The organism is Microbispora sp. NBRC 16548 (assembly GCF_030268985.1).
GTDB lineage: Bacteria > Actinomycetota > Actinomycetes > Streptosporangiales > Streptosporangiaceae > Microbispora > Microbispora catharanthi.
On record NZ_BSSF01000014.1, the window covers coordinates 1 to 110,428 of the forward strand.

Consider the following 110,428-nt stretch of genomic DNA (forward strand, 5'->3'; position numbering starts at 1 on the left):
CGTCGTCGGACTTGATCGTCAGCAGCTCCTGCAGCGCGTACGCCGCGCCGTAGGCCTCCAGAGCCCACACCTCCATCTCGCCGAAGCGCTGGCCGCCGAACTGCGCCTTACCACCCAGCGGCTGCTGGGTGATCATCGAGTACGGACCGGTCGAGCGAGCGTGGATCTTGTCGTCGACCAGGTGCAGCAGCTTCAGGATGTAGATGTAGCCCACCGCGATCGGGTGCGGGAACGGCTCGCCGGAGCGGCCGTCGAACAGCCGCGCCTTGCCACTGGGCATCACCATCCGGTCGCCGTCGCGATTGACGAGGGTGCTGCCCAGAAGACCGATGATCTCTTGTTGGCCGGCACCGTTGAACACCGGCGTGGCGACGTTGGTCCAGGGCTCGACCCTGTCCATGCCCTTGTCGCGCAGGCGCTCGGCCCAGGCCTCCTCCACCCCGCTGATGTCCCATCCGCGGGCGGCGATCCACCCGAGATGGGTCTCCAGCACCTGGCCGACGTTCATCCGGCCGGGCACACCCAGCGGGTTGAGGACGATGTCGACCGGCGTGCCGTCCTCAAGGAACGGCATGTCCTCCACCGGCAGGATCTTGGAGATGACGCCCTTGTTGCCGTGACGGCCGGCGAGCTTGTCACCATCGGTGATCTTGCGCTTCTGCGCCACGTACACGCGCACCAGCTCGTTGACACCCGGAGGAAGCTCGTCACCCTCCTCCCGGCTGAACACCCGCACCCCGATGACCTTGCCGGACTCACCGTGCGGCACCTTCAACGAGGTGTCACGGACCTCACGCGCCTTCTCACCGAAGATCGCACGCAGCAGCCGCTCCTCGGGAGTCAGCTCCGTCTCACCCTTGGGAGTGACCTTCCCCACCAGGATGTCACCGGTCACCACCTCGGCGCCGATCCGGATGATGCCCCGCTCGTCCAGGTCGGCCAGGGCGTCCTCGGAGGCGTTCGGGATATCCCGGGTGATCTCCTCGGGCCCCAGCTTGGTGTCGCGGGCGTCGACCTCGTGCTCCTCGATGTGAATCGACGACAGCACGTCGTCCTGCACCAGACGCTGGGACAGGATGATCGCGTCCTCGTAGTTGTGGCCCTCCCACGGCATGAACGCCACCAGCAGGTTCTTGCCCAGCGCCATCTCACCGTTGTCGGTGCACGGACCGTCGGCGACGACCTGACCCTGCTCGACCCGGTCGCCCTCGGCCACGATCGGCTTCTGGTTGAAGCAGGTGCCCTGGTTCGACCGCTTGAACTTCGCGACCCGATACGTCGTCCGCGTGCCGTCGTCGTTCATCACCGTGATGTAGTCGGCGGAGACCTCCTCCACCACACCGGCCTTCTCGGCCGTGATGACATCACCGGCATCGGTCGCGGCGCGGTACTCCATACCCGTGCCGACCAGCGGAGCCTCGCTCTTGAGCAGAGGCACCGACTGACGCTGCATGTTCGAACCCATCAGCGCCCGGTTGGCGTCGTCGTGCTCCAGGAACGGGATCATGGCGGTCGCGACCGACACCATCTGGCGCGGCGACACATCGATGTAGTCGACCTCCTCGGCACGGGCGAGCTCGGTCTCACCGCCCTTGGTGCGCACCAGGACCCGAGCCTCGGCGAACGAGCCGTCAGGATTGAGGGCCGTGTTGGCCTGCGCCTTGACGTACCGGTCCTCCTCGTCCGCGGTCAGGTAGTCGATCTCGTCGGTCACCCTGCCGTCGACGACCTTCCGGTAGGGCGTCTCGACGAAGCCGAAGGCGTTGACCCGCCCGTAGGAGGCCAGCGAGCCGATCAGACCGATGTTCGGGCCTTCCGGCGACTCGATCGGGCACATGCGGCCGTAGTGCGAGGGGTGCACGTCGCGGACCTCGAAGCCGGCCCGCTCACGCGACAGACCACCCGGGCCCAGCGCGTTCAGACGCCGTTTCTGCGTCAGGGCCGCCAGCGGGTTGATGTGGTCCATGAACTGCGACAGCTGCGAGGTGCCGAAGAACTCCTTGATCGACGCCACGACCGGGCGGATGTTGATCAGGGTCTGCGGCGTGATCGCCTCGACGTCCTGCGTCGTCATGCGCTCGCGGACGACGCGCTCCATGCGGGCCAGGCCCAGGCGGACCTGGTTCTGGATCAGCTCGCCCACCGTGCGCAGACGGCGGTTGCCGAAGTGGTCGATGTCGTCGGTCTCGACGATGACCTCGCTGCCGGCGACTCGCATCGACTCCTCACCGGCGTGCAGCCGGACGATGTACTCGATGGTGGACACGATGTCCTCGTCGGTCAGCGTGCCCTGGGTGATGTCGGCCTGGACGCCCAGCTTCTTGTTGATCTTGTAACGGCCGACCTTGGCGAGGTCGTAGCGCTTCGGGTTGAAATACAGGTTCTCCAGCAGCGCCTGCGCCGACTCCCTGGTCGGCGGCTCGCCCGGACGCAGCTTGCGGTAGATGTCCAGCAGCGCGTCGTCCTGGCCGGAGGTGTGGTCCTTCTCCAGAGTCGCCCGCATCGACTCGTACTGACCGAAACGCTCCAGAATCTGGTCGCTGGTCCAGCCGAGCGCCTTCAGCAGCACCGTGACGGGCTGCTTGCGCTTGCGGTCGATGCGCACGCCGACACTGTCGCGCTTGTCGATCTCGAACTCGAGCCACGCGCCGCGCGACGGGATCACCCGGCAGCCGAACAGGTCCTTGTCCGATGTCTTGTCGACGCTGCGATCAAAATAGACGCCAGGCGACCGGACGAGCTGGGAGACCACGACACGCTCGGTGCCGTTGACGATGAAGGTGCCCTTCGACGTCATGAGCGGGAAATCGCCCATGAACACCGTCTGGCTCTTGATCTCACCTGTGGTGTTATTGATGAACTCCGCCGTGACGAACATCGGGGCGGAGTAGGTCATGTCCTTGTCTTTGCACTCATCGACTGAGTACTTGGGCGGCTCGAACCTGTGGTCCCGGAACGACAGGGACATGGTTCCGGAGAAGTCCTCGATGGGACTGATCTCCTCGAAGATCTCTTCGAGACCCGACTGGGCCGGGACGTCCTTGCGCCCGGCCTGGCGAGCCGCCTCAACCCGGCCCTTCCATTTCTCGTTCCCGAGCAGCCAGTCAAAGGACTCGGTCTGCAGGGCGAGAAGGTCGGGCACTTCGAGCGGCTCCTCGATACGCGCGAAAGAGACGCGGTGAGGGCCGGACGGTACGGCGAAGGGGTGGGGCGAGGCTGCCAACAGATGTCCTTCCGAGGACTCGCGGACCGACTACGCGCACGCCGGACGACAGCTCAGCCGATGTGGAGGAATGGGATGCCGAGAGCGAGCGCGGAAGGGCATCATAAAGCGAAATGCAAACGAATGTCCACGCCTATCTGAAGTGTCAATCTCGATCCCGTAATCAGGATCGCACGCCCCCACAAAAATCGTCAAGCAACACTCGCAAAATCCCATCGGCCGCTCACCTGCGGCGCACCGTCGTGCCCGATCTGGGCAGAACGATGAGCAGGGCCGCCGCGGCCGGCGCACCCGCCACCCACATGACCGGTGCGATCCCCAGCACCTGCGCCGTACGCCCGCCCACCAGCGCGGTCGCGACCAGGCCCGTGCGGACCTCCCGCTCCCCCGCCGGCTGCGCCAGCGCGCCCAGATCAGCGGCGCCGACACCGCGGCCACCAGCCCGGTAACCGTCAACGTCAGCCCGGCCGTCCCCTCGCCGACCCGCAATGTCCGGCCGATCGGTGTGAGCATTCCCACCGGCGGCATCTCGGAGGTCACGACCGTGAACGTGGCGGTGGCCACGGCGAAGACGCCCGCCCAGCCGCGCAGCACCGATCTGCCAGGGGCGATTTCTCGCAGTGTTTCCGTCACCGCTCCAGGCAACCGGGGAGGGTCACCGGGAACAACGGCCGTTCTCTCATCCTTCGATCGACCGGGCTCATCGATGACCGGTCCGGCGTCCGGGGCCCCGATCGTGACATCGCGAAAGGAGAGGCGGCCCGGGTATGAGCGGCCTGGAGATGCGCGAGCTGGAGTGTTTCCTCGTGCTCGCCGAGGTGTTGCACTTCGGGCGTGCGGGGGAACGGCTGTAATCACTGCGGATCGGCTTCCAGGGCGCCGTCAACGACCACGTGATGAGCGCCGTGGCCCTGTTCGAGCGGGGCGGCACCCCCGCTGCGCCGCGGAGCTGGTGGAGGTGCCGCTGCGCGACCCGTTCGGCGCCCTGCGGCGGGATGAGGCGGACCTGGCGGTCGTCCTGACGCCGGTCGTGGAGGACGACCCGGTGGTGGGGGCGGTGTTCTCGCGGCAGCCGCAGACGCTCGCCGTCTCGACGGGCCATGCCTTCGCGGGCCGCTCCTTCGTGCAGGCGGAGGAGGTGGCCGGGTGCGAGCTGATCGGAGTGGACAGCCCGGCACCGGCATACTGGCGCGCCGCCGTCGCGCCCGCCGCCACCCCGCAGGGACGTCCGATCGGTGCCGGTCCGAGGGTCGGCACGCTGCAGGAAGGGCTCACATTGGCGGCGGCGGGCCGGGGGGCGATGCTGTTGTGTGAGGAACACCCCGCCGGGTAGCCAAACCGCGGCGCGGCACGTGTGGGCCGCGGGCTTCGCCGGGGCATGTCGCGTGCGAAGGCCGACGCGAGCCGGCCGCCCGCCTCAGACGGATGCGGCCTCCCAGACGAAACCGTCCGGGTCGGTGAAGGGTCCGGCATCGCCGCCGATCACGATCCGGTGCGATCCAGCGCCCTCCTGGGATACGCCGGTGTCCTTGGCGAGGGCGCGGCGCGGGTAGAGCGCCAGCGTGACGGCCGACGCCGGGGTGTCGAACTCGACGTACTTGCCGCCGAAGCTCTTCCCCACGGCCAGGCCACGGTCGACGTAGAACCGCTTGCTCGCCTTGACGTCGGCCACGCCCAAGAGAAGCGCAACCTGGTCGATATGCCGGGTTGCGGGGCCGGTGTCCTTCTTGTTCGAGGTTGCGATCTTGCAGATCGTCCCGTCCGGGGCGCGTACGACGCCGCCGTAGCCCCAGAACCCCTTCGTGGCCGGCTTCAGCGTCGTGGCGCCGGCGTCGAGGGCGGCACCGACGAGGGCGTCGACGTCGGCCGGCTGGGACGCCACGAGTGACAGCGCGAACCCACGGAAACCGGTCGTCGGCGCATCCGAGGCGCGCACGTTCACGTACGGGCCCAGACCGAAGGCTTCGTAGAAGGCGTCCGCGGCCGTGGGGTCGGGAACTTCGAGGATCACGGATTCGAAGGAGGTCATGGCAGGTCCTTTCGGCGAGGTGGGTTCGTGGTCGTGCCAGCCGTAATGGGGGACGGACACGGCAGGGGGCAGGGGGCGCTCAACGGTCCTGCAGGAGGCCGAGGACGTTGCCGTCGGGGTCGGTGACGGTGGCCACCAGGCGGCCGCCACCGACCTCGTGCGCGGCCTCCTTCACGACGGCCCCTGCGGCGATCAGCTCGGCCAGCCGCGCCTCGATGTCCGGCACGTGCCAGTAGGCCACCGGCGAGGTCATGCCCTGCGGTCCACCGCCCGGCACCAGCCCGATGTGCTGGCCCTCTGCCTCGAAGCCGACGTAGTAGGACGAGTCGGTCTGCGGCCGGACACCGAGCAGGGCCGCGTACACCGCCTTGGCCTTCGCCAGCTCGGACACAGGGTGCAGCACGGTCCTGATGCCCTGGGTGGAAGAGCCGGTCATGGTCACTCCTGTAGTCGTGGGTCGCGTCGACCCGCCGTTCGCGTGTTCACAGCTTTTCTCCCGGCCTGGTTGGCCGGCATCCGTGGTGACCACGGAATCGGCCACGGACCGACCACACGGATCGGCGGCACGGATCGCTCGTGAAGGGGATACGGCAAACTGGGACAGTGGTGACAGGAGCGGAGATCTCACCTCGGGAAGCCGAGGTGCTGGAACTGGTCGGAGCCCATCTCAGCAACGCCGAGATCGCGGCCCGGCTGTTCATCTCGGTGCGTACCGTCGAGAGTCACGTCGCCTCCCTGCTGCGCAAGCTGGGGGTGCAGGATCGGCGGGCGCTCGCCCAGCGTGCGCCCACGCCGGCCGGCGCGCCCTCGCACCGCGCGCCGGTTCTGCCGGCCCCGCTGACCTCGTTCGTCGGCCGGGTGAGCGAGCGGACCGAGCTGACCGGGCTGATCAAAGCACACCGTCAGGTGACCGCGGTCGGTCCCGGCGGAGTGGGCAAGACCAGGCTCGCGCTGGCCGTGGCCGCGGAGGCGGCCGGCGGGTACTCCGACGGGGTGTGGTTCGTCGACCTCGTCCCGGTCACCGATCCTGACATGATCGCGACTGCGGTCGCCGCGGCGCTCGGCCTCGGTGAACAGCCCGGCCGCGACATGACCGAGTCCGTGGTCGCCGCGCTGGCCGACCGTCATGCGCTGCTGGTGCTGGACAACTGCGAGCAAGTAGTGCACGGGGTCGCCCTGCTCATCGAGCGGCTGCTGGCGAGGTGCCCTCGGTTGACGGTGCTGGCGACCAGCCGGGCACGGCTGATGGTGCCGTTCGAACGGGTGTACGCGGTCCCGCCGCTGTCGCTGGCCGTCGACGGCGAGTCGGACGCGGTCGCGTTGTTCATGGATCGGGCGGCGGCGGTCGGCTCCCCGCTGGATCCTCCACTGCGCGACCAGATCGCCGCGATCTGTGCGCGGCTGGACGGAATGGCTCTGGCGATCGAGCTGGCCGCCGCCCGATATCCCACTCTCGGGCTCGACGGCATCGCCGCCGCACTGTCCCACCCGCTCCGGATGCTCACCGGCGGCTCCCGCGCCGATGAACGGCACCGTTCGGTGCGGGCTGCGCTGGACTGGAGCCACGCCCTGCTGGCGCCGGCCGACCGGGCGCTGCTGCGCCGGGTGTCGGTGTTCGTGGCGCCGTTCACCGCTGCCGCGGTGGCGGAGGTGACCGGGGACGAGGAAGGCATGGTCGCCGACGGACTGGCCCGGCTCGCCGAACAGAGCCTGCTGGTGGTGACGGCGTCCCCTGGCGGCACGGAGTACCGCGCGCTGGAGACGATCCGCCAGTACGCGACGGAGCGGCTCGCCGAGGCCGATGAGCTGGTCGACGCCCGATCCCGGCACCTTCGCTGGTGCCTGGCCGAGGCCGCCGGCCTGGCAGTGGTGCGACAGGACTGGCGGGCCCGGTTCGATCTGATGGCGGACGACCTCCGCGCGGCCCTGGCGTGGGCGGCCGACCGGCCGGAGCAGCGCGCGGACGCGTACGAGCTCGCCCGGCACCTGGCGGAGCTGACCTTCACCCGTCACCTGACCGGCGAGTCCCAGCGGCGCTATGAGCAGGCGGCCGAGCTCGCGACCGACCCCGCCGCCACCGCGTCGATGCTCCGGCAGGCCGCGGCCGTGGCCGGCTGCCGTACGACCGGCGATGACATGTACCGCCTGCGTCTCGCGGCCGCGGACGCCGCCCGCGGCGCCGGCGACACCGCCGGCGCCGCCGCCGACCTGGCGACCGCCGCCACCATCGCCTTCCGGTTCTCGACCACGTTCGTGCGGCTCCCGTCCCTGGAGGAGGCGCTCGCGCTGATCACCGAGGCGCGGGAGTCGGCCGGCGACGACCTGGCCGCACAGGCCGCGGTGGCGCTGGCCGAGGCCGCGGTGCTCACCGACGCGTTCGGCGCCGCCCAGGGCCCGGCCGGCAATGCCGTACCGGAGACGATCGCGCGCGCCGAGCGCGCGGTCGAGCTCGCCCGCCGGACCGGCGACCCGCTCACCGAGTCGGCCGCACTCGACGCGCTCACCGGCGCTCAAAGCTGGGCCGGCGACACGTTCGCCACCGCGGCCACGGCCCGGCGCCGGATCACGCTCCTGGCGTCCCTGCCGATCTCGCCGGCCGGCACTCACGAGCTGATCGACGCGCTCGGTATAGTCACCGAGGCCGGCCTCGGCGCGGGAGATGTGCCGGGCGCCCGCCGATGGGCACGGCAACTGGCCGACCATCCGTCGCTGGCGGAGATCGGTCACCGCGCCACCTGCCGGCTCCTGATGGTTGCTGCGCTGGCGGGCGACGTCGACGAGGTGCTCCCCGGCAGCGTCCGGTTCCTCGACGCATGGCGGCGGGCAGGCAGCCCCGCCCGGTCCATCCTCGCCCCGGCGGTGGCCGGTGTGGCGATGGTCCACGGCCTGCGCGACGACCATGGCGCCAGGCGCGAATGGCTAGAGATCCTGGATCAGCTCGGCACCTCACCGGAGCATACCTACGGCTACGGGGCGGTTTTCGACGCCATGCTCCTGCTCCACCATGGGCGGGCACCGGAGGCGCTGGAGCGGATGGCCCCCGAGCCCAGGCAGGTGTGGAAGTGGGTCACCTGGATCTGGCATCACTGGTATGTCGCGCTGCGCGCCGAGGCCGCCGTGCTCGCCGGGAGCCCGGGGGGTCGCGACTGCCTGGCGGAGGCCCAGGCCGTCGTGGCCGGCAACCCGGTGGCCGGTGCCATCGTGGAGCGAGCAGAAGCCCTGCTCGACGACGACCAGGAGGCGCTGCTCGCCGCGGCGGACGCGTTCGACGCCGCCGACTGCCGCTACCAGTACGCACGGACCCTGGTGCTCGCCGGGGGCGACCATGCCGAGCGCGGCGCGGCCGTGCTCGCCGGCCTCGGCCTCGCCCCGATGGCCCCTGCCCCGGCATCGACGATGACCTCGGAGCGATAGCCGCCGAGCACGACCACCGGACGTCAGCCGAGGACGAACGGGAGTCTTGCGGCCAGCTCGCCCAGTTCGGCCTTCTCGGCATCGGTCGGAACACGGCGTCCCGTGCCGACCAGCAGCGCGTCCTTGTCGGAGAACGACGCGGGGAAGGCGGTCCCGGCGATCTTCTCCAGCATCTCGCGGGATCGGGCGAGCCCCTCGGCGGGCGGTTCCGCCGCGTTCGGTAGATGCGCGACCAGGTCGAGGTGGTGCAGCGTCCACTCCAGGACGTACGCCGAAAGGTAGTCGCCCGCGGTGAGGACCTCGCCGCGGGTGCCGACCCGGAGGTCCGGGTCGGCGAGCCCCGCGGCGCGGCCCGCGGCGGAGCCGACGTCGTCGAGATGGAACTTGAGCAGCCGAGGCTCCTCGTAGGCGGCGGCCAGCCGGACGATCAGCGCGTCGAGCGGATCGTCGCCGGTCGGCGGCGTCGCGGAGACCTCCCAATAGGTCACCGCGTCACGGGTCGGTTCCGTTTCCGCCGGGGTCACGAGGGTGATCAGCACGTCCTGAGCGTCGATCACCAGATGACACACCAGATCCCGCACGAGCCAGCCGGCACAGCCGGACGGCTGTGCGAAGTCCTCGTCCGGCAGTTCGGCGACCGCCCTGCGCAATGCCGTCCACGAGCGCGCGAAGAGATCCACACTGGCAAGGTAGTGCGGCGCGTCGATCGCGCACAAACGCATTCGGGCGGTCGGCGCGCGTGCCCGATGGAAGCCGCGGGGATGCAGCCGCCGCTGGGCGGGGTCCGACATACTCGCCTATATGGATCATGGTGCGGTGCGAGAGTTCGTGGACAGCTGGGTGGCGGCGTGGAACGCCCATGACGTGGACGCGGTGTTGGCTCACTTCGCGGAGGACGTGACGTTCCGTTCGCCGGTCGCGGCGCAGCTTGTCGGCGGCGATGGGACCATCCAAGGCAAGGCGGCGCTGCGCGCCTACTGGGCTGAGGGGCTGCGGCGCATCCCCGACCTGCGGTTCGAGGTCCTCAACGCCTACGTCGGCGTCGACTGCCTGGTCATCAACTACCGCAATCAAAAGGGCGGCCTGGTCAACGAGGTGCTGATCTTCGACGGCCCGCTGGTGATCGACGGGTATGGGACGTATCTCGGTGACGACGCGAACCCGGCCGGTGCGACAGCGGGCTGAACGCGCCTGCGGTTCCACATCCGACCAGCCAGGCCCTGCTGCCGACCCGGCAACCGACGCCACCGCCGCCGGCGCGGGGCGTGGACCGGCGATCAGGTGCCCGGTGCGACCCACAGGCGGACCGCCAGGCCGAGACCGATCAGGGCGACCAGCCAGCGCAGCAGCCCGGCCGGCAGGCGCCGGGTGACCCGGGGACCGAGCGTGGACCCGGCGAACAGCCCCGCGGCGAGAGGGGCGACGGCGGCCCAGTCGACAGGCCCGAAGACGGCGAATCCGGCCGCGGAGACCAGTGCGCCGGCGCCGAGGAGCATGTTCTTCAGGGCGTTGGCGGCGGGCAGTCGCGGCTCGGCGGTCACCAGGAGGAGGGCGAGGATCATCACCCCCGACCCGGCGCCGAAATATCCGTTGTAGACCGACAGGGCGGTCAGCCCGAGCGGAAGAACGGCGTCAGGTGAACCGCGCCGCTCGTGGCGTACGGCGAGGCGGGGCTGCGCGAGCAGCGCCAGCGAACCCGCGGCCACGAGGAACGGCACGACGCGGGCGAAGACACCGGGCGGAGTGGACAGCAGCAACGCCGCCCCCGCCGCCCCGCCGAGCGCCGACAGCGGCACCCACCGCCGCAGCCACGGCGCCTTCCCGCGCAGCTCGGGCTGCGAGGCCAGGGCCGAGCCGGGCCAGCAGGCGACGAGCGCGACGATGTTGGCCACGTTGGCCGCGAGGGCGGACAGGCCCGCCGCGAGCAGCGCCGGATAGGAGATGAGGGACGTGATGCCGCCCGCGGTGCCGACCAGCCCGGCGAGCGTGCCGGCGGCGGCCAGCAGCGCGACGTCCCCGAGGCCGGTCACGCCCCGGCGTCCGGCGGGGGCGTCTCGACCGGGAACAGGATCGGGCTGAGCAGGTGCCGCCTGCGGTGCGGCGCGGGCTCGTTCCTCATCCGCGCGACGATCACCGCACGCAGTTCCTCGATCATCTCGGCGCGTTCCTCCCGGCTCAGCCACAGCACGTGCTGCCGGTAACCCACCTCGTCGGCCACCGGATCGGCGCCGTCCAGACCGAGGTAGGCGTCGAACTCGGAGATCAGCGCGGCCATCGCCGTGGCGAAGGTGCGCCGGTGGTCCTCCGCCGACATCGCCGCCACGGTGTCGGCGTCGATCACCACGCGCTCACGCAGCCGGTAGCGTCGTTCCACCGCGCCGCGCACACGATGCTCGCCGTCCACCTCCAGCACGCCGGCGTCGGCGAGCGCGCGGACATGGCGGTAGACGGTCGCCTTGTGCACGTCCGAGATGCGCTCGCACAGCTGCGATGTCGTGAGAATCCGCCCGCCGGCCAGAGCCTGCACGACGCGCAGCCGCACCGGGTGCGCGAGCACCTCCATCACGTCCATGGTCCGGATGATCGCACGTGTGCTACCTTTCGCAGAAATGCGAACGATCACTGTGGGAGTGAACGGCATGGGACGACCGTCATCGGAGACAACTGCCCCGCCACTGGGGCGCCTGTACGACGTCGGAGAACGGCGCCTGATGCTGCACCGCTCGGGCTCGGGCGGGCCGAGCGTGGTGTTCCTGCCCGGCGCGGGCCTGGTGGGCCTCGACTTCCTGAACGTGCAGGAGGGCGCCGCCGCGTTCACCACGAGCGTGCTGTACGACCGCGCCGGCACGGGCTGGAGCACGTCCGCGCCCCTCCCCCGCGGCGCGGCCGAGGTCGCCGTCGAACTGCGCGACCTCCTGCGGGCCGCGGCGGTTCCGGGCCCGTTCCTCCTGGTCGGCCACTCCCTCGGCGCCTTCTACGCGCGCCGGTACGCGCAGCTCTTCCCGGGCGAGGTCGCCGGTCTCCTCCTGCTCGACCCCGGCCACGAGGACATCCTCGACCACATGCCGGCGCAGGCCGCCGAGCTGGCCGAGCGGATGCGGCCCGACCCGGCGCGGCTGCCGGAGCTGACCGACGAGCAGCTCCGGGCCGCCCGCGAGGCGTACGCCCGCCTGTACGCCGAGTGGCCCGCGCCGGTGCGCGAGGCGCTGATCGGCCACCACCTGGCGTCGTGGCGGACGAGCCTGCGGGAGACGGAGAACTTCGAGACCGAGGTCTACGGCGAGCTGCGCGACGGCGGACCGCTGCCCGACGTCCCGCTGATCGTGCTGACCGCGGGCGGCGTGAACCCCTATTGGGCGAAGTTCATGCCGGAGGAGGTGATGCGTGAGGCGCACGACGGGGTACGCGCCCTGCACGCGGCGATCGCCCGCTCGGTGCCCAGAGGAGAGCAGCGCGTGATCGACGGTGCCTCCCACCAGCACCTGCACGTCGAGCGGGCCGAGGAGGTGCTGCGGGCGATCCGCGACCTGACGGCCGCCGCCTGATCCCCCGGCGTCATACGGCGGCGCGGATCTCCTCCGGCAGGACCGCGAGGTCGGCCTCGGTCGTGTCCGGATGGAGCACGCATCGCGGCCAGGACAGCTCTTACGCGGTCACCTGGGGGTGTCGGTCTCCGGGGGTTTCCTCCTCGTCCGCCGACGTGGAGAGCTTGTTTTGCGGACCGCGGACGGCGGTGTAGACGAACAAGACGCCCATGACGACGACACCTGCCCACATGGCCTGCTGCCAGCCGTCGACGAAGGACTGACGGGCGGCATCAACCAGCGCCCGCGCGTGGGAGCCGGCAGTGCCCGCGGCCTCGATGGCGTTGGCGACGCCCTGGCGTGCAGCGTCCGCCGCGCCTTGAGGGATGCCGCCGAGCCTGTCATCGATGGCGCTGCGGTAGCCACTCGCCAGGAGGGCGCCGAGCAGGGCGACGCCGAGTGCGGTGCCGAACTCGCGGGTGATGTCGTTGAGCGCGGAGGCGACACCCTGCTTCTCCCGCGACAGGGAACTGGTGATGGCCTCGGTGGAGGGGGTCATCGACAGGCCCATGCCGATGCCCATGGCGAGCATGCCGGGCAGGATGGACAGGTAGCCGCCGTCGACGGAAACGATGCCGGCCATGAGGGCCAGACCGGCACCGAACAGCGCGATTCCCGCCGCCATGGTCGAGCGGGCGCCGATACGCGCGGCCGGCTTGGGCGCCAAGCCGGAGGTCATCATCATCAGCACGGCCATGGGCATCATCGCCAGGGTGGACAGCAGTCCCGACCAGCCGAGGACGGCTTGCAGGAATGGGAAGAGGACCACGAAGACACCCGCCTGGACACCGAAGACCACCAGCAGTGTGATGGAGCCGCCGGCCAGGCCGCGCTCGCGGAAGAGGCGCACGTCCAGCAGGGATGCGTCCCTGCGGCGCAGTTCCCAGGCCACGAAGAAGATCAGGGCCACCAGACCGACGACGAGACTGGTCAGAGTGACAGGGTCGCTCCAGCCGCGCTCCGGGCCTTCCTGCAGGACGAAGATGAGGCCTACCACGGCGACGACGGAGGCCAGTGCGCCCGTGGTGTCGAAGGAGTGCCAGGAGTGCTCGCGAGAGTTCGGTACGGACCGCATCATGCCGAGCGAGACGACGACCAGGACGACGGGCAGCACGAACAGCCACCGCCAGTCCGCCACGTCCACAAGCAAGGCGGAGAGGAACATGCCGATGATGCCGCCGCCTCCGGCGACGCCGGTCCACACGCCGATCGCCTTTCCGCGCTGCTCGTCGGGGAAGGTCGAGGTGATCACAGCGAGGGTGATCGGCATGATCATCGCAGCGCCCACACCGCTGAGCACACGGGCGGCGATCATGACCTCGGATGACGGGGCCAGGCCGGCCGACGCGCCGGCGAATCCGAAGATGATCAGACCAGTGATCAGCATGGGCTTGCGGCCCAGCCGGTCACCAATCGCGGCGAGCGGAAGCAGCAGCGCGGCCAGAGTGAGGGTGTAGATGTTGATGATCCACAGGATTGTGGTCTGTGAGGCGCCGAATTCGACGGCCATGTCAGGCTGCGCGACGTTCAACCCGGTCACCGAGGCGATGACCGCCATCAACGCGACACAGACGGCGATCAGGATGGTGCGCAGTCGGCGCGCGTCCGGCGCACCCCTGCCGCTTGCTTCGGCGGTTGCCCCCTGTGCGGGCTGGTTCGTGCTCATGAGTTCCTCTCGAAAAGGCAGGGCAAAAGGGCAGGTGAGGTCCGCGCCACGACGATGAGCCGGGGAAGGCGCAGGCCGATCGGGGTGCGGACGTCAGGCGGTGGCAGGGACGCCCTCGGCCGCGGTGAGGGCCACGTCGGTGTCCGCGGTGGCCAGCAGGGCGTTGATGTGGGAGCCGGCCAGAGCGCCGGCCGCGGCGGAGGCGCCCACCTGGGCGGTCAGGTCGGTGGCGTTGCCGGCCACCCACACTCCCGGCACGTCGGTGGCGCCGGCCATGCCGGAGGCGAAGCGGCGGCCCATGTTGTCGGGCAGGTCCTCCACCGGCAGTTTCAGTCCGTCCAGGCCCTCGGTGCGGGCCTGCATCTCGGTGACGACGGCGAGGACGCGGCGGGGAACGAGGGTGCCGTCGGCCAGGCGTACCCCGGCGAGAGTGCCGTCCTCGCTGCTCACGACCTCCTGCACCGGGGTGTCGATGACGGCGATGCTGCGGGCGGCGAAGCGCGCGCGGGCACCCGCGTCGAGTGCGGTGCCGCGGGTGAAGTAGATGACGTCGTCGGTCAGCTGGCGGAACAGCAGCGCGTGGTGGATCGAGGCGGGCCCGGTGGCGAGGATGCCGATGGGCTCGTCGCGTACCTCCCAGCCATGGCAGTACGGGCAGTGCACCACACAGCGCCCCCAATGCTCCGCGAGGCCGGGTATGTCGGGCAGCACGTCCCGCAATCCGGTGGCCACCAGCACGCGGCGCGCCGTCACCGTCTGACCGTCGGCAAGGGTGAACGAGAAGCGCAGATCGCCCTCGGCCGATGCCGCGGCGGGCTCGGCCGAGATCACTTCGCCGGAGACGATTCGGCCGCCGTACTGGCGCACCTGCTCCCGGCCCCGCCTGAGCAACTCGGAGGGAGGCGTGCCGTCCAGCACGATGAAGCCGTGCATGGCCTCGGCAGGCGCGTTGCGGGGGGTGCCACTGTCGATCACGACGACCGAGCGGCGGGAGCGGGCGAGCATCAGCGCACCGTTCAGTCCTGCGGCGCCGCCGCCGATGACCACCACGTCGACGGTGTCAGCCGGCAGCGTGTCGGTCGCATATGCGGAAGTCTGCACAGACATGTCCTCACTTCTCCTCGGTGCATGGCCCCAGCGGACCAGGGCCATCTACGTGGGACGATATCCCCGCCTTGCATTAAGGGCATAGGATGTTGCCTATGAAGCAAGAAGATGAAGGCTTGGACAGCCTCGTACGCAAACGCATCCGCGCCCTGCGGGTCGCACAGGGCTGGTCCCTCGAAGAGCTGGCCACCCGCGCCCGGCTCAGCCAGTCCTCACTGAGCCGCATCGAGAACGGCCAGCGCCGCCTCGCGCTGGATCAGCTCGTCACCCTCGCCCGCGCCCTGGACACCTCCCTCGACCAGCTGGTCGAGACCGCCACCGACGATGTCGTCACCAGCCCGATGATCTACGGCACCCACGGCGTGATGCGCTGGCCGATCAAGGCCGACCCCGGCATGACCGTGATGCGTCAGCGCATCACCGAGCCGCCGCCGGACAATCCCGCCCGCATGCGCGCCCATCCGGGCCGGGAATGGCTTGTCGTCCTGTCCGGCACGGCGATCCTCATGCTGGGCCACCGCCGCTTCCGCCTCGAGACCAACCAGGCTGCCGAGTTCCCCACGATGATGCCGCACGCCATAGGCGCCGAAGCCGGACCGTGCGAGATCCTGGGCATCTTCGACCGCGACGCGCGGCGCGGACACCAGCGCGAGGACGGCGGCCGCGATGACCAAGAAGGCTGTGACTGATGCGCGAAAGGTAGCCGTCTTGCGCGTCCGGCAGCATCGGCGGCCATCGTCTTGCGCAATACGAAAGGAATTATGCCGAACACGCATGGCCTTCGTAATGTGGCGTCATGACCCGAACACACCCGCACACCGGCCACGACCACAAGCACGGCACCGGCAGCCAAGAGGAGATCCTCGACCTGGACGCGGAAGTCCTCGCCGAGCACCTCACCGCCATCATCGAGTGGCTGCCCCTGGCCACCAGCCCGAGCCACATCGTGGATGTGGGCTGCGGCACCGGAGCGGGCACATTCGCCCTCCTCGAGCGCTTTCCCGAGGCGCGCGTCACAGCCGTCGACGCCTCACCCGGGCACCTGCAGCGCCTGCAGGAGAAGGCATGCGCCCGTGACATGGATGACCGCGTGCACATCGTGCAGGCCGACCTCGACGACGCCGGCTGGCCCGACCTCGGCACACCCGACCTCGTCTGGGCGTCGGCCTCGATGCACCACATGACCGACCCCGACCGCGTCATACGCAACATCCACGACCTGCTCGCGCCCGGCGGCCTGTTCACCGTCGTCGAACTGGCCGGCTTCCCCCGCTTCCTGCCCGCCGACGCACCCGAGGACCGGCCCGGCCTGGAAGAGCGCTGCCACGCCGCGACCGACCACTTCCACGCCGGAGACCTGCCCCACCGCGGCGCCGACTGGGGACCGATGCTGACCGCCGCCGGATTCGCCATCGACGGCAAACGCACCATCACCGTGCACATCGAGGGCTCCCGCAGCGAGGCGATCGGCCGCTACGCCCTCAGTGCCCTGCAGCGCATCCGCGGCACCGCCGCCCAGGCGCTCTCACCCGAAGACCTCGCCGCGCTCGATCGCCTGCTCGACAACGGCGGCCCGCACAGCATCCTGCGCCGCGACGACCTCGCAGTACGCACCGAACGCACCGTCTGGGCCGCCCGCCGCACCTGAACTCACCGAGTGCACAGACGTGCCCGGCAAGGGCGAGCAGAGCATCGAGGAGAACATCCAGACGTCACGGAGCCGACCGCCGCCAGGCGTCGATCACGGCCCGCTCCTCGGCGGGGTCGAGCCCGGGCGGGAACGCGGGGATCTCGCCGGACCCGGTCAGCCACGCCCAGGTGTCGGCGACGGTCTCCAGCACCGGACGGCACCGCAGCCCGGTCGCCAGGGCCCGGCGGACGTCGGTCCGGATGAGCCCGGCCAGCGCGGGACCTGGCGGGATCCATCCCGGCAGCGCCGCCCACCGGTCGATCCCGGCGGCCTCGATCGCCTCGGGCTCGACCCAGACCAGCTCGGCGAGCCCGCCGGTGACCGCGACCGCGGACTCCAGCAGGTCGCGGGTCGTGGCGTGCCCCTCCGGGTTGACCAGGTTGACCGGGCCGGGCACGCCGCCTTCGGCCGCGTCGAGGAGCCAGGCGGCGAGGTCGCGCACGTCCACATAGCGGAACGGCTGGTCGGCCGGGCCGGGGGCGAGCATCTCCCCGCCCCGCGCCGCCCGCAACAGCCAGTGCGGCAGCTGCCCCGGAAGCTCGTACGGCCCGAGGATCAGCCCGGCCCTGGCCAGTACGGCGCGGTCGCCGAAGGCCTCCTCCACGGCGAGCTCGCCACCCCGCTTGTTGGGGGCGTAGTCGGTGTCCTCGGCGTCCGCCGACGCATCGACCGTGGGCCAGTCCTCGTTCAGGCCGGCCGGCGTCGGGGGCGCGTACACCGCCCTGCTGGAGACGTACACGTATCTGCCCGCGCACCCGGCCAGCGCGCGGGCGCTGTCGCGCACGACCCGGGGCGCGCCGGCCCAGGTGTCCACCACGGCGTCCCACCGGGCCTCGGCGAGCGGGGCCAGGTCGGCCGGGCTGAGCCGGTCGCCGGTCACCGCCTCGGCTCCGGGGTGAGCCCACCCGGCGAGCCCGCGAGTGAACGTGGTGACGTGCCAGCCGCGCTCCACGGCCGCCGTCACCACCCACCGGCCGACGAACGTCGTGCCGCCCAGCACCAGCAACCGCATGCCGCTCACCCCTGCCTCCGGATCCGATACAGGACGTGCCGGCGCAGCGGGTGACCCTCGGGGAGCACCGGGTGGTCGAAGTCCCCGGCGGGGTCGTGGGTCATCCCGAGCCGCCGCATGACCGCCTGCGAGCGGACGTTCGGCACCGCAGTGAACGAGACGACCTCGGTCAGGCCGACCCGGCCGAACCCGTCCTCCAGCGACGCCCGCGCCGCCTCCGTGGCGTACCCCCGCCCCCAGGCGGAGCGGGCGAACCGCCATCCGATCTCCACGCACGGCGTGAAGTGGGCGGTGAACCGGGGGACCTGCAGTCCGGTGAAGCCGATGAACCGCCCGTCCGCCTCGACCGCCCACCAGCCGAACCCGCGCTCGTCGAATCCGGCCTCGATGCGCTCGACCAGAGCGTCGCTCTCCTCCCTGGACAGCGTGGCCGGGAAGTGCTCCATCACGACCGGATCGGCGTTCAGGACGGCGAAGGGCTCCTTGTCCTCCTCGCGCCAGCGCCGCAGCACGAGCCGTTCTGTTTTGATCGAATTCGCCACCCGCCGACGATAGTGCACGCAGGCTTTGGCCGCTGATGACGGACACCGATGCGGGGGGCGGGAGAAAGCAGAGCCGGAAGTCGGCTAGAGTCGTTCATGGCCGATGTGGTTTGTGTCCCCCGGGCCGCAATCACCGCCTTCACGGAATACCGTTCGGCTGGAGCCGTGTTGTGCATCTCGCCGAGGAGGCGACCGCCACATCGGCCCTCGACGTGGGCGCCCCGCGAGACTCGTTCTCGCGGGGCGTCGTGTCTTTTCACCAGGCTCGGCCCCGCGGCAGGCTCGCCAGGCCGGGGGCGGACAGGTGCAGCACCTCGTAGTGTTCGGCTTCGGCCAGGCGGGGCGCCTCCCGCTCCCACAACGAGAACGTCATCAACCGCCAGTGGTGCGGGTCCACGGCGAGGGCGGCGGTGTGCAGGCCCTGGGCGCCGCCCAGGTCACGCAGCTCGGCGAGGGCGCCGGCCACCTGCTCGGTCAGATCAGCCGAGGCGGGCATCGGCGTCAGCCGCCGCGACGCCGCGAGAGGCGCCGTCCCCCGGGCCGGGCCCGCCTCGACGGCCAGGCCCGTCCAGTGCTGTACGACCGGCCGGCCGAAGTCGCCGACGATGCCCTGGAAGCCGCCCCCGCCGACAAGGAACTCGCCCATCCTCCCGGCCTCGTGCCAGAGGTAGAACGGCGCGTACTGGTTGACCGGCGACCCGGCCGCGCCCCGCTCGCGGATCAGGTAGGCCTTGAGGCCGAGCCCGGCCCGGTCGTCGAGGGCGTGGCCGCGGGTGGACACCCGCTCCCGGATGATCGTCATGTCGTAGTCGGCGGGCAGGGTGATCTCGTACTGCATCGCGTACACGGCGGCCTCTTCCGGTGGGGTCAGGGGCGGGACAGCAGGGCGAGCACACCGTCGACGGCCTGGTGGAACGGCTCGGGCGAGCCGGCCGCGCGGGCCAGGACGTATCCGCCCTGCAGCACCGCCACGACCGTCGCGGCGGTCGGCCCGGGTTCGAGACCGGCGTCGAGTTCGCCCCGGTCGCGTCCCTCGGCCAGCACCGCCGCGAGCCGGTCGCGCAGCCACGCGAACGTCTCCTCCACCGGCCGCCGCAGCGCCGGATCGGCCATGACGTCGGGGTCCTGGGTGAGCCGGCCGATCGGGCAGCCCCGCAGCACCTCCCGCTCGCGCCGCAGGTAGGCCGACAGCCGCTCGAGGGCCGTGCCCGGGCCGCCCAGGATCTCCTCCACCCCGGCGCGCATCTCCTCCGCCGTACGGCCGATCGCGGCCAGCGCGAGGTCGGGCTTGCCGGAGAAGTGGTGATACATGCTGCCCTGACCGGCTCCCGCCCGCCGCTGGATGGCCCGCGGACTGGTTCCGACGTAACCGCGTTCCCACAGCAGTTCGCGGGTGCTCTCGATCAGGCGGTCCGGCGTGCTCATGCCGTACATACTAGTAGGTACAGAGAAGTGTTGGTGAAGCCGTACAAAACACGAGGCGGTGTGTTGCAGGGGTCATACACCTGAACAGGGGTCCGGGCGGCCTAGGGTATGTCCGTCGGACCGGAGAAGGAGAGGCCGTGCTCTACCCCGCCCTGAAGTTCGTCAGCGTTCCCGTCATGCACGCGCTGTGGCGGCCGCGGATGGAGGGACGCGAGCACGTCCCCGCGCACGGGCCCGCGATCATCGCCTCCAACCACCTGTCCGTGCTCGACTCGTTCTTCATGCCGGCCGTGGTGCCGCGCATGGTGCGGTTCGTGGCGAAGAAGGAGTACTTCACCGGCAACCCCGTCGTCGCGGCGTGGATGCGCGCGATGGGGGCGATGGAGATCGACCGGGAGAACGTCTCCGCCGCCCAGGACATGCTCGACGCCGCGGTGGAGGTGCTGAAGGCGGGCGAGTTGTTCGGCATCTACCCCGAGGGCACCCGCTCCCCCGACGGCCGGCTGTACCGGGGCAAGGTCGGCGTGGCCTGGCTCACGCTCACCACCGGCGCCCCCGTCGTGCCCGTCGCCATGCTCGGCACCGAGAAGGTGCTGCCGCCCGGCACGTCGGTGCCGCGCCTGCACAAGATCGGCGTGCGGTTCGGCGAGCCGATGACCTTCACCGGCGACCCGGGCAGCGCCAGGGACCGGCGGCGGGTGACCGACGAGGTCATGGCCGCGATCCAGCGCCTGTCCGGCCAGGAGTACGTCCCCCGGTACGGCGCCAGCGTCAAGGGCGCCGGCGAAGCCGGAGTGTAAATAACGATTTGGCCCCGCTAGGCTCTGAACCCGACCACAGGGCCGTCATGGGGGGTGTGCGTGCCGCGAGGACGTACCGTCGCGATCTCGGCCGCCGTGGCCGTCGTGCTGGCCGGGGCGGCCGCCGGCGGCGCCTACTACGTGCTGCACACGCGCGGCACACCGCAGGAGACCGCGGCGCGGTTCACCGCGGCCTGGTCGAGGGGCGACCTCGCGGCGATGAAGGCCGAGCTCGCCTCACCCGCCGCCGGCTTCGACGCGGCGTACGCCGAGCTCACCAAGAACCTCGCAGTGGCGAAGGTCGCCGTCCGCGACGTGCGGGCCGGCGCGGCGAAGGACGACCGGGCGACCGCTTCCTACACCGCCACCGCCACCGTGAAGAACGTCGGCGACTGGACCTACAGGGGCTCGCTCAAGCTTGTGGTCAAGGACCACTACTGGAAGGTCGACTGGTCGCCGTCCGCGGTCCACCCCGCGCTCGACGGGACCAACCACCTGGCGCTGAAGACGTCGTGGCCGCAGCGCGCGGCCGTCACCGACGCCAACGGCGACCGCATCGACGGCGGCGACGTGGGCGGCTCGGTGCAGCAGCTCGTCGGCTTCCTGGACAAGGCCGGGGACGATGACGTCGAGAAGCTGGGCACCGCCTACAAGAAGGGCGACGCCGTGGGCCGCGGCGGCCTGCAGGAGACGTTCCAGAAGCAGCTCGCGGGCACCCCCACCACAGAGATCCAGGTGGTGGGCGAGAGCCGGAAGACCCTGCACGCCGTCAAGGGCTCCCCCGGCAAGGACCTGCGGACCAGCCTCGACCTGAAGGTGCAGAAGGCCGCCGCCGACGCGGTGCGCGACCTGGACAAACCCACCTCGCTCGTCGCCGTCAAACCCTCGACCGGCGAGATCCTCGCCGTCGTGAACAACAGGGGCGGCTTCAACCGCGCACTGGACGGCAAGTACGCCCCCGGATCCACGTTCAAGACGGTCACGGCGGCCGGGCTGCTGGCCGAGGGACTGACCCCGTCGAGCCGGGTGACCTGCCCCAAGGAGGCGGTCGTCGGAGGGCTGAAGATCCGCAACTCCGACCACGAGGCGTTCGGGTCGCTGTCGTTCCTCGACTCCTACGCCCACTCGTGCAACACGACGTTCGCCCCGCTCGCCGCCCAGAAGCTGGGCGCGCGCAAGCTGTACGACCTGGCGACGGACCTGGGCTTCAACCAGCCCCTGCGCATCGGCATCCCGGCGACCCCCGGCAGCATGCCGAAAGCCGCCAGCGACGCCGAACTCGCCGCGGAGTCGTTCGGGCAGGCCAGGATCACCGCGAGCCCGCTGGTGATCGCGAGCGTGGCCGCGGCGGTGGCCGACGGCTCCTGGCGGCCACCCACGCTGGTGCCCTCGCTGGAGCAGAAGACCGGCCCCAAGAAGCTGCCGGAGGAGGTCGTCAAGAGCCTGCGGTCGATGATGCGGGCGGTCGTCACCAAGGGCACCGCCCACGCCGCCGGGCTGCCCGCGGGGACGGCGGGCAAGACCGGGACCGCCGAGTTCGGCACCGGGCCCGAACTCGACTCGCACGCCTGGTTCATGGGCTTCCGCGGCGACCTGGCCTTCGCCGTCGTCGTGGAGGCCGGGGGCATGGGCGGCGAGGTGGCCGCCCCGGTCGCCGCTCACTTCCTCAAGTCCCTGTCCTGACGTCAGGGCCGGCTCAGGTCAGAGCGAGCCTGGCGCCGAGCGCGACGAACGACGCGGCGAAGACCCGCCGGATCCAGGCCATCACGCGGGGCCGGGAGAGCACATGCGTGCGCACCGCGGCGGCGAGCACGCAGTACGCCACGAACACGACGAAGGTGAGCAACATGAAGACGCCGCGAGCACCTGGAAGGCGAGGGCGCTCGCGTGCAGCAGGGCCGCGAGGCCGGTGATCGTGGTGACGACGTGCGGGACGATGCCGAGGGTGCACGCTGCGGCTACGACCACGCTCGCGCGCCGGCCTCGTGAGAGTGCGGCCGACAACGTGTAGACGACGCCCGTTCCCGGCGTGGCGACCGCGATGAGGGCGGTCGCCAGGAACGCGATGCTCACGGTTTCCTCCTTGTCCTGCGAGCTCCTCCTGAGAGCGGCTGGGTGACGAGGGGCACGTCGCCGGGCGGGGCCGGGGCGGCACCGTGGTCGTCTCGGCCCCGGCCGCGCCCGCACCCGCCACGCCGGAGGAGCCTCCCGCCCCGGGCGACGTCTTCACCGCCGAGCCCGGCGCCGCCGTCTTCGACCTCCTGCGCTCGGCGCCGGCGAGGATCGACCTGTCCCCGGGAGTGCCCGATCTGGGGGCGTTCCCGCGCGCCGCGTGGCTGCGCGCCGAGCGGTCGGTGCTCGGCGCGCTCGCCACGCCGGAGCTCGGGTACGGCGATCCCCGCGGGACCTTCCCCCTGCGCCGTGCCGTGGCGCACTGGCTGGCCCGCACCCGGGGCATCCGCGCCGACCCCGCGGACGTGGTCGTCGTCGCGGGGACCGCGCAGGCGCTCGGGCTTGTCGCGCGGGTGCTCTCCGGCCACGGCATCGGCGAGGTCGCGGTGGAGGATCCCGGTTCGCTGGGCGCGCGTCAGCACCTGCGGCACGCGGGCGTGGACACCCCGCCGGTGGCGGTGGACGCGCAGGGCCTGCGGGTGGACGAGCTGCGCGCCCTGGGCGCCCCCGCCGTCCTGCTCACACCGGCCCACCAGTTCCCGACCGGCGTCGTGCTGGGCGGCGGCAGACGCCGCGACCTCATGCGCTGGGCGGGCGAGGGCGGTCTGGTCGTCGAGGACGACTACGACGCCGAGCACCGGTACGACCGGCCGCCCGTCCCCGCACTGCGCGCCGCGCTCCCCGACGGGGTCTTCTACTGCGGCAGCGTGTCCAAGCTCCTCGCCCCCGCCCTGAGGGTCGGAGCGCCACCTGCGCCTGCTACGCGGGCGCCACCGGCCACGCCGGGACGCGATGATCTCCGCGATCCGGACGCACCTGCCCGGCGCGGCGGCGGGGCTGCACCTGATGGTCACGTTCGACGCGCCCCTGAGCGACCGCGAGCTGGCGGCCGCGGCACTCGACCGGGGGGTGAAGGTGCAGCCCCTGTCGTGGCACCGCCACCGCCCCGGTCCTCCCGGGCTCGTCCTGGGGTACGCGGCGAGCACGCCCGGCGCGATCGGCGAGGGGGTGGCCGTGCTCGGCGAGGTCCTCAACGCCGCCGAACCGGGACAGCGGCGGCGTCGTGCCGCGGAGCCGTGACCGCGGGGTGGCGGCCGCGTCTCGTACGCCGGCTCTGTATGGGCGATAAGAGTGCGCGTCGCCTGACCGCCGCCTCGAGGTTGTCGAGCTCGTTGCCGCGATGGGCGCGGTGCTGCTGCGTCCAGGTCTCGTCGTGGAGGGGAGCGAGCGTCATGACCAGCTTCGTGCGGTCACCGGCGGGCTCGATGTCGATGGTCGTCAGGTGCTCGTACGGCTCGTGACCGGGCACGAAGTCGATCAGCGACAGGTAGGAGAGGCGGGTCCGCGACGCGACCTCGGTGAACGTCTTGCGGAACTCGGCCGAGAGCGGATTGCCGGTGTTCCGCATGAACGCGACCTGTTCCGGCGCGGTCGCGGTCATGGTGTATCGCAGCTGACCGCCGGGCCTGAGCTCCAGCTCGCTCACCCGGATCTCGAAACCGTCGGGGACCCACCACTCCTCGAGGCCGGCGGCGGTGGTCAACAGCTCCCAGACGAGCTCCGCCGGAGCGTCGTAGGTGCGCTCGAGCCGTGCGGTGTCCGAGCTGGGCGTGAATTCGGTGCTCATCGATTCTCCTCGTTCCGCGGGTTCTGCGGGTCTGGGGTTCTGCGGGTCTGGGGTCCTGCGGGCCGGGCTCGCGTGGGCTGCGTTCAGTCCCAGCGGCTGATTTCGCCGACGGGGTAGGCCGCGAACGCGCCGCTTTCGGCGCCGGTCTTGAGACTGGTGAGGTAGGAGCCCCAGTTGGTGCTGCATCCGCTCATGAATTCGCCGGCTTGTTGCCAGCCGGCGTGGGTGAACAACAGCGTGGTGCCGCCATGGCCGCTGGGCCGGAGCGTGAAGGTGATCCGGGTGCCGATCCAGGTGCCGGGCCCGTCGGCGACCCGCCACACCACCTGGTCCGGGGTGTCGGTCAGGACCCGCATGACGGCGGCGGGCCGCTCGGCGTCGCCGAAGTAGACACCGAAGCTGGAGCCGACGGCGTGTTCGCCGGTGAGCGGCCGCCCCGTCCACCAGCGGGCGATGCCGTCGACACCGGCGATGAGGTCGTGCACCCGCTGCGGCGGGGCGTCGATGCTGATGCGGTGCAGGATGTCAGGCATTTGGGTCCTTTCGGTCAGGCCGAGACGAGCACGCCGGGCGGATCTGTCGGGCGGATCTGCAGCAGTGACGAACGGCCGGGCGCCGGACGGACACCACCGCTGGAAAAATCCGTCGGCGGCCGCTGTCCGTCCACGGCGACGCCGCTCGTCTGATACTTGACGCGATGTCGACCCCTGACCGGAGGACCCATGCAGTACGCGTTGCTGGCCTACAGCCCGGCGGAGACCACGGACCGGGCAACACGCCCGATTCCCGATGATCTCGCCCCCCTGCTCGACCGGCCGGAAGTCACCGGCTGGACGCGGCTCCACGCTGACGAGTCGGCGACGACGCTGCGCAACGACGAAGGACGGATGCTGCTGACCGACGGACCGTTCATCGACAGCAAGGAGTACCTCGCCGGCCTGATCCTGATCGAGGCCGACGACCTCGACGGGGCACTCGCCACCGCCGCGGAACTGCTCCGGACGACCAGGCCCGGCACCGCGATCGAGGTGCGGCCCATCCTCGACGGACGCTTCCGTGGCGCTTGACGCCGTCTTCCGCGACCAGTGGGGTCGCGTGCTGGCCACATTGGTCGGGATCCTCGGCGACATCGAACTGGCCGAGGACGCGGCCGCCGAAGCGTTCGCCATCGCCGCCGAACGCTGGCCACGCGACGGGGAACCGGCCAACCCCACCGGCTGGCTCATCACGACCGCACGCAACCGCGCCATCGACCACCTGCGCCGCCGGCAGGTCCTGGCCGACAAGACGAATCTGCTCACCCGCGACCTTGAGACCGGGCCACAGCCACGGGAGGTCATCATGGACGACGCCGCCACCATTCCGGACGAGCGGCTGGAGCTGATCTTCACCTGCTGTCACCCGGCGCTCGCCCTCGAGGCTCAGGTGGCGCTCACCCTGCGCACCCTCGGCGGCCTGTCCACCGACGAGATCGCGCTGGCGTTCCTCGTCCCGTTCGAGACCATGAGCAAACGACTGACCAGGACCAAACGCAAGATCCGTAACGCGGGCATCCCGTTCGCCGTGCCGCCCGATCACCGGCTGCCCGACAGGCTGGCGGCCGTCCTCGCCGTGGTCTATCTGATCTTCAATCAGGGCTGGGGCGGTGGCCGCGTCGACCTCACCGCGGAAGCGATCCACCTCGGCCGGGCGCTCGCCGGCCTGATGCCGGACGAACCTGAAGTGCTCGCGCTGCTGGCGCTGATGCTGCTGCACGACGCGCGCAAGGCGGCCCGCCTGCGCGACGGGCAGATCGTCCCCCTCGACGAGCAGGACCGCGCTCTGTGGGACGCGCGGCAGCTCGACGAGGGCCGAGCGCTGCTGCAGCGGGCCATGGCACGCGGGCGCACCGGGCCCTACCTGGTCCAGGGGGCCATCGCCGACCTCCACCTGCATGAGCCCCGCGACTGGCGGCAGATCGCCGCGCTGTACCAGACGCTCGCCCGGCAGACCCGCTCGTCGATCGTCGAGATGAACCGGGCCATCGCCGTGGCCGAGATCGACGGGCCCGAGGCCGGCCTGGCCATCCTCGACCGCCTCGACCTCGGCCACTACCGATACTTCCACTCCACCCGGGCCGAGTTCCTGCGTCGCGCCGGCCGCGACGCCGAGGCTCACCACGCCTATCGCCGGGCGCTCGATCTCGCGCAGACCGAGCCGGAACAGCGTTTCCTCGCCGACCGCCTGGCCGAGACCGCGTCCCCGTCCTGAGGAGCCCGGCTGCCCCGGCAGATGACGGGCACCATCAACCGATCACTCCCTGCGCGATCGGCGGGGAGGTGGGCGTGCTCGGCGAGGTTCGGAGGGCCGCTAAACCGGGAGAGCGGCGGCGTCGTGCCGCAGGGCCATGACCAGCAGGGTCGCGATCAACGTGGCGATGAGCAGCCAGCTCACCGCGATGATCACAGTGGAGCGGCCCGGCCGGCGGCGGCCCGCTCCTCGCCCCTGCCGCCCGCGCCCCGCACGGTGGTTGAACGACTCGAGCCTGGCCGCAAGCTTCGGATCCTCGTCGGTGAGGTGCCGCTCGATCATCGCCAGCATCCGCTCTTCGTCCTGCGACCAGGCCATCGCGCAACTCTCCCAGAACGCAAGGTATGTGCCGACGTTCTGCCCAACGATGAAGATCGTTAGCCGTTTCGAGGGCCGCGATTTACGACGCGTTGCACGTTGCGATCTCCATCGAACTTATGTTCTAATCGAAGGGTGCGATGGGACGGGCTGCGCCTCGACGTGGGCATGGACACGGAGAGCGGCGGGCGTGATGGCGAGCAGGGCGATACGACACCCCTGTTCGCCCGGTCGGCCGTGACGCGGACCTTCGACACCCCGGAGTTCCGGGGCGTCACCTTCTACGAGATCCACGCGCGGTCGATCATCAACCGGGTCCCCTCGGCCAGCCGGGTTCCGTTCGAGTGGACGATCAACCCCTACCGCGGCTGCACCCACGCGTGCACGTACTGCTTCGCCCGCAGGACGCACGAATACCTCGACCTGGACTCCGGGCGGGACTTCGACTCGAAGATCGTCGTGAAGGTCAACGCCGCCGACCTCGTACGCAGAGAGCTCGCGGCCCCCCGGTGGGGCGGGCATCCCATCGCGATGGGGACCAACGTCGACTGCTACCAGCGGGCCGAGGGCCGCTACCGGCTGATGCCGGGCATCCTCGCGGCCCTGCGGGACGCCCGCAACCCGTTCTCGATCCTCACCAAGGGCTCACTGATCCTGCGCGACCTCGGGCTGCTCACCGAGGCGGCAGAGGTGACCGACGTCAGCACGGCCGTCTCGATCGGGTTCACCGACGAGTCACTGTGGCGGGCCGTCGAGCCGGGCACCCCCTCGCCACGCAAACGACTGGAGGTGTGCGCCACCCTGAACGAGCACGGCATCCCGTGCGGCGTGCTCATGGCGCCTATCCTCCCCTATCTCTGCGACTCCCCGCGAGCTCTGGAGACAACCGTGCGCCGCATCGCCGAGACCGGCGCGACGCACATCACACCGATCGTGCTCCACCTGCGGCCGGGCGCGCGCGAGTGGTTCATGGCCTGGCTGTCGCGAGAGCACCCCCGGCTCGTCCCCCGTTATCTGGAGCTGTACGGCCGGGGTGCCTACGCCCCCAAGGCCTACCAGGAACGGATCGGACAGGCCGTGCGCGCGCTCGCCCGCGAGCACGGCATCGGCCGGTCGGCCCCGCGCGGCGATCGAGCGTCGGGGGCGCGCGGCGCCCGTGTCGGGCAACGGCCCGGCGAGCCACCGGTCCCCCAGCCCGCGCCGGCCGCGACGCCCGAACAGCTCACGCTCCTTTAGGCGTCCGCCGGCAGGTGCGGCTGCTCCTGCTCGGCCGCGGGACCGACCGGGCCGTCAGGTGTCGCCGGGGGGCGGGGGCTCGGCGAAGGCGCCGGCGGATGCGGCGAGGGTGGCGGTTCTGGCCGCCTGGCCGGGCAGGTCCGGGTCGGGTGGCGTGCGGAGAAGCACCAGCTGGTGATACAGGGGCGCGGTGGCGGCGACGAGCAGTCGCCGAGCGTCGGTGCGCGGTGGGAGTTCGGCGCGCTCGACGGCACGGCGGACGATGACCTCGCAGCGGGCGTACCGATCCTCCCAGAGCCGTCGTTGGGCGTGGTCGGCCTGATCGGAGCGGAACGAGGCGGCGATCAGAGCCGCCACGATCGGCGGCTCCGCGGTGAGCGCGTCCTGGATCTCGTGGTTCAGCGCCGCCAGGTCGCCCTCCAGGGAGCCGGTGTCCGGGGGCTGCCAGGCGTCGTCGCCCGCCGCGTCCAGGACGTCGGCGAGCAGCCCGCCGACGTCTCCCCAGCGCCGGTACACCGTCGCGCGATGCACACCCGCACGGGCGGCGACGCCGTCCACGGTGAGCCCGTCATAACCGCGCTCTCCGAGCTCGGCGAGCATCGCGTCGAGCACCTGCCTGCGGATACGGGCGGTGCGTCCGCCGGGGCGGCGCCGGGGCGACGGCACGGGCCGGGCGCCCTCCGGTTGTGGTGCTGAAGAAGTCATCGCTGGTGGTCCGGTTGCTCGGTGAGACGACGTCGTGGCAGGATCTTAACGCACCAACTGTCGCACTAATGGCGTCATCGATGCTCTTGCGGAGCGTTCGCCAGGAAGGAACCGACGCGTGATGCCGGCTGTGCCCGCCGACCCGACCGTGCTGCATCCGATGCCCGGGCAACCGCGGGTGGTGCTGCTGAAACCGCTGATCACCTCACCGCTGATCGAGGTCGGAGAGTTCTCCTACTACGACGATCCGGACGATCCGACCGCGTTCGAGACTCGCAACGTGCTGTACCACTACGGGCCGGAGAAACTCGTCATCGGGAAGTTCTGCGCGCTGGGCGAGGGCGTGCGGTTCATCATGAACGGCGCCAACCATCGCATGGACGGCCCCTCGACGTTCCCCTTCCCGATCATGGGCGGTTCCTGGGCCGAGCACTTCGACCTCATCACCGGCCTACCCGGGCGGGGCGACACCGTGGTGGGCAACGACGTGTGGCTCGGATACCGGTCCATGGTGATGCCCGGCGTGCGCATCGGCCACGGAGCGATCATCGCCTCCGGGTCCGTCGTCGTCGACGACGTCCCCGACTACGGCATCGCCGGCGGCAACCCCGCCAGGCTCATCCGCCGCCGCTACGGCGACGCGGACATCGAGCGCCTCCTCGCACTGGCTTGGTGGGACTGGCCGCTCCAGCACATCACCGAACACCTCCGCACGATCATGTCCGGAAGCATCGACGACCTGGAGAACGCGGCGCCGGCGCCTTCGCACCCGTAATCCGACTCTTCACGCTTCCAGCACCTCGGAATCGAGCCACCAGCATGCCTTCCTCGTCCCCCCACAACCCGTTCGCCGACTGGCTTCGCGCCCATGCCGTTCCGCTCGCCCACCTCGACCCGGAGGCGCCGCTCGACGACCTGGAGCCGCTGCGCGACATCGTGGGCGGCGCGCGCGTCGTCGCGGTCGGCGAGCACTCCCACTTCATCGACGAGTTCGCACGCGTGCGCCGGCGCATCCTGCGGTTCCTGGTCGAACGCTGCGGATTCACCGTCCTGGCCTTCGAACACGGCTTCAGCGAAGGCTTCCCCATCGACGCCTGGGCCCAGGGGAAGGGCGCGGACGACGACCTGGCGGCCCACCTCGCCGCGGCGATCCCCTTGGGAGTCGACGAGCCGTTGCGCTGGATCCGCCGGCACAACCGCACAGCCGCACATCCGGTGCGCTTCGCCGGCATCGACATCCCCGCGGCCGGCGGGTCCCTGCTCCCCGCACTCGTCCCGATCGCCGACTACCTGCGCCAGATCGATCCCGAAACTCTGCCGATGATCCAGGCGGCGATCCGGATCGCCGAATCGTTCGCCGGCGGCTCCGGGGCGGTGGCCGCGCCCGCGTGGGCGCGCCTGGACACCGCCGAACAGGACGCCCTCAGTGCGATCCTGATGCGCCTGCTCATCCGGTTCCGCGCCGTCGAACCGCTGTACGTCTCCCGCGGCGACCAGGACAGCTATGACATCGCCCTGCGTCGCCTCGAAGGGGCCTGCCACGGCGACTACACCTTCCGCGCCATGGCCGGCCTTTTCGCCGGAAGCGGCCTGACCGCCGACACCTCGGCCCGCGACGTCTACATGGCCGGGTCGGTCCTGTGGCATCTGGAGCGCTTCGAACCTGGGACCCGGGTCGTGCTGGCGGCCCACAACGCCCACATCCAGAAGGTGCCGATCTCCTTCGACGGTCACCTCACGGGGCTGCCGATGGGACAGCACCTGCGCAGCGCCCTCGGCGACGAGTACTTCGCCCTCGGCCTGACGAGCACCACCGGACACACACCCGAGATGCGCCGCGACGAGAAGACGCCCTTCGGTTTCACCGTCGACGACATCACGCTGGAGCCGGCAGAACCCGGAAGCGTCGAAGCCGCCTTCGCCGACGCCGGCCTCGGGCTCGGCATCGCCGATCTCCGCCGGGCACGCCGCGAGACGGCCGACGGCGCCGGCCCCGACCGGATCCGGATGCAGAGCGTCTACGTGCATACCCCCGTGCTCGACGCGTTCGACGGCATCCTCAACACGCCGGTCTCCACCGTCGCCGGCGACGTCCAGATCTGAGGACCCCGGCCTCCGCTGATCAACCTTGGCGGGGCCAAGGGCTCGCGGCTCCTATGACAGAAGCAACGGAACGACTCACCCATGGTCTTCACCCAGGCCGAACTCGACTATCTGGCCACGCAGCGCATCGGGCGGCTGGCCACCGTCTCACCGGACGGGCAATCACGCCGACCAAGATCGTAACCTGGGGGCTGGACGGGCCGCGAGCGAGCCGTACGGTGTGACGCCACCGGCCGTTCCGATCCTCCTCGCGAGTGTGTAGCCCCGGACGCGTGTCCGTGCGGATACGATCGGCGGCCGTGGAGGACGACGCCGAGGACTTCGTCCGCGCGCACACCGGGCTCGCGGCCGTGCCGTACGTGCCGGAGATACGGCTGCGCCTGATCACGCCCGGCGCCGGGCCGGATGCCGTGCCGGACGCGGGCGGGGACGACCGTGTGTACGAGCTGTGGGAGCGCGCCGGGCGGCTGCCCTTCTGGGCCTGCCCCTGGGCCGGCGGGCAGGCGCTGGCCCGCCACGTGCTCGACCACCCCGAGATCGTGCGGGGCCGCACCGTCCTCGACCTCGCCAGCGGCTCGGGCCTGGTCGCGGTCGCCGCGGCGCTGGCCGGAGCCGCCCTGGTCGTCGCCAACGACGTCGACCCGTACGCGCTGGCGGCCGTCAGCGTGAACGCCCGCGCCAACGGCGTCGCGGTGCGGATCGCCGGTGGCGACCTGCTCGACGGGACGCCGTCCCAGCAGGTCGTGCTGGCCGGGGACGTCTACTACGAGGAGCCGCTGGCCCGGCGGGTCACCCCGTTCCTGTCCCGGGCCGGCGGCGAGGTCCTTATCGGGGTGCCCGACCGCGCCTGCTCCTATCTCCCTGAAGGCGTGTTCGAGCAGGTCGGGGTGCATCAGGTGCCCGCCTTCCTGGAGGACGCCCCCAGCAAACGGACGACCATATATCGGCTTTCCAAGCACTGTGTGACCTAGTTCACAACAACGGAACAACTGCCGGTTACGTCATAGGGAAAGGGGATCTTCGTCTGACACGAAACGGGGCGTGACTGTGTCTTCTCTTCACCGCAGGGTGGCCAGGAAAGCGGCCAGGGCGGTCGTACGGGCGCTGGAGGCCCGTGACCGGCAGCGTGCCCGCTCGGCACCGCCGCCCGACGGTCACGAGATCCGCATCCTGCTGCTGCACGCCAACGGCATGGGCGGCACGATCCGCACGGTCTTCAACCTCGCCGGATATCTGGCGCGCACCCACGATGTCGAGATCGTGAGCGTCGTGCGGGAACGCGAGGAGCCCTTCCTCCCCGTTCCTCCCGGAGTGCGCGTCCGCTACCTCGACGACCGGCTGCCCCGCCGCAAGGGCCTGCTGTCGCGGTTCCCGAGCAGGCTGGTGCCGAAGGACGAGGCGGCCTACCACTGGTTCACCCTGCGCACCGACCTCAAGCTGGTCCGCTACATTCGCTCCCGCCGCAGGGGCGTCCTCATCGGGACCCGGCCCGGCCTGAACCTGATCGCCGCCCGCTTCGCACCCCCGGAGATCATCACGGTCGCCCAGGAGCACGGGAACCTGTCCTCGCACCAACCGCTGGTGCGCAAGCAGATCATCCGCAGGTATGCCAGGCACGACGCGGTCGTCACCCTCACGCAGGCCGACCTGCGCGCCTACGAGCGGTCCTTCGAGAAGGCGCGCAGGGACCTGCCGGCCGTGCTGGCGCAGGTGCCCAACGCGACGCCCCGCCTGAACGGCGGCGTCTCACCGGTCACCGCGAAGACCGTCGTCACCGTGGGCCGCCTGACCTGGGGCAAGGGCTACGACCTGCTCATCCGCGCGTGGGCGCACGTGGCGGCGCGGCACCCGGACTGGACGCTGCGGATCTACGGCGGCGGCCCCCGGCAGGAGAAGCTCCAGGCGTCGATCGACAAGCGCGGGCTCTCCGAGCGGGTGTTCCTCGAAGGCCCGGTCGAGGACGTCGGTGCCGTCCTCGCGGACGCCTCGATGTTCGTGCTGAGCTCCCGCCACGAGGGCATGCCGATGGTCATCCTCGAGGCGATGAGCAAGGGCGTCCCCGTCGTCAGCTACGACTGCCCGACCGGCCCCAAGGAGATGATCACCCACGGCCACGACGGCCTGCTGGTGAAGCCGGAGAAGATCCATGCGATGGCCGACGCCATCTGCACGCTCATCGAGGACGAGGACCTGCGCCGCCAGATGGGCGCCAACGCGCTGAAGACGGCCGCGCGCCACGACCTCGACGTCATCGGCGCCCGGTGGGAGGACCTGCTGTCCGGCCTGGTGGCCCGGCGGCGCGGTCACGCGCCCGGCGACCCGCTCGCGTACGGGTCGGCCGAGGCGGGCGAACAGGACGCCGGGGAACGGCCGGGCCCTCTCGGCGCCGCCGCGCTCGACGTCGGCCGTACGCCTGACGGACGGACGGCACGCCTCAGCCAGAACGCGTGAACCACCGGCGAGGGGCCGCCTCACGGGCGATCCGGACGACCGTCCGGAGCACCACCGGCGGCACCACCCACCGCACCGGGCCCACGGTCACAGGAAAATGCCGCCGGAGACCTCGACGCGCTGACCGGTGATCCAACGGCTCTCCTCGGCGAGCAGGGCACCGATCGCGCCTCCGACGTCGGCGGGCTCCCCCACCCGTCCCAGCGCCGTCTGCGACGCGAGCATGGCGCGGAAGCCCTCGTCGTCCCGCATGACGCCGCCCGCGAAGTCGGTGCCGACCGGGCCGGGGGCGACGGTGTTGACCGTGATGCCGCGCGGCCCGAGTTCCTTGGCGAGGTATCGCGTCAGCACCTCCACCGCGCCCTTCACCGACGCGTACGCCGCCTGCCCCACGCTCGCGAACCTGGTCAGCCCGGTCGACAGGTTGACGATCCGGCCACCGTCCGCGATGAGGGGCAGCAACTTCTGCGTGAGGAAGAAGACGCCCTTGAAGTGCACGTCGGTCAGGGCGTCGAACTCGCTCTCGGTCGTGTCGGCGAACGCCGCGCTGACCGCGATGCCGGCGTTGTTGACGAGGTAGTCGAACTCGTCCCGGTCCCACCGCTCGCGCAGGGTGCGGCGCAACTCGTCCGCGAAGCCGTCGAACCCGGCCACCGCCGCGGTGTCCAGCGACAGCGCCGCCGCGGTGCGGCCGAGCCGGGTCAGGGACTCGACGACCTCCTCGGCCTGGTCCTTGCCGGTCCGATAGGTGACGACGACGTCGACGCCGCGCTCGGCGAGGGCGAGGGCCGTGGCACGTCCGAGGCCCCGGTTGCCGCCGGTGATGAGGGCGATTCGCTGAGAGGTCATGATCGAAGCTCCTGGTCATCGGGGACACGGCCCCCGGCGGGGCCGTCACGCCCAGTTCACCGGGCCGCGCGCCGGGCTGCCACGGCCCACTTATCCACGGCCAACGCAGCCACGGCCGACGCAGCCGGGGCCCGCGTATCCGGGGATCGGCAGGCCGTGGATACAGGGCGCCCGGCGCGGAAGGATGAGCGGGGACGGGAGAAGGCAAGGAGGCGCGAGCGTGGACCGCGAGGGACTGGCCGACTTCCTGCGCAAGCGCAGGGAGGCCCTGCAGCCCGAGGACGTCGGGATGGTCCGCGGCCCACGCCGGCGCACCAGCGGGCTCCGCCGCGAGGAGGTGGCCGCCCTCTGCGGCATGTCCAGCGACTACTACAGCCGGATGGAACGCCGGAGAGGGCCGCAGCCGTCGGAGCAGATGCTCGCCGCGATCGCCCGCGGGCTGCGCCTGACCCTGGCCGAGCGCGACCACCTCTTCCGGCTCGCCGGGCACAGTGCACCCCAGCGGGCGCTGCGGGGCGACCACGTGAACCCGGGGATCATGCGCGTGCTCGACCGGCTCTGCGACACACCCGCCATGGTCACCACCGCACTCGGCGAGACGCTCCGGCAGACCCCGGCCGCCGTCGCCCTGTTAGGCGACCAGACCGTCTTCAGCGGCATGGCGCGCAGCATCTTCTACCGGTGGTTCACCGACCCGGCCGAACGGCGCCTCTACCCGGAGGACGACCATCCCCTGTACGGACGCGTGTTCACCGCCCTGCTGCGGGAGGCCGCCACGCGCGAGGGGCCCCGCTCCCGCGCCGCCGCCGTCACCCACGACCTCCTCGGCCGCAGCGCCGAGTTCGCCTCGCTCTGGGACAGGCACGAGGTGGGTCTCGGATACCCGGACACCAAACGGCTGCTGCACCCGGAGCTCGGCGCGCTGGAACTGCAGTGTCAGACGCTGCTCGATCCCGACCAGTCGCAGGCGCTGCTCGTCTACACGGCCACGCCGGGCACCGAGAGCCACGACAAGCTGCGCCTGCTCGCCGTCATCGGCGGTCAGCGCCTCGGGGCCTGACCGGCCCACTCCTGCAGGCGACGGGCGAGCGCCCGGACCTCCTCGCGCAGTTCGGGCGGGCCGACCACGGTGAACGGCACGCCGAGGCCGGCCAGCACCTGCGCCATGCCGTCCAGCCGCTCCGCGCGGCCGGTCATCCGGACGCCGCCGTCCACCGGGGCGAGCGCGGCCACCGTCGGCGGGATCCGCCGCCGGGCCTCGTCCATCGTCGTGGCCAGCACCACCTCGACCTCGTACCGGTACGGCACGCCGGCCAGCGACGCCATGACGTGGGCGACCGCGTCGAACTCCCCGGGGGCGGGAAACTCCTCCTCCGTCATCTCCGCCCGGCCGATCCGGTCGAGCCGGAACGTCCGCACCTCCCCCCTGTGGTGGTCGTGGCCGGTCAGATACCAGCGGCCCGAGTGGAACACCAGTCCGTAGGGATCGACCGTCCGCTCGCTGTCCTGCCCCCGATAGGACCGGTAGGCCAGCCTTACGCGGAGACGACGGCGGGCCGCGTCGGCCAGCGTCAGCAACGTGGCCCCGCTCGGCCGGGAGGTCGCGGCGGAGCGGGTGGTCAGGCCGACCATGTCCTCGACGGCGCCGACCCGGTCGCGCAGGGCGTCGGGCAGCACCCGCTGGATCTTCGCGAGCGCGCTCTCGGCCGCCCCCTCGCCCACCGTCAGGCCCGCGCGGCGGCCCGCGAGCAGCCCGAGCACCACGGCGGTGGCCTCGTCGCCGGTCAGCATGAGCGGCGGCAGCCGGTATCCCGGCATCAGCCGGTAGCCGCCGTAGCGTCCCCGCTCGGCCTCCACCGGAATGCCGAGGTCCTCCAGCCTGCGCACGTAGCGGCGCACGCTCCGCACGTCCACCTCCAGGCGCTCGGCCAGCTCGGGACCGGTGAGCCCGGGCCTGGCCTGCAGCAGTTCCAGGAAGGCGAGAACGCGATTGGTCGACATATCAGGACCGATTCTGCCCTGATTCGGATCTAGCGTCGACGCATGACGACATACGTACTTGTCCCTGGCTTCTGGCTCGGCGCGTGGGCATGGCGGGACGTGACCGCCGCCCTCCGTGGCATGGGGCACGAGGTTTACCCCCTGACCCTCACCGGCCTCGCCGACCGCGCCCACCTCGCCTCCCCCGATCTCGACCTGGACACCCACATCCGCGACATCACCGGCCTCGTCGAGGCCGAAGACCTGCACGACGTCGTGCTCGTCGGCCACAGCGGGAGCGCCGCCGCCATCACCGGAGCCGCCGCCCGCGCGGCCGGCCGCGTGAGCCGGGTCGTGTACGTCGAGAGCGGCCCGGTGCCGGACGGCTTGGCCCAGATCGACCTGACCGGGCGGGAGTTCGTCGAGAAGCGCGTCGTGGACGGCCAGCGCTACCCAATGCCCTCCTGGGACGAACTGCAGGAGTCGGGCGCGAGCCTGGAGGGGCTGGGCGAGCGCGAGCGCGCGCTGATGGCCGCCCGAGCCACCGACCAGCCGCTCGGCACGATCACGCAGCCCCTCGCGCTGGGAGACGACGCCGCCGCGTTCGCCGCGCTGCCGAAGACGCTGGTGAGCTCCTCGTTCCCGCTCGCGCAGGTCAAGGAGCTGATCGCGACCGGACATCCGGCGTTCGCGCCGCTGGCCGGGCCGGAGTGGGAGCTGCGTGAGCTGCCCACCGGTCACTGGCCGATGCTCTCCCGTCCCGGTGATCTGGCCGTGCTCCTCGCCGAGATGGCCTGACAAGCCGACGCCTTTACATTGTAGATTCCCTGGGTGGGACTTTTGTCCTGCCCAGGGCCGTATCGATCTCTCTACCTGGGCCGACGGCGCCCGCCTACCGTCGTCCCCATGACCACGAGAACCGCCGACGCCGTGTCCCTGACCTCGGCGACCAAGCGCTTCGGCCCCGTACGGGCCGTGGACGGGCTCACGCTCGCCATCCCCCGCGGCCAGACGGTGGCCCTCCTCGGCCCCAACGGCGCGGGCAAGTCGACCACCATCGCGCTGCTGCTCGGACTGCTGCCACCCGACTCCGGGCGGGCCGCGCTGTTCGGGCTCGACCCCGAGCAGGCCGTACGGCAGGGCCTGGTGGGCGCGATGCCGCAGGAGGGCGGCCTGATCCCCCGGGTCACGGTCCGCGAGTTGCTGACCTTCGTGTCCGGGACCTACGCCGCTCCCCTCCCCCTCGACCGGGTGCTCACACTCGCCCGGATCGGAGACCTGCGCGACCGCCGGGTGGACCGGCTGTCCGGCGGGCAGGCGCAGCGCGTGCGGTTCGCGATGGCGGTGTGCGGCGACCCCGACCTGATCGTCCTCGACGAGCCCACCGCCGCGCTCGACGTGGAGGCCAGGCGCGAGTTCTGGAACGGCATGCGCGGGCTGGCCAGCCAGGGCAAGACCATCCTGTTCAGCACCCACTATCTGGACGAAGCCGACGAGCACGCCGACCGCGTCGTCGTGCTCGGCCACGGCCAGGTGATCGCCGACGGCACCAGCGCGGAGATCAAGCGGGCGGCGGCGCTGACCACGGTGAGCGTGACCGCCGACGGCGAGTCCGCCTGGTTCTCGACCCTGCCGGGCGTACGCCACATGGAGATCAGGGGCGGCCGGGTCCACCTGCGCAGCGGCGACTCCGACGCCACCGTCATGGCCCTCGCCCGCGCGGGCGCCGTACGCGAACTGGAGGTCGTCCCTGCCGACCTGGAGGACGCCTTCGTGGCCCTCACGGCGAAGGAGAACGCGTGATGTGGGGATACGTGCGGCTCGAACTGACCAGGTCCATGCGCGACGGCGGCTACGTGATCTTCGGAATCGTGATGCCGGTCGTCATGTACCTCGTCTTCACCAACCTCGGCCTGGCTCCCGGCGACCGGCACGACGCCGCGATCTACACGATGGTCAGCATGGCGGCCTACGGCGCGCTCGGCGGCGCGTTCAACAACGGCAGCGGCATCGCCGAGGACCGCGCGGCGGGATGGCTGCGCCAGTTGCGGCTCACCCCGCTGACCTCGGCCCAGGTCGTGGCCGGGAAGGTCGTCACAGGAGCGGTCGCCGTCGTGCCGAGCATCGCGGCCGTGCTGCTGGCCGGCGTGCTGGTCAACCACGTCACGCTCCCCCCGCAGCGGTGGCTGGCGATCGTCGCGCTCCTGTGGGCGGGCACCGTGCCCTTCTCCCTGCTCGGCCTCGGCAACGGCTACCGCCTGTCGGGTCAGTCGGCGGCGATGGCCAACATCGCGACCATGCTGACGCTGGCCATCCTCGGCGGCCTGTGGGTGCCGGTCGAGAACTTCCCGTCCTGGCTGCGGGCGATCGCCGAGTGGACCCCGTCGAACAGCTACGCGGGCCTGTCCTGGCGGATCGCGTTCGGCGACGTCCCCACCCTCCGTCAGGTCGTCCTCCTGTCGGCCTGGCTGCTCGTCTTCGGCGTCTACGCGGTGTACGGCTACCGCCGCGCCGGTCGCCGGGCCTGACCGCTAATGTGACGTTCCCGATGACGACAGAACGCGACACCTGGCTCGACCCGCTACGCGAGGGCGAGCGCGGCCCCGACGCCAAGGGCATGTACATGTGGGTGGCCGTGACGGCGGCACCCGTGTGGGACATCGCACACGGCCGGTCCCATCCCCTCTGGCTGGCATGGCCGGCCGCGCTGGCCGCCGCCGGGCTCTACGTGGTCACCACACACTTCGCCTTCGCGAACCGGCGGCGCGCCCTGCCGGTGCTGGGGCTGCTCGCGGTGGTGGTCCTGGCGTCCGCCACCGGATTCCGGCACAACTGGCTCTATCTGATCGTCATGCTGGCCGTCGCCACCGGGATCACCGTGCGCGGCAAGGTCCTGCCGGTGATCCTGATCGCCGAGTGCGGCGCCGCACTGGCCGTGGCCGTAGGGGCCGGCGCATCCCTCACCGGCGTCCTGTCCATGATCTGGGGCACGTTCACCGCGGGCCTGATACCAGCGATCATCATCCGGCTGTGGGAGGCCATCCACGAGCTCAAGGCGACCCGCGAGGAGCTGGCCCGGGCCGCGGTGACCGAGGAGCGGCTGCGTTTCTCCCGCGACCTGCACGACCTGCTCGGGCACACCCTCTCGATCATGGTCGTCAAGGCCGAGGCCGTACGCCGGCTGTCGCGGGTGGACGCGGACGCGGCGGCGGGGCAGGCGGCCGACATCGAGCAGATCGGGCGGCAGGCGCTGACCGAGGTGCGGGCCGCCGTCACCGGCTACCGGGGCAGGGGGCTCGCCGCCGAGCTCGACTCCGCCCGCGCCGCGCTCGCGGACGCCGGCATCGAGGCGACCGTCCGCACCTCCTCCGTACGGCCCGATCCCGAGACCGACGCCCTGCTCGGCTGGGCCGTGCGCGAAGGTGTGACCAACGTCGTACGGCACAGCCGCGCGTCGGCCTGCGAGATCGGCCTGCGCGACGACGGCGGGCTCCTGGTGCTGGAGATCCGCGACGACGGCCCGCCGAAGAAGGCCCAGGGCCACGGCAACGGGCTGATCGGCCTGCGTGAGCGGGTGAAGGCCGCCGCCGGCGCCGTGGAGACCACGGCGCCGGCGGACGGAGGCTTCCTGCTCCGGGTGGCCGTGCCGTACGCGAAGGAGGACGGTCAGTGATCAAGGTGCTGCTGGCCGAGGACCAGGGCATGATGCGCGGCGCGCTGGCCCTGCTCCTCGGCCTGGAGGAGGACATCGAGGTCGTCGCCCAGGTCGGCCACGGCGACGAGGTGGTGGACACCGCCCTGCGCACCCGGCCCGACGTGGCCCTGCTCGACATCGAGATGCCGGGCCGCGGCGGGCTGGAGACCGCCGCCGACCTGCGCGAGCACCTGCCCGGCTGCGCCGTGCTCATCCTCACGACGTTCGGGCGGCCCGGCTACCTGCGCCGCGCCATGGAAGCCGGGGCGCGCGGGTTCCTGGTCAAGGACGGCCCGGTCGAGGATCTCGCCGACGCCGTCCGCCGCGTGCTGCGCGGCGAGCGGGTCATCGACCCCGCGCTCGCGGCGGCCGCGCTCAGCACCGGCCCGAGCCCGCTGACCGACCGGGAGCGGGACGTCCTCGCCGCGGCGGCCGACGGCTCGACGATCTCCGACATCTCGGCCCGTCTCCACCTGTCGGACAGCACCGTGCGCAACTACCTGTCGTCGGCCATCGGCAAGACCGGCACCAGGAACCGGATCGAGGCCGCCCGCCTGGCCCGGCACAACGGCTGGCTGTAGAGGCTCACTGCACGTCGAACTCGTTGCCCTCGGGGTCGGCCATGGTCACGTGGTGGCCCCCGGGCTCCCGGACGGTGCGCAGCACGGTGGCGCCCAGTGCCTTGAGCCGGTCCACCTCGGCGTCCCTGCGCTCGGGGCCCGCGTGCAGGTCGATGTGCAGGCGGTTCTTGCCGGCCTTCGGCTCGGGGACCGCCTGGAAGAGGATCCGGCGGCCGAGGCCGGTGCCGGTGTCCGGATCGACCGGGTCGTCCGGGTGCCGTACGGCCCGCAGCGTCCGGAAGGCCGCGCGGTCGGGGGTCACCGCCTCCTCCCCCACGACGCCGGCGGCCAGGAGCCGGCCGACCACCGCGCTGTTGTCCTCCACCTCGTAGCCCAGGGCCTCCGCCCAGAACGCGGCCTGCGCGTGCGGGTCGGCACAGTCGATGACGAGCTTCCATTCGAGAGTCATGTAACCCTTTATAGTGGTTACATGAGCTTGACGCTACATCCACGCGACGGGGTCTCCTTCCGTTTCGATCCGGGCGCCCTCTGCCTGGAGTTCCTGGTAAGCGGCGGCGTGGGGGTCTACGCCCACTACGAGACGCTCCACGAGCCTGCCGACCTCGCCCGATGGGCCGCCGTGTCCCGGCTCGGCCTGGAGGAGGTGGACACGACGGCCGACGAGCTCACCCGTGCCAAAGCCCTGCGCACCGCCCTGTGGGGGCTGGCCGGCGACCGCGTCCACGGACGCACGCCGAGACAGGCGGACGTGGACGCGGTCAACCGGGCGGCGTCGGCGCCGCCGCTGACGCCCGTGATGACGGCGGACGGGCTGCGATCCTGGGCGACCCCGGCGACCGGGGGCCAAGTGGTCTCGACCGTCGCGAGAGACGCGATCGAGCTGTTCACCGGCCCCTACGCGGACCGCGTGCGGGAGTGCGCGGGGGACAACTGCGCCCTCATCTTCGTCGACACCTCACGTCCGGGCAGCAGGCGCTGGTGCTCGATGGACCGGTGCGGCAACCGCCACAAGGTCCGCGCCCACCGCTCCCGCGAGGGCTAGCGTTCGCCTGCTCCCGCCGGCACAGAGCCGGGACGACGTGAACGTGACGCAGGCACCGTCGACAACCGACGCAGCAGTTGCATGGCGTCCTTCTCGACGCGCGAAAGATCGTGGAGGATGGCGCCGGCCTGCTCGAGGTATCCCGCGTCGCCGCTCTCCCCCGCCTTCGCGATCAAGGTGGACACCTGCGTCCACAGGACGGCGGCCTCCGTGTACAGCCGGTGACCGGCGCGGAGGTCGTCGTCGTCGATCAGCCGGGTGCACTCGTCGAGGAAGTCGCGATAGAGCGCGCGGAACAGGGCACCGCCGGTGCCGCCCTTCTCCATGAGGAGGGCGGCCTGCGGCAGGTCCTGCCGCGGCTCGCCGGCGCGTAGCAGCCATCCGGGCACCTGCTTGCCGGCCTTCTCGATGCCGCGGTGGCCCAGATTCGCGATGGGAGCGGCGAGGAAGGCGTCGGCGCAGTCTCTGATGGCGGGGATGATCCGGTCCTGCCAGGAGAGCGGGTGAGCCGGCAGGGTGATGGTGAAGGATCGGTTCCTGGCGGTCATCGGGCCGCGTTCGGCCCGTGCCATGGCGAGGCCGGCCCGGCTGGTACGCACCGCTCCTCCCTGCTGGTCGGTGTCCACAAGGTAGACGTCGTGCTCGTCGTAGCCGTACATGGCGACGACATGACCGCCGAAGTGCACCGTGGAGCGGAAATAGTCCAGGTGGTAGGAGTCGAGCTGGAGGCCGACCGGCCGACCGGCGTCGATTGGGACGGCCACGTTCTCCCACGCCTTGCGCGGTGAGGTGGTCTCCTCAACCGTCAACGTCAGCCCCAGCCTGGCGGCCAGGTTCCTGGTGAGGTCGAAAGGCTTGACGCGGCCTCCGAGAAGGGGGAACGGCATGCCCTTGCTGTCCCAGTAGATGAAGGACAGGCCCGAGCCCAGCCCGAACAGCATGGGCTCGGACAGATCGAGTCCCTCATGCCGCAACAGCACCCCCAGCGCCGTCGTCTCGCAGTGGTGCATTCCACGGGCCTCGACGTCCTTCACGATGGCCATGCTCGCTCTCCTCATCCCTATCCCTGATCGCTGGAAGTAGCGTCAGGTCTCCCACAATGGGAGAGTCCACCGGAAGTCCTGATCATCTCGTCGGCGAGGGGACAACTACGTCGGCAAGCCGGCCGAGACCGAGATCGACCGGCCTCCGGACTCCTGAGGTTCCCGGCCCAGCCGCCTGACCGGCCTGATCGACAGCAGCGCCGCCACCACGCCGACCGTCACCAGGGCCGACCCCAGCATGAAAGCGCGCGGTTCGACCAGTGCGGTGACCGGACCGGCCAGCGCCTGCCCGACTGCCATGCCCGCGACCGACCCGGCCACCTGGTAGGCGTTGACCCGGTTCACCACGTCTGGCGCGACCTGTGTCTGCACGCTGGTCGACCACATCACCGACCAGAAGGCCAACGCGCACCCTCCGAGCAGGTGCCCGGCCATCAGCAGCGGCAGCGGCAGCCCGAGTGCGACCGCCAGCGGCACCGCCACGTACCCGCTCAGCGCCACCGCCCCGGCCGCCAGCGGCCTGCGCGGCCTGAGCCTGATCGCCACCAGCCCGCCCAGCACGGTGCCGAGTCCGAGCGCCGTCATCACCCAGCCGTAGCCGGCCCCGATGGCCTGGGATGACAGCGGCACGTACGGCCCGACCACCAGAACGCCCCAGAACACCCAGACCAGGATGACCGACCACATCCAGCTCCTGGCCGTGAACTCCTCCCAGCCCCTGCGCAGGTCGCTCAGCACGTCGGAGGGCTCCGGCCTGGGTACGGCGGCCCGGACCAGCAGCAGGCACACCCCGCTGACCAGGAACGTCGCGGCGTCCACCGTGTAGACGAAGACCGGCCCGGCGACGACGATGAGGACTCCGGCCAGTGCGGGCCCGGCCAGCTGGGTGACCGCCTCGGCGATCTTCAACGTCGCGTTGGCCCGCTGCGGATCTCCGGCGACCAGGGGGACCATGCCGTTGACGCCCGGTTCGAAGATCCCGGCGGCCGCGCCCGACAATAACGCCGTCACCAGCAACAGGGCGTACGGCGGAGCACCATCCAGGAAGGCGACGGCCACCACCCCCTGGGTGACGACCCTGCCCATGTCCGCGCCGATCATCAAGCGCCGGGCGCCGACCCGGTCGGCGACCACTCCGCCGAACACCATGACCAGCACCGCCGACGCCGTCCAGAGCGCGAGCACGTAGCCGACGCCCGCGATCCCATAGACTCTCCCGATCGCCAGCGCCGAGGCGACGGGCATCATCGCGTCGCCGAGCAGCGAGATCGTGCGAGCCCCGAAGTAGAGGGTGAAGTTCCTCGTCCACATGAGCCCCAATCCTGGGTTTTTCCAGATCAGAGCACCGGTGTCCCAAATGACATCATTAGATACATTTGCGCCATGGACTTGGATTGCCCGGTAACGCCGCCTACGCCCCCCGACCCGCATCGCGTGGTCGCCTTGGTCGCCCCGAACCAGGAGCTCTACCCGGTCACCTCCGCCTCAGCGGTCTTCGGCTACCACGGCCCCGACATCCCCCAGCACTACAGCTTCGGCCTGTGCGCCGAGCGCGCCGGCTCCCTCCCCACCACCCTCGGCGTCCCCATCCAGGTGGACAGCGGTCTCGAAGCCCTCGACGAAGCCGACACCGTGGTCATCGCGAGCTGGACCCTCACTCCCTCGCCCGCCGTACTCCACGCGGTGTCCCAAGCCCATACCCGAGGCGCACGCATCGTCGCCGTCTGCGCCGGAATCTTCATCCCCGCCGCCCTGGGCCTCCTGGACGGCCGCCGCGCCTCCGTCCATTGGGAACTGTCCGGCGAACTCGCCGCGCGCCACCCCCGCGTCATCCCCGACGACACCGTCATCTACGTCGATCACGGCGACGTCGCCACCGCCGGAGCCTCGGCCGCCACCCTCGACCTCTGCCTTCACCAGGTCCTCCAGGAGTACGGCGCGGCCCACGCCATGCGCATCGGCCGCCAGCTCGCCGCCGGTCCGCACCGCGAGGGCTGCCAGCGCCAGTACCCTCCCCTCCCCACCACCGGCCCCATGCCGGACTCCCTGGCCCCCCTGCTCGAATGGCTCCTCTCGCGCCTGCCCGACCAGGTCACCGTCAAGGACATGGCCGTCTACTCGGGCGTCTCCCCTCGCACCCTCACCCGCCAGTTCGCCGATCAGCTCGGCGTCCCACCCGCCCGCTGGCTGCTGGAACGCCGCCTGGCCGCCACCCGCGCCCTGCTGGAGGAGACCGACCTGCCCGTCGAGACCATCGCCACCCGCGTCGGCCTCTCCTCGGCGGTCAACCTGCGCCGCCGCTTCCACACCGCCCTGGGCACCACCCCGGCCGCCTACCGCCGCTCCTTCCGCTGAAGCTCCCGGGCTGTTCCGCCGCGACCCCGCCCGTCCACTTGCTCTGTACGGCGAGCGCCCACCATGGCACAGGTCACCCGCCCTCCCTAGGGCCGGAGCACGATCTTGCCGTGCGTGTGCCCCCGTTCCAGGTCGCGGAACGCGTCCCGCACCCGCTCCAGCGGGTAGACGCGGGCGATCGGCACCTCGAGCTCCCCGCGTGCGGCGAGCCGGGCCAGCTCGCCGAGCACGACCGCGCATGCCGCCGCGCCTTCTCCGTAGGTCCGCGCACCAACCTTGGCGGCGGTCCGCCAGTCGCGGATCGTGTCGATCCGCTCGGGCCGTACGCCCAGCTCCACTGCCAGATCCACGTAGCCGTCGCCGAACGTGTCGATGAAGGCGTCGACGTTCCCGCCGGAGGCCTGCCGGATCCGCTCGGCCACGCCCTCCCCGTACTCGACCGGGACGACACCGCGATCCTTCAACCAGGCGTGATTCGGCTCGCTCGCCAGCCCGATCACCGTGGCGCCGCGCCGCCGCGCGAGCTGCACGGCAAGGGACCCGACGCCGCCCGCCGCACCGGACACGACGACCGTGTCGGCCGGTCCGGGGTCGACCGCGAACACGGTGGCGTACGCGGTCGTGCCGGCCACGTACAACGACCCGGCCACTTCCCAGGACAGCCCCTCCGGACGCGGGATCAGATTCACGTCGTCGACCACGACAAACTCCGCGTGACTTGCCCTGTTGTGGGTGAAGCCGAGGACCTCGTCGCCCACCGCGACGCCACGCGCCTGCGAACCGACCTCCACCACGACACCGGCCAGATCGCTGCCCTGCCCGGAGGGGAACGTCGCCGGCCAGCGCTCGTGCCGCGCGCCCTTCCGGATCATCACCTCGCCGGGCTGGATCCCGGCCGCGCGGACCTCCACCAGCACCTGCCCGGGGCCGGGAACCGGACGCTCCACCTCCTCCACCCGCAGCACATCGATTCCGCCGTACTCGTGGAACCGCACCGCCTTCATCGCGTGATCACCGCTCTTCCTCGTTCGGATAGGTGTTGGAGTGCCGGTCCGGCAGGCCTAGACGTCGAGCACCTGGTGAAGTCGCTCCGCGGTCGCGCGCGGGCGGAAGACGTATCCGTTGTGCCCGCCGGGGAACGTCTCGCAGGCGATCCCCAGCTCCTCGGCGAGCAACCTGGCGCACCTGTGCGCCCAGATGTGGCCCGAGTTCTCACCGACAGCGGGCACGACACGGGCGGGTGAGTTCTTGAGCGCGGTCAGGTCGAGAGCGTGAGCCCGTAGGGCCGGAGCGTCGTACGTGAGGAAGAACTCCAGGTTCGGCAGCTGTTCCGGCCCCGGAACGCGCGTCTCGACGTCGGGCTCACGGTCTGTCGGGTCGATGCCGGCGAACTTCGCGAACCTACGCAGGGCGGAGAAGGCGCCCTCCGCCTTGAACGTCTCCTCGGCTGCGAGCAGATCCCCGATGGCGAGAGCGCGCTCCGGCTCAGGCAACAGCTGGGTGACGGGCGGTTCGTGCGCGACGACCACGCCGACCTGCCCGGGGTGCCTGGTCGTCAGCTCCAGCGAGATCAGGGCGCCGATGCTGCTGCCGTAGACGTGGGCGGGTTCCGTGGTGAGGTCGGAGAGGAGGTGGGAGATGTCGTCGGCGTGCGTGACCAGCGTCAGTCCGGGGTCGTCGGTGGTGCTACCCGACAGGCCACGGCGGTCGTAGGTGAGGACGGTGTACCTGTCGGCGAGGTGGGTGGCGAGAGCCTCGTTCACGGCGGCGTCCCCATGGCCGCCGGCGACGAGCACGAGCAGGGGGCCCGAGCCACGGACGAAATGACGCAGCCGCGCGCCCGGCACTTCAAGCACAGATTCCCTCATGAAACCGCCTTCATCGCGTGATCCACCGCTTTTCCTCGTACGGATAGGCCTTGGACGGCCACGCCTCGACTATGCCTTCGTCGTCGACGGCTGAGGAACGGAGCGGTCTCCCTAGGATCGACGGTCCCAGGATCTGTTTGACGAACGGTGATATCACTACCGATATGGGGATTCACCGCGACGACCTCGCCGATTTCCTGCGCCGGTCCCGAGAGCGGCTGACTCCACGGGACGTCGGACTGGTCGAGGGGCCGAGGCGGCGTACGCCGGGACTGCGCCGCGAGGAGGTCGCGGCACTCGCCGGTATGTCGGCCGACTATTACATGCGGCTCGAGCAGGCCAGGAGCCCGCAGCCCTCGGTTCAGATGCTGGCCGCGCTGACGCACGCGCTGCGACTGACCACCGACGAGCGGGACCACCTGTACCTGCTCGCCGGGCACCGCCCGCCGGAGGGGGCGCGGGCCGGGGAGTACCTGCGGCCGAGCATGCTGTACCTGCTCGACCGGCTGGACAGCGTTCCGGTCCAGGTCCTGAGCGACCTGGGCGACCTGCTGGCGCAGAACGACATGGCGCAGGCCTTGTTCGGGTGCGTGTGCAGGGTGGCCAAGGAGGACCGCAACATCGTGCTGCGCTGGTTCACCGAGCCGGACGTGCGGAACCACTTCGCGGCCGAGGAGCACGAGGAGCACTCCCGGCAGCTGGTCGCCGACCTGCGCGCCGCGGTGACCCGCCGCGGGGACGACGCGGCAGCCCGCGCACTTGTCACGCGGCTCCGCGCGGCCAGCGCCGAGTTCGCGGCGCTTTGGGACCGGCACGAGGTCGCGGTGCGCAGGTCACACCCGTACCGGCTCATGCATCCCGAGCTGGGCAGGATCGAGTTCGACTGCGAAGTGCTGGCGACGCCTGCGGCGGACCAGCGACTGCGGGTCTTCACCCCGCCGCCCGGCGGCACCGAGGCGCTGGACATGCTGCGCGTGCTCGGCCCGCAGCACCGGCACGACACCGCCGCGACGCGCACGTCCGCGAACTAGGGCACCCCCGCCGAGATGGCATTTCGCCGTTACCGGAGCCGGTGCGGGGGATCGTCGACCGGAGCCGTACGGACCGACGGCTGCGCAATCGTAAGGTGACGGCGTGGAACGACTGGAAGAGGCCGCGGTCCGCCTCGTCCTGAAGGACATGCTCTCCGACGAGCTGCCGATGCTCGCGGCCGAAGCACTGGCACGCGGGGTGGACTCGCCGGCGCTGCGCGAACTGGCAGGCCTGTTCTCGCATGAGGTTCGTGAAGCGCGCGATCTTTTCTACCTCGCCATGGAGGAACTGGGCTCGCCGGTCCCGGACGTGGAGGAGGCGCGTCGTCGGACGATGGCGATGGCCGCTCGGCGGGCGCTTCAAGGGGAGATGCCCCTCCATGCGGCTACCCATGAAATCTACTGGCAGTCCTGCTACGTCTCCGAGTCCTGGCCGCCCCGGACAGAGACCATGTTGAGGTTCCTCAGCCTGCAATCGGCCTGGGAGGACCATCCCGAGAAACGAGCGCAGACCGAAGCGAACATCCGTACAGCGATGATCCGGCTATTGAAGGAGCTGGAAAGCCCAGAAGAGACGCCGTGAGCTGTGAGCCACACCCTCATCGGCCCCGATGTACTCCGTCGCCCCGATCGGCGCCTGGATGAAGCGGCGCGGCCCTTATGGCACAGAGGCGCCCAAATAGGGCAGACGAGCCAGTCGGCTGGTGTGCACACACCGCTGAAGACTGCGTCACGCTCCACTACGTGGGCATCAGGCTCGGCTGCCTTGCTCGCCTCCCACCGAGGCAGGCGAGCAAGGCAGCCGAGGGCGAGCAGATCGCCCGGCTACCCCTGCGAGCGGTCACCCCGCTGCCCGGCCAGGGCGCGGTTGACGGCGGCGAGCACCGCCCGGGCGGACGCCGTCACGGCGTCGGCGTCCTCACCCGCTCCCCACGCGGGGGTGTCGCCGACGCGGCATCGGGCGTAGGCGACGGCGCCGCCCTCCGCCGGATGCCCGCCCTGCCAGAGCACCTCCACCGCGATTCCGGACGCCTCCAGCGCCGCGGCGAGGGCCGCCGCCGGTTCGGCGCCGGTGCCCTCGCTTTCGCACCCGTCCCGCCGTACCAGGCAGTGGAAGCCGTCGCCGCCGGCGGCCCACGACGACAGCGTGACCGGCCCGTCCTCCGCCATGTACGCGGCGCGGAACAACTGGAGCAGGTCCTTCGGTGTGGCCTCCCGCCCACTGCGGTCCGTCGCGTCCTGCACGACGCGGGAGAACTCGGCGCGCAGCGCCTTCGGCAGGTCGAGCCCGTGGTGCGTCTGGAGGAGGTGGGCGATGCCGCCCTTGCCCGACTGGCTGTTGACCCGGATGACCGCCTCGTACGTGCGGCCGACGTCGGCCGGGTCGATCGGCAGGTAGGGCACCGACCAGGGCGCCTCCCCCACCGGCACGCCCCGCTCGGCCGCCGCGCGCTCGTGGTGGGCGAGGCCCTTGCTGATCGCGTCCTGGTGGGTGCCGGAGAAGGCCGTGTAGACCAGGTCTCCCCCGTACGGATGCCGTACGTGGACCGGCAGGCGGTTGCACTCCTCGACGGTCCGCCGGACGACGTCGATGTCGGAGAAGTCCACCATCGGGTCGACGCCCTGCGCGTACAGGTTCAGCGCGAGGGTGACGAGGTCGACGTTCCCGGTGCGCTCGCCGTTGCCGAACAGGCAGCCCTCGACGCGTTGCGCCCCGGCCAGTACGGCGAGCTCCGCGCAGGCCACCCCCGTGCCCCTGTCGTTGTGCGGGTGGACCGAGAGGATGACCGCGTCACGCCGTTCGAGGTGGCGGTGCATGTACTCGATCTGGTCGGCGTACAGGTTCGGCGTGGCGATCTCGACGGTGGCGGGCAGGTTGTGGATCACCGGCCGGTCGGGCGAGGCGTCCCACAACCGGGTGAGGCCGTTGCAGACCTCCAGGACGTAGTCGGGCTCGGTGCAGTTGAACACCTCAGGGGAGAACTCGAACCGCACCGCCGTCTCCGGCATGGCGTCGGAGAGCCGCGCGACGTGCTCGGCGGCCTCCCGGATGAGCGCGTGCAGGCCGGCCCGGTCCTGTCCGAGCACGACGTCGCGCCAGACCGGCGCGGTCGCGGTGTACAGGTGCACCACCGCGCGCGGCATGCCCTGGATGGAGGCGAAGGTCTGCTCGATGAGGTCGCGGCGGGCCGCCGTGAACACCACGGGGGTCACGTCGTCCGGCACCGCGCCGCGTACCGCCAGGTGACGGACGAAGTCGAAGTCGGTCCGGCTCGACGACGGGTAGCCGACCTCGATCTCCTTGAACCCCATCGCGACGAGGAGGTCGAACATACGGCGCTTGCGCGGCGTGTCCATCGGCTCGGCGAGCGCCTGGTTGCCGTCGCGCAGGTCCACGGGCACCCACAGTGGGGCCCGCTCGATCCTGTGCCCCGGCCATGCGCGCCGGATCTCGGGAATCTCGACCCGCTCGTGGACGGGCCGGTAGCGGTGGTACGGCATCGCGCTGCCTCGCTGAGGATTCCAGGCGGGAGCATCGGCGGGCACCGGGCCGTCCGGGGTGCGAAGCGTGGGGAAAGGTGTGCGGATCGCGGGGACGGGAGTGGAGGCGGTGGTCACGAAGGTGATCCTTTGGTCGGTCTGCCGGCGACCGGCGGCACGGCACCCCGCGGCGGGGCGCCGGTCTCGGATCAAACCCCGCCGCGGCGGCCGAGAAGCAGGCCGGAAATACGGCCGAAGGACCAGTGCGACATGGCGGTTAGACTAACCACAGAACAACTCCTCAGACAACCTGAGAGGTGAAAGTCGATGGCGCTCGGCGCACTCCACCGCAGCCCTCTCGTCGACCAGGCCGTCGAGAGCCTGCGCGAGCAGATCGCGGAGGGCCGCTGGCCGGTCGGCACCCGGCTGCCCGGCGAGACGACGCTGGCCAAGACCCTGGGTGTGGGCCGTTCCACCGTCCGCGAGGCCCTGCGCGCGCTGGCCGGAGCCGGTCTGGTGCAGGCGCGACAGGGTGCCGGGGTCTTCGTCATCGCCACCAGTCCCGCCGAGGACTGGACGGCCCGCCTGCGCCGTGCCGCCGTGGCCGACGTCTACGAGGTGCGCATGCTGGTCGAGGTGCAGGCCGCCCGGCTGGCGGCGCGGCGCCGTACGCCTGACGACGTGACGGCGCTGCACGCGGCGCTGGAGGCCCGGCGGGCCGCCGCGCGGGAGAGTGACGCCGCCTTCGTCGACGCCGACATCGCCTTGCACGCGGCCGTCGTCGCCGCCGCGCACAACCCGGTGCTGACAGACCTGTTCGCCGAGTTCGTCCCCCGGCTGCGCGAGGGCCTGGTCGCCCTGGTGGACCTGCTCGACCTGCGGGCGGGCGACCCGAACCCGGGAGACGACGCCCACGCGGCGTTCGTCGGCGCCGTCGAGCGCGGTGACGCCGACGGCGCGGGCCGCGTGCTGCAGGAGGAACTGGAGCAGACACTCGACCGCCTCCGCCCCGCGGGGTGAAGTGAGCCCGATCAGGGCTCGACGTCGGAGAAGAAGCCCGCGTCGAAGGTGATCTTGGCGAGGGCCTTCTGCCCGTCGGCGTTGGGGTGGAAGTAGTCCCACCCGCTCACCTGCTTCAGGGCGAAGGGATAGGAGAAGACCGCGCCCCCGTCGTAGCGGCAGCCCGAGCCGTAGCTCTCGCATGCCTGCCCGAGCTGCTCGTTGTAGTCCATCACCCGCTCGCGCACCCGGTCGCGCCTGGCCTCGTCCTTCTTCGCGGTGGATTTCGGGTTGGCCAGCATCGACTGGCAGATGTGGCCGATCCCCCAGAAGACGCGCGCCCATCCGTTGTCCTTGCCGACCCGCCACAGGCGCTTGACGTCCGGGATGCTCGCGACGTAGACCCGCGCGCCGGTGGGCCGCAGCACGTCGAAGGCCGTGTCGATGTTGCGCCGGAACGCGGCCACGGGGGTCATCTCCTTCTCGGAGCCCACGCAGGCGTCCTGCGCGCCGATCAGGACGGTGACGTAGCCGGCCCCGGCCTGGACGGCCTGCCGCGCCTGCCCGGCCAGGTCGGCGCTGGTGGCCCCCGGGACGGCGAAGTTCAGGTTGTGCCCTTTGATCGCGCTCCCCATGGCGAGCAGGCGCAGATAGTGGCTGTTCACCGACGGCGAGTCGCCCGCGGACCACGAGCGCGACGTGCAGGCGACATACCAGCCGCAGGCGTTGAAACCCGCGCTGATCGAGTCGCCCAGCGCCGCCATCACGGCGGGCGTCGTACGGGCGTGGGCGCCGGTCGGCACGAGCAGGACGGCCGCGGCCAGGACTGGCGTGATCTTCTTGATCATGGGCACCTCCGGGAGATCAAAGGTAGGGATCGCGTGGAGGTGCGCTCTATCGCCACCAGGGAAGGCGAGCCTTCCATGACCAAGTTCCTATCGCGGCTTGACAGAGGGAGCCCACGACCGCAAGGGGGGTCTCTTGTCGAACATGTTCAGATCCTGCGTAGAGTGAGTCGGGTGAGTGTCGCTCTTATCCGGCCCCTCGTGGTTCGCACGGTCGCGGTGAGCGACCCTGACGATCTGCTGGCGCGTCTGCCCGACGCCGCGCCGTACGCCTGGATCAGACACGGTGAGGGACTCGTGGGCTGGGGGGAGGCGGCACGCGCCGCGGTGCCGCCCGGCCCCGGCCGCTTCGACTGGGCGCGCGGCTGGCTCTCCTCGCTGTTCGCGGGAGCGCTCATCGAGGACCAGGTCGGCGTGCCGGGCTCGGGACCGGTCGCCTTCGGCTCCTTCACCTTCGACGGCGACGCCCAGGGGACCGTGCTGGTCGTCCCCCGCGTGGTGCTCGCCCGGCGGGGCGGCCGCGCCTGGCTCACCACGATCGGCGACAGCGCCTTCGACCTGGTCACCCCGCCGAGGGAACCCGGCCGCATCCGGTACGCCGACGGCTCGCTGACGGCGGCCCAGTGGGAGCACCGGGTCGCGCGGGCCGTACGGCGGATCAAGGACGGCAGGCTGGACAAGGTCGTGCTCGCCCGCGACCTGACGGCCGTCGCCGAGCGGGACATCGACCCCCGCGTGCTGCTGGGACGGCTGGCCGAGCGCTACCCCGAGTGCTACACGTTCTCCGTGGACGGGCTGGTCGGCGCGACGCCGGAACTGCTGGTGCGGCACACCGGCCAGGCGGTGGAGTCGCTGGTGCTCGCGGGCACGACGGCGCGGGGCGGCGGCCCGGCCGACGACGCCGCCCGCGGCGCCGCGCTGTACGCCTCGCAGAAGGACCGTCACGAGCACGCCTGCGCGGTCGCCTCGGTCAGGGAGGCCCTCGCCCCGCTGTGCTCGGCGCTGCACGTCCCCGACGAACCCGAGCTCCTGGTGCTGCCCAACGTGCAGCATCTGGCCAGCCGGGTCACCGGGCGGCTGTCCGACGGCGCGTCGGTGCTCGACGTGGTGGCGGCCATGCACCCCACCGCCGCCGTCGGCGGGACGCCCACCGGCGCCGCGCTCGGCGTCATCCGTGAGCTGGAGGGCATGGACCGCGCGGGCTACGCCGGGCCGGTCGGCTGGATCGACTCGCGCGGCGACGGCGAGTGGGGCATCGCGCTGCGCTGCGCGTACGTCTCGGGCAGGCGCGCCCGGCTGTTCGCCGGCTGCGGCATCATGGCCGAATCGGACCCCGCCGCCGAACTCGCCGAGGCGCAGGCCAAGCTCCGCGTGATGCGGTACGCCCTGGAAGGGTGAGCGCCGAGGGCGGGCTCACAGGCCACTCGGCCGGGGCCAGGTGTAGTCGCAGGAGGAAAAGCCCAGGTCGTCCCCGCTTTTTGCAGGGCCTCGCGGTATTGCCGGTCGAAGGCGTGCAGGTCTTCGACCGGGAGGGCGGCACGGGCTGCTTGGACCATTTCGAATGAATGCGGAGTCATCATGGGGGCGGTGTGACCTGGCGGGCGATGCGCTGGTGCGGAGAGCGCGAGTTTCCTCGACGCGCTGTGCACTCCGGCCTGATACGGCGACAACGGGCCGCGCCGGATCCGCGGCGGCATCGGCTGTTGCTCGACGCCGGCTCCACGCTCATTGATCTGGCAATGTTCGCGTCCCTGTTCGACCAGCGGGTGCCGAACGGGCCCGGCGGGCGGCCGGTGCCGAGCCGCTGCGCGACGACGCTACGCGTCACCCGCGTGCCCCTCGCCGGCCGCCTCATCGGGAACGTCACCGCGATCCGCGACCGCGTCGTCGCGCTGGTTGGCGACTCGGAGACGCTCGCATGACCACGGACCGGCGGGTCCGGCGGACGCGATCGCTGCTGCGCCAGGCGGCCATAGAGGTCATCCGCGAAAAGGGCTTCGGCGCAGCCCGGGTGCGCGACATCACCGAGCGCGCAGACGTCAACCGAGCCACCTTCTACGCGCACTACGCCGACAAGTACGCGTTCGCCGAGGCGATGGTGCGCGATGAGATCCGGCACCGGTTCGCCACCAGGCTTCCGGCTGCGCCTGCGCCGGTCGCCGACCTCGTCCACGCCCTGGCGGTGCTGCTGTGGGAGGATTCCAGCCGGGCGGACGGCTGCCGGCGGAACATCGACGTTCTGCGCCCGCTGATCCAGCGCGCGGTGCGCACCGAGGTGTCTCGCTTGCTCCTCGAACGGCTCGCGTACGAGTCGGCCGTGACGGCGCACATCGTCGGCTCGACGATCGTTGGCGCGGTTTGCTGGTGGCGGGAGAACGGGTTGTCGGACACCTCACCCGACCATGTGGCCGACGAGGTGACCAGAGCGGTGTTGTGCGGGCTGAGGCCGGCGTCAGGGTGACCCGGGTACTTCTGCGGTCATGAGCCGCTCGCCGTTCGGCACCATGCCCGCCTGCGGGCGGCGTACAGGATGCCGCTCAACGCCGCCACCTCGCGGTTCCGCGCGCACCATGCCCGTCCACCGGCGAGCTCACCATCGAAGCTCCTCCCCAACCGGTGGGCGGCCCGCCCGCGGCCCGTCGAGGAACAGGGCCGCAGCCTGGCTCTGCAGCTGGAATGGGAAGTCATTGACGACCCGCTGCTTCCACGGTCGGCTGACGATGGCGTGCGTCATCCGGCGGGCGCCACGCGGACGTCGCATGATCATGTCAGCGAGCTCCCACGCCCGGTCCACCAGGCGCTCGCGCGGCACGATCTCCGACACCATGCCGTACTCGAGTGCCTGCCGCGCATCCACCGCCTGGCCGGTGTAGATGTGGTACGCGGCTCGCTTGGTGCCCATCAGTTCCTGGAACGTGAGGCTTTGCCCATCACCCGGCGCGGTCGACACCAGGAAATGCGGGTCGAAGAAGCGTGCGTCCTCGGTGCAGATCGTGATGTCACAGGCGAGCGCGATCTCGGTGTGCGGTCCGGGCCCGTTGACCGCGGCGATCGTCGGGACGTCGACGCCGAAGACGAAGTTCTGCAACAGCTTCGCCGCGTCCTCGTACATCTTGGCGATGTCGTCAACCGTCCGATCGAAATGCCCGTCGGCGCTGCGCCGCGCGTCCAGCCAGTAGTCGCCGGTACCCGTGAGGATGAGCACCTCGTTCTCCGGGTCGTTACCGACCTCCAGCCATGCCTGCCCCCAGGCGTTGTGGCTGGCAAGCGTCTGGACGTACGAGTCGCCGTCGGTGTGCATGCGGAGCTCAAGGATGCCGTCGCGGCGGCGCATCACGAAGAAGTCGCGGTACTTCTCCGCGTACTCGGCGAAGTCGGGACGGCTGACAAGCCCCGCCCATCTGGCCGTGTTCAACTGATCGGTCATGCGATCATGCTCCTCGAGTGCCGCAGCCGGCTCAATCCTCAAAAACCGGCCCGTGCCGGATACCCGACAAACCAAAGAAAACGTCGGATTCGGGCCGAGCCGCTTCGCCATCACAGCTCCTTCTCCGCGTTATACCGAGAGCCGCCTCGCGCCGACCGACGCACAGACCCCGGCGACAGGCGGCTGGCCAGGTGATGGCCGGCGGCCTGGGCTGGTTGTGGGCGCCGGGAGTGCGGACAAGATCAACTCTGTCCGGATTCCGGTGGAGACTCGTGCTGCTGGTGATGGCGGCTTCTGTGCGCGGAGCAGGCAGATGTTTGCCGGCTGGCGTCGATCGCGCGCTGATAGCGCTTCGTCAGGTTGTGCAGCGTGTCGACCAGTTCCGGCGAGTCCACGATCGTGAAGTCCGCGTCCAGCATGCCCAGATAGAGGGCGAGCATCTCCGGATGGTCCGAGCCTGGCTCGAACGCGCACTGGTCTTCGCCTAGGGACTGCACCTCCATGGGGATCGGCAGCCGGCCCCGCACGTATGACGCGGGCGCGTGCACGATCACCCGTGCCCGGTACCGCCAGGTCGCCTCGCCGACTCCGCGTGCCACCTGCGCCGCGATCTCCTGGTCGGGCGGTAGCGCACGGGGCGTGAAGCGCGGCCCTGTCGGCGTCCGCGGCTCGATCCGGTCGACCCGGAAGGTACGCCAGGCGTCCCGGTCCAGGTCCCAGGCCACCAGGTACCAGCGCCGCCGGTCGTTCACCAGGCGGTACGGCTCGACCGAGCGCCGGCCGGCCGCGCCGGAATGCGCCCGATAGTCAAACCGGAGCCGCTCATGGTCCCGGCACGCGCTCGCGATCACGGTCAGCACGTCCGGATCCACCTGCGGGCCATGCGACGGCATCGGCAGCGCGTACGACTGGAGGGCGCTGATCTGGTGGCGCAGCCGCGAGGGAAGCACCTGCTGCAGCTTCGCCAGCGCACGCACCGAGGTCTCCTCGATGCCCGCGACCGAGCCGTTCGCGGCGGTACGCAATCCGACGGCGACCGCTACCGCCTCCTCGTCGTCCAGCAGCAGCGGCGGTAGGGCACGGCCCGTGCCGAGCCGATACCCGCCGGCCACACCCGGCCGCGCGTCGACCGGATAGCCCAGCCCGCGCAACCGACCGATGTCATTTCGGATGGTGCGGGTGGTGACGCCGAGCCGGGTGGCGAGCTCGGTACTGGTCCAGTCGCGTTGAGCCTGCAACAGGGACAGCAGGCGCAGCAGCCGCGCCGAAGTTTCCAACATTCTTCGATCCTGACGACAATCTAGGAACGATCCTTTCCGTTAATGTTCCTAGCCTTCTCCGCGTGAGGACAAGAGCTCTCATCGAACGCCCGGCCGTACCGGCCCCGTTGACAAGGAGAAGCGCCATCAGCGACGGCCTCCAGCCCTTCCGCGTCGAGATCCCCCAAGCCGACGTCGACTACCTGCACGACCGGCTCGCCGACGCCCGCTGGCCCGGCGAACTGCCCGGCGCGGAGTGGACTCGCGGCGTACCGCCGGCCTACCTGAAGGAACTCGCCGAGTACTGGCGCACGCAGTACGACTGGCGCGCCCAAGAGGCGCAGCTCAACCGACACCCACAGTTCACCACCGAGATCGACGGCCAGCGCGTCCACTTCTTGCACGTCAAATCCGACCAGCCCGGCGCCAAACCGCTGCTGATCACCCACGGCTTCCCCGGCTCCGTCGCCGAGTTCCTGCACCTGATCGAACCGCTGGTCAACCCGGCAGCGGGTCAGGCCTTCCATGTCGTCGCCCCGTCCCTGCCCGGGTACGCCTTCTCGACCCCGCTGGGCGGGACGGGCTGGGCGATGGGTCGCACCGCACGCGCCTGGGCTGAGCTGATGCGCCGGCTCGGCTACGAGCGGTACGGCGTGCACGGCGGCGACGTCGGCGCAGGCGTGTCCGGCATGGTCGCCGGCCTCGACGGCGAGCATGTCATCGGCGCACACGTCGTGACCGATCCGCTGACCGCCGCGAACGTCGCCACCTTCATCCCAGGGATGGCCGACCGGCTCGACGAGAACGACCCGGTCGACAAGCTGATCCTGAGCCGGATGGACGCATTCACAAAGGAAGGTTCCGGATACCTGGCGATCCAGAACAGCCGGCCGCAAACCATCGGCTACGGTCTGGTCGACTCACCGCTGCTGCAGCTCGCCTGGATCGCCGAGAAGTTCCACGAGTGGACCGACCTGCCGGTCGACCGCGACCAGTTGCTCACCACGGTCAGCCTGTACTGGTTCACCGGCTCCGGCGCCACCGCCGCGCACACCCTGTACGAGCAGGCGCACTCCTCGGACTGGGGTGCGCCGTCGGCCGTACCGCAGGGGTTTGCGGTCTTCGGAGCGGACGACACCGTACGAAAGCTGGTCCCCGCGCCGGCCGACGCGCACTGGACCGAGTTCCAGCGCGGCAAGCACTTCCCGGCGATGGAGGCCCCGGCCGAGCTGGCCGCGGACCTGCAGGCCTTCTTCGGACCACTGAAGTGACCGATGTGCTGAGCCGGCGTGGTCTCAACCGGGCCACGCTGGCTCGCCAGCACCTGCTGGAACGCGCGCCGACACTGGCGATCGACGCGATCGAGCACCTGGGCGGGATGCAGTCCCAGGCACCGCTGGCCCCGTACGTAGGATTGTGGACCCGTCTCCAGAACTTCGCGGCGGACGAGCTTTCGACGCTGACCGAGCAGCGTCAGGTGGTGCGGCTGCACCTGATGCGCAACACCGTGCATCTCGTCAGCGCGCGCGACTGCCTGGACTGGCGTCCGCTGTTCCATCCGCTGCACGCCGCCCGGTTCAGCGGGCACTTTCGCCACGGGACCCAGGGAGTGAACCGGGACGCGCTGCTCAGGCAGGCGAAGCAGCTGCTGGAGGAGCAGCCGCGCACCCGTGCCGAGCTCGGCAAGCTGCTTGCGGAACGCTGGCCGGACGCCGATCCGAACGCGCTGGCGTACGCGGCGACGCATCACATCGCGCTGTGCCAGGTGCCACCGCGGGGCGTCTGGGGCAAGAACGGTCCTGCGGCATGGGCACCGGTGGAGAGCTGGCTGGGCGCGCCGCTGCGTTCGGTGCCGGTGGACGCGCTGGTACTGCGCTATCTCGGCGCGTTTGGTCCGGCGCATGTCGCGGACATCCAGGTGTGGTCCGGGCTGACCCGCCTGCGCGAGGTGGTGGAGCGGCTGCCGTTGCGAACGTTCCGCGGACAGGAGGGACAGACGCTGTACGACCTGCCCGAGGCGCCCCGGCCTTCTGAGCACATGCCTGCCCCGCCACGGTTCCTGCCTGAATACGACAACCTGCTGCTGTCACATAAGGACCGCACCCGAGTGATCCTCGGCAACCGCCCGGTGCCGCTCCCGCCGGGCAACGGCGCGACCGCCGGCACCTTCCTGGTCGACGGCATGTGGCAGGGCACCTGGCAGATCCAGAACCACTCACTGCGCATCCAGCCGTTCACGAAGCTGTGCCGAGAGGACTGCGACGCGCTGTTGACCGAGGCTGCACGGTTGTGCGCCTTCCTTGCCCCCCAAGCGACGCGCGACATAGTCCTCGACAAACCGTAGATCGTTGATCGGTTCCTCGGTGGCCGTGGACCACCCCGCCGTGCCGGCGCCCGGGACCGGCATCAGAACCTCGTTCCGACGCTGGCCGACCCCGAATGCTGACCAGCGGATCCAGGGCTCGGCGACCCCCTTCTTGCCCGGCAGGTGAACCCGTTCCCTGATGCGTCGCCGGTGCAGGTCCGCCACCCGCTGACGGCCGACGACCGCCGCCTCTTGGCGGGAGAGTTCACCGTCCGCGGCGAAGGTCTGACCGGCCCAGATTCGGCCGGCCAGACCTGATCGCCCGCTCCCGTGGTCAGCCCGCGCGATCGATGATCTCCCCGACCGACCGGCCTGATGCCGGGCCGTGGGGTGCCCTAGTGTCCCAGCCCCGCCGACATCGTGGGAGCGGTGAACCACCCGGGACGGCGTGGTTTTTCGTCTGGATCGGTGGCGGATCTGGTCAGCGCGCCGACGTACAGGAAGGTGTTGGTCGGGGGTTGGCCCGGTGCGGTGGTGGATCCGGCGAGGAAGCCGTTCATGTGCTGTCCGTCGTCGGTGACCAGCGCCCAGTAATACAGTGAGCGGTCGCCGTTCGCGGTGTGGCAGGTTTGCGTGTCGGGATCAAGTTCGGCGGTGTTGCCGCGCACGACGAGCGTCCAGTCACAGCCGTCCGGCGTGTGCGCGTTGATCTTGCCGCGATCATGGTGCGTGCCGCTGAATCGAACCGTGCCCTGTTCCGGGTAGACCGTGCCCTTGTCGGTGGAGACGACGTTGGTGAGGGTGTGGAAGTCCGCCGGATCGTAGCGGTAGTCGCCGACGAACCGCTGGACGAACTTGCCGTTGTGCCGGCCGTCGACCACCTTGGTGCGGGAGCCGGATTTCATGGTGCCGATGAGATCCACTCCGTTGGGCTGATGGCTCACGGTCACGATCGACTCCGTCTCACGGTTGCCCTTCACCTGGACGGACCATTTCGTGATGTTGCCGGGGGAGCCGACCGCCCGGTTCGTGCACTGCTGGGTCGTGGACGACAACTCCAGTCCGGTGCGCTGGACGCGGAAATTCCAGGTGCAGCCCCCATCGGTGTGTCCGTTGACCGTCCCGTTGGGGCCGGGGGAGAACACCACCCAGCCCACCTGGGGAACTTGCAGCGGCAGCGGTAGTTGCGGGTCGCACTGGCCGCCGCCGTCGGGGCAGGCCAGCACATCGATGTTGTTCAGAGTGGCGGCATCGGGTTGGTCGTAGTTCCACATGCCGTAGTACTTCGCCGCGTTCGTGCCAGTGTCGGCCGATGCCGTGGTCGATCCGAACGGCGCCGCCGTCGCGACGGCGAAGATCGCGGCAACGGCCGCCAAGAGGGCGAGCGAGGTTCGCGCGGCGATTGCACAGGCTCGCGCGAACCGAGAAGGAGGTGACATGAGAGCGTTTCCTCGTTGCGTCGGGTGGTCGTTTGGTCAGCCGAGTGCGGCGGCGGCGCGTTCTTTGGCCGCCAGCACCACCGTGAGAGCGGTGTCGAGCCCGGCTGCGTCGATGCCCTCGAAGGCGGCATCTGTGACCTTGCGCGCATGCGCGTACAGGGCCGTGAAGTAGTCCCTGCCGGCTTCGGTGAGTTCCGCTTCAGCGGAGGGGTTTTCGGGTTGGTACGTGATGTGGCCCGCCGCAGCGGCGCGCTCGAGCACCCGTACGGTGTCCGGCTCGGCCAGGTCCAGACGGCGGTTGAGTTCCTTCGCCACCTCGTCAAGGGGCAATGGAACATCCGCCTCCCAGAGCAGGGTCAGGAGCATCCAGGTGGGGAAGTCCGAGTCGAAGTCCGCGAGGGCGCGACGGTGCAACTTGCCGATCAGGCGTGCGGTCTCGCCTAACGCGCGGCCGAGGCTGGGACGCGATTCGGGGTTCACGGTCATCCGAGTCTCCTTGTGACGTGGCGGTCTGGCAGCACTCCCACTTCTGTTGGTGCCACCAATGATGGTGCCACCAACCATACATGAAATTGGTGGTGCCACCAACAATCGGTTAACCTGGTGACGTGGACGGCACAACGCACCCGACACCCGCCCGGCTGCGCGCCCTGCCGAGCTGGGTGATCAATCAGGCGGCGATCGCGGCCAACCGGCTGACCGACCGAGCGCTAGCCGGCACGAGTTCCCGACGCCAGTTCGCGATGCTGTCGGCCCTCGACGAGTTCGGCCCATCCAGCCAAGCCGATCTGGGCAGATGCACCGGAATCGATCGCAGCGATGTGGTGACGGGGGTCAACGCGATGGTCGAGCAAGGATTTCTGCAGCAGCGTCCCGACCCGGCCGACGGCCGGCGCAATATCGTCACGCTCACCCCCGCGGGGAAAGACCATCTGGAGAGGCTCAGCGCCCTCATCGCCGACGCCCAGAATGAACTCCTGCGCGCCCTCTCCCCCTCGGAATCGAAAATGATGGTCGACCTGCTCAACCGAGTCCTCGACAGTGGCTGACGATCCGAACACCCTGGTGGAGATTCACAACGTGCTGAAGCGACTTTCGGCTGGATCGGCGCGTATCTCCGTCTCCAGGAAGTTCGAGATCTCGTTCGCGACGACGTCGGGCCTCTCGAGACCACACAGGTGTCCAAGGTCGCTCAGCAGGACCGCACGGCTTCCGGGGATGCGCCGCACGTCGTCCAGCTGCTTGGCTTGATCTACGACGACGTCCTTCCCGCCGAGTATGTAGCAGCTCGGTACGCGTATCTCAGACAGCTCGTCGGCCTGGCTTGTCAGCGCACCGCCGGCCAGCCAGCCGTGCCACATCTGTTCGGTGACGGTCAGCATGCTTCGCGTCAGACCCGAGGTCTTAGACGGGTCCAAGGAGATCGCCGCCACTGCTTGCGCGAGGGCCTCGGCATCGCCGTATGCGGCATCGAAGCCGGCGATCACCTCGTCCCCGGCAGTCGTCCCCGCAGCGTTCCATGGCACAACACCAACCAGCGCGCGCACCTCGTCCGGGTAGTCGAGCGCGATACGCACCGCGATCGCACCGCCGAGGGAAAATCCGGCGAGGCAGTAGTCGTGGACGCCCGCGTCGTTGATCGCGTCGTGCAGGGTCGCGGCCAGCGTGGACAGTCTCCCGTCCGCCGGCGACCGTACGGACTGACCGTGTCCGGGCAAGTCGAAGATCAAGACGCGGAACCCGCTCAGGTGCCGAGCGATTCCGGTCATGAGATCAGCCGAGGCACCGAACCCTGGCAACATGACAAGTGTCAGAGGGCCCTGGCCGTGTTCCTCCCAGTAAATGTCCGAACTGGTGTGTGGCATCGCGATCTCCCTTGTCTTGGCGAAGTGTGTCGGGTAACACGTACGGCGGAGCGCACCGGCCGGATCCACCCGCACCGCGGGCCGGTCCGGCCGGGCTCCTCAGCGTCATCTCGTTCAGTGCGCCTGGGTGGTGTGGCTCGCGGTGAAGGCCAGAAGAAGCGCGGCGGTCCGCGGCGGATCCTCCATGATGGGCGAGTGCCCGACACCGGGCAGCAACTCCACTTTCGCGCCCGGAACAGCGCGGTATTCGGCGGCGGAGGAGGATCGCCATCTCCGGTCTTCCTCGCCGAAGATCACCAGCAGCGGCTTGCCGAGGGGAATCAGCCGATCGGGGAGCGTGCGCTGCTTCACATAGTCGTCGCCGTCCTGCGATGTCGCGATGAAGGCGTGGTAGGTCATGCCGCGCGCGTCGTCCACAACCGCCTGCGGGACCTGATAGCCGGGGCGGCTGAACGCGGTGCTCGCGGCCTGGCGGATCAGGCTGTCGGTCCGAAGCCGCCACAGCAGCTGCCCGATGACGGGGTCGGACAAGAGCCCGCCGACGAAGCCGCTTGAGATGAAGGCGTCCAGACTGGGCGCGGTGTCGATGAGCACGAGCGAGGTCACCAGGTCGGGGCGTTGCTCGGCGAGCGCGGTGGCGACCGCGCCGCCGGTGGAATGGCCGACCACTACGGCGCGCTTGACCCCGAGCCGGTCCATGGCCTCACCGACCCGGCGTCCCTGCTCCGGCATCCCGTAGCCACCGCCGGCCGGTTTGGCCGACCTGCCGTGTCCGAGCAGGTCGATTCGGATGACGCGATGGGTCTTGGTCAGCAGCGGAACGAGCGCGTCCCACGAGCGGGTCGACGCGGCGAGTCCGTGGATCAATACGAGTGCCGGCGCATCGGGGGGGCCGTCCTGGCGCACGTAGATGTTCCCGCCGTTGAGGGGCAGGGTCGGGTTCCCACTGGCCTCGGCGCTCTGCCGCGTCACCACCTCCGCGTTCACGAGAAGCAACCCGACGGCGACGAAAGGGACAGCCGAGGCGATCAAGAGGCGCCGCCGGCGCCGTGCCGCCCTGTTCACATCAGCCTGCCGGTGCGGCGACCGCAGGCCGGCGTCGTCGAAGCAGCAGGGTCGTCGAACCCCAGGGAAATAGTCATGGGCCTACAGTCGCCGCCGGTGCGCGCCGGCGTCTTGAACAAATGTCCGGGCCGTACGCCGACACCACCGTCGGGGATGGAACGCGAGTAGATCCGCAACCGCCCCCTGGAAGGCGGGTGCCGCGATTGATGAGACTGTTCGCTGTGGTCATGTGGGTTCCGGCAGCGCGCATAGTCGCGCCCAGCATGTGAGGAACGCCTGTCTCCAGGGCCACGTTGCCCTGAGCTTCAGGGTGCGGCGGCGGGCCACCCGGGTGGAGGCCCGACACTGACTTGCTTGACAGCCCCCTTCCGGATGAGAGGCTGAGGTTCTTCTCCCTGGCCAAGGAGGACCACGATGACCGCGACACCCCCCGAAGCCCTCACCTCAGACCCCGCGGCACCACAAATCACACAGTCGCTGGCCGAGATCCATACCAAGGGCGCGGGCCTGTTCTCCCGGGCGCTGGTGATGGTCAACGGAGACCTCTCCTTCGACGAGGCGCACAGCTACAAGACCCCGATCGCGGGAGCACGTTCCGGGGGGACGGCGCGCTACTCCCTGGCGGAGACCAAAGACGCCAGCCGCGGCTACCAGGGACGCGTCGACAAGGCGCAGGCGCGCATGTCCAAGCAGGACAGCGAGGTCGCGGTCCTGCAGGAAGCCTGGGACTGGATCGAGGGGCTTCATTCCTCGTTCCCTCATGGCGCCCACGTCCGGGTCGTGGTGGTCGGCAACATCGGGCCGTGCACCGGATGCAAGGCTCGCCTGGAGTTGTTCCGGCAGGACCTTGTCAGCGTGTTCGGACTCGGGCGGGTGATCGTGGAAAGCGTCTACGACACCAGCCAGATGTTCATCACCAAGGACTACGAAGAGAAGTACGAGGACTACGAGACAGGGAGCACGAGCACGGTCTCAACGACCTACGGATACGAGGGCGCGACGGTGGAGGCCTATCGGCCGCCGGGGGCTCTGCAGAGCGTGTCGTACTGGCTGTACAGGCTGGGGTAGACGGTCCCTGGGCAGTACGTCTCTCGACGGAACGCGGTTCGCAGGGGTATCGCCAACCGGCACTTCCGTTATATCCGGTTCATTGAGCCTTCTTCTTGCATGGCGGCCGGCTCAGCGGGCGAGGTGGACGGTGCCGCCGAGCGTGGTCACGGCCCGCCCGGCGGTGACCGCCGCGATCCACTCCTCGAAGACGGGCAGCCGGTCCTCGGCCACCGCCACCTCGAAGGCGACCCGCGCGCCGTAGTCCACACCGCGCAGCGCGTACGGCGAGGCGCGCAGGTCGCTTTCCAGCCTCCCGGCCTGGGCATGGCCGACCGACACGGTCACGACCGCCGCGGGGACCATCTCGACCACCTCCGCCCGGTCGAGCGTCTCCCCCACCGCGCCGCCGTACGCCCGCGCGAGGCCGCCCGCGCCCAGCAGCACCCCGCCGAAGTAGCGGGTGACGACGGCGGCCACGTCGGCGAAGCCGCGCCGGGTGAGCATCTCCAGCATCGGCGTGCCGGCCGTGCCGCCGGGCTCCCCGTCGTCGTCCGCCCTGCGCACGCTCTCGCCGACGACGTACGCCGAGCAGTTGTGGGTCGCGTCGGCGTAGAGCCGCCTGCGCTCGGCGACGAACTCCCGCGCGGCCTCCTCCGTGGCCGCGGGGGCGAGCGCGCAGACGAAGCGCGAACGGCGGATCTCGATCTCGTGCTCGACGATGCCCCTGATCGTCCGGTACGGCGCTGCCACGAGGTCAGCTTATTCAGCAGACTGCCTTTACAAAGTAATGTGAGGTCTTCGTGCGAGCGGACGAACATCACGCCGGTCTTTGGTGAGACCGCACGAACCAACCCGCTCCCTCCCTGCCGTACCGTCAGCGGCGTGTCAGTCGAACTCCATCAGCATCCCCACCAGCGCCTCCACCACCGCGCGGTCGTCGCGGACACACACAACGACCTGCTGATGGCGGTCGCCGAACGCCCGCCGGCCCGGTGGGCGGAGTTCTTCCGGGAACGGTGGCTGCCCCAGTTGCGGGACGGCGGAGTCGACCTCCAGGTGCTGCCGGTCTTCGTCGACGACCGCTACCGCCCGGAGGGCGCGCTGCGCCAGACCCTTCGCATGATCGAGTGCGCGCACACCCTGGCCGAGGGCAACGCGGACGCCGTACGGCTGTGCCTGGACGGTGCGCAGGTCGACCGGGCGCTCGACGACGGCGTGATCGCCCTGGTCCTGGCGCTGGAGAGCATGCCCGGCCTGGACTCCTCCGTCGAGTTGCTGCCCACCCTGCACCGGCTCGGCGTACGGGTCGCCTCGATCGCCCACTGGGGGCGCACGCCGCTGGCGGACGGCAGCGGCGAGGACGCCACCGGTGGCCGGCTGACCCATGCCGGGGTGGCGGCCGTACGCGAGATGGAGCGACTCGGCATGATCTTCGATGTCTCCCACCTGGGCGCACGCGGGGTCGAGCACGTGCTGGAGCTGGCCGGCCGCCCGGTGATGGCGACGCACTCGTCCGCGCGCGCCCTGCGCGACCACCACCGCAACCTCACCGACGACCAGATCCGCGGCGTCGCCGCCACCGGCGGGGTCGTCTGCGTCAACTTCTTCCCCGTCTTCCTCGCCGAGGACCCCGCCGACCACACCGTGGACCGGCTGGTGGACCACATCGAACACGTCGCGGAGGTCGCCGGGATCGACCACGTGGGACTGGGGCCCGACTTCGTCCGCGAGGTGCTGCACGACGTCACTCCCCCGTGCTGTGAGGACTTCGGCTTCGACGGGATCGACCCCGGCGCCGCCCTGCCCGGGCTGGACGGGCCACGCGGGCTGCCCCTGGTCACCGAGGCCCTGCTGCGGCGCGGCCTGCCCGGCGACGACATCCTGAAGATCCTCGGTGGCAACGTGCGGCGGCTGTTCCGGGCCGAGCTGGGCAGGCCCCGGTGACGACGGCTGTGAACGCCGCTGCCATGCTCGCGGACCTGGAGGAGCTCGTCTGCTGCGAGTCGTTCTCCGCCGACCACGAGGCGGTGGCCCGCAGCGCCGCCGTTGTCGCCGGCCAGGGGCGCCGCCTGCTCGGCGTGCCTCCCGAGACGATCGTGATCGACGGGGTGACGCACCTGCGGTGGAGCTTCGGCGAGCCGCGCGTGCTGCTGCTCGGTCACCATGACACGGTCTGGCCGATCGGCTCCCTCCGTACGTGGCCGTGGTCGGTCAGCGGCGGGATCGCGCGGGGGCCCGGAGTGTTCGACATGAAGGCCGGGCTGGTGCAGATGTTCCACGCGCTGGCCGCGCTGCCCTCGCCCGACGGCGTGTGCGTGCTGGTCACCGGGGACGAGGAGGTCGGGTCGCCGTCCTCCCGCGCCCTGGTCGAGGAGTCGGCGCGCGGCTGCGCCGCCGCCTTCGTGCTGGAGGCGAGCGCCGAGGGCGGCGCGCTGAAGACCGCGCGCAAGGGCATCTCGGCGTACGAGATCGTGGTGCACGGCCGGGCCGCCCACGCGGGCCTCGACCCCGGCAAGGGGGCCAACGCCGGAGTCGAGCTCGCCCACCAGATCCTCGCCGTCGCCGCGATGGCGGCCGCGGACGGCCCGGACGGGCCCCTGGACGGAACGACGGTCACGCCCACGTTGCTGTCCGGCGGCACCACCATGAACACCGTGCCCGCACTGGCCCGCCTGGCCGTGGACGTCCGCCTGCCGACCGTCGCGGCCCAGCTCCGCGTGGACGCGCTGATGCGGGCGCTGTCACCCCGGACGCCCGGCACCCGCCTGGAGGTTCTCGGCGGCCCGAACCGCCCGCCGCTCGAACCGGCCTCGTCGGCCGGCCTGTTCGCGCTCGCCCAGCGGGTCGCCGCCGGCCTCGGGCTCGCTCCCCTCACGGGCGCGGCCGTCGGAGGCGCGTCGGACGGCAACCTCACCGCCGGGGCCGGCTGCCCCACCTTGGACGGGCTGGGCGCGGTCGGCGGCGGTGCGCACGCCGACGACGAGCACGTGGTCGTGGCCGAGATGCCGGGCCGTACGACGCTGCTGGCGGGCCTGGTCGAGGCGGTGCGCGGATGAGCGGCCCCGACGACCCGGACCTGCGGGAGCCGCGTCTGCGCGAGTTGCACGCCATCGAGGAGTTCGAGGAGGTCTGCCGCCTGTTCGGCGGCATCTGGCGGCCGGATCCCGGCGGTGCGCCGGTCACGGTGGAGATGCTGCGTGCGCTCTCGCACGCCGGCAACTACGTCGCGGGGGCCTACCTGCACGACCGGCTGGTCGGCGCGTCGGTCGGGTTCGTCGCGGCCCCGCCGCGGCGGGCGCTGCACTCCCACATCACCGGGACCCTCACCGGCCGGGGCGTCGGCTTCGCGCTGAAGCTGCACCAGCGGAAGTGGGCGCTCGACCGGGGCCTGGAGACGATCACCTGGACGTACGATCCGCTGGTGCGCCGCAACGCCCACTTCAACCTCGCCAAGCTCGGCGCCCGGCCCGAGGAGTACCTGCCGGCCTTCTACGGCAGCATGGGCGACGCGATCAACGCCGGGGACGAGTCCGACCGGGTGCTCGCCGTCTGGTGCCTGACCTCACCGCCCGTGCTCGCCGCCGTACGGCGTGAGCCGCCCCCGGTGGAGATCCCGCCGGACGCGGTCACGGGACTGGACGACGACGGCGGCCGGCCCGTGCGGGGCCGCACCGACGCCGAGACGGTGCTGGTCGCCGTGCCCGGGGACATCGAGACCCTGCGCGTGACGGATCCGGCCGCGGCCCGGGCCTGGCGGCTGGCCCTGCGCGAGGTGCTCGGCGGCCTGCTGCGCGACGGCGCGCGGGTCACCGGATTCCACGACAGGTCCCGCTACGTCGTCCGCCGGGGCGCCCGCGACGAAGGGAGAGGCGGCGAACGCCGCACGCTGTGATGGAAACCACGGGGATGAAAACCACGGGGATGAAAACCACGGATATGACAAACACGGATATGACAAACACGGGCATCAAGATCACTGGTATCGAGCTGCGGCGGATCGCGATGCCGCTGGTCGCGCCGTTCCGCACGTCCTTCGGCACCGAGACGCGGCGTGACGTGCTGCTGCTGCGCGTCGTCACGCCCGACGCCGAGGGCTGGGGCGAGTGCGTGGCGATGACCCAGCCGCTCTACTCCTCCGAGTACGCCGAAGGCGCGGCCGACGTGCTGCGCCGCTTCCTGATCCCCGCGCTGCCCTCGCACCCCGGCCCGTACGCCGTCAACGAGGCGCTGCGCCCGATCAAGGGGCACCGCATGGCCAAGGCCGCGCTGGAGACGGCCGTGCTGGACGCCCACCTGCGTGCCACCGGGCAGTCGCTCGCCGGCTTCCTCGGCGCCACGAGGAGCCGGGTGGCCGCCGGGGTCTCGGTCGGCATCATGAACTCCGTCCCCGAACTGCTCGACGCCGTCGCCGGCTACGTGGACGAGGGCTACGTCCGCATCAAGCTCAAGATCCAGCCCGGCTGGGATCTGGAGCCCGTACGCGCCGTGCGCGAGCGTTTCGGGCCCGAGCTGCCGCTGCAGGTCGACGCGAACGCCGCCTACACCCTTGCCGACGCCCCGCACCTGGCGCGGCTGGACGAGTTCGGCCTGCTGCTCATCGAGCAGCCGCTGGCCGACGACGACATGGTCCAGCACGCCCGGCTGGCCGCCGCGATCAGCACCCCGGTGTGCCTGGACGAGTCGATCGAGTCCGCCGAGCACGCGGCGGCGGCCATCTCCCTCGGCGCCTGCTCGGTCGTCAACATCAAGCCGGGGCGGGTGGGCGGCTATCTCGAAGCCCGGCGCATCCACGACCTGTGCCGCGCCCACGGCGTGGCGGTCTGGTGCGGCGGCATGCTGGAGACCGGGATCGGCCGGGCGGCCAACGTCGCGCTGGCCGCGTTGCCCGGCTTCACCCTGCCCGGCGACACCTCCGGCTCCCGTCGCTACTACAGCACCGACATCACACCGCCCTTCGAGCTCGAGGACGGGCATCTGACCGTGCCCACCGGCCCGGGCATCGGGGTCGAGCCGATCCCGTCGCTGCTGGACGAGGTCACCGTCGCCACCGAGTGGATCCCGCTCTGACTCCCGCCGGCCACCCGTGGACGGCTCAGTGCCAGTCGCTGATCTGCACGTCCCGGGGCGCCGGCGCGCCCTCGCCGGTCTCCACCAGGGACTTCAGGCTCATCAGGAACGTGGCCCACTTGGTGCTGCAGTGGTGCATGAACTCCACGGGCTCCTTCCAGCCCCGGTGCGTGAACAGCACGATCGTGTAGTCGCCGTCCTGGCGGAGGTGCCAGTCGATCGTCGTCCCGATCCATTCCTCGGGGCCGTCGGCCACCCGCCACGCCACCCGCTCGGACGGACACAGCTCGACGACCTCCATGTCGAAGCCGCCGGGCAGGAACCGGAACTCGAGCACGCCGCCGACGTCGCCGCTCCCCTTCGTGTCGTCGGTCCACCAGCCGGCGAGGCCCTCGACGGTCGTCAGCGCGTCGTACACCTTCTCCGGCGACGGGGTCTTGACCCCGATCCTGTGCAGGATGTCTGCCATCTTCGGCTCTCCTTGGTCTCGTCAGTCCTGTTGGGTGCGCTGGATCGCCTCGGCGATCCGCTTGATCCGCTGCAGCCGGGCGTCCCACGCCGCGCCGACAGACGACAGCTGGGCCACCGCGCGGGCGAGCTGGGCGTCGTCCACCCGATACCGCTTCTCCCGGCCCGCCGGCGTCCCCCGGACCAGGCCGGCCCGGTCGAGAACACCGAGGTGCTTGGCCACCGCCTGACGGGTGACCGGGAGCCGCTGGGCCAGCGAGGTCGCGGTGCCGTCGCCCTCGATGAGCAGCAGGTCGAGCATCCGGCGCCGGGTCGGGTCTCCGATCGCCGACCAGAGGTCGTCGTCCACGGTCTCGGCCGCCGTGGCGCTCACGGCCGCACCCGAAGCGTCGCGACGTACGACACCAGCCGCGGCAGGTAGAAGTCCCAGCCGGTGACGTGCTCCCGGTACTGCTGCTCCAAGACGGCGACCTCCCAGCCCATCTCGCGGAAGCCGGACTCGGTCATCTTGAGCAGCGTCCCGCCGCCTGAGGGGGTCAGGTCGAAGGTGACCAGCAGCGAGTTGCCCTCGGCCGCCACCTCGCCGGCCGGATGCGTCCAGCGGAACGAGAACGTCCGCGGCGGCCGCACGTCGACGACGGTGAACGACACCACCGCCCCGCCGGCGTCGCGGTCACCGAAGACGATCTCCCCCGCCGCCCCGGGCGCCGGCTCGTACCGGGCGTCGTCCGGCCACCACTCCTTGAGGTGGTCGGGGCTGCTCACCACCTCGAAGACGATCTCCGGCGACGCCTCGATGTAGATCTCGCGCTCGATTGTGCCGAACTCCACGTCAGCCTCCTGCAACGTTTGGTTGCACATGAGGTTATCCAAAAGGACGGCCCTAGCGCAACCATTAGTTGCGCATTGCTGATTCCAACCGGGCGAGTCGCCTCACCGGGCTTCCCGCGCTCGTGCTATCGGCCGAAGATCCGCATCTGGAGCATGACGCCGAGCCGGGCGTCCGAGTCGGCCAGGTCCAGCCCGCCGATCTCGGTCAGCCGCTTGAGGCGGTAGCGGAAGGTGTTGGGGTGCACGTGGACCCGCGCGGCGGCGGCGTTGACGTCGCCGAAGGCGTCCAGGTAGGCCCGCAGGGTGGCGACCAGCTCGCTGCCGTGCTCGGCGTCGTACGCGAGCAGCCGCTCGTACGGCCCGGTGGGCGCCTGCTTCTCCGCCCTGACCAGATCGGACAACTGGAGCAGCAAGGCCTCGAAGTGCACGCTCGTATACCCGGCCACCTGGCCGGAGGCGCTCCTGGCGCGCAGCACCCGCAGCGCCCGGTCGGCGTCGGCCCGCGACCGGGCCACCTCGGTGAGGTCGGCCGCCAGGCGCCCCACGCCGATGTTGGCCGCGTGCCGGGGGCCGACCCTGGTCAGGAAGCTCTCCGCCACGCGTACGGCCCGCGTCTCCTCCTGCCCGCCGGCCTGCAGGGGAAGCACGGCGTAGGCCACCGAGCCGACCAGCGCGGCGGCGGCCCTGGGGTGGATGGCCCCGACGTGCAGCGCGAGGGCGTCGCAGAACCGCTGCCTGTCGCCCTCCAGCCGGGCGGCGTCGTCGTAGGTCTCCTCGGTGAGCTGGGCCGCGAGCACGCACAGGCGCTCGCTCGCCACGCCCAGGCGGCCCGCCGCCTCCGCCGCGTCGCGGCCGCCGGCGAGCACGGTCGACAGCAGGTCGGCGCGCAGCCGCCTGCTGGTGTCGGCCACGGCGCGCTGCCGCAGGAGCTGCAACGCGACGATCTTGGCGGCGTCGGCGAGGGCGCGCCGCCGCTGCTCGCTGAGCGGCTCGCGCACCGCGGCCCAGATGGAGCCGAGGATCTCGTCCCCCGAGCGGACGGCCACCGCCGCCCGGTTGATCCCCTCGACGTCGAGTTCGATGTAGATCGGCTCGCGGCTCTGGTAGAGCCGGCGGAAGACGCCACCTTCCTCCAGCATCCGCCGATACCGCTCCGGCACCTGACGGCCGAGCACGGTGGCCACCCGCCCGGGGTCGGCCTCCTCCTGCCGCTCGGAGTAGGCCAGCACGCGCGAGGAGCGGTCCTCGATGGTCACCGGCGCGTCCAGCAGCGCGCACACGGCGTTGGCCAGCGAGAACAGGCCGTCCGGCGGGGGCTCTCCCGGCTCGGCGAGATCGCCTTCGCCCCGGAGCTCGGCCAGCAGGGAGCGCAGCAGCGCCGCCACCTGGGCCCAGGAGGCGGCGCGGGTGAGGCCGAGCACGGCGACCCCGGTCTCCAGGACCTTCGCGCGGAGCGGCTCGTCCACCTCCACCGGCTGCTTGACGACGATGCCGGCCGCCGGGCCGGCCGCGTCGAGCAGGGCCCGGATCCGCTCGGCCGAGTCCACCCCGACGGCGAGCACGAGAGCCCCCTCCTGCAGCAGCGGCTCGTCCAGCGGGTCGTAGATGTGCACCCCGGTGACCTCGGCGTCGAGGTCACCGGGTGAGGCGGCCACGTCGAGCACGGTGCTGCCGAGATCCTCCAGGACCCGGCGCAGGCTGGCGCGCGGCCGTGCGCTCATTCCCCGCCTCGGCCGATCCTGGGCGTGGCCCGCGCGCCGAAGTGGACGTACGGCGTGCCGTCGGCGAGCCGGAAGAACACCGCCGACCACCAGTCGGGCTGCCCCTCCGGGCGGCCGACGAAGGTGACGTCGTCCACCGGCACGAGGTCGAAGTCCATGGGCGGCTGCGCGCCGGCGAGGGCGCCCGTGGCCTCCATGTGCGTCGCGAGCGCTCCGTCGCGCACGGTCATCGTGATGCGCATGCCGGCCCGCTCGTAGACCCCGGCGTACCGCTCCACATCGGTCTCGTACGGCTCGGCCGGCGGGCCGAGCACGGGCGGGACGGTCAGGCCGAGCAGGTCGGCGAACAGCTCGGTGGCCACCGCGTGCTGGAAGGCGCCGGTCTGGCCGCCGTTGGCCAGCACGCACACGACCGTGCCCGTGCCGGGGACCGCCCAGAGCATGGCCGCCTGGCCGATCGTGTTGCCGCCGTGGGAGATCACCCGGCGGCCGTCCCACTCGTCGAGGATCCAGCCGATCCCCCACTGCCGGCCCAGCGTGTGCGGGTTGGGGACGTCCACCTGCGGCTCCCACATCGCTCGCGGGTCGGCCAGCAGCCCGCCTTCGAGGTGGGCGCGGGCGAACGCCACGACGTCGGCGGCGCGGGCGCAGATCAGCCCGGCGGGCCCGGCCGAGCGCATCAGGCCCCACATCGGCGCGGGCGCGCCGCCCATGTGGCCCATGGCCGCGCGGAACCGGAGGACGTCCTCGGGCAGGGTCCAGGTGTGGGTCAGGCCCAGGGGCTCGACGACCTGCTCGCGCAGCGCGGCGTCCCACACCTTGCCGGTCAGGCGCTCGACCGCCCGGCCCGCGATGGACAGGCCGGAGTTGCAGTACGAGTGGGTGGCGCCGATCGGGTGAATCTGCGCGAGGTCCGCGCACGCCTCGACGTACTTCTCCAGGCAGTCGTCGCCCCTGCCGGTGTCGAGGAACAGGTCGCCGTCGATGCCCGAGGTGTGCGACAGCAGGTGCCGGAGTGTGACCGTCTTGGACACCTCCGGGTCCGCGACCCGGAACTCCGGCAGGATCTCCCGCACCGGGGTGTCGAGGGTGACCCGCCCCTGCTCAGCCAGCAGCATGATCTGCGTCGCCGTCCACAGCTTCGTTATCGAGCCGATCTGGAAGAGCGAGTCGGGGGTCGCCTCGACGCCGGTGGCGACGTTGAGCACCCCGGCGGCGAACTCGTGGACCTCTCCCTCGTGCAGGAAGGCCAGGGTCGCGCCGGGCACCTCGTACTCGGCGATCAGCTCACCGAGCCGGGTCTGCCATCGTCCTGCCACGTCAGCCATCGGAGGGGGTCCTTTCGTCGCCGGGCCGTTGCCCGAACGCTAGGCGTCCTTTCCCGCCGCTGCTTCGTCCACCTCAACGAACCGGCGCATTGCTCGTAGTGGGATTCTCCAACACCGCGCGCCGTACCTCGAACAGGAAACAGCCGAACTCCACGGCCCGCACGTGGACCACCGCCGTCTCGGGGTCCTCCAGCAGGGTGTCCAGCAGGATCGACGCCGCGACGGGATCCGCCGACTGGTGCGCATCCACGAGGTGCCCGTTCAGGATGGAGCCGTCGGCGCGGTAGGTGCGGAAGACCCGGCGCGGGCCGCCCATGGCCGCCGGGTAGCCGGGCCCTGTTTTCGACTGGGGTCCCTCGCACGGCTCCTCGTGGACGAACACCGGCCCGACCTCCTCGTACGCCCCGGGGTCGGCGCCGGTCTCCAGCGCCCAGCGGCGCAGCGGCGCGTAGGCCGCGAGCAGGACCGCCTCCCCGGGCCGGGAGCGGCGCAGGCAGCAGCGCAGCGGGCTGCCGCCCTCCTCCTCGACGATCCGGCGCGGCCTCCGCCCGGCGTCGTCGGTCTTCCTGATCTGGTCAAGCACGTCGGGCGCGATGGCCCTGATCTCGAACGTCATGCCCTCATCGTGGCCGTGCGGCCGCCCGGAGGGCTGGCGGGAAACGGACGGCGCGTTACGAGGCGCTGACGGTCTCCGGCACGGTCTCCTCCTCGCTCGCGGCCTTGGCGGCCTTGCGCTTGAGCCACAGAGTGGTGCCGATGCCGACCAGGACGGCGACCACCAGCCCCACCCAGGAGAAGCCCTTGAGCCACTTGTCGGCCACCACACCCAGGTAGTAGACCCCGGCCGTGGTCCCGCCTGCCCACGCGACGCCGCCGAGGACGTTGGCGACGAGGAAGCGCCAGTACGGCATGTGCAGGGCCCCGGCCAGCGGCCCGGCGAGGATCCGCAGCAGGGCGATGAAGCGGCCGAAGAACACCGCCCACATCCCGTGGCGGTTGAACATGTGCTCCGCCCTGGCGATGTGCGCGGGGCCGAAGTGCTTGGGGAAGCGCCGTCCCAGCCGGTCGAACAGCGCCCGTCCGCCCTTGCGGCCGATCAGATAGCCGATGGAGTCCCCCACGATCGCGCCGCCACTCGCGCAGAGCCCGACGACCAAAGGGTCCACGACCCCTCTGGACGACAGCAGCGCGGCGCTCACCAGCACGATCTCACCCGGGAGCGGGATGCCCAGACTCTCCAGCCCGATGACGGCGCCCACGAGCACGTAGACCCAGACGGACGGGATGGTCTGCAGCCACTCGTCGACGTGCATCTCACTCCCTCAACGCGGTAACAGCTCCCATTCTGCCGTCGCCCCGGGAGTGCGACATCCGCCGAAAGGACCAACGCGGGTAACCCGGGAGAAGGACGGGCGTGCCCCGCCTCCGACCGGGAGGCGATCAGTCGCGCATCGCCACGCGCACGGCGTCGCGCATCGCGGCGTGGACGGCCGCGTTGCTCGCCCGGTCGGTGCGTGCCTCCACGATGCGCAGGCCGTCCCCCTTGATCGCCCTGGACAGCTCCTCCGGGTCCTCGACCAGCGCGTACGGCAGGCCGCTCGCGGCCGCCAGGTAGCCGAGATCCACCCCGTGGGGAGTGCCGAAGACCCGCTCGAACGGCTCCTCCAGCGCGGCCTGCGGCAGCAGCGAGAAGATCCCGCCGCCGTCGTTGTTCACCACCATGAGGCACAGGTCGGGCCGGGGCTCGCGCGGGCCGAGGATCAGGCCGTTCTGGTCGTGCAGCAGCGTGAGGTCGCCGATCAGCGCGTACGCCGGGCCGTTGTGGGCGAGCGCCGCCCCGACGGCGGTGGAGACCAGGCCGTCGATCCCCGACGCGCCCCGGTTGGCCATCAGCCGCAGCCCCCGCCGGGGGCGCATGGCCTGGTCGAGGTCGCGGATCGGCATGGACGACCCGCAGAACAGCAGCGAGCCGTTGGGCAGCACCTCGACGAGGTCCCTGGCCAGCCGCGGCTCGGTCAGCCCCGAGGAGTCGAGAACCGCGTCGATCGCCTCGCGGGCCACGTGGTCGGCGTGCCGCCAGGCGCGCAGCCAGGCGTCCCCTCCGGCCGCGATCGGGATCTCCACGGCCTGGGCCACCTGCGTCGCCGAGCGGGTCGGGTCGGGCCACCGGGTCAGGTCGGGGGCGACCACGATGTGCTCCTCGGCCCGGCGCAGCCACGACAGCAGCGGGCGCGAAAGCCCGGGGCGGCCGAGGGTGACCACGACGTCCGGCCGGTGGGCGTCGGCCCACTCCTGGTCGCCCAGCAGGAAGTGGTAGGTCGAGATCGCGTGGTCGCCGTACCGGCCGCCGCCGTTGGGCTCCGACAGCACGGGCCAGCCCGCCATGCCCGCCGCGGCGACGTATCGCCGCACGTTGGCGGCGCCGTCGCCGACGACCAGCACCCCGCGCCGGGTCGGCGGGATGTGCAGGGCGGCGGAGGGCGGCGCGACCCGCGCCCGGAACCACGCGCCGGAGGCGTCGCCGTCCAGCGGCTCGCACCAGCCCGCGTCCCCGTCGGGGATCAGCGGCTCGCGGAAGGCCACGTTGAGGTGGACGGGCCCGGGGTCCGGCGGCCCGGCGGCGCGCTGGCAGGCCCGGGACACCAGCGACCGCCAGTAGGCCACCTGGCCCGGCCGCTCCTCGGGCACGCCGACCTCGGCGAACCAACGCACGGCCGAGCCGTACAGCTTGACCTGGTCGATCGTCTGGTTGGCGCCGGTGCCGCGCAGCTCGGGCGGCCGGTCGGCGGTCAGCAGGAGCAGCGGGACGCCCGACTCGGACGCCTCGATCACGGCGGGGTGGAAGTTGGCCGCCGCCGTGCCCGAGGTGCAGATCAGGGCCACCGGCCGCTCGGACCGCTTGGCCAGGCCGAGAGCGACGTACGAGGCCGACCGCTCGTCGACGCGCACATGCAGCCGCACCCGCGACTCGGCGTGCGCGGCGAGCGCCAGCGGCGCGGACCTGGAGCCCGGGGCGAGCACCACGTCGGTGACCCCGCAGCGCACCAGTTCGTCGATCAGGACGGTCGAGAGGGCGGTCGCCGGGTTCACCGCCGCGCCCCCAGAACGCCCCGGTCGGCCCGGTTCCTGTCCACCCGCCCGTCTCCTCCCGTTCCCGCAGCCGCAAGCGTACGGCAAAACGGAGAGGCCGCCGTCATCACGCGGCCGTCTACGGGCGGCGGGGGAACTTCGAGAAGTCCGGCTTGCGCTTCTCCTTGAACGCGTCGCGGCCCTCCTGGGCCTCCTCGCTCATGTAGTAGATCAGCGTCGCGTCGCCGGCGAACTGCTGCATGCCGGCCGCGCCGTCGGTCACCGCGTTCAGAGCGCCCTTCAGCATGCGCAGCGCGAGGGGCGACTTCTCCAGCAGCTCGCGGGCCCACTGGACGGTCTCCTCCTCAAGGCGCTCCAGCGGCACCACCGCGTTGACCAGGCCCCACTGGAGCGCGGTCTGGGCGTCGTACTGGCGGCACAGGTACCAGATCTCGCGGGCCCGCTTGAGGCCCACGGTCTCGGCGAGCAGCCAGGAGCCGTACCCTCCGTCGAACGAGCCCACCTTGGGGCCGGTCTGGCCGAACCTGGCGTTGTCGGCGGCGATCGTCAGGTCGCAGCAGACGTGCAGCACGTGGCCGCCGCCGATGGCGTAGCCCGCCACCATGGCGATGACCGGCTTGGGGCAGCGGCGGATCTGCACCTGCAGGTCCAGGACGTTGAGCCGGCCGATGCCGTGGGTCTTGTCGTCCACGTAGCCGTCGTCGCCGCGGATCTTCTGGTCGCCACCGGAGCAGAACGCCTTGTCCCCGGCGCCGGTGAAGATGATCACACCGACCTCGGTGTCCTCCTGGGCGCGGTTGAAGGCCTCGCGGAGCTCGAACAAGGTCGTGGGCCGGAAGGCGTTGTGCCGCTCGGGGCGGTTGATCGTGATCTTCGCCATGCCCTCCGCGGTCTCGTAGATGATGTCCTCGTACTCGCCCGACCGCTTCCAGTCGACCCCGCTCGTCACACCCGCTCCTTCGTCGTCACCAACCAGGCGGTCGCCTCCGGCCACCGCGCCGGGACTAACCTTACGACCGTGCTCAGCCATCCCGGACACCACCCAGGACAGCGACCCGTGCACGCTCTCGTCCTGCCTCCGGGGCCCGCCCTGTCCGAGGCCGTACGGCAGGCCCTGACCGGCGACGGGCCCACCGTGCTGCCGCTTTCGCCCGACCTGCCGCGGCCCGCGCTCGAGGCGACGCTCGCCGCGCTGCGCCCCACCCACGTCGTCACCGCCGACGGCGTGCGGCGCGAGCCGGACGGCGCGCCGTCCGACGCCGCGCTGATCATCGCGACCTCCGGCTCCACCGGCGTCCCGAAGGGGGTGGAGCTGACGGCCGAGGCGCTGCTCGCCTCGGCCCGCGCCTCACTGTCCAGGCTCGGCGCCCGCGAGGGCGACCGCTGGCTGTGCTGCCTGCCGCCGTCGCACATCTCCGGCGCGCAGGTGCTCGTCCGGTCGCTGCTGTGCGGCACCGAGCCGATCGTCCACGCGCGCTTCTCCCCCGACGAGGTCGCCGCTAGCGGTGCGGACCACGTCTCGCTGGTCCCCACCCAGTTGCGGCGGATGCTGGACGCGGGGGCGGACGTCGCGGCCTTCGGCACGATCCTGCTCGGCGGGGCCGCCGCCCCTCCGGGCCTGCTGGCCGAGGCCCGCGCGGCGGGGGCCAGGATCGTCACCACGTACGGCTCGAGCGAGACGAGCGGCGGGTGCGTGTACGACGGCGTGCCGCTCGACGGAGTCGAGGTCAAGATCGGCGGAGACGGGCGGGTGCGGATCGCGGGCCCTGTGCTGTTCTCGGGTTACCGCCTGCGCGAGGAGCGGCCCTTCGAGGGCGGCTGGTTCGTCACCTCCGACCTGGGCTCGATCGAGGACGGACGGCTCACCGTGCTGGGCCGGGCCGACGACGTGATCAACACCGGCGGCCGCAAGGTCGTGGCAGGCTCGGTCGCCGAGGTCCTGGCCGGGCACCCGGCCGTACGCGACGTCGTGGTGGTGGGCAGGCCCGACCCCGAGTGGGGCGAGATCGTGGTCGCCGTCGTGGTCCCCCGCGATGGCGGCGAGGTCACGCTCGGCGAGCTGAGGGCCTTCGCCAAGGAGCGGCTGCCCGCCTACGCCGCGCCGCGCGCCGTCGAGCTGGTGTCCCAGATACCGCTCCTGCCGAACGGCAAACCCGATATGGTCGAACTCAAGAACCGGAACCGCGGATGACCTTCGTGCGTCTGTAAGAGCAGGGGGAAGGGGACGCCGCATGCAACCGATCCGCTTCACGCCGGCCCACAAGATGATGGCCTCCGCCGTGCTCGTCGGCGTCGTCATCGTGGGCGGGGCGTCGGTCACGGCCGCCGCCTTCGCGGGCCGCCTGGACGACGTCGCGAAGGTGGGCGACGCTCCCGCCGCCAAGCTCGGCCCGGCGGCGAACGGTCACGGGGGATCGGTCGAGGTCTCCCCCGACGATCCCGGCGACGGCGACCTCACCCGGCCGCGGTCCACTCCCGAGGTCGACCCCGACGTGGTGCTGAAGGAGCTCACGGACGACCCGGACGGGGTCGCCGACTACTGGACGTCCGAACGCATCCAGGGCGCGAATCCCATGCCGGTGCCCCAGGTCAGCGTCAGCATCATCCCCGACTGACCGGCCCGCCCGGGGCGAGTCCGACAGCGTCCCCCGCGGGGTGAGGGAACAAACCGGGCGCGAGAGCGTTATTGATACTGGTGCGCTGAGCTGCCGGACGCCGCGCCCCGATCGCAAGCATCAGAACCTCGAACCAACCATGAACTCCGCAAGGAGGAGGTGTCCTCATGCCCCGGACCGCCGTGGCGGCCTCGCCCGAGCGCGAGGCGACCCCGACGACGCTCGACCTGCTCCTGGAGCGAGGCCGTGCACAGGGTCGCCTTTCCCTGTCGGAGCTGCGCGAGGCCTTCGCGAAGGCCGGCGTCAGCCCCGTCGAGGGCCGCTCGATCCTGCGCGAGCTCACCGAGGCGGGCGTGAACCTGGCCGCCGACAACGGCACGCAGAACGAGCCGGGCGCGCAGACCGAGGCGGCGGCCGAGACGGGGGCGCGGACCCCTGCCAAGGCGCCGGCCAGGAAGTCCCGCCGGGCCGCCCAGGCCGCGGCGCAGGCCGCCAAGAACGGGCCGACCGCCAGGAGCGCCGCGAAGAAGACGGCCAAGGCCGCCGACGAGGAGCCGTACGACGAGGAGCCGCAGGCCGACGAGGCCGAGGCGGAGGACAGCGAGACGCTCGACCTCGACGACACCTCCTCGGTCATGGGCGACTCGGTCCACACCTACCTGAAGTCCATCGGGCGCCGCACCCTGCTCACCGCCGCCCAGGAGGTGGAGCTGGCCAAGCGCATCGAGGCCGGGCTGTACGCCGAGTACAAGCTGGAGACCGCCCTCGAGAACGGCGAGCACCTGCCCCCGCACGTGCGTGAGGACCTGGAGTGGGTCATCGAGGACGGCAGGCGGGCCAAGGACCACATGCTGGAGGCGAACCTCCGCCTGGTCGTCTCCGTGGCCAAGAAGTACACCGATCGCGGCATGGCCCTGCTCGACGTCGTGCAGGAGGGCAACCTCGGCCTGATCCGCGCCGTCGAGAAGTTCGACTACACCAAGGGCTACAAGTTCTCGACGTACGCCATGTGGTGGATCCGGCAGGCCATCCAGCGCGGGTTCGCCGACTCGGCCCGGACGATCCGGCTGCCCGTCCACGTGCTGGAGATGCTGTCGAAGCTGTCGCGCGTCGAGCGTGACATGCACCAGCGGCTCGGCCGGGAGCCCACGCCGGAGGAGCTGGCCGTCGAGCTGGACAAGACCCCGGACCAGATCGAGGAGCTGCTGCGCACCAGCCGGCAGCCGATCAGCCTCGACTCGACCATCGGCGAGGACGGCGAGACGCGCATCGGCGACCTCATCGAGGACGTCGACTCCCCCGAGGCGTCCGAGGTCGTGGACCGGCAACTGCTGGCCGAGCAGCTCAAGGGCGTGCTGAGCAACCTGTCGCCGCGTGAGGCAAAGATCATGAGCCTGCGCTTCGGCCTGGCCGACGGCAAGCCGCACACGCTGGACGAGATCGGCAAGCACCTGGGCCTGACCCGGGAGCGGATCCGCCAGCTTGAGAAGGAGTCGCTGTCCAAGCTGCGCCACCCCAGCAACACCCGCCCGCTGCTCGACTGGGCCAGTTGACATTCAGACCGGCTGACATTCGGACCGGCTGATTCAGATATTCGTACGGCCCGCACCCCCCAGGGGGTGCGGGCCGTACTGCTGCCTGCGCTCAGCGGCCGGCGGCGGCCAGGCCCTTGCGCACGTCGCGCGGGGTCAGGCGGGCGGGGTCGCCCGTCTTGGAGGCGCGGGGCACCCGGGGGATGCCGCTGAGGCGGTGCGCCTCGCGCAGCGTGCGCAGGCGGTTCACCTCGTCGGTCCACAGCGCGCCGTCGGGGGTGGCCTTCGCCTTGCGCCGGGCGATCCTGCTGTCGTAGGACTTCACGCCGAAAGTGGCGCGCTGGCCCGCCTCCGCGGCGCGCAGCGCCTCGGTCAGGGCGGCGTCGAAGCCCAGAGCCGCCTCACGGAGCTCGGGAAGCGGCGCGCCCGCCGCCTTCGCCTCCTGGAACCGCCGCTGCGCCACCCGGACCTTCTCCAGCACGTGGTCGAAGTCCTTCCGGATCTCCAGATCCGCGTGGTAGCGGACCTCCGCCTCCCGGCTCACCCGCGGACGGAAAAACGCCATCGTCAGCCCCTTCGGTATCGAACTCGCGCGATCGGTCTCGCGCAATCGAACTCGCGTCGCAGTCGGTAGCGTACGCGCTCCGCGCGGGGGCTCGCACCGCAGGGTGCGCCGCCCTTTACGAAGTAAGGATCGATATGGCAGCATGATCGCCGTGCCTGCCAAGCGACCACCCGTCCCCCTGTCCCGCGAGCGGATCATCGACGCCGCCCTGCACATCGCCGACGGCCAGGGCCTGCGCCGGCTGACCATGCGCCGTCTCGGCGACGCCCTCCAGGTGGAGGCCATGGCGATCTACCACCACCTGCCGCGAGGCAAGGAGGCGCTGATGGACGCCCTCGCCGAGCACGTGACGACCGTGGAGGTCGATCCGGCCGCCGCCACCACCTGGCAGGACAGGGCGCGCGCCTGGGCCCGTGCGAGCCGTGCCGCGCTGCTCGAACATCCTGGCGTGCTGTCGCTTGCCCTGACCAAGCCGCCCAAGGGATCGGCCCTCATCGCGATCACGGAGCACACCGAGCAGTTGCGCGAGTCGGGGGCGGGCGACCCGGCCGGAGCGGTCCGCGCGCTGCGTGCCTACGTCTTCGGCAGCGTGGCGGTGGAGGTCCAGCAGTCGGGGTGGGCCGATCCGGACGCCGAGGTGCGCGACGCGCGCACCGCCGAGGGCGAGCGCGACTTCGAGCACGGCCTCAATGCGCTGATCGCAGGCCTCGGCGGCTGAGACCTGGGGATTTACGGGCCGTCCGCATCGGTCGCGTTCGGTGACCGGAATCTGTGATCTCTCGGTTACCCGGCCGTCGGCGTGTCGAGGCCGGACCGTTGCCTCCTATGGGGCATTCTTGTGTACTAGGTCACATCAGTGTGCGTGAGCCTGCTCGGGGTGCGGCCGGGTCCCCTGCCCGACCGGCGGAAATGCTCCGAACTGACTATGTCGTACGGATGCGGCCGAGCCGCAAACTGGTGTAGTCCAGTGTGGTGTGCGTCATACCCCACGGACACCAGGAAGACAAACAAGAGCGAACGATAAAGACACGGAGCCCCGGCGATGTGCCCTCATGAACCGGCCTGTCCCAGCGCGGATGCAAAGGACCGAGAAGCCGCCCGCACGATAGCCTGTCACCCTGAGCAGGGCTGGAGCCTGCTCTGCAACGGCGTCGTGCTGTTCGAGGACACCGGCGAGCTGCTGCCCGACGGCGGCGTCATCGCCCCGCACCGCCCCACCGACATGGCCATCAGCGCGGCCTAGCCCTCCGCCGGCGGAGGCGAAAGCAGCCACCGCGCCACCACCCCGCCCACCCGGGCGGGGTCCTTCTTGAACTCGTGCCCCTCCCCCGGGAGGACCACGAGACGTGCGGCGTCCTTCTCGTCCGGCACGCCGAACGGATCCCGATCCCCGTTGACCACGAGCACGGGGGTCCCCGCCTGCCGCAGTTCTTCCGCCCGTGACCGTTCCGGCTTGCCCGGCGGGTGGAGCGGGAACGCGAGCGCCACCACCGCCTCGGCCCCGGCGGCGCGCGCGGTGCGGCAGGCGACCCGCGCGCCGTTGCTCCGCCCGCCCTGGACGAGCGGCAGGCCCGGGTGGCGCTCGCGGAGCGCGGCGACGATCGAGAGCCACGCCTCGTCCTGCTTGACCGCCGACCCCGGCGCCCGCGCGCCGCGCAGCCGGAAGGGCTGGGTCACCCGTGCGACGGTCCCCCCGATCGCCAGCACCGCTTCCCGTACGGCGAGCAGGTCGGGGGCGTCCACACCTCCCCCGGACCCATGGGTCAGGACCAGCAGCAGCCGGGGATCGGCCGCCTCGTCCACCTCGGCCAGGGCGCGGCCGTACGGAGTCTCGATCTCCATGCGGCGACGGTAGCGGGTCCGACCGGAGCAGGAGCAGGCGACCCTCCGATCGGAGGATGGCACGCGCTCGCGAAAGGAGCCAGAATGTCACGGTGACGGACATCGCATCGCAGCAGCCGCCCGCGCCCGGGCGCCCCGCCCCTCCGCCGCCGGCGGCCGCCTCGACCCGCGAGGACCTGCGCGCCGTCATGGCGGCCCGCCGCGACCTCGGACCTGAGTACGAGGACGCGCTGGTCGAGTCGTTCCTCGACAAGCTCGACGTCGAGATCGCCGCGCGGGTACGCAACGAGGTAGCGGCCCAGCTGCACCACCAGCCCCCGGGCAACCAGCCCAAGCAGAAGGACGGCGCCGTGGGACTGGCCCTCGGCTCACTCGGCATCGGCATCCCGCTGACCGCCATCGCGGCCGGGGCCGGGCACTTTCCGGGGCTCCTGCTCGCCTGGGGCGGGATCGTCGCGGTCAACTTCGCCTACGCCATCAGCCGCCGCTCCCAGCGCTGACACCCGGCGGGACCACCCGGCGTCCATCGGCGCCGGTTGTCCTCGATCTCCACGCGAGGCGCGGCCGCCCGCGAGGCAGGTCTCGCCGGGAGCGGTGGTCCGGCCCGTCGGTCACCGCCGCCGGCTGAGCGCCCTCAGCCGGCCGCGCCGGCCTCCATCGGGGGGCGGACGTCCCTGCCGAGGCGCAGCCGTACCTGGTCGGCCAGCGCCTCGTCGGGGTGGTCGAGGCCGTAGCGCCACACGGTCTCCGCGTCGGCGTCGCGGCCCCGCAGCGGCAGCGTGCGGGCCAGCAGTTCGATCGCGAGCGCGCCGGTGCCTGCGTCGGCCCCCTCCTGGCGGCTGTCCTCCACCGCCCCGGCGAACTGCGCGCACGCCATCTCCAGGTGCGCCATGCCGAGCAGCACCCGCAGGCGCGCCGGGTCGGCCACCGCGCTGACCGACAGCGCCTCAAGCAGGACGTCGGCGGCCCGCTCGGGTTCGCCGTCCTCCAGCAGCCGCTCGGCCATCCGCTCGACGACGACGGACAGACCCTCGCCGGCCTCGCCGCGCTCCGGCGCGTCCTCGTCCGCGGCGAGTTCCGCGAAGATCGCGGCCGCGCCGTCGAGGTCGCCGCTTTCGGCGAGCCGGCGCGCGTGGTCGAGCCGGTCGGACCGCCGCCCGGAATCGATGGCCGTCATACAGGGGCCTCGCATGGTCGCAGGTGATGAGGAACGATCACCGCGATCTTAACGAGACCGGCCGCCGGGCGGGGCCGACATACCCAACTGATCAGTCCTCGTACGCCTCCAGGGGCGGGCAGGAGCAGACGAGGTTGCGGTCGCCGTACGCCTGGTCGATGCGGCGCACCGGCGACCAGTACTTGTCGTCCCGCAGGCCGGGCACCGGGTAGGCGGCCACCGCCCGCGAGTACGGGTGGGCCCACTCGTCGGCGGTGAGGCACTCGGCCGTGTGCGGGGCGTTGCGGAGCGGGTTGTCGGTCTTGTCGTACTCTCCCGACGCCACCTTGGCGATCTCGTCCCGGATGGCGATCATCGCGTCGACGAAGCGGTCGAGTTCGGCCAGGTCCTCGCTCTCCGTCGGCTCGATCATGAGCGTCCCGGCGACGGGGAACGACATCGTGGGCGCGTGGAAGCCGTAGTCGATCAGCCGCTTGGCCACGTCGTCCACCGTGACGCCGGTCTCCTTGGTGATCTGGCGCAGGTCGACGATGCACTCGTGGGCGACCAGGCCGTCCCTGCCGGTGTACAGCACCGGATAGTGCGGCGCCAGCCGCCGGGCCAGGTAGTTGGCCGACAGGATCGCCTGCTCGGTGGCCTGTCGCAGCCCGTCGGCGCCCATCATCCTGACGTACGCCCAGGAGATCGGCAGGATGCCCGCCGAGCCGTACGGCGCGGCGGACACGTGCGCCGGCAGGTGCTCGGCGAGGTGCGCCTTGACCGCCACCGGGCCGACGCCGGGACCACCGCCGCCGTGCGGGATGCAGAAGGTCTTGTGCAGGTTCAGGTGGGAGACGTCCGCACCGAACTCGCCCAGCTTGGCCAGGCCCACCAGCGCGTTGAGGTTGGCCCCGTCCACGTAGACCTGCCCGCCGGCCTCGTGTACCCGCTCGCAGATCTCGACGATCGTCTCCTCGTACACCCCGTGGGTGGACGGGTAGGTCACCATGATCGCGGCGAGCGCGTCGCGGTGCTTGTCGATCTTGGCGGCGAGGTCGGCGACGTCGACGTTGCCGTTCTCGTCGCAGGCCACCACGACCACCCGCATGCCCGCCATGACGGCGCTGGCGGCGTTGGTGCCGTGCGCGGAGGACGGGATGAGGCACACGTCGCGGCCGCCCTCGCCCCTGGAGCGGTGGTAGGACCTGATCGCCAGCAGCCCGGCGAACTCGCCCTGGGAACCCGCGTTCGGCTGGATCGACACCCGGTCGTAGCCGGTGACCTCGGCCAGCCAGCCCTCCAGCGTCGCGATCAGCTCGGCGTATCCCTCGGCCTGCTCCGCCGGCGCGAACGGGTGGATCGAGGCGAACTCCGGCCAGGTGACCGGCTCCATCTCCGTGGTCGCGTTGAGCTTCATCGTGCAGGAGCCCAGCGGGATCATCGAGCGGTCGAGCGCGATGTCCTTGTCCTGCAGCCGCCGCAGGTAACGCAGCATCGCCGTCTCGGACCGGTGGGAGTGGAACACCGGGTGGGTGAGGAAGTCCGAGGTCCGCTGCAGGTCGGCCGGGAGCGCGTCGGAGGTCACCCGGTCGAGGTCCTCGACCACGAGTTCGGGCGCGCCGAACGCCGCCCAGACCGCCTGCAGGTGGTCCGTGGTGGTCTTCTCGTCGCAGGCGACCCCGACGTGGTCGTCGTCGGCCAGGCGCAGGTTCACGCCCCGCTCCGCGGCGGCGGCCACGACCTGAGCGGCCCGCCCGGGCACGCGGGCGAGCACGGTGTCGAAGAACTCGTCGTGGACGACCTCCACGCCGCCCTCGCGCAGCCCGGCGGCCAGGACGGCCGCGTGGCGGTGCACCCGCTGGGCGATCCTCCTGAGGCCCTCCGGGCCGTGGTAAACGGCGTACATCGACGCCATGACGGCGAGCAGCACCTGCGCGGTGCAGATGTTGCTGGTGGCCTTCTCCCGCCGGATGTGCTGCTCGCGGGTCTGCAGGGCCAGCCGGTAGGCCGTGCGGCCGTCGGCGTCCAGCGAGACGCCGACCAGGCGGCCCGGCATCTGCCGCTGCAGGCCCTCGCGGACGGCCATGTACGCGGCGTGGGGGCCGCCGTAGCCCAGCGGGACACCGAAGCGCTGGGAGGAGCCGACCGCGATGTCGGCGCCCTGCTCGCCCGGAGCCTCCAGCAGGGTCAGCGCCAGCAGGTCGGCCGCGGCCACCAGCAGCGCCCCCTGGGCGTGCGCCCGCTCGGCAATTGCGCGGAAGGACGCCACCCGGCCGCTCGCGCCCGGATACTGGACGAGGACTCCGAAGCACTCGGGCAGCTCGCCGGCGAGGTCGGACTCCACCAGCGTGATGCCGAGCGGCTCGGCGCGGGTCGCCAGCACGGCCTTGGTCTGCGGCAGCGCGTCGGCGTCCACCACGAACACGTCGGTCTTCACCTTGCTCGCCCGCCGGGCCAGCGTCATCGCCTCGGCCGCGGCCGTCGCCTCGTCGAGCAGGGACGCGCCGGCGACGTCGAGGCCGGTGAGGTCCGACACGACCGTCTGGAAGTTCAGCAGCGCCTCCAGCCGCCCCTGCGAGATCTCCGGCTGGTAGGGCGTGTACGCGGTGTACCAGCCGGGGTTCTCCATCACGTTGCGGAGGACGACACCCGGGGTGATCGTGTCGTGGTACCCGAGGCCGATCATCGGGGTCAGCACCCGGTTGCGGCCGGCGAGGGCGCGCAGCTCGGCCAGGGCCTCGGCCTCCCCCACCGCCTCGGGCAGGTTCAGCGGGCCGCGCGTGCGGATGGCCTCGGGCACGGCCACCGCGAGCAGGTCGGACACCGACTCGTAGCCGACGGCCTCCAGCATCCGGGCGCGGCCGGCCTCGGAGGGACCGATATGACGGGTGGCGAAGGGCGGAGCGGAAAGATCGCGAAGCGTGGACCGATCGGTCATGACAGGGGCCTCCTGGGCGGGTCGAGACCTGCGGCGACCGTCCGGCGCCCTGCGTGGCGCGGCCGGTCGTGAAGCGGTCTCCCCCTCTGTCATCGGACCTGAGAGCTTCACCGGGCCGTCGAGCCCGGCTTTCCCCTTCGGTGAGGCGCCGCCTGGCCGGCGGGCCTGCTTTTCAGAGTCGCCTCGTCCGTGCGGTACGGATGCCTGAGAGATTCCGGGGAGGTTTGCTCCTTCGGCGCCCCTGAAGGCCAGGGGTCTCTCCCGCACGAGGTCGTCGGCCGTGTCCACTCTACCCGTTACCCCGGATCCGCCCGACTCGCACCCGGCGCGAGATCGGCGCCGAGACCGGCCTGGCGGGCGCGGACGATGGCCTCGGCCCGGTCGGCGACCGCCAGCTTCGCGAAAATGGCGGTGATGTGGTTGCTGACCGTCTTGCCGCTGATGGTCAGGTGCCGGGCGATCGCGGGGTTGGACCGTCCGGCCGCGATGAGGTCGAGGATCTCCCGTTCACGCGCGGTGAGCTCGGGAAAGGGCTCGGGGACAGGAGCGGAGCCCGGCGCGAGGGAGGCCCCGCCGGCGAAGAAGTCGATGATCCGGCGGGCCACATTCGGCCCGAAGACGGCGTGGCCGGCCGCGACCGAGCGGACCGCCCGGACGATCTCCTCCTGTTTCGCACCCTTGACCAGATATCCGAAGGCTCCGGCGCGCATCGCGGCGAACACCGACTCGTCGTCCTCGAACATCGTGAGTACGAGCACCCGGGCGGCGGGCACGGCGCGCACGATGGCCCTGGTGGCCTCCACCCCGTCGACGCCCGGCATGTGCAGGTCCATGACCACGACGTCGGGGCGCGTGAGCTGGACCTCGCGGCGGGCGGCGTCGCCGTCGCCGGCCTCGCCCACCACCTCGATGTCCGGCAGCGACGTCACCAGGGCACGCAGGCCCTCCCGCATCAGCGGGTGGTCGTCGACGACGACGATCCTGATCGGTTCCCCGGCGGTCATGTCTGCTCCAGTGGAAGGCGGGCGTGGACGCGGCCGCCGCGGTCGGTGGGGCCGGCGGTGAGCGTACCGCCCAGTTCGGCTGCCCGCTCGTGCATGGATCGCAGGCCGACGCCGTGCGGCCAGGCGCCGGCGCCCCCGGAGCCGTTGTCGCTCACCTCCACGTGCAGGGCGTGATCGGCCCGCAGGGAGACCCGGCACGCCGTCGCCCCGCCGTGGCGCAGCGCGTTGGTGACCGCCTCGGTGGCGATGCGGAAGGCGGCCACCTCCACCGCGGCGGCCAGCGGCGGCAGGTCCTCCGGGGCGTCGACCGTGACCACGCATCCGGCGTGCTCGCGCCGCCAGGCCTGCTGGGCGCGCCGGCGCAGCGCGCCCAGCAGTCCGAGCTCGTCGAGGTCGGGCGGGCGCAGATCGTAGACGAGGCGCCGGATGTCGGCGATCGCGGCAGTCAGGTCGGCGCGCAGGTCGAGCAGGAGCCGCCCGCTCCGCACCGGGTCGCTGTCGCGCAGATTGTGGGCCGCGTCGGCCTTGAGGGTCACCGCCGTGAGCACCGTGCCGAGGCCGTCGTGCAGGTCGCGGCGCAGCCGCCGGCGCTCCTCCTCCCGGGCTGCCACGATCCGCGTGCGCGACTCGCCCAGTTGCTCCGACAGACGCACGGCCTGCAGGGCCAGGCCGACCGGGGCCGCCAGCAGGCCGAGGGCGCGGCGGTCGGCGCCGGACAGCCGGTTCTCCCCCGCGCGCAGCCCGACGAGCAGGTCGGCGGGCGGCCCGTCGGCCACCTCCAGCGACACGGTGTGCCGCAGTTGCGGCGGCACACCGTATGTCGCGACCAGCCGGCCGTCGGAGCTGACCGCGGCGTACGGCAGCCGCAGCGCCTCGCACACGGCCCGCAGCACCCCGTCGAGGCCGGTGCCGAGCCGCAGGCCGACCCGGGCGGCGGCCGCCGCGGGATCGCGGCGCTGGCCGTACATGACCCTGTCCACCGCGGACTGCACGGCGGAGCGGGCGGGCGCGAAAGCGAGGGCGATGGCCGCGGTCGCGATGACGGGCGTGGCCGACAGCCGGTCCTGCGCCAGCGCGGACAGCCCCGCGACGACGCCCAGGTAGGCGAGCACGACGCCGAGCGTGAGCACCCCGTACACCAGCGACCGGTTGACGATCAGCTCGATGTCGTACAGCCGGTGGCGCAGGATCGCCACCGTGGCCGCGGCCGGGATCAGTGGCAGGGTCAGCAGGAACAGCACCGGCCCGTCGGTCGTCACGATCCGCTGGACGTTGAGCGTCGCGAACAGTCCCACTCCCCACATCAGCCACATGAGCTGCAGCCGCGGCACGCCGCGCGACCGGCGGATGCGCAGGCCGAGCACGCCGAGGGAGGCCAGCAGCACCAGCGCGTCGGCGGCGGCGAACACCGGCGTCAGCCGCAGGGCGGCCTCGCCTGCCGCGGGGGGCAGGATCGGGTCGCCCGCGGTGACCGATCCCCCTTCGGCGACCCCGGCCGCCACCGGCAGTGTCAGGATCGGCGTGAGCGGCAGGACGGCGAGGGTCGCGACGGCCAGCGGTCGCCAGCGCCGGGACAACGGCCTGCCGTCCGGGAACAGCTGGATGATCAGCGGAAGGCAGACGGCGGGCGCCGGGATCCACACGGTGATGCCGAGCAGCTCGACCGCCCGCGCCCACCGCTCCGGCAGCCCCACCGCGCCGGAGAGCAGCCCCAGACAGGCCACGCTCAGGCTGTAGCAGGCGCCGTACCCCACGAACAGGAGCCCGACGCGGTGCCCGGGCCGGTGCGCCAGCACCGTCGCGCCGAACGTGGTGAAAGTCAGCGCCTGGGCGCTGTTGGTCAGCAAGTAGGAGTCGTCGGCCGCGTCGGCGAAGGTGAGCCCGCCGAGGAACCACGACACCCACGCCGCGGCGACCACGACGGTGGTGAGGGTGAGCACCGCGACCGGGCCGGCGCGCCTGACTGCCATGGACTCATCATCGGGTCCCGCCGCTCCCATCGGCCATAGGGGCGCGTCCCCAGAGCCGGCGGGAGCGGCCGGGACCGGACCGGGAGTCCGCGCCCACGACGGCGGGGGCGTGCGGCCGTCACCGTCGGACCCGACCGGACGACCACCAGACCTTTCGAGAGGACCGCCATGCAGCCGGACACCGACACCCGTGCCACCGCCCGCAGACCGCTCCGGGACGTGCGCGGCTTCTGGCGGGTGCTGCTCGCCGTCGTCGCCCCGCTCCCCATACTCGGCATGGGAATCCACTACATCCTGAGCCCCGTGGACGGCGGCGAGTCGTTCGAGGCCACGGTCGCGGCGTACGCGGCCCACGAGCAGGCGGCGGGCGCGATCCGATGGTTCGCCCTGCCGTTCCTGGTCGGGCTGATCCCGGCCACCTTCGCGGTGGCCTGGGTGGCCCGTCGCGGCGCTCCCATGCTCACCACGGCGGGGGCGCTCCTCGCGCTGCTCGGCGATCTGGCCGGCTTCCCCCTGATCCGCGGCGGCGACGACCTCGCGTACCTGACGGCGACGAGGCACTTCGACGTGGCAACCGCGTCGAGGATTCAGAACGCGCTCGAGGACGACCCCGTACAGCTGGTGGCGGGCCTGCTGTTCATCGTGGGCATCGTCGTCGGCCTGCTGCTGCTCGGCCTCGCGCTCTGGCGCAGCGGCGCGGCGCCCGCCTGGATGGGCATCGTCCTCGCGGCCGGCGGGTTCACGCACCCGTTCATGCCCGGACACGTCGCCTCGGGCATCGGCCTTGTGGCCGCGGCCGTGGGCTTCGCCGGCGCCTCCGTCGCCCTGCTGCGGATGCGCGACGACGAGTTCGACCTGCCTCCGGCCAGGACCGCCACACGCGCCTGACTACTTCCGGGCACGACCCCGGCCTCCGCTCGGCCCGCCGCGGCCCAGCGCTCGCCGGGGCATCCGCTCAGCCGGTCCTGCGGGCCTTTCTCCGGCGGGCCAGCTCATCCGAGGGATGGTCCCCCTCCGCATCCGGAGCTGCCTCCGCGCGCTCGCCCGGAAGCTCGGCCAGCGATCCCTCGACCTCCCGCCACACCCGCCCGAGCGCGATGCCGAACACGCCCTGGCCACCCTGCAGCAGGTCGATCACCTCGTCGGCGCTCGTGCACTCGTAGACGCTCACGCCGTCGCTCATCAAAGTGATCTGGGCCAGGTCGTTGACGCCGCGGTCGCGCAGATGCCGCACGGCGGTGCGTATCTGCTGGAGGGAGACCCCCGTGTCCAGAAGACGTTTGACGACCTTCAGGACGAGGATGTCGCGGAAGCTGTACAGTCGCTGGGACCCGGATCCCTGGGCGGCCCTTATCGTCGGGAGCACCAGTTCGGTCCGGGCCCAGTAGTCGAGCTGCCGGTAGGTGATCCCGGCAGCCGCGCACGCCGTGGGCCCGCGGTATCCGATGCCCTGGGGCAGCGCCGTCGGCTGCTCGTCGAACAGCAGGCCCTGTTCGCCGGCGCGCTCGCGCGCCGCCTGCCGAACCGGGTCGTGCTGGCCGGCCGACTTACCCTCGCCGCTGCTGACCGCCACTGCGGACCTCCGGCTTTCTCTCATCCCACGGTCTGATCTGGGGGTTCGTGAATTACAACCGTGGTTTCCCTTGCACCGTAGGACCGGGGCCATCGTCAGTCAACGACCCCGTCCGGCGCGTCGTGAAGCGTAATCTCCCGAAATCGTCCGGCACGTCAGCCCGCCCGGCCGAAGTCTTCCGGTGTGATTTTGTCCAGGAACTCGCGAAACTTTTCCACTTCGTCTTCCTGGTCGTCGGGCATGCTCACGCCCGCCTCCTGGATCACGTCCTCACTCGCGTAGATCGTCGCGCCCGTACGCAACGCCAGCGCGATCGAGTCCGAAGGACGGGCGCTGACCTCCACGCCGTTGGAGAAGACCAGATCGGCGAAGAAGATTCCATCGCGGAGCGCGACGATGTTGACGGTGCGCAACCGCACCCCCAAGGCCTCAAGAACGTCACGGAACAAGTCGTGGGTCAGCGGCCGGGGCGGCGGCTCCTCCGCCTGGGCCAACGCGATAGCGGTCGCCTCGGTCATGCCTATCCAGATCGGCAGGTACCGATCACCGCTCGTCTCCTTCAGGAGAACGATCGGCTGGTTGGTGGGCATCTCAACGCGAACCCCCACGACCTCCATCTGCAACACGGGCGGCTCCGTCTCAAGCGTCGCGGCATATCACCAGAAGTTCAACGTAACACCCACGGAGGTGCGGATGTGCCGGTCACCGCCCCAGAACGCCGCGAACACTCCCACGCAGTAACGCATTGTGAAGTTCCTGGAGAAGTCCGGAGATCTCCCGGGCGGTCTCGTCCGCCTCCGCGATCGCCCCCGGCGCCTTGCGCCGCAGCAGCGGGGCCACCGCCTGCTCGATGAGACCGGCCTCCCGCTCCACCGCGGCGCGGATCGCCCTCAGGTGCCGCGCCTGCAGGCCGAACCGCGCCAGCGCCCCCACGCTGCGCGCGACTTCCAGCGCCTCGCCGTCGTAACGGCGCGCCACGGGGGCGACCAGGCCGAAGCTCTCCATCTCGGCCAGGGTCTCCTCGTCGATGCCTGCGGCCTCGATGAGCTCCTCCCGGCTGAGACGCACGGGCGGGGCGCCGTCGGACACGGCGTGCGGACGGGCCGCCTGCTCGTCCAGCTGATCCTTGATCACGCGGAGCGGCAGGTACTGGTCACGCTGCGCACGCAGGATGTACCGCAGGCGCTCGACGTCGTTGAAGGTGAACTTGCGGTACCCCGACGGGCTCCGCTGGGGCTCGATCAGCCCCTCACCCTCCAGAAACCGGATCTTGGAGACGGTCACGTCCGGGAACTCGCCCTGCAGCAGGGCGAGCACCTCCCCGATGCTCATGAACGCCCGTACGGCCTGCGCGCTCATGACTCCTCCTCCTCACCGATCACAGCCCTCCGGGACCACGCGTGAGGAACACCAGCCGGAACTTGCCGATCTGCACCTCGTCGCCGCCCTGCAACGGGGACTCCTCGATGCGCTCCCGGTTGACGTAGGTGCCGTTGAGGCTGCCCACATCACGCACGGTGAACTGGCCGCCGCGCCGGTAGAACTCCACGTGCCTCCTGGACACCGTCACATCGTCCAGGAAAATGTCGCTTTCCGGGTGGCGACCCGCCGTAGTGAGGTCGCTGTCGAGCAGAAAACGGCTCCCCGCGTTCGGGCCCCGCATGACCACCAGCAGAGCCGTGCCGGGCGGCAACTGCTCGACCGCGGCCCTGTCCGGCAGAAGCGTCTGGCCCGTCTCCGCCTCAAGCGCCTCAAGTGAGATCGTCGAGGTCGTGTCGGCTGCGACGGGCGCCGGAGCGCTCAGCGGCGAACCGCATCGTGAACAGAAACGGGCATCCTCGGGGTTGGCATGACCGCACTGCGTGCAGTAGACGCTGGGCATCGAACGGCTCGGCCTCTCTCACGACTTGCTCTAGGACTGGCTCAAACTGCGAATGCCGCAACTTACGCTGATCAGGCACAAAGGTCAAGACCGCGGCTGGGCGTGGACTGACCAACGCTACAGCCAGCGGAGGTTCAAGGTCCATCCCGCCACACGTGTTGTATTGCCGCGCCTCCGGCGCGGCGGCTCGGGGCGCCTTCAGGCCGCGTCGTCATGCCGGAGGCGCGCCATGAGCACAGCCCTCGTCGCGTCCTCGCTCGTTCCTCGCTCCGGGCGCTCCTCAGTCCAGTCGCGGCCGCGCCCCTCGCGTGAGGGTTGCGCACCGTAATCCTCGCGTGAGGGTAGCCGCGGGTCCCTCGCGGGACGGTTCGCGCCATACCTTGCTTGGGGGGTCAGTGGGCGCCGGCGGCTTGTTCGACGACGTGGGCCCAGTGCTCCAGGAGCGCCTGGGCGGTGTCCATGTCGTGGCCCTCCGCCCACAGGTGGGTGACGGCCTCGGCGGGGTCGGGCAGGACGAGGGCCCAGCTTCCGTCGTCCTCCACGACGCGGACGCCGTCGGTGGTGTCCAGGCGGTGGCCCTCGGCCGCCTCGACGACCGAGCGCATCACGGCCCCCTTGTGCGCCCAGGGCGTGGGAACGGTCCGCTTGAGCAGCTTGGCCTCCGGGATGCGGGCGTCGATCTGGCTGAGCGAGAGCCGGGTGCGCGCGACCAGGCCGAGCAGGCGCAGGAACACCGCCAGGCCGTCCACGGTGGGCGCGAACTCCGGGACGATGAAGCCGCCCTTCCCGTCGCCGGCGAAGATCGTGTCGGGGTGCCGGGCCGCCCGCGTCAGCGTGTCGAGGCTCGTGGCCGTCCAGTCGACCTGCACGCCGTGGAAGCGGCACACCATCTCCGCCACCCGGGTCGTGGTGACCGGCAGGGCCACCCGGCCGCCCCGGCGCTCGGCCGCCACCAGGTCGAGCACGACGAGCAGCGCCCGCTCCTCGCTGATCAGCTGGCCCATCTCGTCCACCAGGGAGACCCGCTCCGCCACCGGGTCGAACCGTACGCCGAAGGCGGCCCGTGCCGAGGCCACCAGCTCCGCCAGGCGCTGCAGATCGCGGCGGCGCTCGGCGAGCGTCTCGGTCGGCGAGCCGTCGTCGAGGCGGTTGTTCACGGTGAGCACGTCGACCCCGGCCCGGCCCAGCAGGCTCGGCAGCACGAGCGAGGAGGTGCCGCCCGCGCAGTCGACCACGACCTTCATCTCGGTGTCCTTCACCCCGGACATGTCGATGCAGGCCAGCAGCTCCCGTGCGTAGGTGTCGACGGCCCGCGCGGGGAAGGTCAGCTCGGCGATCTCGCCGGGGAAGGCGCGCCGGTACTCCTGCCGGGAGAAGACCCGCTCCAGCTTGCGCTGGGCCGCCTGGGACAGGTCGGCCCCCGTCTCGTCCATGAACACGATGTCGACGCTCTGGGGGTCGCCCGCCGTGGTGCGCAGGGCGATGCCGCCCCGGACGTTCTCCCGCGAGGTGTTGAACCTGGCGACCGGCAGGGCGGCGGCCTCCAGGTCGACCACGTTGATCGCGCTGGAGTTCAGCGCGCTGATCACCGCCCGCTTGAGCGCCCGTGCCGCGCGCGAGGCGTCGCGGGAGGTGACGACCGTGTCGCCCTTGCGCAGCGTCGTGGCGTACGCGCTGGCCAGCCGTACGCACAGCTCCGGGGTGATCTCGACGTTGACCAGCCCGGAGACCCCGCGGGGGCCGAACAGGCTGCGCTGGCCGCGCGACTCCCAGATGACGCTGGTGTTGACGACCGTGCCCGCCTCGATCGTCTTGAACGGGTAGATCTTCACGCCGGAGGAGACGTACGCCTCGGCCTCGATGACGCACTCGTCGCCGACGACGGCGTTCTCCTCGATCCTGGCGCCGGTCATCACGTCGGTGTTCTTGCCGATCACGCAGCCGCGCAGGTGGGCGGCCGGGCCGACGTACACGTTGTCGCTGACCACGGCGCGGTGGAGGAAGGCGCCCTCCTTGACGACGGCGTTGCTGCCGAGCACGGTGTACTCCCGCAGTTCGGCGCCGGCCTCGACCTTGGCGTAGTCGCCGATGTAGAGGGGGCCCTTGAGCACGGCCTCGGGGTCCACCGAGGCGCCCTCGGCGGCCCACACGCCCGGGGCCAGCTCGAACGCGTCGAAGTCGACCTTGACCTTGCCCTCCAGCACGTCGGCCTGGGCCTTGAGGTAGCTCTCGTGCGTGCCGACGTCCTCCCAGTAGCCCTCGGCCACGTAGCCGAACAGCCGGCAGCCCCGTGCGAGCATGTCGGGGAAGATGTCGGACGACCAGTCGACCGACTGGCCGGGGGCGATCTCGTCGAGGACCGACGGCTCCATGATGTAGATGCCGGTGTTGACCGTGTCGGAGAACACCTGGCCCCAGGTGGGCTTCTCCAGGAAGCGCTGGATGCGGCCGCTGTCGTCCACGATGATGATCCCGAACTCCAGCGGGTTGGGCACGCGCTTGAGCCCGATGGTGACCAGCGCCCGGTTCTCGCGGTGGAAGCGGAGCATGTCGGTCAGGTCGATGTCGGTGAGCGCGTCGCCGGAGATGACCAGGAAGCGGTCGTCGCGGAGCTTGTCGGCGGCGTTCTTCACGCTGCCGGCCGTCCCGAGGGGGACCTCCTCGGTGGCGTAGTGGAGGGTCATGCCCAGCTCGTCGCCGTCGCCGAAGTAGTTGCGGATCAGCGCGGCCAGGAACTGCACGGTCACCACGGTCTCGGTGAACCCGTGCCGCTTGAGCAGCCGGAGCACGTGTTCCATGATCGGCCGGTTGATGATGGGGAGCAGGGGCTTGGGCTGGTTCGCGGTCATCGGCCGCAGCCGTGTCCCCTCCCCGCCCGCCATGACGACGGCCTTCACGGGTCACCCCTTCGTTAGCTGGCGCACCTGTACGACATACAACACCCCCGCCCACCAATACAGACCAGTTCCCCAGATGGCGAAGGCCCATCCGAAGATCGCGGCAATCTCGGCATACCATCCCTCGTGGGAGGCGAGGAACAGCAGCGGGAACGCGTACATCAGGGCGGCGGTGCCGGCCTTGCCGAGGAAGTGGACGGGCAGCGCCGGGCCGTACCCGTGCCGCCGCAGCACGGGCGGCATCCAGAGCAGCAGCACGTCGCGCAGCGGCACCGCGAGCGCCAGCCACCAGGGGACGGCGCCCCGCAGCACCAGGCCGATCAGGGTGGCGAGGATGTAGAGCCGGTCGGCGAGCGGGTCGATGAGCCGGCCCAGCCTGCTGATCTGGTTCCAGGCGCGGGCGAGCTTGCCGTCGAGCCAGTCGCTGAAGCCGGCGAGCGCCAGCAGCGCGATGGCCCACCCGTCGGCGTGGGGACCCAGCACGAGCCAGAGGAAGACGGGGACGCCGAGCAGCCGCAGGGCGCTCAGCAGGTTGGGCACCGTCCAGATCCGGTCCTCGGCAGCGTTCACGCCCCAGACCCTACATGCCGCTCTCCCTGTCGATCCGGGCAGGAGCCACGGGGGTTCGCCTCCGGGTGCCGGCCTGGGCGGAGGCCGTTTGCGCGGCGACGAGCCGGGTGTAGCGCCCGCCCAGGGCCAGCAGCTCCTCGTGGGTGCCCCGCTCCACCACCATGCCCCGCTCGACGACCAGGATCAGGTCGGCGTCCCGCACCGTGCTCAGCCGGTGCGCGATCACGATGCGGGTCTGCGTCAGGCGGGACAGCCGCGCCTCGATGTCGGCCTCGGTCGCGCTGTCCAGGTTGCTGGTCGCCTCGTCGAGCAGCAGCACCTTGGGTCGGGGCAGCAGCGCGCGGGCCAGGGCGAGGCGCTGGCGCTGTCCGCCCGACAGGCCGCCGCCCTCGACCAGGATCGTCTCGTAGCCCATCGGCATCGCCATGATCTCGTCGTGCAGGGCCGCGAGCCGGGCCGCCTCGGCGATCCGGTCCATGCCGGCCTCGGGGAAGTTGAGCGCGATGTTCTCCCGGATCGTCCCGGTGAACAGCGACGGCTCCTGGGTGACCACGCCGAACTGGCGGCGCAGCGATCGCGGGTTGAGCTCGGCCGCGGGAACGCCGTCGTATCGGATCTCCCCGGCCGTCGGCTGGTACAGGGCGAGCAGGAGGCGGGCGAGCGTGCTCTTGCCCGACCCCGAGGGGCCGACCAGCGCGACCTTCTGCCCCGGCCGTACGACCAGTGAGACGTCGCGCAGCGTCCACGGGCCGCGCGGGTCGTGGCGGAAACCCACCCCGCGCAGCTCGATGCCACCGCGCAGCCGCAGCACCTCGATCCCCGTGGACGGCTCGGGCTCGGAGGCGAGGATGTCCGACAGCCGGTCGAAGTGCGCCCCGGCCTGCTGAAGGCTGCGCAGGCTGGTCATCAGCGAGCCGATCGGGGTGAGCGCGGCGGTGGCCAGGGCGTTCAGCGCGAGCAGCGTCCCGAGGCTCATCGACCCGTCGAGCACCCGCCACGCGCCGACCCACAGCAGCCCCAGCGGCGCGAGGTAGCGCACCGCCCCGAGCACCGCCTCGATGAGCCCCCGGACGAGCCCTCCCCGCACGTCGGCGTCGAGTTGCCGGGCGAACAGGTCCGACCAGCGCTGCATCGCCCGCGGCTCGGCCCCGGACGCCTTGAGCGTCTCGATGCCGCCGACGGCCTCCATCAGCCGGCCCTGCGTGACGGCGAGAGCGGCCAGCTCGCGCCTGGTCAGGTCGCCCACCCGGCGGGCGGTGCCGAGCAGGAGGGCGGCCTGCCCCGCGGCGAGCAGCGCGAGGAAGCCGCCGAAGACCGGGTCCCGGGCGAAGACGAGCAGCAGGTAGACCAGGGCGAGCGGCCCGTCGAGCAGCGACGAGAGAATCTGCCCGGTCAGCGTCTCGCGCAGGGCGATGACGCTGTTCGATCGGTTCACCAGGTCTCCCTTGCCGCGCACCGCGAAGTACCGGTACGGCAGCGCGACAAGGTGCGACACCAGGTTCCGCGTCACCTCGCCGTCGGTGCGCGAGCGGAGCGCGACGAGCAGCACCGAACGCAGGTAGCTCACCGCGAACTGGGTGACCACGGCGACCAGCACGGCCACGCCGAGGAGCGAGAGAAGCCCGGAGTTTCCGCGCGGGAGGATCCGGTCGACGACGATCTGGAACGCCGTCGCGAGCCCAAGGCCGAGCACCTGGAGCAGCACCGAGGCCGCGACCACCTGAGCGAGCAGGCCCTTCCTGCGGAACACCAGGGCGCGCAGGAAGTCGCGCCGCCACGCCCGCGCGGCGCCGGACCGCACGCGGCGAAACCCCGGCTCCGGCTCGAACGCCAGCAGCACGCCGGTGAAGCCGGCGTCGAACTCGGCGGGCGTGAGCCGCCTGCGTCCCTGGCCGGGGTCCACGATGTCCACGTGATCGGGCGTCCACCGCTCCACCACCACGAAGTGCTGGAACTCCCAGTGGACGATCGCGGGCATGGGCACCCGCCCGAGGTCGGCCGGCTCCAGCGAGAACGCCTTGGCGTTCAGGCCGAACTCCCGCGCGGCGCGGACGATGGCCAGCGCGCTCAGGCCGTCCCTGCCCACTTGGAGGTGGTCGGTGACCTCCTGCACGGTGGTGCGGTGGCCGTGGAAGGACAGGATCACGGCCAGGCAGGCCGCGCCGCACTCGGTCGCCGAGTTCTGCAGAAAGACCGGGACCCGTCTCACCCGCCACCCCTCAGGACCAGAGCGACGAGAACGGCCAGCCCCGAGGTGAGCACCGCGACCGCGCACCAGAGCAGGACGAGCGTACGGTTGCCGACCTCCTTGACAGCGGCTGGGGCGGACGGCGGGGCGGCATGGCGGCGCAGCGCCTCGGCGCGGAAGATCTGCCTGTTCACAGCGTGCCGGTCCGCGCCGTGGTTCCCCAGAACCATTCGATCTTCGCGGCCCGGCGGCGTTCATCGATCCACAGGTCGAAGACCCGCCGTTCGACGCGGCGGCGCGTGTCCGCGTCGAGCTCGGCGCCGGCTACGGAGATCACCTTGAGCAGGACGTCCGGGGCGGGCGAGACGACGTCGCCGGGGCGGGCGGTGCCCGTCTCGGCCGCGGGCACGTCCTCGACGACCAGCCGGGCGCCGCGCGTCCGCTCCGCCAGCGCGAAGAAGCCGGCTCCGGCGTCGATCTCCGCCGCCGCGCGCCGGGCCGCCTCGGAGTCGGGGAAGGTGAGGCGGGCGACCCGGGCCGTGCCGAACTCCTCCCGGTGCTCCTCGAAGTACGGCTCGACCCGTCCGGCCGTCACCCGCTCGCGGACGCGGGCGGCGGCCACCTCCCCCGCGACCAACTCCTGGAGGTCCACCACGGTGAGGGAGCGGCGGTCCATCCACTCGCGCGTCCGTTCCGCGGTGAGCAGTCCCCGGGCGCGCCGGAACGCGTCCACCGCCTCCTGGATCTCGTGGTCGGAGAGCTCGACCGGCGCCTCCTCCATCTCGGCCTGGACGAGGGCGGCGGCGATGATCCGGTCCACCAGCCGGGCCTCGTCCCACAGGAAGTCGAGCCAGGCGACCGCGTCGACCACCTTGACCCCGACTCCGTCGATCCGCAGCAGCAGCATCTCGCCGGCCCGCTGCACACCTCGCAGAGGCCAGGGCAGGGCGCGGTCGGGGCACCAGGACAGCGACACCGTCCCCTCCCCCGGCCGTTTGATCAGAAGGTCGTAGTGGAGCGAGTCGTCGTAGTCCTCCCGCTGCCACAGCAGCCGGAAGCGCACGCCGGGATGGCGCTCCCGCAACTCCCGCAGGCGCTCCCGGGCCTCGGACGGGTCGACGCCGTCCAGGCCGCGGAGGGTTTCAAGGGCGTCCGGCAACATGCGCGGTCTCCTCTCCGACCGTGCCGTACATCAACAGATCACACAGGGCCGCGCCGATCGGCAGGCCCGTGGCCTTCTCGATCCAGAGCCACTGGCCACTGGGGTTGACTTCGAGGAAGACGTAATGCCCGTCGGGGGTCAGGATGAGATCGATCGCTCCGTAGCGCAGGCCGAGCCGCCGCACGATCCGCACGCAGCGCTCGGCCACCTCCGGCGGCAGCTCGTGCACCTCGTGGCGGGTGCTGCCCGGGTCGTAGCGGCGCCAGTCGAGCCTCGTGTGATTGCTCTCCTGCGAGTGGATCTCCGCCGCGAAGACGGCCCGCCCCACGACGGTCACCCGCAGCTCGACCCGCTTGGGCACGTACTCCTGGATGACGACAGGGCCGAACCTGATCGCGTCCGCGTACGCCACGTCCCGCGTGGACACCGGTTCCGACATCCGGGCCACGCCCTCCCCGTCGGCGCGGGGCCCCGCCGGAGCGCCCAGGGGCTTGGTGATGATGCGGCCCTGGTGCCGGCTGTAGAAGTCCAGGAACTCGTCGGGGTCGTTGGTGATCAGCGTGTCCGGCAGCTCGAATCCGAGACGACCGGCCAGGACCAGCTGTGACGACTTGCGCTGGGCCAGCCTCACCCGTTCCCTGGGCGCGGGGACCATGCGGCAGTCGAGCTGCTCCCACAGGTCCCCGGCGAACATCGCGCACTCCTGCTCGATGTGGGCACGTGCGGCCGGGTCGGCGATCTCGGGATGCGCGACGGGAGCCTGGGGACGGCGGAACCACACCGCCGTCAGACGGTCGAGATCGACGTCCGCCGTCTCCGTGCGCAGCCGCCGCCGCACCCGCCCGTCACGGTGGTAAACCGCGTCGAGCACCGCGCGGACCGGATAGTCGGCCGGGTCGAAGACGACCGCTTTCGCCCCCCGCGCGGCCAGCAGACGGGCCACGTGCTCCGCATGGAGGTCTCCGTCGATCGTGAGGATGAGTATCTCGCCGGACATCTCTGGTTCTTCCTGGTCTGGCTTCCTGATCGGGCGCGGGGCGCCGGAAGGGCGCCCCGCGCGGTCACTCAGAAGCGGTCGCTCAGAAGTCGAGGTCCTTGGCGTCGACGCTGCCGTCCGGGGTGATGACGTGGCTCGACCACTCGAACTTCCGGCCGCCGTTGACGAGACGGAGGTCTCCCTCGTCGAGCTCCGGCCCGGCCGCCGCGATGTCGTCGATTCTGATCTTGGGCATTGTGATCCCTCCAGCCGTCCGGGGACGGCGCGGTTCCTGATGTGAGGGCACCCGGTCGGGCGCCGGACACAGACGCTAGGAGGGCCTTCTTGGTGTCCACTTTGGACGATCTAGGCATCGGCTGAACGGTCGCTTATGGTCGGGGTGCCCAGGCCGCACGGACGAGGGCATTCGGCGGAGGCGCCGCCGGGCGAGCAGGTGCCACAGCACGAACCCGGCGGGCACCGCCCCCGGTTGATCCCGTGGCAGGCGCCGAGCAGGACGACGGCGGCCGGCGTCACGGTCAGGAGCCGGAGACGCCGCTCTCCCGGTCGCTCCCGGCAGGAGCCACGGGGGTGAACCCGGTGTCGACCAGGCCGAACCGGTGCGCCATCACCGCCGCCTGGGTGCGGTTGCGCAGCCCCAGCTTGTCGATGAGCGCGGCGACATGGCTCTTGACCGTCGTGACCCCCACGTGCAGCCGGTCGGCGATCTCGGCGTTGGACAGGCCGACCCCGACCAGGGTGAGCACCTGCGCCTCGCGCCCGGTGAGGCCCGGCGGAAGCGGCACCGCCTGCCGCTCGGCCGCCAGGGCCCGTTCGACGACGCGCCGCAGCACCGACGGCGCGAGCGGAGGCTCCCCCGTCGCGGCCCGCCGTACCGACTCGACCATCCGGGCCGGCGGGTCGTCCTTGACCAGGAACCCGAGCGCGCCCGCCCCCAGCGCGGCGTAGAGGTTCTCGTCCTCGGAGAACGTGGTGAGCACGACGATCCGGGCGGACGGCTGGGCGGCGAGGATCCTGCGGGTGGCCTCCAGTCCGTCGACGCGCGGCATCCGCAGGTCCATCAGCACCACGTCGGGACGGTGCCGCTCGGCCAGCCGTACGGCCTCGGCCCCGTCGGCGGCCTCCCCGCACACCTCCATGTCGCCGGCCGCCTCCAGCATCATCCGGACGCCCGCCCGCACCAGGGCCTGGTCGTCGGCGACCACGACGCGGATCACGCGAACCTCCCCGCCATGCGGCAGTCCAGCCGGTCCTCACGCGGCACCGGCAGCGAGGCGGCCAGCCGCCAGCCGCCGCCCTCGGCCGGGCCCGCGGTGACGTGCCCGCCGAAGGCGCGGGCCCGCTCCCGCATGCCCGCGATGCCCTGGCCGTGGGACGGCAGCACGTCCGGGGGACGGGACGTGCCGGGGCCGTTGCGCACCTCGACCGTGAGCGCGTCCGGGCGCATCGCCACATCGACCTCCGCCCGGGCCCCCGGCCCGGCGTGCTTGAGCACGTTCGTCAGCCCCTCCTGGACGATCCTCGCCGCCGACGCCCGCACCACCAGCGGGGCCCGTTCGACTTCGGGCGCGAGACGCAGGTCCACGCGCAGGCCGGCCGCCGACATCCGGGACACGGCGTCGCGCAGCACGTCGCCGGGGTCGGCCAGCATGTTCGCGAGCATGAGGTCGGAGCCCAGTGCCTCGTCCGGGTCGCGCAGCACGGCCAGCAGGCCGCGCAGGTCCTCCAGGACGCGGTGGCCGGTGTCCCTGATGTCGGCCAGCGCCTCGGCGGCCGGGCCGCCGGCTCCCGCGTACTGCGCCGCGCTCGCGCGCAGCACCATCGCCCCCACATGGTGGGCCACGATGTCGTGGACCTCGCGGGCGATCCGCTCCCGCTCGGCGAGCCGGCCGGCCCTGTCCCGCTCAACGGCCAGTTCGGCGGCGTGCCTGGCCTGGGCCTGCCGCACGCCGACGTACCGGCCGATCGCCACGGGCGCGGTCACCATCGTCATCAGCGCCACCACCCGGAACGGGGTGATGTCGGCGAGGTCGTCCACGACCACGATCGCGGCGACCGAGCAGGTCAGGGCGTACGCCGCGGCGACCCAGGACCAGGCGGCGCGGGTCGCGAACACGCCGAGGGCCACCAGGGCGAGCAGTTGCAGGCTGTTGCCGGCCCTCGGGACGTACTGGTCGGCCACGACCAGCGCGAGGCTCTCCAGCAGCAGCACCGCGCCGGGCAGGTGCCGCACGACGCCCAGCGCGAGCCCCGCGAGCATCACCCCGAGCGCGACCGCCCACACGGGTGGCGCGCCGCCGTGCCAGTACGGCCAGGTGGTCAGCACCGACAGCGCCACCCCGCCGCCGGCGAGCAGCAGGTCGAGCAGCGGCGCGGGGTCCTCCCTGCGGCGCCCCTCCTGACCGCGCAGGTAGCGGCCGATCAGCACCGGGGCCGCGATCAGCCCGACGGAGTAGAACCAGGTGTTGCTCGTGAGGGCGATGCCGGGGTCGGCGAGGTTCACGGCGGTCGCGGCGGAGGCGAGCACGGCGGCCGGCGCCGTCCAGCCCCAGCCGCGCGACCTGGCCAGCACGCCCACCGAGATCGGCAGCAGGACCTGCAGGGTGTTGACGGTGAACGCGCCGAGCTGGTCGCACACCACCAGCAGCACGGACAGGTAGACGGCCACAGGGCCGGGCCATCGGCGCAGCAGGCCCATCGGCAGCCCGGCCAGCAGGGCGAAGCCCATCCCCACCCACACCGGGGCCGGGCCGCTCCCGCCGCCCGCTCCCCCGGAGGAACTCCAGGAGCCGGCGCTGACGAGCATGTCCAGCCCGGTCCCGCCCCCCGCCAGGCCGATGTCGAGTGCCGTGCCGCGCGTGAGCGCGAAGGGCCTGCCGCTGAGGGGACGCTGCGGGACGAGCCGGCGCGTCGAGGGCCACCGCATGAGGGAACGCTACCGCCCGCCCGCGCGGAGGCCGGTCCTCCGTTGGGAGGACGCTTCTCCTCCTTCTGGCCGCTTCCGTCCGCCGAAGGGCCGCACGCGGTGATCCACCTGGCCACCAGGTCGGCCCGAACGGCGGGCGACCCGGGCGGTCGCGCGGCCCTAGCGTCGCCGCATGGCGAACGAAACAGCGGTCTTCTTCGGGCAGTTCCTGCGCTCCCCCGCCGTGACCGGGGCGGTCGCGCCCAGCTCACGGCGGTTGTCGGAGGCGGTGTGCGTGCCGGTGCCGGAGCGCGGCGACCCCGTCGTGGTCGAGCTGGGGCCGGGCACCGGCCCCTTCACCGCCGAGATCCAGCGCCGCATCGGCGGGCGGGGGCGGCACCTGGCGGTCGAGATCAATGCGCGGCTGGCCGGCCACCTCGGCGCCCGCTACCCGGGGGTGGAGCTCGTGGTCGACAACGCCGCGCGGCTGCCCGAGCTCCTCGCCGGCCGGGGCGTGGCCGCCGCCGACGTGATCGTGAGCGGGCTGCCCTGGGCGGCGTTTCCCCCCGCCCACCAGGCGGACCTGCTGCGGGCCGTGGTCGCCTCGCTCGCGCCGGGAGGCGCGTTCACGACGTTCTCCTACGTCCACGCCCGCGCCCTGCCCGCGGCCCTGCGGTTCCGCCGCAGGCTGGGCGAGGCGTTCGAGGAGGTGGTGGCCGGACGCACGGTGTGGCGGAACCTGCCGCCCGCCTTCGTCTACCACGCGCGCCGGCCCCGCCGGTGATCTCGCAGCCCGCCGAATGGCGTTCTAGAGTGGCGGGCATGGACTTCACGCTGCCGGAGAGCGCGCAGGCGGTGCGTCGGGGCATCGCGGACATCTGCTCGCGGTACGACATGGACTACTGGCAGCGCTGCGAATCGGACAAGCGCTGGCCCGAGGAGGTGTGGGCCGAGCTCGCCAAGGGCGGCTGGCTCGGCCTGGCCGTGCCCGAGGAGTACGGCGGAGCCGGACAGGGCCTGCTGGAGCTGGCCGTGGCCACCGAGACCCTGTCGGCCTCCGGCTCCGCCGGCGGTTCGGCGTTCATGTACGTGCTGACGCCGGGGTTCGGGGCGCTCACGCTGGCCAGGCACGGCTCGGCCGAGCAGAAGGCCGCGCTGCTGCCGAAGCTGGCCACCGGAGAGATCGAGACGTGCTTCGCGCTGACCGAGCCCGACGCCGGGTCCAACTCCCTGGCGATCTCGACCTTCGCCCGCAGGGACGGCGACGACTTCGTCGTCGACGGCCAGAAGATCTGGATCACCGGGGTCCAGCGGGCCGCCTGGATGCTGCTCGTCACCCGGACGATCCCGGCGGCGCAGGCCAGGCCGCGCAGCGACGGGCTGACGGTGTTCCTGGTGAACGTGCCGGAGGCCGTGGCGGCGGGGCGGCTGTCCTACCGGCCGATCCCCAAGATGGGCGCGAACACCACGCCGTCCAACATGGTCTTCATCGACGACCTGCGGCTGCCCGCCTCCAGCGTGCTCGGCGAGGTGGACCGGGGGGCGGCCGTGCTGTGGGACGTGCTGAACCCCGAGCGGATCCTGCTGGCGGCCAGCGCCCTCGGCGGAGCCGAGGTGGCGCTGCGGGTGGGCGTGGACTACGCGAAGCAGCGAGAGGTCTTCGGCCGGCCCATCGGGGCCAACCAGGCCATCGCGTTCCCGCTGGCGCAGGTCAAGGCCAAGATCGAGCTGGCCAGGCTGATGCTGCACAAGGCGGCCTGGTCGTTCGACAACCGCCTGCCCTGCGGCACGGAGGCCAACATCGCCAAGCTGACGGCCTCGCAGGCCGCGTGGGAGGCCGCCGACGCCGCGTTCCAGACCCACGGGGGCATGGCGTACTCGCTGGAGTACCCCGTCGCACGACTGCTGGCCGACGCCAGGATCGGCCGGATCGCGCCGGTGACCGAGGAACTGCTGCTCAACTACCTGGCCACCCAGGTGCTCGGCCTGCCCAGGAGCTTCTGACCGCTCCGATCACTTCCGGCCGCTTGCGCGCCGCCACTGCGGGGCACTTACTTGAGGCAGCGGAAGGAGTCACACATGCGCGGTCCGTACGCCAGCACGGTGATCAGCGCGGACGCCGGGGACGTCTGGGCATATCTGCGCGAGTTCGGCAACCTCCACGAGTGGCTGCCTGGCGTGTCCACCTGTGAGATCGAGGACGGCGAACCGCTCGCCCCGGGGGTCGTGCGGCGGGTCGAGGGGGCGGGCGGGGTGTTCCGCGAGCAACTGCTGACCCTTGAGGACGAGGAGCGCACGCTGACGTACGCCACCCTCGAGTCCCCGCTGCCGATGCGCGACTACCGCGCGACGTGCCGGGTCGCCCCGGTGACCGACTCCGGGCAGGCGTTCGTGGAGTGGTACGCGAGCTACGAGGCCGACGACCCGGAGAAGATCGCCAAGATCCTCACCCGGGGCGTCTTCGTCCCCGGCCTGGAGTCGCTCCGCAAGCGCTTCAGCTGAGTCGTGTCCGCCGCTCCTCGCGCTTCTCCTCACGACTCCGGCCGGAACCGGGGCGGGCGCTTCTCCCGCAGGGCCAGCACGCCCTCGGCGGCGTCGGGGCCGGTGAAGCCGAGGAACTCCATGGCCAGCGAGGCGTCGAACGACGGCCCGGCCATGCGCAGCCAGTTGTTCAGCGCGTACTTGGTCAGCCGGATCGCCTCGGCCGACCCGGCGGCCAGCCGCGTCGCGATGTCCAGCGCCCTGTCGTGGACCTGGTCGTCGTCGACGCACAGGCTCACCAGCCCCATCGCCTCGGCCTGCTCGCCGGTGACCGGCTCGCACAGCAGCAGGTGATACTTGGCCTTGGCCATCCCGCACAGCAGCGGCCAGATGATCGCCGCGTGGTCACCCGCCGCGACGCCCAGCCGGGTGTGGCCGTCGATGATGCGGGCCGTCCGCCCGGCCACCGAGATGTCGGCCAGAAGCGCGACGGCCAGCCCCGCCCCCACCGCCGGGCCCTGGATCGCCGAGACGACGGGCTTCGAGCAGTTGAGCACGTTGTAGACGATGTCGCGGGCCTCGGCGAAGACCTCCAGGCGCGTGGCGTGGTCGCGGATCATCTCCTCGATCATCGACAGGTCGCCGCCCGCCGAGAACGCCTCGCCCTCCCCGCGCACGATCACCGCCCTGACGTCGTCGTCGCGGTCCACGTCGCGCCAGATCTCGGCCAGCTCGCGGTGACCGGTGCGGTCGACGGCGTTGCGCCGGGACGGCTCGCTGATCACGACGCGCAGGACGCCGTCCGCCGCCCAGCCGACCTTCAGCTTCTCGTACTCCCTCACGACGCGCTCCCGAAGGCGTCCCTGATCCTGGCGGCGAGGTAGTCGCGGCCCTCCAGCGCCTGGTCGAAGAACCCGGGCAGGCCGAGGAAGCCGTGCAGCGCGCCCTCGAAGCAGCGGTGCTCCACGGGGACGCCCGCCTCGGCGAGCGCCCGCGCGTAGGCCGCGCCCTCGTCGCACAGCGGGTCGCACTCCGCCGTGATCACCGTCGCGGGTGCCAGGCCCGACTTGTCCGGCAGGTGGATCGGCGCGAGCCGGGGATCGCGGGGGTCGGCGCCACCGGCGTACTGCTCGATGAACCACCTCATCTCCGCCGCGTCGAGCCCGAACCCCTTCCCGTACGCCCGGTAGCTGGGCGTGTCGGCGGCGACGTCGATGACCGGGCAGATCAGCGCCTGGTGGGCGAGCCGGAGCCCGGCGTCCCTGGCCAGCCAGGCCGCCACCGCCGCGAGGTTGCCCCCGGCGCTGTCGCCGACGACCGCCACCCTGCGCGCGTCCGCGCCGTAGAACGCCGGGCGGGCGTGCACGTCGCGGACCACGCCGAAGGCGTCCTCGGCGGCCGCGGGGAACGGGTGCTCGGGCGCGAGACGGTAGTCCACCGAGACGACGACCGCTCCGGTCCTGTGGGCGAAGTCGCGGCCGAGGGCGTCGTTGCGCTCGACGCTGCCGAAGACCCAGCCGCCGCCGTGGAAGTAGACCAGCACCGGCAGCGGATGCTCGCCCGGCTCCGGGCGGTAGATCCGGACCGGCACCCCGGCCGCCGTCTCGTCCCTGACCGCAGGCAGGTCGATCCTCGGCCCGCGCTGCTCCACCATCCCGTCCAGGGACCGCAGCTGGGCGATCTGCTCACGGGTGAGGGAGGCGATGTCCACGCCGAGGTCCGAGGGGAACAGCTTGAGATAGGACTCCGCCTGGGGATGCAACGCCATGCCCCGCACAGTAACAGCGCCCGCCGACACAACCGCCGAAGCGGCCGCGGCGCGCTCGCCCGGCCGACCGGCGCCCGCGCCGCCTCCGGGAAACGGTCCGTACGGGTCAGGGGCGGGCCGCGTCCACCAGGGCCTCCACCAGGCGGTTGTCCGCGCCGCGCTCGGGATGCCATTGGACGCCGACCGCGAACCGGTGCCCCTGGAGTTCGACGGCCTCGACGATCTGGTCGTCCGCCCAGGCCACCGCGATCAGGCCGGTGCCGAGCCGCCGGACGGCCCGGCGGTGCGCGCCGGTCACCTCCGCGCGGTCGCCCACGGCCTTGCCGACCTTGCTCGACACGCTGACGGTGACCACGTGCGCGGCCGTCTCGTGACGGTCGTGGCCGACGGCCTCCCGCAGAGATGTGATCAGCGTGCCGCCCTGGGCGACGTTGAGCACGTGCATGCCGCGCGAGATCGCCAGCAGCGGCACCTCCGCCTCCACCGCCGCCTGCGCCAGCGCGGTCTCGAACCGGTCGCGCTGCGGCTGCGGCCCGCCGAGCCCGTCGTCGTCCGGCTCCCCCGCCGGGACCTCGCCGTACAGCGCAGGATCGACCTCCACGCCCCCGGCGAGGACGACCGCGTCCAGGCGTCGCACATAGTCGCCGGCGGACACGGGGCTCAGCGGCGGCAGCAGGACGGGCGCGCCGCCCGCCTTCTCCACCGCCCGCGCGTACGCCTGTGGTGAGACCGCCGCCTCACGGACCCACGTGCCCCAGCGCGCGGCCTCGAGATAGGTGGTGATGCCGACGATGGGACGCGCCATGGCCATCTCCTGGGGGTGTGCGAGCAGGCAGGCCCATCATGGCGCAGATCGTTTTCCTTTTTGTCAGTTTTCACATCAGTCACACCAGTCACAGTGGGGGGCGTCACGACAAATAACGAAGTGTTCACAGTCGGTTGCCTTGCGGGGAATCGGTTGTGACGCCCGAGAGCGAGTGGAACACTCCCCGTTGAGCGATCGGTCGAGCCGGGGCCGCCGGCGCTCGTCACCCGGAGCCGTCAGGGAGGTGGATCGACAGACCGGAGCACGCTTCCGGTCCCTAGGGTGGGACACAACTGATGCCTCTGAATCCACGCCTCGTCAAGGAGAGCTTCTCGGTCGTCGAGCCCGTCGCCGGGAAGGCCGCGGGGTACTTCTACGGACGACTGTTCACGCAGTGCCCGCACATGCGGGGCATGTTCCCGCCGGGCATGGAGGTGCAGCGCGACCGGCTGTTCAACGCGCTCACGAGGGTCGTCTGGATGCTCGACAGCCCCGAGGGGCT

The 110,428-nt window shown here is 71.5% G+C and carries 113 protein-coding genes, 2 pseudogenes and 1 riboswitch (1 of these 116 cut by a window edge); of the genes and pseudogenes, 50 read left to right on the plus strand and 65 right to left on the minus strand.

Annotated features, from left to right (window positions below):
* On the minus strand, positions 1–3,223 hold a 3,223-nt coding region (rpoB, locus tag QSK36_RS32065), incomplete at its 3' end, for a DNA-directed RNA polymerase subunit beta (protein WP_285784957.1).
* A gap of 706 nt (positions 3,224–3,929) precedes the next feature.
* Here rpoB and QSK36_RS32070 point away from each other — a divergent pair.
* Positions 3,930–4,556 (plus strand): LysR substrate-binding domain-containing protein, encoded by a 627-nt coding sequence (locus tag QSK36_RS32070; protein ID WP_285785120.1) that lies wholly within the window; start codon positions 3,930–3,932, stop codon positions 4,554–4,556.
* Between the two features lie 84 nt (positions 4,557–4,640).
* Here QSK36_RS32070 and QSK36_RS32075 read toward each other — a convergent pair whose 3' ends face one another.
* On the minus strand, positions 4,641–5,252 hold the full coding sequence (locus tag QSK36_RS32075) for a VOC family protein (RefSeq protein WP_183532552.1): 612 nt from the start codon (positions 5,250–5,252) through the stop codon (positions 4,641–4,643).
* A 79-nt stretch (positions 5,253–5,331) separates the two neighbouring features.
* On the minus strand, positions 5,332–5,688 hold the full coding sequence (locus QSK36_RS32080) for a VOC family protein (protein ID WP_183532553.1): 357 nt from the start codon (positions 5,686–5,688) through the stop codon (positions 5,332–5,334).
* Positions 5,689–5,855: 167 nt separating this feature from the next.
* On the opposite strand from QSK36_RS32080, the gene QSK36_RS32085 reads away from it, so the two are divergent.
* A complete protein-coding gene (locus QSK36_RS32085) occupies positions 5,856–8,666 on the plus strand; it encodes an ATP-binding protein (protein WP_285784958.1) in 2,811 nt (936 codons plus the stop codon).
* A gap of 23 nt (positions 8,667–8,689) precedes the next feature.
* On the opposite strand, the gene QSK36_RS32090 is transcribed toward QSK36_RS32085, so the two are convergent.
* On the minus strand, positions 8,690–9,346 hold the full coding sequence (locus QSK36_RS32090; RefSeq protein WP_285784959.1) for a maleylpyruvate isomerase N-terminal domain-containing protein: 657 nt from the start codon (positions 9,344–9,346) through the stop codon (positions 8,690–8,692).
* A gap of 136 nt (positions 9,347–9,482) precedes the next feature.
* On the opposite strand from QSK36_RS32090, the gene QSK36_RS32095 reads away from it, so the two are divergent.
* Positions 9,483–9,851, plus strand: a complete 369-nt coding sequence (locus QSK36_RS32095; protein ID WP_285784960.1) for a nuclear transport factor 2 family protein — start codon at positions 9,483–9,485, stop codon at positions 9,849–9,851.
* A gap of 92 nt (positions 9,852–9,943) precedes the next feature.
* Here the strand turns inward: QSK36_RS32095 and QSK36_RS32100 are convergent, their stop codons facing one another.
* Together QSK36_RS32100 and QSK36_RS32105 are read right to left on the minus strand one after the other, a co-directional pair.
* On the minus strand, positions 9,944–10,696 hold the full coding sequence (locus QSK36_RS32100; RefSeq protein WP_285784961.1) for a sulfite exporter TauE/SafE family protein: 753 nt from the start codon (positions 10,694–10,696) through the stop codon (positions 9,944–9,946).
* On the minus strand, positions 10,693–11,238 hold the full coding sequence (locus tag QSK36_RS32105; protein WP_183532563.1) for a helix-turn-helix domain-containing protein: 546 nt from the start codon (positions 11,236–11,238) through the stop codon (positions 10,693–10,695). The genes QSK36_RS32100 and QSK36_RS32105 overlap by 4 nt, the downstream gene beginning before the upstream one ends.
* A 37-nt stretch (positions 11,239–11,275) precedes the next feature.
* On the opposite strand from QSK36_RS32105, the gene QSK36_RS32110 reads away from it, so the two are divergent.
* Positions 11,276–12,211 carry an alpha/beta fold hydrolase gene (locus QSK36_RS32110; RefSeq protein WP_285784962.1) on the plus strand — a complete coding sequence of 312 codons (936 nt, stop codon included), beginning with the start codon at positions 11,276–11,278 and terminating at the stop codon, positions 12,209–12,211.
* A 100-nt stretch (positions 12,212–12,311) separates the two neighbouring features.
* Here QSK36_RS32110 and QSK36_RS32115 read toward each other — a convergent pair whose 3' ends face one another.
* Positions 12,312–13,916 carry an MFS transporter gene (locus QSK36_RS32115; RefSeq protein ID WP_285784963.1) on the minus strand — a complete coding sequence of 535 codons (1,605 nt, stop codon included), beginning with the start codon at positions 13,914–13,916 and terminating at the stop codon, positions 12,312–12,314.
* A gap of 93 nt (positions 13,917–14,009) precedes the next feature.
* Entirely contained in the window at positions 14,010–15,023 is a 1,014-nt protein-coding gene (locus tag QSK36_RS32120; protein ID WP_285784964.1) for an NAD(P)/FAD-dependent oxidoreductase, read from the minus strand.
* Between the two features lie 86 nt (positions 15,024–15,109).
* Between QSK36_RS32120 and QSK36_RS32125 the strand changes: the two genes are divergently transcribed.
* Both QSK36_RS32125 and QSK36_RS32130 read left to right on the plus strand, forming a co-directional pair.
* The gene (locus tag QSK36_RS32125) at positions 15,110–15,712 is read left to right on the plus strand and encodes a helix-turn-helix domain-containing protein (RefSeq protein WP_183532567.1); all 603 of its coding nucleotides are present in this window, start codon (positions 15,110–15,112) and stop codon (positions 15,710–15,712) included.
* 107 nt (positions 15,713–15,819) lie between these two features.
* Positions 15,820–16,671 (plus strand): methyltransferase, encoded by an 852-nt coding sequence (locus tag QSK36_RS32130; protein ID WP_285784965.1) that lies wholly within the window; start codon positions 15,820–15,822, stop codon positions 16,669–16,671.
* A 64-nt stretch (positions 16,672–16,735) separates the two neighbouring features.
* Here QSK36_RS32130 and QSK36_RS32135 read toward each other — a convergent pair whose 3' ends face one another.
* The 4 genes from QSK36_RS32135 to QSK36_RS32150 form a co-directional block, all read right to left on the minus strand.
* The gene (locus QSK36_RS32135) at positions 16,736–17,725 is read right to left on the minus strand and encodes an NAD-dependent epimerase/dehydratase family protein (RefSeq protein WP_285784966.1); all 990 of its coding nucleotides are present in this window, start codon (positions 17,723–17,725) and stop codon (positions 16,736–16,738) included.
* A 5-nt stretch (positions 17,726–17,730) separates the two neighbouring features.
* Positions 17,731–18,267, minus strand: coding sequence for a GNAT family N-acetyltransferase (locus QSK36_RS32140; protein WP_285784967.1), 537 nt, complete (start codon positions 18,265–18,267; stop codon positions 17,731–17,733).
* 256 nt (positions 18,268–18,523) lie between these two features.
* Positions 18,524–19,105 (minus strand): DUF4865 family protein, encoded by a 582-nt coding sequence (locus QSK36_RS32145; protein WP_285785121.1) that lies wholly within the window; start codon positions 19,103–19,105, stop codon positions 18,524–18,526.
* Positions 19,106–19,134: 29 nt separating this feature from the next.
* On the minus strand, positions 19,135–19,692 hold the full coding sequence (locus QSK36_RS32150) for a TetR/AcrR family transcriptional regulator (protein WP_285784968.1): 558 nt from the start codon (positions 19,690–19,692) through the stop codon (positions 19,135–19,137).
* Between the two features lie 137 nt (positions 19,693–19,829).
* Here QSK36_RS32150 and QSK36_RS32155 point away from each other — a divergent pair, with 137 nt between their 5' ends.
* Positions 19,830–20,492, plus strand: coding sequence for a lysophospholipid acyltransferase family protein (locus tag QSK36_RS32155; protein WP_285784969.1), 663 nt, complete (start codon positions 19,830–19,832; stop codon positions 20,490–20,492).
* Between the two features lie 60 nt (positions 20,493–20,552).
* Complete coding sequence (locus QSK36_RS32160; RefSeq protein ID WP_285784970.1) at positions 20,553–22,175, plus strand: penicillin-binding transpeptidase domain-containing protein; 1,623 nt, start codon at positions 20,553–20,555, stop codon at positions 22,173–22,175.
* Between the two features lie 13 nt (positions 22,176–22,188).
* Here the strand turns inward: QSK36_RS32160 and QSK36_RS32165 are convergent, their stop codons facing one another.
* Complete coding sequence (locus QSK36_RS32165) at positions 22,189–22,341, minus strand: hypothetical protein (RefSeq protein ID WP_225897789.1); 153 nt, start codon at positions 22,339–22,341, stop codon at positions 22,189–22,191.
* Positions 22,342–22,406: 65 nt separating this feature from the next.
* Positions 22,407–22,679: pseudogene (locus tag QSK36_RS43585) on the minus strand (hypothetical protein); the annotation flags it as partial.
* Between the two features lie 113 nt (positions 22,680–22,792).
* Here QSK36_RS43585 and QSK36_RS32175 point away from each other — a divergent pair.
* Positions 22,793–23,350 (plus strand): annotated as a pseudogene (locus tag QSK36_RS32175) (aminotransferase class I/II-fold pyridoxal phosphate-dependent enzyme); the annotation flags it as partial.
* A gap of 106 nt (positions 23,351–23,456) precedes the next feature.
* Positions 23,457–23,744 (plus strand): hypothetical protein, encoded by a 288-nt coding sequence (locus QSK36_RS32180; RefSeq protein WP_285785126.1) that lies wholly within the window; start codon positions 23,457–23,459, stop codon positions 23,742–23,744.
* On the opposite strand, the gene QSK36_RS32185 is transcribed toward QSK36_RS32180, so the two are convergent.
* On the minus strand, positions 23,695–24,291 hold the full coding sequence (locus QSK36_RS32185; RefSeq protein ID WP_285784971.1) for an SRPBCC family protein: 597 nt from the start codon (positions 24,289–24,291) through the stop codon (positions 23,695–23,697). The two genes, QSK36_RS32180 and QSK36_RS32185, sit on opposite strands and share 50 nt — an antisense overlap.
* 83 nt (positions 24,292–24,374) lie before the next feature.
* Entirely contained in the window at positions 24,375–24,824 is a 450-nt protein-coding gene (locus QSK36_RS32190) for an SRPBCC family protein (RefSeq protein WP_285784972.1), read from the minus strand.
* A 189-nt stretch (positions 24,825–25,013) separates the two neighbouring features.
* Here QSK36_RS32190 and QSK36_RS32195 point away from each other — a divergent pair, with 189 nt between their 5' ends.
* Positions 25,014–25,358, plus strand: coding sequence for a YciI family protein (locus QSK36_RS32195; RefSeq protein WP_285784973.1), 345 nt, complete (start codon positions 25,014–25,016; stop codon positions 25,356–25,358).
* Positions 25,348–26,541 carry an RNA polymerase sigma factor gene (locus tag QSK36_RS32200; RefSeq protein ID WP_285784974.1) on the plus strand — a complete coding sequence of 398 codons (1,194 nt, stop codon included), beginning with the start codon at positions 25,348–25,350 and terminating at the stop codon, positions 26,539–26,541. Before QSK36_RS32195 ends, QSK36_RS32200 begins: the two co-directional genes overlap by 11 nt.
* Before the next feature lie 99 nt (positions 26,542–26,640).
* Here QSK36_RS32200 and QSK36_RS32205 read toward each other — a convergent pair whose 3' ends face one another.
* Positions 26,641–26,898 carry a DUF3040 domain-containing protein gene (locus tag QSK36_RS32205; protein ID WP_079313873.1) on the minus strand — a complete coding sequence of 86 codons (258 nt, stop codon included), beginning with the start codon at positions 26,896–26,898 and terminating at the stop codon, positions 26,641–26,643.
* Positions 26,899–27,033: 135 nt separating this feature from the next.
* On the opposite strand from QSK36_RS32205, the gene QSK36_RS32210 reads away from it, so the two are divergent.
* On the plus strand, positions 27,034–28,134 hold the full coding sequence (locus QSK36_RS32210; RefSeq protein ID WP_285784975.1) for an Rv2578c family radical SAM protein: 1,101 nt from the start codon (positions 27,034–27,036) through the stop codon (positions 28,132–28,134).
* A 54-nt stretch (positions 28,135–28,188) separates the two neighbouring features.
* On the opposite strand, the gene QSK36_RS32215 is transcribed toward QSK36_RS32210, so the two are convergent.
* Complete coding sequence (locus tag QSK36_RS32215) at positions 28,189–28,839, minus strand: TetR/AcrR family transcriptional regulator (protein ID WP_183532583.1); 651 nt, start codon at positions 28,837–28,839, stop codon at positions 28,189–28,191.
* A 121-nt stretch (positions 28,840–28,960) separates the two neighbouring features.
* Between QSK36_RS32215 and QSK36_RS32220 the strand changes: the two genes are divergently transcribed.
* From QSK36_RS32220 to QSK36_RS32235, 4 genes are all read left to right on the plus strand, one after another.
* On the plus strand, positions 28,961–29,614 hold the full coding sequence (locus QSK36_RS32220) for a CatB-related O-acetyltransferase (RefSeq protein WP_285784976.1): 654 nt from the start codon (positions 28,961–28,963) through the stop codon (positions 29,612–29,614).
* A gap of 44 nt (positions 29,615–29,658) precedes the next feature.
* Positions 29,659–30,942, plus strand: a complete 1,284-nt coding sequence (locus QSK36_RS32225) for an erythromycin esterase family protein (RefSeq protein ID WP_285784977.1) — start codon at positions 29,659–29,661, stop codon at positions 30,940–30,942.
* Positions 30,943–31,241: 299 nt separating this feature from the next.
* Positions 31,242–31,913, plus strand: coding sequence for a class I SAM-dependent methyltransferase (locus QSK36_RS32230; RefSeq protein ID WP_183532588.1), 672 nt, complete (start codon positions 31,242–31,244; stop codon positions 31,911–31,913).
* Between the two features lie 76 nt (positions 31,914–31,989).
* Positions 31,990–33,393 carry a glycosyltransferase family 4 protein gene (locus QSK36_RS32235; protein ID WP_285784978.1) on the plus strand — a complete coding sequence of 468 codons (1,404 nt, stop codon included), beginning with the start codon at positions 31,990–31,992 and terminating at the stop codon, positions 33,391–33,393.
* Between the two features lie 87 nt (positions 33,394–33,480).
* Here the strand turns inward: QSK36_RS32235 and QSK36_RS32240 are convergent, their stop codons facing one another.
* Entirely contained in the window at positions 33,481–34,242 is a 762-nt protein-coding gene (locus QSK36_RS32240; RefSeq protein ID WP_285784979.1) for an SDR family NAD(P)-dependent oxidoreductase, read from the minus strand.
* Between the two features lie 220 nt (positions 34,243–34,462).
* Here QSK36_RS32240 and QSK36_RS32245 point away from each other — a divergent pair, with 220 nt between their 5' ends.
* The gene (locus QSK36_RS32245; protein ID WP_285784980.1) at positions 34,463–35,302 is read left to right on the plus strand and encodes a helix-turn-helix transcriptional regulator; all 840 of its coding nucleotides are present in this window, start codon (positions 34,463–34,465) and stop codon (positions 35,300–35,302) included.
* Here QSK36_RS32245 and QSK36_RS32250 read toward each other — a convergent pair.
* Positions 35,284–36,243, minus strand: coding sequence for a helix-turn-helix transcriptional regulator (locus tag QSK36_RS32250; protein ID WP_183532594.1), 960 nt, complete (start codon positions 36,241–36,243; stop codon positions 35,284–35,286). The two genes, QSK36_RS32245 and QSK36_RS32250, sit on opposite strands and share 19 nt — an antisense overlap.
* 42 nt (positions 36,244–36,285) lie before the next feature.
* Between QSK36_RS32250 and QSK36_RS32255 the strand changes: the two genes are divergently transcribed.
* The 5 genes from QSK36_RS32255 (at position 36,286) to QSK36_RS32275 (ending at position 40,497) form a co-directional block, all read left to right on the plus strand.
* Positions 36,286–37,020, plus strand: coding sequence for an alpha/beta fold hydrolase (locus tag QSK36_RS32255; RefSeq protein ID WP_285784981.1), 735 nt, complete (start codon positions 36,286–36,288; stop codon positions 37,018–37,020).
* 108 nt (positions 37,021–37,128) lie between these two features.
* Positions 37,129–38,025 (plus strand): ABC transporter ATP-binding protein, encoded by an 897-nt coding sequence (locus QSK36_RS32260; protein WP_285784982.1) that lies wholly within the window; start codon positions 37,129–37,131, stop codon positions 38,023–38,025.
* Positions 38,025–38,750, plus strand: a complete 726-nt coding sequence (locus QSK36_RS32265) for an ABC transporter permease (RefSeq protein ID WP_183533661.1) — start codon at positions 38,025–38,027, stop codon at positions 38,748–38,750. The genes QSK36_RS32260 and QSK36_RS32265 overlap by 1 nt, the downstream gene beginning before the upstream one ends.
* 20 nt (positions 38,751–38,770) lie before the next feature.
* Positions 38,771–39,895, plus strand: coding sequence for a sensor histidine kinase (locus QSK36_RS32270; RefSeq protein WP_285784983.1), 1,125 nt, complete (start codon positions 38,771–38,773; stop codon positions 39,893–39,895).
* Positions 39,892–40,497 (plus strand): response regulator transcription factor, encoded by a 606-nt coding sequence (locus QSK36_RS32275; protein ID WP_139578012.1) that lies wholly within the window; start codon positions 39,892–39,894, stop codon positions 40,495–40,497. The genes QSK36_RS32270 and QSK36_RS32275 overlap by 4 nt, the downstream gene beginning before the upstream one ends.
* A gap of 4 nt (positions 40,498–40,501) precedes the next feature.
* Here the strand turns inward: QSK36_RS32275 and QSK36_RS32280 are convergent, their stop codons facing one another.
* Entirely contained in the window at positions 40,502–40,945 is a 444-nt protein-coding gene (locus QSK36_RS32280) for a VOC family protein (protein WP_139578011.1), read from the minus strand.
* Positions 40,946–40,966: 21 nt separating this feature from the next.
* On the opposite strand from QSK36_RS32280, the gene QSK36_RS32285 reads away from it, so the two are divergent.
* Positions 40,967–41,539 (plus strand): CGNR zinc finger domain-containing protein, encoded by a 573-nt coding sequence (locus tag QSK36_RS32285; protein ID WP_183532602.1) that lies wholly within the window; start codon positions 40,967–40,969, stop codon positions 41,537–41,539.
* On the opposite strand, the gene QSK36_RS32290 is transcribed toward QSK36_RS32285, so the two are convergent.
* A complete protein-coding gene (locus tag QSK36_RS32290; RefSeq protein WP_285784984.1) occupies positions 41,536–42,582 on the minus strand; it encodes a BtrH N-terminal domain-containing protein in 1,047 nt (348 codons plus the stop codon). The genes QSK36_RS32285 and QSK36_RS32290 overlap by 4 nt on opposite strands.
* Positions 42,583–42,687: 105 nt before the next feature.
* On the minus strand, positions 42,688–43,893 hold the full coding sequence (locus tag QSK36_RS32295) for an MFS transporter (RefSeq protein ID WP_285784985.1): 1,206 nt from the start codon (positions 43,891–43,893) through the stop codon (positions 42,688–42,690).
* A 72-nt stretch (positions 43,894–43,965) separates the two neighbouring features.
* Between QSK36_RS32295 and QSK36_RS32300 the strand changes: the two genes are divergently transcribed.
* Complete coding sequence (locus tag QSK36_RS32300) at positions 43,966–44,937, plus strand: GlxA family transcriptional regulator (protein WP_285784986.1); 972 nt, start codon at positions 43,966–43,968, stop codon at positions 44,935–44,937.
* Positions 44,938–45,023: 86 nt separating this feature from the next.
* Here the strand turns inward: QSK36_RS32300 and QSK36_RS32305 are convergent, their stop codons facing one another.
* Both QSK36_RS32305 and QSK36_RS32310 read right to left on the minus strand, forming a co-directional pair.
* On the minus strand, positions 45,024–45,941 hold the full coding sequence (locus tag QSK36_RS32305) for an NADP-dependent oxidoreductase (RefSeq protein WP_285784987.1): 918 nt from the start codon (positions 45,939–45,941) through the stop codon (positions 45,024–45,026).
* Positions 45,942–45,998: 57 nt separating this feature from the next.
* Positions 45,999–46,805: an alpha/beta hydrolase gene (locus tag QSK36_RS32310; protein WP_285784988.1), complete on the minus strand. Its 807-nt coding sequence runs from the start codon at positions 46,803–46,805 to the stop codon at positions 45,999–46,001.
* Between the two features lie 164 nt (positions 46,806–46,969).
* On the opposite strand from QSK36_RS32310, the gene QSK36_RS32315 reads away from it, so the two are divergent.
* Together QSK36_RS32315 and QSK36_RS32320 are read left to right on the plus strand one after the other, a co-directional pair.
* The gene (locus tag QSK36_RS32315) at positions 46,970–47,836 is read left to right on the plus strand and encodes a helix-turn-helix transcriptional regulator (RefSeq protein WP_183532613.1); all 867 of its coding nucleotides are present in this window, start codon (positions 46,970–46,972) and stop codon (positions 47,834–47,836) included.
* Positions 47,837–47,939: 103 nt separating this feature from the next.
* Positions 47,940–48,419: a hypothetical protein gene (locus QSK36_RS32320; RefSeq protein ID WP_285784989.1), complete on the plus strand. Its 480-nt coding sequence runs from the start codon at positions 47,940–47,942 to the stop codon at positions 48,417–48,419.
* A 242-nt stretch (positions 48,420–48,661) separates the two neighbouring features.
* Here the strand turns inward: QSK36_RS32320 and QSK36_RS32325 are convergent, their stop codons facing one another.
* Positions 48,662–50,338, minus strand: a complete 1,677-nt coding sequence (locus QSK36_RS32325) for a 2-isopropylmalate synthase (protein ID WP_285785122.1) — start codon at positions 50,336–50,338, stop codon at positions 48,662–48,664.
* A 306-nt stretch (positions 50,339–50,644) separates the two neighbouring features.
* Here QSK36_RS32325 and QSK36_RS32330 point away from each other — a divergent pair, with 306 nt between their 5' ends.
* Positions 50,645–51,337: a FadR/GntR family transcriptional regulator gene (locus tag QSK36_RS32330; RefSeq protein ID WP_285784990.1), complete on the plus strand. Its 693-nt coding sequence runs from the start codon at positions 50,645–50,647 to the stop codon at positions 51,335–51,337.
* Positions 51,338–51,348: 11 nt separating this feature from the next.
* Here the strand turns inward: QSK36_RS32330 and QSK36_RS32335 are convergent, their stop codons facing one another.
* Entirely contained in the window at positions 51,349–52,164 is an 816-nt protein-coding gene (locus tag QSK36_RS32335; protein WP_285784991.1) for an SGNH/GDSL hydrolase family protein, read from the minus strand.
* A gap of 171 nt (positions 52,165–52,335) precedes the next feature.
* Here QSK36_RS32335 and QSK36_RS32340 point away from each other — a divergent pair, with 171 nt between their 5' ends.
* From QSK36_RS32340 to QSK36_RS32350, 3 genes are all read left to right on the plus strand, one after another.
* Positions 52,336–53,559, plus strand: coding sequence for an isochorismate synthase (locus tag QSK36_RS32340; RefSeq protein WP_285784992.1), 1,224 nt, complete (start codon positions 52,336–52,338; stop codon positions 53,557–53,559).
* A gap of 341 nt (positions 53,560–53,900) precedes the next feature.
* Positions 53,901–54,083: a hypothetical protein gene (locus QSK36_RS32345; protein ID WP_285784993.1), complete on the plus strand. Its 183-nt coding sequence runs from the start codon at positions 53,901–53,903 to the stop codon at positions 54,081–54,083.
* A complete protein-coding gene (locus QSK36_RS32350) occupies positions 54,080–54,622 on the plus strand; it encodes a TetR/AcrR family transcriptional regulator (RefSeq protein ID WP_285784994.1) in 543 nt (180 codons plus the stop codon). Before QSK36_RS32345 ends, QSK36_RS32350 begins: the two co-directional genes overlap by 4 nt.
* A 129-nt stretch (positions 54,623–54,751) precedes the next feature.
* Here QSK36_RS32350 and QSK36_RS32355 read toward each other — a convergent pair whose 3' ends face one another.
* Both QSK36_RS32355 and QSK36_RS32360 read right to left on the minus strand, forming a co-directional pair.
* Positions 54,752–55,699, minus strand: coding sequence for an enoyl-CoA hydratase/isomerase family protein (locus QSK36_RS32355; RefSeq protein ID WP_285784995.1), 948 nt, complete (start codon positions 55,697–55,699; stop codon positions 54,752–54,754).
* Between the two features lie 131 nt (positions 55,700–55,830).
* Positions 55,831–56,868: a helix-turn-helix transcriptional regulator gene (locus QSK36_RS32360; RefSeq protein WP_285784996.1), complete on the minus strand. Its 1,038-nt coding sequence runs from the start codon at positions 56,866–56,868 to the stop codon at positions 55,831–55,833.
* A gap of 62 nt (positions 56,869–56,930) precedes the next feature.
* Between QSK36_RS32360 and QSK36_RS32365 the strand changes: the two genes are divergently transcribed.
* Together QSK36_RS32365 and QSK36_RS32370 are read left to right on the plus strand one after the other, a co-directional pair.
* Entirely contained in the window at positions 56,931–58,118 is a 1,188-nt protein-coding gene (locus QSK36_RS32365; protein ID WP_352241288.1) for an epoxide hydrolase family protein, read from the plus strand.
* Positions 58,115–59,191 (plus strand): winged helix DNA-binding domain-containing protein, encoded by a 1,077-nt coding sequence (locus tag QSK36_RS32370; protein ID WP_285784997.1) that lies wholly within the window; start codon positions 58,115–58,117, stop codon positions 59,189–59,191. The genes QSK36_RS32365 and QSK36_RS32370 overlap by 4 nt, the downstream gene beginning before the upstream one ends.
* A gap of 356 nt (positions 59,192–59,547) precedes the next feature.
* Here QSK36_RS32370 and QSK36_RS32375 read toward each other — a convergent pair whose 3' ends face one another.
* Positions 59,548–60,528 carry a hypothetical protein gene (locus tag QSK36_RS32375; protein ID WP_285784998.1) on the minus strand — a complete coding sequence of 327 codons (981 nt, stop codon included), beginning with the start codon at positions 60,526–60,528 and terminating at the stop codon, positions 59,548–59,550.
* A 99-nt stretch (positions 60,529–60,627) separates the two neighbouring features.
* Positions 60,628–61,077, minus strand: a complete 450-nt coding sequence (locus QSK36_RS32380; RefSeq protein WP_183532623.1) for a MarR family winged helix-turn-helix transcriptional regulator — start codon at positions 61,075–61,077, stop codon at positions 60,628–60,630.
* Between the two features lie 122 nt (positions 61,078–61,199).
* On the opposite strand from QSK36_RS32380, the gene QSK36_RS32385 reads away from it, so the two are divergent.
* Positions 61,200–61,640 (plus strand): MarR family winged helix-turn-helix transcriptional regulator, encoded by a 441-nt coding sequence (locus tag QSK36_RS32385; RefSeq protein ID WP_285784999.1) that lies wholly within the window; start codon positions 61,200–61,202, stop codon positions 61,638–61,640.
* Positions 61,641–61,664: 24 nt separating this feature from the next.
* Here QSK36_RS32385 and QSK36_RS32390 read toward each other — a convergent pair whose 3' ends face one another.
* Both QSK36_RS32390 and QSK36_RS32395 read right to left on the minus strand, forming a co-directional pair.
* Positions 61,665–62,456: an alpha/beta fold hydrolase gene (locus QSK36_RS32390; RefSeq protein ID WP_285785000.1), complete on the minus strand. Its 792-nt coding sequence runs from the start codon at positions 62,454–62,456 to the stop codon at positions 61,665–61,667.
* Between the two features lie 114 nt (positions 62,457–62,570).
* Positions 62,571–63,443 carry an alpha/beta fold hydrolase gene (locus tag QSK36_RS32395; protein ID WP_285785001.1) on the minus strand — a complete coding sequence of 291 codons (873 nt, stop codon included), beginning with the start codon at positions 63,441–63,443 and terminating at the stop codon, positions 62,571–62,573.
* A gap of 492 nt (positions 63,444–63,935) precedes the next feature.
* On the opposite strand from QSK36_RS32395, the gene QSK36_RS32400 reads away from it, so the two are divergent.
* Positions 63,936–64,589, plus strand: a complete 654-nt coding sequence (locus QSK36_RS32400; RefSeq protein ID WP_285785002.1) for a hypothetical protein — start codon at positions 63,936–63,938, stop codon at positions 64,587–64,589.
* Between the two features lie 111 nt (positions 64,590–64,700).
* On the opposite strand, the gene QSK36_RS32405 is transcribed toward QSK36_RS32400, so the two are convergent.
* Positions 64,701–65,321 carry an IMPACT family protein gene (locus QSK36_RS32405; RefSeq protein ID WP_285785003.1) on the minus strand — a complete coding sequence of 207 codons (621 nt, stop codon included), beginning with the start codon at positions 65,319–65,321 and terminating at the stop codon, positions 64,701–64,703.
* A gap of 132 nt (positions 65,322–65,453) precedes the next feature.
* Between QSK36_RS32405 and QSK36_RS32410 the strand changes: the two genes are divergently transcribed.
* The 4 genes from QSK36_RS32410 (at position 65,454) to menC (ending at position 69,638) form a co-directional block, all read left to right on the plus strand.
* Positions 65,454–66,515 carry a dipeptidase gene (locus tag QSK36_RS32410; RefSeq protein WP_285785004.1) on the plus strand — a complete coding sequence of 354 codons (1,062 nt, stop codon included), beginning with the start codon at positions 65,454–65,456 and terminating at the stop codon, positions 66,513–66,515.
* Positions 66,512–67,627: a M20 family metallopeptidase gene (locus QSK36_RS32415; protein WP_285785005.1), complete on the plus strand. Its 1,116-nt coding sequence runs from the start codon at positions 66,512–66,514 to the stop codon at positions 67,625–67,627. Before QSK36_RS32410 ends, QSK36_RS32415 begins: the two co-directional genes overlap by 4 nt.
* Positions 67,624–68,463 (plus strand): GNAT family N-acetyltransferase, encoded by an 840-nt coding sequence (locus QSK36_RS32420; RefSeq protein WP_285785006.1) that lies wholly within the window; start codon positions 67,624–67,626, stop codon positions 68,461–68,463. The genes QSK36_RS32415 and QSK36_RS32420 overlap by 4 nt, the downstream gene beginning before the upstream one ends.
* A 74-nt stretch (positions 68,464–68,537) precedes the next feature.
* Complete coding sequence (gene menC, locus QSK36_RS32425; protein WP_285785124.1) at positions 68,538–69,638, plus strand: o-succinylbenzoate synthase; 1,101 nt, start codon at positions 68,538–68,540, stop codon at positions 69,636–69,638.
* Positions 69,639–69,663: 25 nt separating this feature from the next.
* On the opposite strand, the gene QSK36_RS32430 is transcribed toward menC, so the two are convergent.
* The 9 genes from QSK36_RS32430 to menB form a co-directional block, all read right to left on the minus strand.
* The gene (locus tag QSK36_RS32430) at positions 69,664–70,107 is read right to left on the minus strand and encodes an SRPBCC family protein (RefSeq protein WP_183532635.1); all 444 of its coding nucleotides are present in this window, start codon (positions 70,105–70,107) and stop codon (positions 69,664–69,666) included.
* Between the two features lie 21 nt (positions 70,108–70,128).
* Positions 70,129–70,479: an ArsR/SmtB family transcription factor gene (locus QSK36_RS32435; protein ID WP_183532637.1), complete on the minus strand. Its 351-nt coding sequence runs from the start codon at positions 70,477–70,479 to the stop codon at positions 70,129–70,131.
* Positions 70,476–70,937, minus strand: a complete 462-nt coding sequence (locus QSK36_RS32440) for an SRPBCC family protein (protein ID WP_183532639.1) — start codon at positions 70,935–70,937, stop codon at positions 70,476–70,478. The genes QSK36_RS32435 and QSK36_RS32440 overlap by 4 nt, the downstream gene beginning before the upstream one ends.
* Before the next feature lie 125 nt (positions 70,938–71,062).
* Complete coding sequence (locus QSK36_RS32445) at positions 71,063–72,658, minus strand: PucR family transcriptional regulator (RefSeq protein ID WP_285785007.1); 1,596 nt, start codon at positions 72,656–72,658, stop codon at positions 71,063–71,065.
* Positions 72,655–73,986 (minus strand): serine hydrolase domain-containing protein, encoded by a 1,332-nt coding sequence (locus tag QSK36_RS32450; RefSeq protein ID WP_285785008.1) that lies wholly within the window; start codon positions 73,984–73,986, stop codon positions 72,655–72,657. Before QSK36_RS32450 ends, QSK36_RS32445 begins: the two co-directional genes overlap by 4 nt.
* Before the next feature lie 73 nt (positions 73,987–74,059).
* Positions 74,060–74,602: a DUF1203 domain-containing protein gene (locus tag QSK36_RS32455; protein WP_285785009.1), complete on the minus strand. Its 543-nt coding sequence runs from the start codon at positions 74,600–74,602 to the stop codon at positions 74,060–74,062.
* A 55-nt stretch (positions 74,603–74,657) separates the two neighbouring features.
* Positions 74,658–75,299 carry a DedA family protein gene (locus QSK36_RS32460; RefSeq protein ID WP_076435912.1) on the minus strand — a complete coding sequence of 214 codons (642 nt, stop codon included), beginning with the start codon at positions 75,297–75,299 and terminating at the stop codon, positions 74,658–74,660.
* A gap of 127 nt (positions 75,300–75,426) precedes the next feature.
* A complete protein-coding gene (menD, locus tag QSK36_RS32465; RefSeq protein WP_183532649.1) occupies positions 75,427–77,076 on the minus strand; it encodes a 2-succinyl-5-enolpyruvyl-6-hydroxy-3-cyclohexene-1-carboxylic-acid synthase in 1,650 nt (549 codons plus the stop codon).
* A 118-nt stretch (positions 77,077–77,194) separates the two neighbouring features.
* Complete coding sequence (gene menB, locus QSK36_RS32470; RefSeq protein ID WP_079313902.1) at positions 77,195–78,025, minus strand: 1,4-dihydroxy-2-naphthoyl-CoA synthase; 831 nt, start codon at positions 78,023–78,025, stop codon at positions 77,195–77,197.
* A gap of 108 nt (positions 78,026–78,133) precedes the next feature.
* On the opposite strand from menB, the gene QSK36_RS32475 reads away from it, so the two are divergent.
* From QSK36_RS32475 to QSK36_RS32485, 3 genes are all read left to right on the plus strand, one after another.
* The gene (locus QSK36_RS32475; RefSeq protein WP_285785010.1) at positions 78,134–79,267 is read left to right on the plus strand and encodes an AMP-binding protein; all 1,134 of its coding nucleotides are present in this window, start codon (positions 78,134–78,136) and stop codon (positions 79,265–79,267) included.
* 40 nt (positions 79,268–79,307) lie between these two features.
* The gene (locus tag QSK36_RS32480) at positions 79,308–79,691 is read left to right on the plus strand and encodes a hypothetical protein (RefSeq protein ID WP_285785011.1); all 384 of its coding nucleotides are present in this window, start codon (positions 79,308–79,310) and stop codon (positions 79,689–79,691) included.
* Positions 79,692–79,858: 167 nt separating this feature from the next.
* The gene (locus tag QSK36_RS32485; protein ID WP_285785012.1) at positions 79,859–81,244 is read left to right on the plus strand and encodes an RNA polymerase sigma factor; all 1,386 of its coding nucleotides are present in this window, start codon (positions 79,859–79,861) and stop codon (positions 81,242–81,244) included.
* Between the two features lie 91 nt (positions 81,245–81,335).
* Here the strand turns inward: QSK36_RS32485 and QSK36_RS32490 are convergent, their stop codons facing one another.
* Positions 81,336–81,788 carry a hypothetical protein gene (locus QSK36_RS32490; protein ID WP_225897503.1) on the minus strand — a complete coding sequence of 151 codons (453 nt, stop codon included), beginning with the start codon at positions 81,786–81,788 and terminating at the stop codon, positions 81,336–81,338.
* Between the two features lie 142 nt (positions 81,789–81,930).
* Here QSK36_RS32490 and QSK36_RS32495 point away from each other — a divergent pair, with 142 nt between their 5' ends.
* Both QSK36_RS32495 and QSK36_RS32500 read left to right on the plus strand, forming a co-directional pair.
* Positions 81,931–82,506: a TetR/AcrR family transcriptional regulator C-terminal domain-containing protein gene (locus QSK36_RS32495; protein WP_285785013.1), complete on the plus strand. Its 576-nt coding sequence runs from the start codon at positions 81,931–81,933 to the stop codon at positions 82,504–82,506.
* A gap of 324 nt (positions 82,507–82,830) precedes the next feature.
* Positions 82,831–83,031 (plus strand): DUF5999 family protein, encoded by a 201-nt coding sequence (locus tag QSK36_RS32500; protein WP_079313908.1) that lies wholly within the window; start codon positions 82,831–82,833, stop codon positions 83,029–83,031.
* Here the strand turns inward: QSK36_RS32500 and QSK36_RS32505 are convergent.
* Positions 83,028–83,630 (minus strand): alpha/beta hydrolase family protein, encoded by a 603-nt coding sequence (locus QSK36_RS32505; protein WP_285785014.1) that lies wholly within the window; start codon positions 83,628–83,630, stop codon positions 83,028–83,030. The genes QSK36_RS32500 and QSK36_RS32505 overlap by 4 nt on opposite strands.
* 92 nt (positions 83,631–83,722) lie before the next feature.
* Here QSK36_RS32505 and QSK36_RS32510 point away from each other — a divergent pair, with 92 nt between their 5' ends.
* Positions 83,723–84,130 carry a hypothetical protein gene (locus QSK36_RS32510; protein ID WP_285785015.1) on the plus strand — a complete coding sequence of 136 codons (408 nt, stop codon included), beginning with the start codon at positions 83,723–83,725 and terminating at the stop codon, positions 84,128–84,130.
* 134 nt (positions 84,131–84,264) lie between these two features.
* Here QSK36_RS32510 and QSK36_RS32515 read toward each other — a convergent pair whose 3' ends face one another.
* From QSK36_RS32515 to QSK36_RS32530, 4 genes are all read right to left on the minus strand, one after another.
* Positions 84,265–84,807 (minus strand): hypothetical protein, encoded by a 543-nt coding sequence (locus QSK36_RS32515; protein WP_285785016.1) that lies wholly within the window; start codon positions 84,805–84,807, stop codon positions 84,265–84,267.
* 91 nt (positions 84,808–84,898) lie between these two features.
* A complete protein-coding gene (gcvP, locus tag QSK36_RS32520) occupies positions 84,899–87,724 on the minus strand; it encodes an aminomethyl-transferring glycine dehydrogenase (protein WP_285785017.1) in 2,826 nt (941 codons plus the stop codon).
* A gap of 182 nt (positions 87,725–87,906) precedes the next feature.
* A riboswitch (glycine riboswitch) is annotated at positions 87,907–87,998 on the minus strand.
* Positions 87,999–88,020: 22 nt separating this feature from the next.
* On the minus strand, positions 88,021–88,728 hold the full coding sequence (locus tag QSK36_RS32525; RefSeq protein ID WP_183532665.1) for a response regulator: 708 nt from the start codon (positions 88,726–88,728) through the stop codon (positions 88,021–88,023).
* Positions 88,725–90,698: a sensor histidine kinase gene (locus tag QSK36_RS32530; protein WP_285785018.1), complete on the minus strand. Its 1,974-nt coding sequence runs from the start codon at positions 90,696–90,698 to the stop codon at positions 88,725–88,727. The genes QSK36_RS32525 and QSK36_RS32530 overlap by 4 nt, the downstream gene beginning before the upstream one ends.
* Before the next feature lie 168 nt (positions 90,699–90,866).
* On the opposite strand from QSK36_RS32530, the gene QSK36_RS32535 reads away from it, so the two are divergent.
* The gene (locus QSK36_RS32535; protein WP_285785019.1) at positions 90,867–91,586 is read left to right on the plus strand and encodes a hypothetical protein; all 720 of its coding nucleotides are present in this window, start codon (positions 90,867–90,869) and stop codon (positions 91,584–91,586) included.
* 67 nt (positions 91,587–91,653) lie between these two features.
* Here QSK36_RS32535 and QSK36_RS32540 read toward each other — a convergent pair whose 3' ends face one another.
* From QSK36_RS32540 to QSK36_RS32600, 13 genes are all read right to left on the minus strand, one after another.
* On the minus strand, positions 91,654–92,271 hold the full coding sequence (locus QSK36_RS32540; protein WP_240809230.1) for a MerR family transcriptional regulator: 618 nt from the start codon (positions 92,269–92,271) through the stop codon (positions 91,654–91,656).
* Positions 92,272–92,426: 155 nt separating this feature from the next.
* A complete protein-coding gene (locus QSK36_RS32545; RefSeq protein WP_139577972.1) occupies positions 92,427–92,897 on the minus strand; it encodes a bifunctional nuclease family protein in 471 nt (156 codons plus the stop codon).
* A 76-nt stretch (positions 92,898–92,973) separates the two neighbouring features.
* A complete protein-coding gene (ftsR, locus tag QSK36_RS32550) occupies positions 92,974–93,630 on the minus strand; it encodes a transcriptional regulator FtsR (RefSeq protein ID WP_182902290.1) in 657 nt (218 codons plus the stop codon).
* Between the two features lie 19 nt (positions 93,631–93,649).
* Positions 93,650–94,153, minus strand: coding sequence for an FHA domain-containing protein (locus QSK36_RS32555; protein ID WP_079313913.1), 504 nt, complete (start codon positions 94,151–94,153; stop codon positions 93,650–93,652).
* Positions 94,154–94,545: 392 nt separating this feature from the next.
* Positions 94,546–97,050 (minus strand): mannose-1-phosphate guanyltransferase, encoded by a 2,505-nt coding sequence (locus tag QSK36_RS32560; RefSeq protein ID WP_285785020.1) that lies wholly within the window; start codon positions 97,048–97,050, stop codon positions 94,546–94,548.
* 3 nt (positions 97,051–97,053) lie between these two features.
* On the minus strand, positions 97,054–97,620 hold the full coding sequence (clsA, locus tag QSK36_RS32565) for a cardiolipin synthase ClsA (protein WP_079313915.1): 567 nt from the start codon (positions 97,618–97,620) through the stop codon (positions 97,054–97,056).
* A gap of 10 nt (positions 97,621–97,630) precedes the next feature.
* The gene (locus tag QSK36_RS32570; RefSeq protein ID WP_285785021.1) at positions 97,631–99,829 is read right to left on the minus strand and encodes a peptidase domain-containing ABC transporter; all 2,199 of its coding nucleotides are present in this window, start codon (positions 99,827–99,829) and stop codon (positions 97,631–97,633) included.
* Positions 99,826–100,002, minus strand: coding sequence for a hypothetical protein (locus QSK36_RS32575; protein ID WP_225897504.1), 177 nt, complete (start codon positions 100,000–100,002; stop codon positions 99,826–99,828). The genes QSK36_RS32570 and QSK36_RS32575 overlap by 4 nt, the downstream gene beginning before the upstream one ends.
* Complete coding sequence (locus QSK36_RS32580) at positions 99,999–100,970, minus strand: TIGR04500 family putative peptide maturation system protein (RefSeq protein WP_285785022.1); 972 nt, start codon at positions 100,968–100,970, stop codon at positions 99,999–100,001. The genes QSK36_RS32575 and QSK36_RS32580 overlap by 4 nt, the downstream gene beginning before the upstream one ends.
* Positions 100,951–101,967 (minus strand): MvdC/MvdD family ATP grasp protein, encoded by a 1,017-nt coding sequence (locus QSK36_RS32585; RefSeq protein WP_285785023.1) that lies wholly within the window; start codon positions 101,965–101,967, stop codon positions 100,951–100,953. The genes QSK36_RS32580 and QSK36_RS32585 overlap by 20 nt, the downstream gene beginning before the upstream one ends.
* A gap of 82 nt (positions 101,968–102,049) precedes the next feature.
* On the minus strand, positions 102,050–102,202 hold the full coding sequence (locus QSK36_RS32590; RefSeq protein WP_182902284.1) for a putative ATP-grasp target RiPP: 153 nt from the start codon (positions 102,200–102,202) through the stop codon (positions 102,050–102,052).
* A 283-nt stretch (positions 102,203–102,485) separates the two neighbouring features.
* On the minus strand, positions 102,486–103,184 hold the full coding sequence (locus QSK36_RS32595; RefSeq protein WP_183532678.1) for a response regulator: 699 nt from the start codon (positions 103,182–103,184) through the stop codon (positions 102,486–102,488).
* Positions 103,181–104,893, minus strand: a complete 1,713-nt coding sequence (locus QSK36_RS32600) for an ATP-binding protein (protein WP_285785024.1) — start codon at positions 104,891–104,893, stop codon at positions 103,181–103,183. Before QSK36_RS32600 ends, QSK36_RS32595 begins: the two co-directional genes overlap by 4 nt.
* A gap of 172 nt (positions 104,894–105,065) precedes the next feature.
* Here QSK36_RS32600 and QSK36_RS32605 point away from each other — a divergent pair, with 172 nt between their 5' ends.
* The 3 genes from QSK36_RS32605 to QSK36_RS32615 all read left to right on the plus strand — a co-directional run bounded on the left by QSK36_RS32605 (position 105,066) and on the right by QSK36_RS32615 (position 107,374).
* Positions 105,066–105,656 carry a class I SAM-dependent methyltransferase gene (locus QSK36_RS32605; RefSeq protein ID WP_139577963.1) on the plus strand — a complete coding sequence of 197 codons (591 nt, stop codon included), beginning with the start codon at positions 105,066–105,068 and terminating at the stop codon, positions 105,654–105,656.
* 38 nt (positions 105,657–105,694) lie between these two features.
* Positions 105,695–106,876 (plus strand): acyl-CoA dehydrogenase family protein, encoded by a 1,182-nt coding sequence (locus tag QSK36_RS32610; protein ID WP_285785025.1) that lies wholly within the window; start codon positions 105,695–105,697, stop codon positions 106,874–106,876.
* Between the two features lie 75 nt (positions 106,877–106,951).
* Positions 106,952–107,374 carry an SRPBCC family protein gene (locus QSK36_RS32615; RefSeq protein ID WP_285785026.1) on the plus strand — a complete coding sequence of 141 codons (423 nt, stop codon included), beginning with the start codon at positions 106,952–106,954 and terminating at the stop codon, positions 107,372–107,374.
* A gap of 29 nt (positions 107,375–107,403) precedes the next feature.
* Here the strand turns inward: QSK36_RS32615 and QSK36_RS32620 are convergent, their stop codons facing one another.
* The 3 genes from QSK36_RS32620 to QSK36_RS32630 all read right to left on the minus strand — a co-directional run bounded on the left by QSK36_RS32620 (position 107,404) and on the right by QSK36_RS32630 (position 109,926).
* Positions 107,404–108,195: an enoyl-CoA hydratase/isomerase family protein gene (locus QSK36_RS32620; RefSeq protein ID WP_285785027.1), complete on the minus strand. Its 792-nt coding sequence runs from the start codon at positions 108,193–108,195 to the stop codon at positions 107,404–107,406.
* Complete coding sequence (locus QSK36_RS32625; protein WP_285785028.1) at positions 108,192–109,121, minus strand: alpha/beta hydrolase; 930 nt, start codon at positions 109,119–109,121, stop codon at positions 108,192–108,194. The genes QSK36_RS32620 and QSK36_RS32625 overlap by 4 nt, the downstream gene beginning before the upstream one ends.
* A gap of 106 nt (positions 109,122–109,227) precedes the next feature.
* A complete protein-coding gene (locus tag QSK36_RS32630; RefSeq protein WP_285785029.1) occupies positions 109,228–109,926 on the minus strand; it encodes a gamma-glutamyl-gamma-aminobutyrate hydrolase family protein in 699 nt (232 codons plus the stop codon).
* A 296-nt stretch (positions 109,927–110,222) separates the two neighbouring features.
* On the opposite strand from QSK36_RS32630, the gene QSK36_RS32635 reads away from it, so the two are divergent.
* Positions 110,223–110,428, plus strand: the start of a protein-coding gene (locus QSK36_RS32635; protein ID WP_285785030.1) for a globin domain-containing protein. The gene runs 979 nt beyond the window's last position; only the first 206 of its 1,185 coding nucleotides appear in the window; its start codon is at positions 110,223–110,225; the stop codon falls past the right edge of the window.

Excerpts from the sequence above, each read along its gene's own strand:
- QSK36_RS32115 (WP_285784963.1), bottom strand. The coding sequence starts at position 13,916 with ATGAGCACGAACCAGCCCGCACAGGGGGCAACCGCCGAAGCAAGCGGC.
- QSK36_RS32310 (WP_285784988.1), bottom strand. The coding sequence starts at position 46,805 with ATGAGGGAATCTGTGCTTGAAGTGCCGGGCGCGCGGCTGCGTCATTTC.
- QSK36_RS32195 (WP_285784973.1), top strand. The coding sequence starts at position 25,014 with ATGCAGTACGCGTTGCTGGCCTACAGCCCGGCGGAGACCACGGACCGG.
- QSK36_RS32450 (WP_285785008.1), bottom strand. The coding sequence starts at position 73,986 with ATGGCTGACGTGGCAGGACGATGGCAGACCCGGCTCGGTGAGCTGATC.
- QSK36_RS32345 (WP_285784993.1), top strand. The coding sequence starts at position 53,901 with ATGTTCGCGTCCCTGTTCGACCAGCGGGTGCCGAACGGGCCCGGCGGG.
- QSK36_RS32285 (WP_183532602.1), top strand. The coding sequence starts at position 40,967 with ATGAGCTTGACGCTACATCCACGCGACGGGGTCTCCTTCCGTTTCGAT.
- QSK36_RS32265 (WP_183533661.1), top strand. The coding sequence starts at position 38,025 with ATGTGGGGATACGTGCGGCTCGAACTGACCAGGTCCATGCGCGACGGC.
- QSK36_RS32120 (WP_285784964.1), bottom strand. The coding sequence starts at position 15,023 with ATGTCTGTGCAGACTTCCGCATATGCGACCGACACGCTGCCGGCTGAC.
- QSK36_RS32480 (WP_285785011.1), top strand. The coding sequence starts at position 79,308 with ATGCAACCGATCCGCTTCACGCCGGCCCACAAGATGATGGCCTCCGCC.
- QSK36_RS32290 (WP_285784984.1), bottom strand. The coding sequence starts at position 42,582 with ATGGCCATCGTGAAGGACGTCGAGGCCCGTGGAATGCACCACTGCGAG.
- QSK36_RS32630 (WP_285785029.1), bottom strand. The coding sequence starts at position 109,926 with ATGGCGCGTCCCATCGTCGGCATCACCACCTATCTCGAGGCCGCGCGC.
- QSK36_RS32225 (WP_285784977.1), top strand. The coding sequence starts at position 29,659 with ATGCCTTCCTCGTCCCCCCACAACCCGTTCGCCGACTGGCTTCGCGCC.
- QSK36_RS32105 (WP_183532563.1), bottom strand. The coding sequence starts at position 11,238 with ATGGACGTGATGGAGGTGCTCGCGCACCCGGTGCGGCTGCGCGTCGTG.
- QSK36_RS32615 (WP_285785026.1), top strand. The coding sequence starts at position 106,952 with ATGCGCGGTCCGTACGCCAGCACGGTGATCAGCGCGGACGCCGGGGAC.
- QSK36_RS32125 (WP_183532567.1), top strand. The coding sequence starts at position 15,110 with ATGTTGCCTATGAAGCAAGAAGATGAAGGCTTGGACAGCCTCGTACGC.
- QSK36_RS32590 (WP_182902284.1), bottom strand. The coding sequence starts at position 102,202 with ATGCCCAAGATCAGAATCGACGACATCGCGGCGGCCGGGCCGGAGCTC.
- QSK36_RS32515 (WP_285785016.1), bottom strand. The coding sequence starts at position 84,807 with ATGACGGCCATCGATTCCGGGCGGCGGTCCGACCGGCTCGACCACGCG.
- ftsR (WP_182902290.1), bottom strand. The coding sequence starts at position 93,630 with ATGAGCGCGCAGGCCGTACGGGCGTTCATGAGCATCGGGGAGGTGCTC.
- QSK36_RS32270 (WP_285784983.1), top strand. The coding sequence starts at position 38,771 with ATGACGACAGAACGCGACACCTGGCTCGACCCGCTACGCGAGGGCGAG.
- QSK36_RS32495 (WP_285785013.1), top strand. The coding sequence starts at position 81,931 with ATGATCGCCGTGCCTGCCAAGCGACCACCCGTCCCCCTGTCCCGCGAG.
- QSK36_RS32075 (WP_183532552.1), bottom strand. The coding sequence starts at position 5,252 with ATGACCTCCTTCGAATCCGTGATCCTCGAAGTTCCCGACCCCACGGCC.
- QSK36_RS32150 (WP_285784968.1), bottom strand. The coding sequence starts at position 19,692 with ATGAGCACGCCGGACCGCCTGATCGAGAGCACCCGCGAACTGCTGTGG.
- QSK36_RS32500 (WP_079313908.1), top strand. The coding sequence starts at position 82,831 with ATGTGCCCTCATGAACCGGCCTGTCCCAGCGCGGATGCAAAGGACCGA.
- QSK36_RS32190 (WP_285784972.1), bottom strand. The coding sequence starts at position 24,824 with ATGCCTGACATCCTGCACCGCATCAGCATCGACGCCCCGCCGCAGCGG.
- QSK36_RS32165 (WP_225897789.1), bottom strand. The coding sequence starts at position 22,341 with ATGTTGCTCACCTTCGTCGTGTTCGTGGCGTACTGCGTGCTCGCCGCC.
- QSK36_RS32485 (WP_285785012.1), top strand. The coding sequence starts at position 79,859 with ATGCCCCGGACCGCCGTGGCGGCCTCGCCCGAGCGCGAGGCGACCCCG.
- QSK36_RS32460 (WP_076435912.1), bottom strand. The coding sequence starts at position 75,299 with ATGCACGTCGACGAGTGGCTGCAGACCATCCCGTCCGTCTGGGTCTAC.
- QSK36_RS32080 (WP_183532553.1), bottom strand. The coding sequence starts at position 5,688 with ATGACCGGCTCTTCCACCCAGGGCATCAGGACCGTGCTGCACCCTGTG.
- QSK36_RS32280 (WP_139578011.1), bottom strand. The coding sequence starts at position 40,945 with ATGACTCTCGAATGGAAGCTCGTCATCGACTGTGCCGACCCGCACGCG.
- QSK36_RS32430 (WP_183532635.1), bottom strand. The coding sequence starts at position 70,107 with ATGGCAGACATCCTGCACAGGATCGGGGTCAAGACCCCGTCGCCGGAG.
- QSK36_RS32220 (WP_285784976.1), top strand. The coding sequence starts at position 28,961 with ATGCCGGCTGTGCCCGCCGACCCGACCGTGCTGCATCCGATGCCCGGG.
- QSK36_RS32505 (WP_285785014.1), bottom strand. The coding sequence starts at position 83,630 with ATGGAGATCGAGACTCCGTACGGCCGCGCCCTGGCCGAGGTGGACGAG.
- QSK36_RS32205 (WP_079313873.1), bottom strand. The coding sequence starts at position 26,898 with ATGGCCTGGTCGCAGGACGAAGAGCGGATGCTGGCGATGATCGAGCGG.
- QSK36_RS32355 (WP_285784995.1), bottom strand. The coding sequence starts at position 55,699 with ATGGCGAAGCGGCTCGGCCCGAATCCGACGTTTTCTTTGGTTTGTCGG.
- QSK36_RS32330 (WP_285784990.1), top strand. The coding sequence starts at position 50,645 with ATGGCGCTCGGCGCACTCCACCGCAGCCCTCTCGTCGACCAGGCCGTC.
- QSK36_RS32255 (WP_285784981.1), top strand. The coding sequence starts at position 36,286 with ATGACGACATACGTACTTGTCCCTGGCTTCTGGCTCGGCGCGTGGGCA.
- QSK36_RS32360 (WP_285784996.1), bottom strand. The coding sequence starts at position 56,868 with ATGTTGGAAACTTCGGCGCGGCTGCTGCGCCTGCTGTCCCTGTTGCAG.
- QSK36_RS32380 (WP_183532623.1), bottom strand. The coding sequence starts at position 61,077 with ATGACCGTGAACCCCGAATCGCGTCCCAGCCTCGGCCGCGCGTTAGGC.
- QSK36_RS32610 (WP_285785025.1), top strand. The coding sequence starts at position 105,695 with ATGGACTTCACGCTGCCGGAGAGCGCGCAGGCGGTGCGTCGGGGCATC.
- QSK36_RS32555 (WP_079313913.1), bottom strand. The coding sequence starts at position 94,153 with ATGCCCAGCGTCTACTGCACGCAGTGCGGTCATGCCAACCCCGAGGAT.
- QSK36_RS32180 (WP_285785126.1), top strand. The coding sequence starts at position 23,457 with ATGATCTCCGCGATCCGGACGCACCTGCCCGGCGCGGCGGCGGGGCTG.
- QSK36_RS32350 (WP_285784994.1), top strand. The coding sequence starts at position 54,080 with ATGACCACGGACCGGCGGGTCCGGCGGACGCGATCGCTGCTGCGCCAG.
- QSK36_RS32400 (WP_285785002.1), top strand. The coding sequence starts at position 63,936 with ATGACCGCGACACCCCCCGAAGCCCTCACCTCAGACCCCGCGGCACCA.
- QSK36_RS32300 (WP_285784986.1), top strand. The coding sequence starts at position 43,966 with ATGGACTTGGATTGCCCGGTAACGCCGCCTACGCCCCCCGACCCGCAT.
- QSK36_RS32185 (WP_285784971.1), bottom strand. The coding sequence starts at position 24,291 with ATGAGCACCGAATTCACGCCCAGCTCGGACACCGCACGGCTCGAGCGC.
- QSK36_RS32305 (WP_285784987.1), bottom strand. The coding sequence starts at position 45,941 with ATGAAGGCGGTGCGGTTCCACGAGTACGGCGGAATCGATGTGCTGCGG.
- gcvP (WP_285785017.1), bottom strand. The coding sequence starts at position 87,724 with ATGACCGATCGGTCCACGCTTCGCGATCTTTCCGCTCCGCCCTTCGCC.
- QSK36_RS32130 (WP_285784965.1), top strand. The coding sequence starts at position 15,820 with ATGACCCGAACACACCCGCACACCGGCCACGACCACAAGCACGGCACC.
- QSK36_RS32490 (WP_225897503.1), bottom strand. The coding sequence starts at position 81,788 with ATGGCGTTTTTCCGTCCGCGGGTGAGCCGGGAGGCGGAGGTCCGCTAC.
- QSK36_RS32390 (WP_285785000.1), bottom strand. The coding sequence starts at position 62,456 with ATGCCACACACCAGTTCGGACATTTACTGGGAGGAACACGGCCAGGGC.
- QSK36_RS32215 (WP_183532583.1), bottom strand. The coding sequence starts at position 28,839 with ATGACTTCTTCAGCACCACAACCGGAGGGCGCCCGGCCCGTGCCGTCG.
- QSK36_RS32585 (WP_285785023.1), bottom strand. The coding sequence starts at position 101,967 with ATGTCCGGCGAGATACTCATCCTCACGATCGACGGAGACCTCCATGCG.
- QSK36_RS32420 (WP_285785006.1), top strand. The coding sequence starts at position 67,624 with ATGAGCGGCCCCGACGACCCGGACCTGCGGGAGCCGCGTCTGCGCGAG.
- QSK36_RS32325 (WP_285785122.1), bottom strand. The coding sequence starts at position 50,338 with ATGCCGTACCACCGCTACCGGCCCGTCCACGAGCGGGTCGAGATTCCC.
- QSK36_RS32335 (WP_285784991.1), bottom strand. The coding sequence starts at position 52,164 with ATGATCAAGAAGATCACGCCAGTCCTGGCCGCGGCCGTCCTGCTCGTG.
- QSK36_RS32600 (WP_285785024.1), bottom strand. The coding sequence starts at position 104,893 with ATGCGGTGGCCCTCGACGCGCCGGCTCGTCCCGCAGCGTCCCCTCAGC.
- QSK36_RS32135 (WP_285784966.1), bottom strand. The coding sequence starts at position 17,725 with ATGCGGTTGCTGGTGCTGGGCGGCACGACGTTCGTCGGCCGGTGGGTG.
- QSK36_RS32110 (WP_285784962.1), top strand. The coding sequence starts at position 11,276 with ATGCGAACGATCACTGTGGGAGTGAACGGCATGGGACGACCGTCATCG.
- QSK36_RS32260 (WP_285784982.1), top strand. The coding sequence starts at position 37,129 with ATGACCACGAGAACCGCCGACGCCGTGTCCCTGACCTCGGCGACCAAG.
- QSK36_RS32625 (WP_285785028.1), bottom strand. The coding sequence starts at position 109,121 with ATGGCGTTGCATCCCCAGGCGGAGTCCTATCTCAAGCTGTTCCCCTCG.
- QSK36_RS32605 (WP_139577963.1), top strand. The coding sequence starts at position 105,066 with ATGGCGAACGAAACAGCGGTCTTCTTCGGGCAGTTCCTGCGCTCCCCC.
- QSK36_RS32070 (WP_285785120.1), top strand. The coding sequence starts at position 3,930 with ATGACCGGTCCGGCGTCCGGGGCCCCGATCGTGACATCGCGAAAGGAG.
- QSK36_RS32530 (WP_285785018.1), bottom strand. The coding sequence starts at position 90,698 with ATGGCAGTCAGGCGCGCCGGCCCGGTCGCGGTGCTCACCCTCACCACC.
- QSK36_RS32295 (WP_285784985.1), bottom strand. The coding sequence starts at position 43,893 with ATGTGGACGAGGAACTTCACCCTCTACTTCGGGGCTCGCACGATCTCG.
- QSK36_RS32535 (WP_285785019.1), top strand. The coding sequence starts at position 90,867 with ATGCAGCCGGACACCGACACCCGTGCCACCGCCCGCAGACCGCTCCGG.
- QSK36_RS32580 (WP_285785022.1), bottom strand. The coding sequence starts at position 100,970 with ATGTTGCCGGACGCCCTTGAAACCCTCCGCGGCCTGGACGGCGTCGAC.
- QSK36_RS32240 (WP_285784979.1), bottom strand. The coding sequence starts at position 34,242 with ATGACCTCTCAGCGAATCGCCCTCATCACCGGCGGCAACCGGGGCCTC.
- QSK36_RS32445 (WP_285785007.1), bottom strand. The coding sequence starts at position 72,658 with ATGAGCGCACGGCCGCGCGCCAGCCTGCGCCGGGTCCTGGAGGATCTC.
- QSK36_RS32525 (WP_183532665.1), bottom strand. The coding sequence starts at position 88,728 with ATGACCGCCGGGGAACCGATCAGGATCGTCGTCGTCGACGACCACCCG.
- QSK36_RS32315 (WP_183532613.1), top strand. The coding sequence starts at position 46,970 with ATGGGGATTCACCGCGACGACCTCGCCGATTTCCTGCGCCGGTCCCGA.
- QSK36_RS32455 (WP_285785009.1), bottom strand. The coding sequence starts at position 74,602 with ATGACGTTCGAGATCAGGGCCATCGCGCCCGACGTGCTTGACCAGATC.
- QSK36_RS32250 (WP_183532594.1), bottom strand. The coding sequence starts at position 36,243 with ATGTCGACCAATCGCGTTCTCGCCTTCCTGGAACTGCTGCAGGCCAGG.
- QSK36_RS32145 (WP_285785121.1), bottom strand. The coding sequence starts at position 19,105 with ATGCAGTACGAGATCACCCTGCCCGCCGACTACGACATGACGATCATC.